At 68.2% G+C, this 114,716-nt stretch carries 104 protein-coding genes and 4 pseudogenes (1 of these 108 running past the window's edge); 43 read left to right on the plus strand and 65 right to left on the minus strand.

All coding sequences use genetic code 11. The annotated features are described in order from the left end of the window. Positions 1-160 precede the first annotated feature (160 nt). The 3 genes from ACZ6YV_RS21650 to ACZ6YV_RS21660 all read left to right on the plus strand — a co-directional run bounded on the left by ACZ6YV_RS21650 (position 161) and on the right by ACZ6YV_RS21660 (position 4,831). Entirely contained in the window at positions 161-778 is a 618-nt protein-coding gene (locus ACZ6YV_RS21650) for an acyl-CoA-like ligand-binding transcription factor (RefSeq protein WP_465511331.1), read from the plus strand. A gap of 70 nt (positions 779-848) precedes the next feature. Further along, the gene (locus ACZ6YV_RS21655; RefSeq protein WP_465511332.1) at positions 849-2,363 is read left to right on the plus strand and encodes an FAD-dependent monooxygenase; all 1,515 of its coding nucleotides are present in this window, start codon (positions 849-851) and stop codon (positions 2,361-2,363) included. Positions 2,364-2,776: 413 nt separating this feature from the next. Further along, positions 2,777-4,831: a hypothetical protein gene (locus ACZ6YV_RS21660; protein WP_465511333.1), complete on the plus strand. Its 2,055-nt coding sequence runs from the start codon at positions 2,777-2,779 to the stop codon at positions 4,829-4,831. A gap of 10 nt (positions 4,832-4,841) precedes the next feature. Here ACZ6YV_RS21660 and ACZ6YV_RS21665 read toward each other — a convergent pair whose 3' ends face one another. From ACZ6YV_RS21665 to ACZ6YV_RS21705, 9 genes are all read right to left on the minus strand, one after another. Further along, positions 4,842-5,603 carry a DUF5984 family protein gene (locus ACZ6YV_RS21665; protein WP_465511334.1) on the minus strand — a complete coding sequence of 254 codons (762 nt, stop codon included), beginning with the start codon at positions 5,601-5,603 and terminating at the stop codon, positions 4,842-4,844. 103 nt (positions 5,604-5,706) lie between these two features. Beyond that, entirely contained in the window at positions 5,707-6,957 is a 1,251-nt protein-coding gene (locus tag ACZ6YV_RS21670; RefSeq protein ID WP_465511335.1) for a hypothetical protein, read from the minus strand. A gap of 332 nt (positions 6,958-7,289) precedes the next feature. Then, complete coding sequence (locus ACZ6YV_RS21675; RefSeq protein WP_465511336.1) at positions 7,290-8,138, minus strand: oxidoreductase; 849 nt, start codon at positions 8,136-8,138, stop codon at positions 7,290-7,292. A 2-nt stretch (positions 8,139-8,140) separates the two neighbouring features. Continuing rightward, entirely contained in the window at positions 8,141-8,734 is a 594-nt protein-coding gene (locus ACZ6YV_RS21680; protein ID WP_465511337.1) for a TetR/AcrR family transcriptional regulator, read from the minus strand. Positions 8,735-9,169: 435 nt separating this feature from the next. Further along, positions 9,170-10,075, minus strand: a complete 906-nt coding sequence (locus ACZ6YV_RS21685; RefSeq protein ID WP_465511338.1) for an NAD-dependent epimerase/dehydratase family protein — start codon at positions 10,073-10,075, stop codon at positions 9,170-9,172. A gap of 50 nt (positions 10,076-10,125) precedes the next feature. Beyond that, the gene (locus ACZ6YV_RS21690) at positions 10,126-10,569 is read right to left on the minus strand and encodes a carboxymuconolactone decarboxylase family protein (protein ID WP_465511339.1); all 444 of its coding nucleotides are present in this window, start codon (positions 10,567-10,569) and stop codon (positions 10,126-10,128) included. A gap of 22 nt (positions 10,570-10,591) precedes the next feature. Continuing rightward, the gene (locus ACZ6YV_RS21695) at positions 10,592-11,233 is read right to left on the minus strand and encodes a Type 1 glutamine amidotransferase-like domain-containing protein (RefSeq protein ID WP_465511340.1); all 642 of its coding nucleotides are present in this window, start codon (positions 11,231-11,233) and stop codon (positions 10,592-10,594) included. A gap of 27 nt (positions 11,234-11,260) precedes the next feature. After that, positions 11,261-12,196 (minus strand): NADP-dependent oxidoreductase, encoded by a 936-nt coding sequence (locus ACZ6YV_RS21700; protein ID WP_465511341.1) that lies wholly within the window; start codon positions 12,194-12,196, stop codon positions 11,261-11,263. Between the two features lie 80 nt (positions 12,197-12,276). Then, on the minus strand, positions 12,277-12,828 hold the full coding sequence (locus ACZ6YV_RS21705) for a dihydrofolate reductase family protein (RefSeq protein WP_465511342.1): 552 nt from the start codon (positions 12,826-12,828) through the stop codon (positions 12,277-12,279). A gap of 130 nt (positions 12,829-12,958) precedes the next feature. On the opposite strand from ACZ6YV_RS21705, the gene ACZ6YV_RS21710 reads away from it, so the two are divergent. The 3 genes from ACZ6YV_RS21710 to ACZ6YV_RS21720 all read left to right on the plus strand — a co-directional run bounded on the left by ACZ6YV_RS21710 (position 12,959) and on the right by ACZ6YV_RS21720 (position 15,476). After that, on the plus strand, positions 12,959-13,870 hold the full coding sequence (locus ACZ6YV_RS21710) for a LysR family transcriptional regulator (protein ID WP_465511343.1): 912 nt from the start codon (positions 12,959-12,961) through the stop codon (positions 13,868-13,870). Between the two features lie 64 nt (positions 13,871-13,934). Beyond that, positions 13,935-14,708, plus strand: a complete 774-nt coding sequence (locus ACZ6YV_RS21715) for a hypothetical protein (protein ID WP_465511344.1) — start codon at positions 13,935-13,937, stop codon at positions 14,706-14,708. Positions 14,709-14,795: 87 nt separating this feature from the next. Then, entirely contained in the window at positions 14,796-15,476 is a 681-nt protein-coding gene (locus tag ACZ6YV_RS21720; RefSeq protein WP_465511345.1) for a S1 family peptidase, read from the plus strand. Positions 15,477-15,572: 96 nt separating this feature from the next. Here ACZ6YV_RS21720 and ACZ6YV_RS21725 read toward each other — a convergent pair whose 3' ends face one another. Then, positions 15,573-15,869, minus strand: a complete 297-nt coding sequence (locus ACZ6YV_RS21725; protein WP_465511346.1) for a DUF6228 family protein — start codon at positions 15,867-15,869, stop codon at positions 15,573-15,575. 107 nt (positions 15,870-15,976) lie between these two features. Between ACZ6YV_RS21725 and ACZ6YV_RS21730 the strand changes: the two genes are divergently transcribed. The 5 genes from ACZ6YV_RS21730 (at position 15,977) to ACZ6YV_RS21750 (ending at position 20,353) form a co-directional block, all read left to right on the plus strand. After that, positions 15,977-18,061, plus strand: coding sequence for a hypothetical protein (locus tag ACZ6YV_RS21730; RefSeq protein WP_465511347.1), 2,085 nt, complete (start codon positions 15,977-15,979; stop codon positions 18,059-18,061). Between the two features lie 167 nt (positions 18,062-18,228). Continuing rightward, positions 18,229-18,582, plus strand: a complete 354-nt coding sequence (locus ACZ6YV_RS21735; protein ID WP_465511348.1) for a hypothetical protein — start codon at positions 18,229-18,231, stop codon at positions 18,580-18,582. Between the two features lie 365 nt (positions 18,583-18,947). Continuing rightward, positions 18,948-19,784 (plus strand): transglutaminase-like domain-containing protein, encoded by an 837-nt coding sequence (locus ACZ6YV_RS21740; protein WP_465511349.1) that lies wholly within the window; start codon positions 18,948-18,950, stop codon positions 19,782-19,784. A 71-nt stretch (positions 19,785-19,855) separates the two neighbouring features. Then, complete coding sequence (locus ACZ6YV_RS21745) at positions 19,856-20,050, plus strand: hypothetical protein (protein WP_465511350.1); 195 nt, start codon at positions 19,856-19,858, stop codon at positions 20,048-20,050. A gap of 6 nt (positions 20,051-20,056) precedes the next feature. Then, positions 20,057-20,353 carry a serine hydrolase domain-containing protein gene (locus tag ACZ6YV_RS21750; protein ID WP_465511351.1) on the plus strand — a complete coding sequence of 99 codons (297 nt, stop codon included), beginning with the start codon at positions 20,057-20,059 and terminating at the stop codon, positions 20,351-20,353. A 228-nt stretch (positions 20,354-20,581) separates the two neighbouring features. On the opposite strand, the gene ACZ6YV_RS21755 is transcribed toward ACZ6YV_RS21750, so the two are convergent. The 19 genes from ACZ6YV_RS21755 to ACZ6YV_RS21845 all read right to left on the minus strand — a co-directional run bounded on the left by ACZ6YV_RS21755 (position 20,582) and on the right by ACZ6YV_RS21845 (position 46,105). Further along, the gene (locus tag ACZ6YV_RS21755) at positions 20,582-23,902 is read right to left on the minus strand and encodes a serine hydrolase (RefSeq protein ID WP_465511352.1); all 3,321 of its coding nucleotides are present in this window, start codon (positions 23,900-23,902) and stop codon (positions 20,582-20,584) included. Then, positions 23,899-24,891 carry an ABC transporter ATP-binding protein gene (locus ACZ6YV_RS21760; protein WP_465511353.1) on the minus strand — a complete coding sequence of 331 codons (993 nt, stop codon included), beginning with the start codon at positions 24,889-24,891 and terminating at the stop codon, positions 23,899-23,901. Before ACZ6YV_RS21760 ends, ACZ6YV_RS21755 begins: the two co-directional genes overlap by 4 nt. Then, the gene (locus ACZ6YV_RS21765; RefSeq protein WP_465511354.1) at positions 24,888-26,792 is read right to left on the minus strand and encodes a dipeptide/oligopeptide/nickel ABC transporter permease/ATP-binding protein; all 1,905 of its coding nucleotides are present in this window, start codon (positions 26,790-26,792) and stop codon (positions 24,888-24,890) included. Before ACZ6YV_RS21765 ends, ACZ6YV_RS21760 begins: the two co-directional genes overlap by 4 nt. A 1-nt stretch (position 26,793) precedes the next feature. Further along, positions 26,794-27,774, minus strand: a complete 981-nt coding sequence (locus ACZ6YV_RS21770; RefSeq protein WP_465511355.1) for an ABC transporter permease — start codon at positions 27,772-27,774, stop codon at positions 26,794-26,796. After that, positions 27,774-29,372: an ABC transporter substrate-binding protein gene (locus ACZ6YV_RS21775; protein WP_465511356.1), complete on the minus strand. Its 1,599-nt coding sequence runs from the start codon at positions 29,370-29,372 to the stop codon at positions 27,774-27,776. The genes ACZ6YV_RS21770 and ACZ6YV_RS21775 overlap by 1 nt, the downstream gene beginning before the upstream one ends. Before the next feature lie 10 nt (positions 29,373-29,382). After that, positions 29,383-30,285 carry a serine hydrolase gene (locus ACZ6YV_RS21780; RefSeq protein WP_465511357.1) on the minus strand — a complete coding sequence of 301 codons (903 nt, stop codon included), beginning with the start codon at positions 30,283-30,285 and terminating at the stop codon, positions 29,383-29,385. Beyond that, positions 30,282-31,670 (minus strand): serine hydrolase domain-containing protein, encoded by a 1,389-nt coding sequence (locus ACZ6YV_RS21785; protein ID WP_465511358.1) that lies wholly within the window; start codon positions 31,668-31,670, stop codon positions 30,282-30,284. The genes ACZ6YV_RS21780 and ACZ6YV_RS21785 overlap by 4 nt, the downstream gene beginning before the upstream one ends. Before the next feature lie 120 nt (positions 31,671-31,790). Continuing rightward, complete coding sequence (locus ACZ6YV_RS21790; RefSeq protein WP_465511359.1) at positions 31,791-32,702, minus strand: serine hydrolase; 912 nt, start codon at positions 32,700-32,702, stop codon at positions 31,791-31,793. Between the two features lie 168 nt (positions 32,703-32,870). Continuing rightward, positions 32,871-34,130 (minus strand): MFS transporter, encoded by a 1,260-nt coding sequence (locus ACZ6YV_RS21795; RefSeq protein WP_465511360.1) that lies wholly within the window; start codon positions 34,128-34,130, stop codon positions 32,871-32,873. Positions 34,131-34,279: 149 nt separating this feature from the next. Further along, positions 34,280-35,953 (minus strand): PucR family transcriptional regulator, encoded by a 1,674-nt coding sequence (locus ACZ6YV_RS21800; protein WP_465511361.1) that lies wholly within the window; start codon positions 35,951-35,953, stop codon positions 34,280-34,282. 76 nt (positions 35,954-36,029) lie between these two features. Next, positions 36,030-37,136: an o-succinylbenzoate synthase gene (gene menC, locus ACZ6YV_RS21805; RefSeq protein WP_465511362.1), complete on the minus strand. Its 1,107-nt coding sequence runs from the start codon at positions 37,134-37,136 to the stop codon at positions 36,030-36,032. Beyond that, entirely contained in the window at positions 37,133-38,017 is an 885-nt protein-coding gene (locus ACZ6YV_RS21810) for a GNAT family N-acetyltransferase (RefSeq protein WP_465511363.1), read from the minus strand. Before ACZ6YV_RS21810 ends, menC begins: the two co-directional genes overlap by 4 nt. Positions 38,018-38,048: 31 nt before the next feature. Beyond that, complete coding sequence (locus ACZ6YV_RS21815) at positions 38,049-39,191, minus strand: M20 family metallopeptidase (RefSeq protein WP_465511364.1); 1,143 nt, start codon at positions 39,189-39,191, stop codon at positions 38,049-38,051. Beyond that, on the minus strand, positions 39,188-40,663 hold the full coding sequence (locus ACZ6YV_RS21820) for an amidohydrolase family protein (protein ID WP_465511365.1): 1,476 nt from the start codon (positions 40,661-40,663) through the stop codon (positions 39,188-39,190). Before ACZ6YV_RS21820 ends, ACZ6YV_RS21815 begins: the two co-directional genes overlap by 4 nt. Before the next feature lie 163 nt (positions 40,664-40,826). Continuing rightward, a complete protein-coding gene (locus ACZ6YV_RS21825; RefSeq protein ID WP_465511366.1) occupies positions 40,827-42,164 on the minus strand; it encodes a GH1 family beta-glucosidase in 1,338 nt (445 codons plus the stop codon). Positions 42,165-42,196: 32 nt separating this feature from the next. Further along, positions 42,197-43,036, minus strand: coding sequence for a carbohydrate ABC transporter permease (locus ACZ6YV_RS21830; RefSeq protein ID WP_465511367.1), 840 nt, complete (start codon positions 43,034-43,036; stop codon positions 42,197-42,199). Then, positions 43,029-43,982, minus strand: coding sequence for a carbohydrate ABC transporter permease (locus ACZ6YV_RS21835; RefSeq protein ID WP_465511368.1), 954 nt, complete (start codon positions 43,980-43,982; stop codon positions 43,029-43,031). Before ACZ6YV_RS21835 ends, ACZ6YV_RS21830 begins: the two co-directional genes overlap by 8 nt. After that, positions 43,982-45,295, minus strand: coding sequence for an ABC transporter substrate-binding protein (locus tag ACZ6YV_RS21840; RefSeq protein WP_465511369.1), 1,314 nt, complete (start codon positions 45,293-45,295; stop codon positions 43,982-43,984). The genes ACZ6YV_RS21835 and ACZ6YV_RS21840 overlap by 1 nt, the downstream gene beginning before the upstream one ends. A gap of 156 nt (positions 45,296-45,451) precedes the next feature. Continuing rightward, positions 45,452-46,105, minus strand: coding sequence for a GntR family transcriptional regulator (locus ACZ6YV_RS21845; protein WP_465511370.1), 654 nt, complete (start codon positions 46,103-46,105; stop codon positions 45,452-45,454). A 67-nt stretch (positions 46,106-46,172) separates the two neighbouring features. Here ACZ6YV_RS21845 and ACZ6YV_RS21850 point away from each other — a divergent pair, with 67 nt between their 5' ends. Continuing rightward, positions 46,173-46,604 carry a VOC family protein gene (locus tag ACZ6YV_RS21850; RefSeq protein ID WP_465511371.1) on the plus strand — a complete coding sequence of 144 codons (432 nt, stop codon included), beginning with the start codon at positions 46,173-46,175 and terminating at the stop codon, positions 46,602-46,604. A 224-nt stretch (positions 46,605-46,828) separates the two neighbouring features. Here the strand turns inward: ACZ6YV_RS21850 and ACZ6YV_RS21855 are convergent, their stop codons facing one another. The 5 genes from ACZ6YV_RS21855 to ACZ6YV_RS21875 all read right to left on the minus strand — a co-directional run bounded on the left by ACZ6YV_RS21855 (position 46,829) and on the right by ACZ6YV_RS21875 (position 50,478). Further along, complete coding sequence (locus ACZ6YV_RS21855) at positions 46,829-47,401, minus strand: MauE/DoxX family redox-associated membrane protein (RefSeq protein WP_465511372.1); 573 nt, start codon at positions 47,399-47,401, stop codon at positions 46,829-46,831. Next, positions 47,398-47,826 carry a S26 family signal peptidase gene (locus ACZ6YV_RS21860; protein WP_465511373.1) on the minus strand — a complete coding sequence of 143 codons (429 nt, stop codon included), beginning with the start codon at positions 47,824-47,826 and terminating at the stop codon, positions 47,398-47,400. The genes ACZ6YV_RS21855 and ACZ6YV_RS21860 overlap by 4 nt, the downstream gene beginning before the upstream one ends. Beyond that, positions 47,823-49,655 carry an ABC transporter ATP-binding protein gene (locus ACZ6YV_RS21865; protein ID WP_465511374.1) on the minus strand — a complete coding sequence of 611 codons (1,833 nt, stop codon included), beginning with the start codon at positions 49,653-49,655 and terminating at the stop codon, positions 47,823-47,825. Before ACZ6YV_RS21865 ends, ACZ6YV_RS21860 begins: the two co-directional genes overlap by 4 nt. Next, on the minus strand, positions 49,652-50,194 hold the full coding sequence (locus ACZ6YV_RS21870) for a TlpA family protein disulfide reductase (protein ID WP_465511375.1): 543 nt from the start codon (positions 50,192-50,194) through the stop codon (positions 49,652-49,654). Before ACZ6YV_RS21870 ends, ACZ6YV_RS21865 begins: the two co-directional genes overlap by 4 nt. Before the next feature lie 77 nt (positions 50,195-50,271). Further along, complete coding sequence (locus ACZ6YV_RS21875; protein ID WP_465511376.1) at positions 50,272-50,478, minus strand: hypothetical protein; 207 nt, start codon at positions 50,476-50,478, stop codon at positions 50,272-50,274. Positions 50,479-50,687: 209 nt separating this feature from the next. Here ACZ6YV_RS21875 and ACZ6YV_RS21880 point away from each other — a divergent pair, with 209 nt between their 5' ends. Continuing rightward, on the plus strand, positions 50,688-52,490 hold the full coding sequence (locus tag ACZ6YV_RS21880) for an AfsR/SARP family transcriptional regulator (RefSeq protein WP_465511377.1): 1,803 nt from the start codon (positions 50,688-50,690) through the stop codon (positions 52,488-52,490). Positions 52,491-52,620: 130 nt separating this feature from the next. After that, on the plus strand, positions 52,621-53,100 hold the full coding sequence (locus tag ACZ6YV_RS21885) for a cupin domain-containing protein (RefSeq protein ID WP_378240925.1): 480 nt from the start codon (positions 52,621-52,623) through the stop codon (positions 53,098-53,100). Between the two features lie 3 nt (positions 53,101-53,103). Here ACZ6YV_RS21885 and ACZ6YV_RS21890 read toward each other — a convergent pair whose 3' ends face one another. Beyond that, positions 53,104-53,511 (minus strand): RidA family protein, encoded by a 408-nt coding sequence (locus ACZ6YV_RS21890; protein WP_465511378.1) that lies wholly within the window; start codon positions 53,509-53,511, stop codon positions 53,104-53,106. Positions 53,512-53,609: 98 nt separating this feature from the next. Between ACZ6YV_RS21890 and ACZ6YV_RS21895 the strand changes: the two genes are divergently transcribed. From ACZ6YV_RS21895 to ACZ6YV_RS21905, 3 genes are all read left to right on the plus strand, one after another. After that, positions 53,610-54,002 (plus strand): winged helix-turn-helix transcriptional regulator, encoded by a 393-nt coding sequence (locus ACZ6YV_RS21895; RefSeq protein ID WP_465511379.1) that lies wholly within the window; start codon positions 53,610-53,612, stop codon positions 54,000-54,002. A gap of 59 nt (positions 54,003-54,061) precedes the next feature. Next, the gene (locus ACZ6YV_RS21900; RefSeq protein ID WP_465511380.1) at positions 54,062-54,997 is read left to right on the plus strand and encodes a helix-turn-helix domain-containing protein; all 936 of its coding nucleotides are present in this window, start codon (positions 54,062-54,064) and stop codon (positions 54,995-54,997) included. A gap of 83 nt (positions 54,998-55,080) precedes the next feature. After that, positions 55,081-56,904 carry a fibronectin type III domain-containing protein gene (locus ACZ6YV_RS21905; RefSeq protein ID WP_465511381.1) on the plus strand — a complete coding sequence of 608 codons (1,824 nt, stop codon included), beginning with the start codon at positions 55,081-55,083 and terminating at the stop codon, positions 56,902-56,904. 69 nt (positions 56,905-56,973) lie between these two features. On the opposite strand, the gene ACZ6YV_RS21910 is transcribed toward ACZ6YV_RS21905, so the two are convergent. Continuing rightward, positions 56,974-57,747: a maleylpyruvate isomerase N-terminal domain-containing protein gene (locus tag ACZ6YV_RS21910; RefSeq protein WP_465511603.1), complete on the minus strand. Its 774-nt coding sequence runs from the start codon at positions 57,745-57,747 to the stop codon at positions 56,974-56,976. A gap of 298 nt (positions 57,748-58,045) precedes the next feature. On the opposite strand from ACZ6YV_RS21910, the gene ACZ6YV_RS21915 reads away from it, so the two are divergent. Continuing rightward, positions 58,046-59,494: a DHA2 family efflux MFS transporter permease subunit gene (locus tag ACZ6YV_RS21915; protein ID WP_465511382.1), complete on the plus strand. Its 1,449-nt coding sequence runs from the start codon at positions 58,046-58,048 to the stop codon at positions 59,492-59,494. A 162-nt stretch (positions 59,495-59,656) separates the two neighbouring features. Here the strand turns inward: ACZ6YV_RS21915 and ACZ6YV_RS21920 are convergent. The 3 genes and pseudogenes from ACZ6YV_RS21920 to ACZ6YV_RS21930 form a co-directional block, all read right to left on the minus strand. After that, positions 59,657-60,622 (minus strand): annotated as a pseudogene (locus ACZ6YV_RS21920) (acyltransferase family protein); the annotation flags it as partial. A gap of 56 nt (positions 60,623-60,678) precedes the next feature. After that, positions 60,679-62,067, minus strand: a complete 1,389-nt coding sequence (locus ACZ6YV_RS21925) for an ATP-binding protein (RefSeq protein WP_465511383.1) — start codon at positions 62,065-62,067, stop codon at positions 60,679-60,681. Then, entirely contained in the window at positions 62,060-62,737 is a 678-nt protein-coding gene (locus ACZ6YV_RS21930) for a response regulator transcription factor (RefSeq protein WP_465511384.1), read from the minus strand. The genes ACZ6YV_RS21925 and ACZ6YV_RS21930 overlap by 8 nt, the downstream gene beginning before the upstream one ends. A 94-nt stretch (positions 62,738-62,831) precedes the next feature. Between ACZ6YV_RS21930 and ACZ6YV_RS21935 the strand changes: the two genes are divergently transcribed. Next, positions 62,832-63,437, plus strand: a complete 606-nt coding sequence (locus tag ACZ6YV_RS21935; protein WP_465511385.1) for a hypothetical protein — start codon at positions 62,832-62,834, stop codon at positions 63,435-63,437. Positions 63,438-63,724: 287 nt separating this feature from the next. Here the strand turns inward: ACZ6YV_RS21935 and ACZ6YV_RS21940 are convergent, their stop codons facing one another. Further along, positions 63,725-65,182 carry an SDR family oxidoreductase gene (locus ACZ6YV_RS21940; protein WP_465511386.1) on the minus strand — a complete coding sequence of 486 codons (1,458 nt, stop codon included), beginning with the start codon at positions 65,180-65,182 and terminating at the stop codon, positions 63,725-63,727. A gap of 49 nt (positions 65,183-65,231) precedes the next feature. Then, on the minus strand, positions 65,232-65,732 hold the full coding sequence (locus ACZ6YV_RS21945; protein WP_465511387.1) for a MarR family winged helix-turn-helix transcriptional regulator: 501 nt from the start codon (positions 65,730-65,732) through the stop codon (positions 65,232-65,234). Positions 65,733-65,838: 106 nt separating this feature from the next. Between ACZ6YV_RS21945 and ACZ6YV_RS21950 the strand changes: the two genes are divergently transcribed. Then, a complete protein-coding gene (locus tag ACZ6YV_RS21950; protein ID WP_465511388.1) occupies positions 65,839-67,869 on the plus strand; it encodes an MMPL family transporter in 2,031 nt (676 codons plus the stop codon). Here ACZ6YV_RS21950 and ACZ6YV_RS21955 read toward each other — a convergent pair. Then, positions 67,814-69,232: pseudogene (locus ACZ6YV_RS21955) on the minus strand (MFS transporter); the annotation flags it as partial. The gene ACZ6YV_RS21950 and the pseudogene ACZ6YV_RS21955 overlap by 56 nt on opposite strands. Positions 69,233-69,349: 117 nt before the next feature. Between ACZ6YV_RS21955 and ACZ6YV_RS21960 the strand changes: the two are divergent. The 5 genes and pseudogenes from ACZ6YV_RS21960 (at position 69,350) to ACZ6YV_RS21980 (ending at position 72,066) form a co-directional block, all read left to right on the plus strand. Then, positions 69,350-70,552 carry a cytochrome P450 gene (locus ACZ6YV_RS21960; RefSeq protein WP_465511389.1) on the plus strand — a complete coding sequence of 401 codons (1,203 nt, stop codon included), beginning with the start codon at positions 69,350-69,352 and terminating at the stop codon, positions 70,550-70,552. A gap of 5 nt (positions 70,553-70,557) precedes the next feature. Continuing rightward, entirely contained in the window at positions 70,558-71,232 is a 675-nt protein-coding gene (locus ACZ6YV_RS21965; protein WP_465511390.1) for a TetR/AcrR family transcriptional regulator, read from the plus strand. Further along, on the plus strand, positions 71,229-71,423 hold the full coding sequence (locus tag ACZ6YV_RS21970; RefSeq protein ID WP_378245633.1) for a ferredoxin: 195 nt from the start codon (positions 71,229-71,231) through the stop codon (positions 71,421-71,423). Before ACZ6YV_RS21965 ends, ACZ6YV_RS21970 begins: the two co-directional genes overlap by 4 nt. Before the next feature lie 87 nt (positions 71,424-71,510). Beyond that, positions 71,511-71,819 (plus strand): annotated as a pseudogene (locus ACZ6YV_RS21975) (NAD(P)/FAD-dependent oxidoreductase); the annotation flags it as partial. Between the two features lie 25 nt (positions 71,820-71,844). Further along, positions 71,845-72,066, plus strand: coding sequence for a hypothetical protein (locus ACZ6YV_RS21980; RefSeq protein ID WP_465511391.1), 222 nt, complete (start codon positions 71,845-71,847; stop codon positions 72,064-72,066). On the opposite strand, the gene ACZ6YV_RS21985 is transcribed toward ACZ6YV_RS21980, so the two are convergent. Beyond that, positions 72,053-73,240 carry an MFS transporter gene (locus ACZ6YV_RS21985; protein ID WP_465511392.1) on the minus strand — a complete coding sequence of 396 codons (1,188 nt, stop codon included), beginning with the start codon at positions 73,238-73,240 and terminating at the stop codon, positions 72,053-72,055. The two genes, ACZ6YV_RS21980 and ACZ6YV_RS21985, sit on opposite strands and share 14 nt — an antisense overlap. A gap of 66 nt (positions 73,241-73,306) precedes the next feature. Here ACZ6YV_RS21985 and ACZ6YV_RS21990 point away from each other — a divergent pair, with 66 nt between their 5' ends. Together ACZ6YV_RS21990 and ACZ6YV_RS21995 are read left to right on the plus strand one after the other, a co-directional pair. Next, positions 73,307-74,293, plus strand: a complete 987-nt coding sequence (locus tag ACZ6YV_RS21990; protein ID WP_465511393.1) for an ArsR/SmtB family transcription factor — start codon at positions 73,307-73,309, stop codon at positions 74,291-74,293. Positions 74,294-74,341: 48 nt separating this feature from the next. Next, positions 74,342-74,809, plus strand: coding sequence for an AAA family ATPase (locus tag ACZ6YV_RS21995; protein ID WP_465511394.1), 468 nt, complete (start codon positions 74,342-74,344; stop codon positions 74,807-74,809). On the opposite strand, the gene ACZ6YV_RS22000 is transcribed toward ACZ6YV_RS21995, so the two are convergent. Genes ACZ6YV_RS22000 through ACZ6YV_RS22015 form a run of 4 tightly spaced genes read right to left on the minus strand, consistent with a single transcriptional unit; the run spans position 74,783 to position 78,222 of the window. Next, complete coding sequence (locus ACZ6YV_RS22000) at positions 74,783-75,418, minus strand: TetR/AcrR family transcriptional regulator (protein WP_465511395.1); 636 nt, start codon at positions 75,416-75,418, stop codon at positions 74,783-74,785. The two genes, ACZ6YV_RS21995 and ACZ6YV_RS22000, sit on opposite strands and share 27 nt — an antisense overlap. 1 nt (position 75,419) lies before the next feature. After that, a complete protein-coding gene (locus ACZ6YV_RS22005) occupies positions 75,420-76,628 on the minus strand; it encodes an NAD(P)/FAD-dependent oxidoreductase (RefSeq protein ID WP_465511396.1) in 1,209 nt (402 codons plus the stop codon). A gap of 2 nt (positions 76,629-76,630) precedes the next feature. Further along, entirely contained in the window at positions 76,631-76,825 is a 195-nt protein-coding gene (locus ACZ6YV_RS22010; protein WP_005161139.1) for a ferredoxin, read from the minus strand. Then, complete coding sequence (locus ACZ6YV_RS22015; protein ID WP_465511397.1) at positions 76,822-78,222, minus strand: fatty acid desaturase; 1,401 nt, start codon at positions 78,220-78,222, stop codon at positions 76,822-76,824. The genes ACZ6YV_RS22010 and ACZ6YV_RS22015 overlap by 4 nt, the downstream gene beginning before the upstream one ends. A 192-nt stretch (positions 78,223-78,414) precedes the next feature. On the opposite strand from ACZ6YV_RS22015, the gene ACZ6YV_RS22020 reads away from it, so the two are divergent. The 3 genes from ACZ6YV_RS22020 to ACZ6YV_RS22030 all read left to right on the plus strand — a co-directional run bounded on the left by ACZ6YV_RS22020 (position 78,415) and on the right by ACZ6YV_RS22030 (position 81,547). Beyond that, positions 78,415-79,425 (plus strand): SdiA-regulated/phytase-like domain-containing protein, encoded by a 1,011-nt coding sequence (locus ACZ6YV_RS22020; protein ID WP_465511398.1) that lies wholly within the window; start codon positions 78,415-78,417, stop codon positions 79,423-79,425. 126 nt (positions 79,426-79,551) lie between these two features. Continuing rightward, the gene (locus tag ACZ6YV_RS22025; protein ID WP_465511399.1) at positions 79,552-80,007 is read left to right on the plus strand and encodes an ester cyclase; all 456 of its coding nucleotides are present in this window, start codon (positions 79,552-79,554) and stop codon (positions 80,005-80,007) included. A 100-nt stretch (positions 80,008-80,107) separates the two neighbouring features. Then, complete coding sequence (locus ACZ6YV_RS22030; RefSeq protein ID WP_465511400.1) at positions 80,108-81,547, plus strand: alpha/beta fold hydrolase; 1,440 nt, start codon at positions 80,108-80,110, stop codon at positions 81,545-81,547. An 8-nt stretch (positions 81,548-81,555) separates the two neighbouring features. Here ACZ6YV_RS22030 and ACZ6YV_RS22035 read toward each other — a convergent pair whose 3' ends face one another. The 4 genes and pseudogenes from ACZ6YV_RS22035 to ACZ6YV_RS22050 form a co-directional block, all read right to left on the minus strand. Next, positions 81,556-81,747 (minus strand): hypothetical protein, encoded by a 192-nt coding sequence (locus ACZ6YV_RS22035; protein WP_364206733.1) that lies wholly within the window; start codon positions 81,745-81,747, stop codon positions 81,556-81,558. Between the two features lie 152 nt (positions 81,748-81,899). Then, positions 81,900-82,469, minus strand: a pseudogene (locus ACZ6YV_RS22040) (ZIP family metal transporter); the annotation flags it as partial. A gap of 146 nt (positions 82,470-82,615) precedes the next feature. Continuing rightward, positions 82,616-84,850 (minus strand): catalase/peroxidase HPI, encoded by a 2,235-nt coding sequence (gene katG / locus ACZ6YV_RS22045; RefSeq protein WP_465511401.1) that lies wholly within the window; start codon positions 84,848-84,850, stop codon positions 82,616-82,618. 33 nt (positions 84,851-84,883) lie between these two features. Beyond that, on the minus strand, positions 84,884-85,315 hold the full coding sequence (locus ACZ6YV_RS22050; RefSeq protein WP_465511402.1) for a Fur family transcriptional regulator: 432 nt from the start codon (positions 85,313-85,315) through the stop codon (positions 84,884-84,886). Between the two features lie 594 nt (positions 85,316-85,909). On the opposite strand from ACZ6YV_RS22050, the gene cmk reads away from it, so the two are divergent. Next, positions 85,910-86,584: a (d)CMP kinase gene (gene cmk / locus ACZ6YV_RS22055; RefSeq protein WP_465511403.1), complete on the plus strand. Its 675-nt coding sequence runs from the start codon at positions 85,910-85,912 to the stop codon at positions 86,582-86,584. An 87-nt stretch (positions 86,585-86,671) separates the two neighbouring features. Then, positions 86,672-87,109: an HIT family protein gene (locus ACZ6YV_RS22060; protein WP_378245672.1), complete on the plus strand. Its 438-nt coding sequence runs from the start codon at positions 86,672-86,674 to the stop codon at positions 87,107-87,109. Here ACZ6YV_RS22060 and ACZ6YV_RS22065 read toward each other — a convergent pair. The 6 genes from ACZ6YV_RS22065 to ACZ6YV_RS22090 all read right to left on the minus strand — a co-directional run bounded on the left by ACZ6YV_RS22065 (position 87,106) and on the right by ACZ6YV_RS22090 (position 92,521). Next, positions 87,106-87,735, minus strand: coding sequence for a class I SAM-dependent methyltransferase (locus tag ACZ6YV_RS22065; RefSeq protein WP_465511404.1), 630 nt, complete (start codon positions 87,733-87,735; stop codon positions 87,106-87,108). The genes ACZ6YV_RS22060 and ACZ6YV_RS22065 overlap by 4 nt on opposite strands. Further along, a complete protein-coding gene (locus ACZ6YV_RS22070) occupies positions 87,726-88,484 on the minus strand; it encodes a hypothetical protein (RefSeq protein WP_465511405.1) in 759 nt (252 codons plus the stop codon). The genes ACZ6YV_RS22065 and ACZ6YV_RS22070 overlap by 10 nt, the downstream gene beginning before the upstream one ends. Before the next feature lie 5 nt (positions 88,485-88,489). Next, on the minus strand, positions 88,490-89,548 hold the full coding sequence (thiL, locus tag ACZ6YV_RS22075) for a thiamine-phosphate kinase (RefSeq protein ID WP_465511406.1): 1,059 nt from the start codon (positions 89,546-89,548) through the stop codon (positions 88,490-88,492). Beyond that, the gene (locus tag ACZ6YV_RS22080) at positions 89,541-90,305 is read right to left on the minus strand and encodes an HIT family protein (protein ID WP_465511407.1); all 765 of its coding nucleotides are present in this window, start codon (positions 90,303-90,305) and stop codon (positions 89,541-89,543) included. The genes thiL and ACZ6YV_RS22080 overlap by 8 nt, the downstream gene beginning before the upstream one ends. Positions 90,306-90,508: 203 nt before the next feature. After that, on the minus strand, positions 90,509-91,969 hold the full coding sequence (gene hpaB, locus ACZ6YV_RS22085) for a 4-hydroxyphenylacetate 3-monooxygenase, oxygenase component (protein ID WP_465511408.1): 1,461 nt from the start codon (positions 91,967-91,969) through the stop codon (positions 90,509-90,511). Positions 91,970-91,987: 18 nt separating this feature from the next. Next, a complete protein-coding gene (locus tag ACZ6YV_RS22090; protein WP_465511409.1) occupies positions 91,988-92,521 on the minus strand; it encodes a flavin reductase family protein in 534 nt (177 codons plus the stop codon). A 59-nt stretch (positions 92,522-92,580) separates the two neighbouring features. Between ACZ6YV_RS22090 and ACZ6YV_RS22095 the strand changes: the two genes are divergently transcribed. Beyond that, positions 92,581-93,270: an IclR family transcriptional regulator gene (locus tag ACZ6YV_RS22095; RefSeq protein WP_465511410.1), complete on the plus strand. Its 690-nt coding sequence runs from the start codon at positions 92,581-92,583 to the stop codon at positions 93,268-93,270. 18 nt (positions 93,271-93,288) lie between these two features. Here ACZ6YV_RS22095 and ACZ6YV_RS22100 read toward each other — a convergent pair whose 3' ends face one another. After that, positions 93,289-94,662 carry an MFS transporter gene (locus ACZ6YV_RS22100; RefSeq protein WP_465511411.1) on the minus strand — a complete coding sequence of 458 codons (1,374 nt, stop codon included), beginning with the start codon at positions 94,660-94,662 and terminating at the stop codon, positions 93,289-93,291. Positions 94,663-94,812: 150 nt separating this feature from the next. Here ACZ6YV_RS22100 and ACZ6YV_RS22105 point away from each other — a divergent pair, with 150 nt between their 5' ends. The 7 genes from ACZ6YV_RS22105 to ACZ6YV_RS22135 are packed head-to-tail and all read left to right on the plus strand — an operon-like array spanning position 94,813 to position 102,106. Next, entirely contained in the window at positions 94,813-96,297 is a 1,485-nt protein-coding gene (locus ACZ6YV_RS22105; protein ID WP_465511412.1) for a fumarylacetoacetate hydrolase family protein, read from the plus strand. Beyond that, positions 96,279-96,950, plus strand: a complete 672-nt coding sequence (locus tag ACZ6YV_RS22110) for a GntR family transcriptional regulator (protein WP_465511413.1) — start codon at positions 96,279-96,281, stop codon at positions 96,948-96,950. Before ACZ6YV_RS22105 ends, ACZ6YV_RS22110 begins: the two co-directional genes overlap by 19 nt. A 13-nt stretch (positions 96,951-96,963) precedes the next feature. Further along, positions 96,964-98,469 (plus strand): 5-carboxymethyl-2-hydroxymuconate semialdehyde dehydrogenase, encoded by a 1,506-nt coding sequence (hpaE, locus tag ACZ6YV_RS22115; RefSeq protein ID WP_465511414.1) that lies wholly within the window; start codon positions 96,964-96,966, stop codon positions 98,467-98,469. A 4-nt stretch (positions 98,470-98,473) separates the two neighbouring features. Then, positions 98,474-99,568, plus strand: a complete 1,095-nt coding sequence (gene hpaD / locus ACZ6YV_RS22120; RefSeq protein WP_465511415.1) for a 3,4-dihydroxyphenylacetate 2,3-dioxygenase — start codon at positions 98,474-98,476, stop codon at positions 99,566-99,568. Between the two features lie 10 nt (positions 99,569-99,578). After that, on the plus strand, positions 99,579-100,364 hold the full coding sequence (gene hpaH, locus ACZ6YV_RS22125) for a 2-oxo-hept-4-ene-1,7-dioate hydratase (protein ID WP_465511416.1): 786 nt from the start codon (positions 99,579-99,581) through the stop codon (positions 100,362-100,364). Beyond that, positions 100,349-101,116: an HpcH/HpaI aldolase family protein gene (locus tag ACZ6YV_RS22130; RefSeq protein WP_465511417.1), complete on the plus strand. Its 768-nt coding sequence runs from the start codon at positions 100,349-100,351 to the stop codon at positions 101,114-101,116. Before hpaH ends, ACZ6YV_RS22130 begins: the two co-directional genes overlap by 16 nt. Before the next feature lie 18 nt (positions 101,117-101,134). Then, on the plus strand, positions 101,135-102,106 hold the full coding sequence (locus tag ACZ6YV_RS22135) for a squalene cyclase (RefSeq protein ID WP_465511418.1): 972 nt from the start codon (positions 101,135-101,137) through the stop codon (positions 102,104-102,106). 330 nt (positions 102,107-102,436) lie between these two features. Here ACZ6YV_RS22135 and ACZ6YV_RS22140 read toward each other — a convergent pair whose 3' ends face one another. Then, positions 102,437-103,690, minus strand: a complete 1,254-nt coding sequence (locus ACZ6YV_RS22140) for an HNH endonuclease signature motif containing protein (protein WP_465511419.1) — start codon at positions 103,688-103,690, stop codon at positions 102,437-102,439. A gap of 128 nt (positions 103,691-103,818) precedes the next feature. Next, complete coding sequence (locus ACZ6YV_RS22145) at positions 103,819-105,165, minus strand: MFS transporter (protein WP_465511420.1); 1,347 nt, start codon at positions 105,163-105,165, stop codon at positions 103,819-103,821. Between the two features lie 122 nt (positions 105,166-105,287). Here ACZ6YV_RS22145 and ACZ6YV_RS22150 point away from each other — a divergent pair, with 122 nt between their 5' ends. Continuing rightward, positions 105,288-105,698: a hypothetical protein gene (locus tag ACZ6YV_RS22150; RefSeq protein WP_465511421.1), complete on the plus strand. Its 411-nt coding sequence runs from the start codon at positions 105,288-105,290 to the stop codon at positions 105,696-105,698. A 50-nt stretch (positions 105,699-105,748) separates the two neighbouring features. Continuing rightward, positions 105,749-106,303: a hypothetical protein gene (locus tag ACZ6YV_RS22155; protein ID WP_465511422.1), complete on the plus strand. Its 555-nt coding sequence runs from the start codon at positions 105,749-105,751 to the stop codon at positions 106,301-106,303. Here ACZ6YV_RS22155 and ACZ6YV_RS22160 read toward each other — a convergent pair. Beyond that, complete coding sequence (locus ACZ6YV_RS22160; protein WP_465511423.1) at positions 106,281-106,685, minus strand: hypothetical protein; 405 nt, start codon at positions 106,683-106,685, stop codon at positions 106,281-106,283. The genes ACZ6YV_RS22155 and ACZ6YV_RS22160 overlap by 23 nt on opposite strands. A gap of 520 nt (positions 106,686-107,205) precedes the next feature. On the opposite strand from ACZ6YV_RS22160, the gene ACZ6YV_RS22165 reads away from it, so the two are divergent. Further along, a complete protein-coding gene (locus ACZ6YV_RS22165) occupies positions 107,206-107,553 on the plus strand; it encodes a hypothetical protein (RefSeq protein ID WP_465511424.1) in 348 nt (115 codons plus the stop codon). Positions 107,554-107,656: 103 nt separating this feature from the next. Here ACZ6YV_RS22165 and ACZ6YV_RS22170 read toward each other — a convergent pair whose 3' ends face one another. The 4 genes from ACZ6YV_RS22170 to chvE all read right to left on the minus strand — a co-directional run. Continuing rightward, on the minus strand, positions 107,657-111,388 hold the full coding sequence (locus ACZ6YV_RS22170) for a glycoside hydrolase family 2 TIM barrel-domain containing protein (protein WP_465511425.1): 3,732 nt from the start codon (positions 111,386-111,388) through the stop codon (positions 107,657-107,659). 138 nt (positions 111,389-111,526) lie between these two features. Next, positions 111,527-112,774, minus strand: coding sequence for a multiple monosaccharide ABC transporter permease (gene mmsB / locus ACZ6YV_RS22175; protein ID WP_465511426.1), 1,248 nt, complete (start codon positions 112,772-112,774; stop codon positions 111,527-111,529). Between the two features lie 3 nt (positions 112,775-112,777). Continuing rightward, the gene (gene mmsA, locus ACZ6YV_RS22180) at positions 112,778-114,301 is read right to left on the minus strand and encodes a multiple monosaccharide ABC transporter ATP-binding protein (RefSeq protein WP_465511427.1); all 1,524 of its coding nucleotides are present in this window, start codon (positions 114,299-114,301) and stop codon (positions 112,778-112,780) included. Positions 114,302-114,306: 5 nt separating this feature from the next. After that, positions 114,307-114,716 carry the end of a multiple monosaccharide ABC transporter substrate-binding protein gene (gene chvE / locus ACZ6YV_RS22185; protein ID WP_465511428.1) on the minus strand. 712 nt of this gene lie beyond the right edge of the window, so the window shows 410 of its 1,122 coding nt (coding positions 713-1,122); the start codon falls outside the window, past its right edge; its stop codon occupies positions 114,307-114,309.

Below are 114,716 nucleotides of genomic sequence, written 5' to 3' on the forward strand. Positions count from 1 at the left end.
TTCGCGGTCTGGACCGGCGCATGCCACACCTGCCACCAACCCGTTCCCTGGCCACAACAACCACCCGACCCCAAGACCTAACAAAGCACTACTAGTCATCCAGCAAGTTTGCCAGCGCGGCAAGTTTGCAAATCTGGCAAGTTTGACTAAGGTGGGTGTCATGGCGACAGAGGACGGCGGGCTACGCGAACGCAAGAAGCGCGAGACTCGCCTCGCGTTGAGTCAGGCCACCATCCGGCTCGCGATGGAGCACGGGTTCGACAACGTCTCGGTGGAAGACATCGCCGCCGCGTCGAACGTCTCCGAGCGCACCTTCCGCAACTACTTCACGAGCAAGGCCGAAGCCGTCGTCGCCACGCACGTCGAGCGCGGCCGACGCACCGCCGAAGCGCTGCGAGAACGCCCTGCCGACGAAACGCTTTGGGACGCTGTCGTCGCCGCGGTCATCGCTCAATTCGAGCCACCGCAAGGGGAAGCCGGTCCGCCGGACGACGACCGGTACGCCTCCGCACTCCAGGAACTGCTCGCCGAGCCGGCGGTCCAGCGTGAGGTGTTCCGCGCCCACGCCACGTCGCAGGACTCGCTGACCGCCGCCATCGCCGACCGCACCCGCACCGACGCCACCACCGACCTGTACCCGCAGATCGTCGCCGCGGTGGTCAGCACCGGGATCGGCACGGCGATGGCGCACTGGACGCGCGACCCCACCCAGTCGCTCGTTTCCTTGCTGCGTGAGGTCTTCGACCAGATCCGGGCAGGCTTGCCCGAGCCGCTTTAGAACAGCCTGATTCGCCGACAAGAGCCCACTCGTCGGGCTACTTCAGCCTGCCCGAAAAAGGAGCGACACCATGGATGTAGTCATCGTCGGAGGCGGACCCAACGGAATGATGCTCGCGTGCGAACTCGCACTCGGCGGCGTCCGTCCGGTCGTCCTGGAGCGGTTGACCGAGCCCAGCAACGAACCCAGGTCCAACGGTCTCGTCGGTCAGGTCGTCCGGATGGTCGACCGCCGCGGGCTGTTCGAGCGGCTCAGCGGCCGTCCCGGCCCGCCGGAAGCCAACAGCGGCTTCTTCATGTTCGCCGCGATGCCGCTCGATCTCGGACTTCTCGAAGACAGCCCCGTCCACACCCTTCCGGTGCCGGAGCTGAAGACCGTGCAGGTCCTGGAAGAACGCGCCACGGAGCTCGGTGTCGAGATCCGTCGCGGCCACGAGCTCACCGGTCTCACCCAGGACGGCGACGGCGTCACCCTCACCGTCCGCGGCCCCGGCCCCGGCGCGGAAACCTACGAGCTGCGTGCCGGTTACGTCGTCGGCGCGGACAGCGCGCACAGCCCGGTGCGCAAGGCGGCAGGCATCGGATTCCCCGGTGTCACCTACGACCGGGCCACCAGCCGTACCGCGCACGCCACCGTGCCGTCGGACTGGCTCGATCCCACGACCGGCGCGCTGAAGGTGCCCGGCCACGACCCGATCCTTCCGTTCATGCCCGTCCGCACGGCGCGCGGCGGCTTCTCCTACGCGCCGTTCCCCGGCCGCACGCCGCTGGTCTCCACCGTCGAGTGGGACGAACCGGAGACCGACACGCCCATGACCTTCGACGAGATGCGGGCCAGCGTCGATCGCGTTCTCGGCACCGGCATCCCGCTCGGCCCGCCTCCCGGCGACGGCCCGCACGTGCTGCGCAGGATCAACGGTGGCAACACCCGGGTCGCCGACCGATACCGGGACGGCCGGGTGTTCCTCGTCGGCGACGCGGCGCACGTCTTCGCCGCCGGCGGCACCGGCCTCAACCTCGGCATGCAGGACGCGATCAACCTGGGCTGGAAACTCGCGGCCGCGATCAACGGCGCGGCCGACGTCCTCGACACCTACGAGACCGAGCGGCGTCCGATCGCCGACCGGACCATCACCTACTCCCAGGCGCAAGCCTCGTTGCTCTCCCCCGGCGAGGACATCACCGGCCTGCGCCGGCTGTTCGGCGAACTGCTCACCCAGCCAGGCGTCGTGCAGGTTCTCGCCGACCTCGTCGCCGGCGCGGACGTCCGCTACCCGGTCGGCGACGGCGCCCACCCGCTCACCGGCTGGCCCGCGCCCGATCTGGACCTCGACACTCCCGACGGCACCATCCGCCTCGCCGAACTGACCCGCGGCGCGAAACCTCTGCTGATCGACCTCACGAAGAACGGCGACCTCCAGGCGGACGGCGTCGAAGTCGTCCGCGCCACGGCGGACACCGACGTCAGCGCGCTGCTGCTCCGTCCCGATTCCTATGTGGCGTGGGCGTCATCCGAGACACACCCTGACGAAGACGAGTTGCGGAACGCCCTCCGGCACTGGTTCGGCGTCCGTGTAGACGCGTGACGAAGAGCCCGCGCCGACGCGGACCGGGCGATTGGATAGGCAGGTGAGCGACGGACCGGAGCGGGACCGTCGCGGAACAGCGAGCCTGGCATGCCGAATGGTGGTCTGTGGCAACGCGTCGCCGAGACTGAACGCTCGAGTTTCCGCGTCGCACAGCGCGCTTCTAAGGCCGCGACGCCGCCCTGGAATCTCAGGTCTCGCGCGCTCGAGTTCGTCACGCGGCTGAGCGCCACCGATGTTGGTGCCGACTTCGGTCGAGGCGAACAGATCGATGAACGCCTCACGGTCTCTTGCTTCGGACTCGCGGAGCACGAGTCGCTCGGTCCTGATCGGAGCGGGCGCTTGTTACGTTCACGGGCCACGCGGCGACTCAGGGCTGTGATGAACGGCTTCGTGGACGAGGTGGCTGCTGCGTGACGAACTGGCCAGGATCGGCGCGGAATGCCGCTCTGTGGGCGACGGCGGGCATCGTGTGCAGCGTTGTGCTGAGCGTCTTCGCCAATACGCTGACCATCCCCAAACCGGCGCTGGTGTGCGCGGTGGCCGTCGCCGCGTTGCTCACCGTGTATGCGACCGTGCGACAGTTTCAGAATCAAGCGTCTCCGGCGGCCGGTCTGGATGCCATCACGGACATGCTGGCCGAAGAGATGGAACGGCTGTGGAACGACGCGTCCCGGACTTGGCGTATCCACCCGGAAGCCCCGGTTCACGTCAGTTGGACACGGGACGGAAAGGCGTCTTTGCATCCGTCCGACGGTTCTCTGCTGTCTGAAGGTCTGATCACCGAGCTGCACGACAAGGTGTACCAGGTGCCGGGACGGCGTCAGCTGGTACTCGTCGGCGCGGCAGGTACCGGCAAGACGACCGCGATGTGGTTGCTGCTCGACGCGGCCTTGCGCAGACGAAGGACCGCACCTGTCGACGATCGCGGTGGCCGGGTGCCAGTGCCTGTGTGGCTGCCCCTGGGCAGCTGGGATCCGGACGAGGTGGATCTGAGCGAATACGCGGCCCGGGTAATCGCCACGATGCTCGGACTTCCGCACTCTCACAGGTCTCTGACCGGACCGGTGTGTCGGCTGGTGGATGATCGCCGAATTGCGCTGTTCCTCGACGGCTTGGACGAGATGCCGCACCAGCGGCGCAATGCCGCGTTCAAACACATCAACAAGTTGGCCCGAGAGGGCATGCGGATCGTGGTCACGACGCGGCCCGCCAAACCCGGCACGAAGGACGGTAGCCGGTTCGACTTCCCGTTGGTCGTACGGCTCAACCCGGTCGCGCCCTCCACCGCCGCGGACTTCCTGTTGCGCGACCAGACCGAGGAAAACCACGCACGCTGGCGTGAGCTGGCGGACTTCCTGTGCAACCACCCGCGCAGCGCGGTCGCCGAGGCGTTGAACACGCCGCTGACCGTCAGCCTGGCCAGGGATGCCTACGCCGATCCAAGCACCAAGCCGATCGAGCTCGCCGCGATCGGACACTCTCCCGAAGTGGTCGAGCGATTGATCGGCGGTTTCCTGGACCGCGCGTACTCGACCAGTGGTGGCACGAAAAGCAAGCGTGACAACGAGAGGGAGCGTCGCCGTGCCGCGCGCGAGCGCGCGACGATAACCTGGATAGCGCGGCAGATGGGCGAGGATCGGGACCTGATCTGGTGGCGAATTCCGACCTGGGTTCCCGTTCCCGACTTGCGCTTGCGGTGCGGTGTCGCGGTCGCCGCGAGCGTACTGGTGATCATGATGGCGGGGACTTTCACGGTGGGTACCACCTCCCCTTGGTGGGTGTCCCTGCCACCGATCGGGATCGCCTACCTGTTCAGTGAGAAGTGGTCCGAGCGCAGGATCGGCAAACCGCCGGCCACCCTGGTGTGGCGCAGGCCGGCGCTGCGCGACCTCGGCAAGATGGTGGCGTTCAGCGCTGTGGGCGGGATTCTGGTCGGATCGGTCGCGGCGGCGAAGCACAGCATCTGGGCGGGTTTCGCCGTGATGGGGATGCTTGTGGTCATGGGTGTTCTGGGAGCAGGGCTCGGCGAAGGCTTCACCGGCGGGCTCCTGGCCGCGGCGACGACACCCTTGGCCAACTCTCCCTTGATCACGCCGCACGACGCTTATCGAGCCGATCGTCGTCGCACCGTCATCACCGCGTTGCTCGGCGCGGTGGCCGCCGGCGTGTTCATCGGGCTGCTCGGACTGTTCGACTCGGACGTGGCAGGCAGCGTGCTGTGGGGAACGAGTATCGGACTTGCCGTGGGTTGGACGGCAGGCATGGGACCTGCCTGGTTGCTGTGGATCACCAAACCCCCAGGACGCACGAGCGCCAAGCGACTGATGCCAACGCTGAAGGCAGCGCTCGACAGGCAGGTACTGCGTCAATCCGGTGTCGTGTACCAGTTCCGGCATGCCACGCTCCAGGACTATCTCCGGAAGTCGGACAAGGACGATCCCGAGGTCCTGCCGGTGGGCGGCTGAGACAGTGCCGCTAGTGATGCGGTTCTGTGTCAACGGATGGCGGCTTCTGAGTGTGTGTCGGGAAGATGCGCGCGATGCCCTCGCGGACGGCTGTCCAGTCCGTCGCGGGTACGTGCTGCAGGGTGGCGGCGAGGGATCCTGAGCGCTGCTGGTGTTCGTGGCGGAGCTGGTCGAGGTCGAGTTGGATGTCTGGATCCAGCACGCGGGCCTCGACCTCCGTGATGCGCCGGTCCATCGCGTCGATCAGTTCTCGGTCGAACTCCTCGACGGCGCGCAGGAACAACTCGGTGGAGACGCTTGCCCGTCCTTGCCTTGGCACAGTGCAGTCAAGTCCGTGCTCGGCGGTGTGCCGCCAGTCGACGGTGATCGTGTCCCGGTCGGCGATCGACCGCCACCACACGATGGTTGGCGAGGCGGCGAGGTAACTGGTGTACATGCAGTGGTCGCTGTACCAGTCGAAAGCTGCCTCCGCGTCCTCGACAGCTGCCTCGTACCAGGCATCCTGATCGCCGGTCAGGTGGTCGACGAGGTCAGCGGGTACCGGTTCCAGCAGAGACGGCAGCACTTCCTGAATGTCCTCCCACAACCGGACGACGTAGTAGTCGACCGGCAGGGACTCCCCCGCAACACTGTTCGACGGGTGCTGGAACAGCTTGTGCCCGTCCACCTCGATCCAGTACCAGCCGTCCGTCAAAGCGAACCAGTGCAGACTGCGCTCGCCCCAGGGCTCCACCTCGGCCAGCGGCCTCAACCGAAAATGAAAACGGATCACCGTCGCAGTGTGCTCACCACCTCGACCCGCTGTCGAGCAATTTGCCTTCGACGCCCGCTCATGCCGACGAGCGGGCGTTGGTGCTTCGCGGCTTGCCCCAGGTTCAATCAAACTGTGGTGCGGCTGCGCGTACCCAAATCCGGAACAGCATCTGGTCGAGGTATTTCCAGTAGTCCGCGACGGTGGCGTAGCGGCCATGCGCGCTGTGCAGTCGATGAAGCAGCTTGAGGTGGTTCTTGCCCGGCACGTTGGGCAAAGCCCAGAGCCGGAGCCGGTCCCAGGGAATCGCCTTGACCAGGTAGGCGGTCATCGCGCTGGTCGGCTCGGCGCCGATGACCTCCAACGGATTGAGCGGCGGCAGGTCCACTGGCTGGGCGGCGGTGCGCAGTCGCGCGGCCAAGCGGCGAAGGTCCCGGCTGACACTGCTGGCCACGGGTGTGCCTGATCGCCAGCCGGCGACGAGCCGGTGGCGCCAGTTCCTTGTTTCTTCGGCCATGGTGGTGTCCCGCAACGCGGCTGCGGCTTGCAACAGTTCGAGCGGCGAGCCGACGCCCCGGCTCAGCAGCAGCGGTAGGACCGACGGCAGCGCCGGCAACTGCACCTTGTCGCCGAGATATCCGTTGAACTGGGCGTCGATCGCGGCGAACAGGTCCGGCTCGGTGGCGTAGTGGCCGAGCATGGTGGCCGAGCCGAGCAGCCGGGCGCGCTTGGACTGCAGAAGATGTGCGGTCGAGGCGCACTTGGCGTAGACGCCGAACAGAGTGCCGCCGTAGACGAACGAGTCAATAGCCCGGCCGGGAACGTCTTCGTTGCCGCTGTAGGCGGGGTTGAGCTCGGGCAGCCTGGGCCGCCACGCGTGGTCGAAGGCGGTCAGCTCGTCGTCGATGTCGCGGACGGTCTCCGGATCGCGTTCGACAGCCGACGCGTCGAGCATTGCCTCGATCGCGTAGTCGCGGGCCTCCTCGTACGGGGCGGGCGCCACCTTGATCGTCGACAGCACCCGTGTCCCACACACCTGATTGCAGGTTGCGTACAGACCGGATCCGAGAACCGCTTCGGGGAAGGTGTACAGGTAGTCGATCATCGGCAACCGGTCCAGGTAGACCAGCAGATCCAGGAACGACGCCAACTCCTGCAGGTTCTGACTGATCGGACGCCACGCTTGGGCAAGCCGGTCCCGCCACGCCAGTTCCGGCTCATCGTCACGACGATCTGGCGGCCCGGCGACGAAGACCTCCGCCGTCCTGTAGATCATCGGATCGACGATCAGATCGAGTCCTGAGTCGGCCAGGTTTGCCCAATCCGACGAGCGTTCGACCACGAAATCCGGCTCGGCACCAGTCCACAGGAACATCGCCTCTACATCCCTTCGAAGGCCGCGAAGCGTCGTACCCCTTACCGGTGTGTCGTCGGCCGATCGGCTCGCGTTAGCGCTGGCGTCGCGGGGCACATGCGGATGCACGATGTTCTCTGTCGTCCGCTCATGCCGATGACAGGTTGTTCGCCGACGGGTGGTCAGGGTGGAGCAGCGGTAGCGGTCATAGGCCTCATCGGTTGGTGACGCCGCCGCGTCGGCTGGCAGTCGGGTCTGTCCCGGATTGAACTTCCGCGGTGACGTTGCCGTCGTTGGCGGAGGTCCACCCGAGCGCTGCGCGGCACCTGGTGGGCTCGCCGGGCGCGTCGTGGTCAGTTCGAAGCGATCTGGTGACCATCGGGGAAGTCGGTGGAGCGGGATAGCTCCGCCCACTCGTGCAGGTCCTTGTCGACCGCCGCGCGGCCGGCCGTGACCAGTCGCAGCGCATCTGAGCCCAGTACCAGATGCACGGGTGGCTTCTCGGCCTCCAGGACCTTCAGGACGGCCTCTGCCGCTTTGGCCGGGTTACCCAGTTGGTTGCCGCTGGCCGCCTGCCGGGTCGCACGAATGGGTTCGAACAATGTGTCGTAGTCCTGAATGGATCGTTGCGTGCGGACCATCGATCGGCCCGCCCAGTCGGTGCGGAACGAGCCGGGTTCGATGATCGTCACGTGCACGCCGAAGTCCGCGACCTCCTTGGCAACGGTCTCCAGTATGCCTTCCACGGCGTACTTGCTGCCGCAGTAGTAGGCCAGCCCGGGTACGGTCATCAGCCCGCCCATGGAGCTGACCGCGAACACGTGCCCCGCACGACGCTTGCGCATGAACGGCAGTATCGCCTGGACCGTGGCGGCCACACCGAACACGTTGACGGCGAACTGCGCCCGGAGCTCGGACAGTGGTGATTCTTCGAACACTCCCTCGTGTCCATAGCCGGCGTTCGCGATGAGCACGTCGATCGGTCCGACCTGCGCCTCGATCTCACCCACGAGGGAGAACACGGCGTCGTCGTCGGTGACGTCCAGCTGACGCGCGTGCGCACGTCCCGGCGCGAGCGTTTCGAATGCCGCGACGTCCTGCGCCCGGCGGGTCGTGCCGACGACGGTGTGCCCGGCGTCGAGCGCCCCTTGGGCGAACGCCCGGCCGAGACCGCTGCTGACACCGGTGATCAGGAAAAGCATGGCTACCCTCCAGGTAGGACGCGGCACCAGATCTCGACCATCGTCTCGGTCGTGCGATCCAGGCCGCCGGGTTGTGTTGACGCGTGGTAGAAGTTGCGTTCGGTCATCCAGCACAGGGCCTGGGCGAGCGCCGCCGCGCCGGTCGGGCCGTCCTCGTCGGGCAGGCCGGCGGCGACGAGGACACGAGTCATGGCCTCGGTGTTGTTGGCGATGGTGTCGCGCCACAGGCGGGCGATCTCGGGCACTTCGGGGCCGAACTCGACCGCCGCCCGCATCACGAGTCCGTGCTCGCGCCAGGTGCCGGCCGTGTTCTCCACAGCCCTTCGCACGGTGTCGTGCGTGGGCAAGCCGGGGTCGGCGGACTGATCGTCCATGTGCAACCGGGCGACGGTGCGTGCGACCAGTGCGGCGAGAACCTCCTGTTTCGACCCGAAGTAGAAGTACAGCGAGCCGCGGGAGATGCCCGCCCCCTTGGCGATCGACTCGACGGTCATCGGCTCGAGGTGCTCCCGTTCGAGCAGCACCTCGGCGGCGTCCAGGATCGCCTGTTCCCGCAGATCGCCCTTGCTCGGCGTTTCACGACGTTTCGGTGCCACGACACCACTATGACACAGTGCAGAGAAAAATCGGCACTGTGTCGAAAATATTCTGCGTGACGTAGATCGCACTGCTTGCGTCCGGCTCGAAGCCTCAACTCGGGAAGTGACTACGGCCGGCAACAGATCTCGGCGGGATGACGATGGCTCGGGAGCACTCGGGGGAGTCTCACACCGAGGACACGCCCGTGGCTGGGTTCTGCGGCCGACCATCGATCAGGTCACTGCTCACGCAGGCAGGCACGGGCAGCTCGCCCCCGAGGCTCGCCGCATATCGAACATCCGCTCATGCCGCCGGTCGCACGTTCGGCCGATGCACTGTCATGCCGATGAGCGGACGTCGGTCCGGCTGACGGTCGAGGTTGCCCGGTTCCCGCCGGCAACTTCGACGGGAGTCGTCTGACGGCGCGGGCCGGAAACGGCCCGCGCGACACGTCAGTCGAGGTCGTCCCGAACCCAGTCCAAGACGGAGGCGTGCGCCGGACGCCAGCCGAGTCCGGCGGAGGCGCTGCCTCGGATCCGGCTGTTGGAGGCGAGAACGTACAAGGTGAGTTCTTCTCCCCAGTGGGCGACGGCGGCGTCGGTGTCCCACGCCTCGGCGGGACCGAGGCCGAACTTCCGGGCGATCGCTGCGGCGATGTCGCGGAACGACGCTTCGCCGTTTTCGACGAAGTAGAACGATCCGGCGGGCGCGTCGGTGAGCGCGCGGAGGTAGAGGTCGGTCAGGTCGTCGATGTGCACGGTCGACCAGATGTTGCGGCCCTCCCCGACATGACGGGCGACCCCGCTTTCGCGCGCCTGCCTGGCGAGGACGGGGACTTGCAGGCTGTCGCGGGACATGCCCCGGCCGTGCCCGTAGATGAGGGAGTTGCACAGCACCACCGAGCGCACGTCGCGGCTCGCCGCGTCCAGCACGAACCGGTCGAGTGCGACGCGGGCGACCTTCTTTTCGATGGGTCTCCAGCCTGAGCCGGGTGCGATGGCCTCCTCGGTGTACACCTCGTCGGCGACGGCGCCGCGCGAGTCGGTGCTGACGATGGTGGACCCGCTGGTGTGCACCAGCGGACGGCCGGTGCCTGCAAGTCCTTCGACGAGAGCCTCGACGGCACCCCGATGATCGCTGCTGGCGGCGTTGACGACGGCGTCGGCCTCGCGGGCGCGGGCGGTCAGCAGTGCGGCGTCGTCGAGCGTGCCGATGACGGGGTTGATACCGCGCCGTTCCAGCTCGCGAGCCTTGTCCTCGCTACGGACGAGACCGTCGACCCGATGTCCTGAGCGCAGGAGCAGGTCGGCGACCGAACCCCCGATGTAGCCGGTGGTGCCGGTGATGAAGACGCGCATGTGGTGTTTTTCCGATCCGATAGGCGTGGGGAGGGGAACAGCGGCGGCCGTCAGTCCAGCGGCCAAGGCCGGGCGGTGGCGCCGAGCCGGTTCCAGGCGTTGATCACGGTGATGGTCCAGATCAGCTCGCTGAGCTCGACCTCGGTGAACTCGGCGGCCGCCCGGCCGAACACCTCGTCGGTGACCGGGCCGTCGACGAGCCGGGTCGCCGCCTCGGTCAGCTCGAGTGCCGCCCGTTCACGGTCGGTGAAGAACGGCGTCTCGCGCCACACCGGCAGCGCGTAGAGCCGCTGCTCGGTCTCACCACCGGTGCGCGCGTCCTTGGTGTGCATGTCGACGCAGTAGGCGCAGCCGTTGAGCTGGGAAGCGCGTGCCCGCACCAGTTCCAGCAGCGCGGGCTCCAGGCTGACCTTGCGGGAGGCCGCGTCGAGCGAGTTGAGCGCGCGGTTGATGTGCGGTGCCAGCTTGTCGACGGGGAGTCGTACGGCGTTCATGGTTCTCTCTTTCGTTGGTGTGTCAGCGATTCGCGGGGGTCGACGGCCGGTCGATGATGGTGACCTCGCCGTCGCGGAAGGTGCGGTACGGAACTCCTTCGCGGTCGTAGCGCTCGACGACGCGCTCGATGGGCTCGCTCTCGGGGATCGGCGAGCGGTAGTGGGGTACGAAGGCGTAGTCCAAGAGACTGAGCCCTTCCCAGATCGCCTGCTTGCCGTAGGCGGTGACGGTGTCCACGGGGTCGTCGACGAGTTCGAGGCCGTGCAGGCTGGGCGACAGGACGCAGGCGCCCGCGCTCCAGCCCGCGTAGACGACGGCGTCGCGCCGCAGCAGGCCGGGCAGGATCCCGTCCGCGCCGCTGAGAGCCATCGCCAGCCGCAGAACGAACGGGTTGCCGCCGTGGACCCAGACAACCCCGAAACCGGACAAGTGCTCCGCCAGTCCTTGCGGAGCACCGAAATGGTCACGTAAGTCCACTTCGGACACTGTGTAGCCACGGTCGCGAAGCAGCGCGACTTCACGGCCGGTGGCCTGCCGCCTCGCCGTGCCGGGGAGGGCGTCCAGCGCGTTGCCGATGACGGCCGCGGTCCGGACGTCGCCGGCGAGACCGTCCAGAAGTTCGGGGGCGTCCCCGAGTTTCCAGGAGGAAAGGAACAAACGCATGGGTCTGCTTTCTTGAGAAGGCAAGGGTCAGGCGGAGACGGTGAGGACGATCTTTCCGGCGGTGTGGCCCGCTTCGCCGATTTCGTGGGCCTTGGCCGCCTGCGCCAACGGCAAGACGGTGTCGACGCGGACCCGCAGCCGCCCGGCTCCGGCGAGGGCGGCGATCTCCCGCATCCCCGACTGGTCGGCTTCGGTGATCATGAAGATGGAACGGAGTCCGAGAGACCGGGCCTCGTCCGCCAGCTTCGCCTCGGCTGGTGAGGCGAGCGAGACGACGACGCCACCCGGGCCCAAGGTCCGCAGGGAGCGGGGTCCGTAGTCGCCGCCGATGGTGTCGAGCACGACGTCCATGGAGCGGGCGGCGGTGGTGAAGTCGGTTCGGGTGTAGTCGATGACCTCGTCGGCGCCGAGGCTTTTCACGAAGTCGTGGTTGGCGGTGCGTGCGGTGCCGAAGACCTGGGCTCCGCGCGCTTTGGCGATCTGGACGGCCAGATGCCCGACGCCGCCCGCCGCGGCGTGGATCAGCACGCGGCTGCCTTGCCGGACGCCGGCCGTGTCGACCAGGGCCTGCCACGCGGTGAGCGCGGCCAGAGGGAGCGCGGCGGCCTCCACCGGGGAAAGTCCGGCCGGTGTGGCGACGAGGTGCCGCGCCGGGGAGGTCACGTACTCGGCGTAGGTCCCCGCGGGTACGGGCTGGCGCGGTACGCCGAAGACCTCGTCGCCGGGCCGGAACAGGGTCACCCCCGGCCCGACGGCCTCGACCACGCCGGACACGTCCCAGCCCAGCCGGATCGGCACGTCGCCCGCCAGCCCGCCAGTGGACCGGTGCCACCAATCGGTCGGGTTGACCCCGGCTGCACGCACCCGCACCAGCACCTCGGCGGGGCCGGGTACCGGGCGCGGCACCTCGACGATCTTCAGCACGTCCGGACCGCCGAACGAATCCTGGCCGATGGCACGCATGGTGAACAGTCCTTGTCGCTCGATGAAGGGAGGCCTGGGACGGCGAAACCGGCCGCCAGGCAAGGAAAACGGGGTGGGACTCACTCGCGGCCGGTGGGCCGGTAGTCCAGGATCATCGTTCCGGAGCTGAAGGCCGCCGTCGTCGCGAGACGCCACGAGGTCGAATCGATGCCCGAGGGGAACAGCCGTTTGCCGCGTCCGACGATCACGGGATGCAGCCAGAGTTTCAGTTCGTCGAGAAGGCCGAGCTCGATCAGCGAGTTCACCAGGACTCCGCTGGCGTAGATGAGGATGTCGCCGGTGTAGCGCGCCTTGAGCTCGAAGATCTCGGCGGCCAGATCGCCTCGCACGACGACGGTGTTGTTCCACTCCGCGGTTTCCAGGGTGGTCGACACGACGTATTTGGGGAGGGTGTTCATCCGGACGGCGAAGTCGCCGTCGGACTCCTCCATATGCGGCCAGGCGGCGGCCATGCCCTCGTAAGTGACGCGGCCCAGCAACAGTGCGTCGCTGCAGAACAACTGGCCGTAGGCGAACTTCGCGTGCTCGGCGCTGAAATACGGCCCGGTCCAGGCCGGCTTCTCCATCACCCCGTCCAGCGACAGGTAGACGAGCGAAACAATCTTGCCCACAGAGAATCCTTGAGTGAGAGTCGGTGACACCGAGTGATGCTGTCCCATTCAGTCTTTAGGGGGCTTGATCCGCCAACAAGGTGACATAGTGCAACAGTCATTAAGGTGGGATTAACGTCCGGAGGCGCAAGTGCTGGAGCGGCTTGAACTGGAAGCGTTCCTGACGCTGGGCGAGGAGTTGCACTTCGGCCGCACCGCCGACCGCCTGCACGTGACCACCGCGCGGATCAGCCAGACGATCAAGAAGCTCGAACGCCAGATCGGGACGCCGTTGTTCGAACGCACCAGCCGCCATGTCGCCCTCACCGAAGCGGGGCAACGGTTGTACGACGACCTGCGCCCCGCCTACGACCTGATCGAGGCAGGACTCCGGAAGGCGACCGACGCCGCGCGCGGCGTCCACGGTGTGCTGCGGGTCGGCTTCCTCGGCGCCGCCGCGGGACAGCTCATGGTCCAGGCGGCCCAGCTGTTCGACCGGCGGCACCCCGGCTGGCGGGCCCAGTCGAGGGAAGTGCAGATCGTCGACGGCCTTCAGCGGCTGCGCGCGGGCGATACCGACCTGCTGGTCGTGAGCCTGCCGCACGACGAACCCGACATGGTCACCGGCGAGGTCCTGTTCTCCGAGACGCGGGTGCTGGGGGTGTCCGCCCGGCACCCGCTAGCCCGCCGCGACACCATTTCGATGGAAGACCTCGCCGCGGTCAAAATGCTGCAGGTGGCCGAAGCGTTCCCGGCTTACTGGCGCGCGGACCGCACGCCGGACCGCACGCCCGGCGGCGACCCGATCGAACCGGGACCGCGCTTCGAAACACTCCAGGAAGCCCTGGCGCTGATCGGCGCGGGGGAAGGCGCTTTCGTGATGGGCGCGCAGGTGTCACGGTTCTACGCGCGGCCCGGCGTCGTGTATCTCCCGATCAGCGACGCGTCGCCCCTGGACTGGGCGCCGACCTGGCTGCGCACCAACAGCGCACCCCAGATCCACGCCTTCAACCAGGCCGCCCAGGACGTCGCCGCCCGGGTCTATCTCGCCATCCGCCACTGACGGGGGCCGCCGTGCTCACGCCGCGGGCTGGACGGTCTTCTTGAGGCCTGATGTCGGCGCGTGGGTGTTCGATCTTGTCGCCCGGGACGATCACGTTCGTCAGCGCGCGCTGACCCGGCACACGGAGTTGGTCGCGCGCAGCTCGGCCGCGTTGCACTGGCCCAACCGGATATGGGCGCAGGCGGGTACGCCCGCCCCGGAGGAGCCGTATCTGGCCGCTGGGATGGACCAAGCGTGGGCAGACCACGACTGGCATCAGGATCAGACGATCTTCGGGTACCTGGACCGGTTCCTCGACGCAGATCCACGGGATACCGCCGTGCGCACGGTCTACTGGCCGTTCGTGGCGCTGTATCTACGGTGGGAGACGCGGTATCCGGACGAGTGGCGTTCTCCGGATACGAATCTGTGGTCGCCGTGGACCTGTAAGGAGGTCATGCTTCGTCAGCTGGGTCAGCGCGGAGTGCCTGAAGAGGTGGCGCCGGACGCCGCTGATCTGATCATCACCGCGATCCAGCGCCCGTATCGATGCAAGGACTGGATGTATGCGCTCCTGGTCCGGCACGTCGCCGAGGTGGAGTTCGGCGACCGTGTCACGGCTCTTACCCGCGCATCCGACCCGCTCGTCCAGCTCCGGGCCCGATTCATCCTGGAGCTCGTTCACCAGCCCCAGCACAGGATCAAGCAGACGACGTGGCGCCGTTGGCTCGAAGACCGGCACGACGCCTGGTCTCGCCCGCAATGTCATCACGCCCTCTCATGCCTCGGCACTTTGGTTGCCTTGGCGGAGCACAGGGAGGCCCATCGTGCACGGATCATGGCGGCCGACGGCTTCTGATCACTCGTCCGGCTGACTCCTGTTGTGTCGCGGACCGCGTGGCACTGGACTGGTCGCACATATCCAGTCTCCAAAGGACGGAAGGACATGACCATGTTTGGCTGCTCACGCCGTAAGCAGGCCGGGGTGCTGGTTTCCGCGGCCGCGGCCGTCTTGGTGGCCTGCCCGGTCGTCTCCGCGGCGCCGTCTGCGGTCGGTGCGGCACAGCAGCCGGCAGTGAACAGCGGTGATGCGATGTTCACGGTCTCGCCGGGGCCCGGCCGTGAACCGTATTACTGCTCAGCGGGGTTCGCGATCCTCGTCAAGGGCGTCCGGTACATCCTCACGGCCGGGCACTGCACCGAACACGGGCTGGACTGGCAAGGTATCGGCCCCCACGTGGACACCCATTTCCCGGTGACCGACTACGGCCGCGTCCGGGACCTTTCCGGCTCCGGGCACAGCCGGGTCGACCTCTACGACGGCAGCACCCAGCGGATCCTGCGCGCGGGCACCCCGCAGGTGGGGCAACCGGTGTGCAAGAGCGGCATGACCACGAAGAAGACGTGCGGGAAGGTCCTCGGCATCAACCAGACCGTGAACTTCGGCAACGGCAAGCAGGTTGTCGGGACGATCGCCACCGACATCCCCATCGGGAGCGGCGACAGCGGCGGCCCGCTGTTCTACGCCGGCGTCGGCTACGGAGTGCTGTCCGGCGGGAACAGCCAAGTCAGCTTCTTCCAGCCACTACGCTCCGTGCTCACCTCCTACGGCGCCACCCTCGCCTGAGGGGACACACAGCCGAGTGGCGCTGATCTCGATGGTGTTCCAGCATTGGTTGATGTCGCCGAGAGCGGCCCACTATCCTACGAGGACAAGAGACCGTTACAGGCCGGTCGCCGGCGCCTTGATCTCTTGGGTGATTTGCGGCAGTTGCTCTCCGGGTTCGTTCCCCCAGTCTGGCTGAAATCTCTGGACGGTGACCCGCAGCTGCACGTGGCCGTGCTGGTGGGACGCATCGATTTTCAGTTCCTTTTCCAGGTGCTGGAAGAACTCCGCGAGGTCGGCGAACCCCGTCGCATAGTGGTGCACGACCCGAACCGACGCTGACAGGCCGTGGAGCTGCAGCTCGGCAAGCAAGAACCGTGGCCGACCATCCTCCGCGGCATCAGCGGGCGCCATCTGGCTCTCGACGGTCCGCAGCCCGATGTACCGAGACCGCGTGAACCCGTATCCGCCCGCGAGCGGATACGAGGTACACGGTCCACTCATCGAGCGAGAGGCAGTTGATGAATCGGACAAGCACGTATTTCCGGCGAACCGCTTTCCTGGTCACGGCGCTGGTATCGGGGCTGCTGGCGGTATCGGGCGTACAGGCGGTGGCGGCCCCGGCCTACCAGCTGACGCTGCGCATGATCGACCGCGACGGCGCCGTGGCGACAGCGAACTCTCGCGCGACGCTCGACGTGATCAGCCTCAGCGGGAACGGCCGTCAAGTCGACGTGCCCGCCGGGAGCACCCTGCGGCTGCCCCCTGACCGTTACGCGCTGGTGGGCAGCCTGATCACACCGCGCCCGGGGCTGGAACCCTCGATTGCCGCGATGGCCCACCCTGAGCTCAACCTGACGCGCGACACCACCGTCACCCTGGATACCCGCCAGGCCGCCAAGGTCACCGCGAACGTCGACCAGCCGGAGGTGACCGGAGGCACTTCATTGGTCGAGCTGGGAGTGCGCCTGGGCGCCGACCAGACCCAGTCCGTGGTGTTCCCGTTCGACCAGCGCTTCCATGAGATGTTCGCCGGCACCGTGCCGGGCACCTCGTCGGCAGCCTTCTACTTCGGCGCCAGCCACCGCTTGGAACAACCGCGGCTGGAACTGTTCGGCGAACAGCCGAAGCGCTTCCCCGTCCACACCACTGTGGTCGGCGCACCCTTGCCGGTGGGGTCACGAACGCCCGCGCTGGCGTTCGGCGGCGCGGGTCGCGCGGAAGACCTTGCCGGAGTCGAGGTGCGCGACCGGATGGTGGTACTCGAACTCCCCTGGGACACCACCCCGGAGACGCTGGCCGAACGAGTCGCCACGGTGCGCGAACACGGTGGCGCGATGGTGGCCGCATGGCTGCCCCCTGCCGACGCGGTGCGCCAGGGCACGGAGCTTGCCGGGCAGCCGGGCAGCCGAATCGCGGCCGCGGCGGCCGCCGCGAAACCCTCCAGCGGACTGACCGGCTCCAAGGCCGCCGGGGCACTGGTACTGCCGACCCTCCAGATCGACGGCGCGAACGCCGCGCGGCTCGCCGCGTTGGCCCGGACCGGTGCCGGCACCGCGGCCGTGATCGCCCTCCCGGAGATCCGGAGCGCCTATGAACTGTCCTTCCCGGCCACCGGGCGGGTCCCGGCGCGACTCGAGCACTCGGTACGCAAGTCCGAGCTCGCGGCGGTCACCATGGCTTTCCACGGCTACTCGGCGAAGTTCCCGCCCCAGGTGCACGCGACCCACCGCGTGGCAGGGTTACGCCTGGGAGTGTCCCGGCTGGGCTACGGGACGCCGGGGCTCGTGCAGGCGGAACGCCAGGAGTACTACACCCCGGGCACGTGGACCTTTCTCAATGCCCTGGTGGGCCAGGCTTCGAGCTTCGGCGGTGATCTGCGCGGTGAGGAGCTCTTCGCGGCGGGCAAAAGCTACCGGCTGGCCTGGAACGGCGCGGTCACCGGTCCCGGCTTCCGTGGCAAGCGCACCCATCCGGCCGACGCTCCGTGGGCCGGACGCACCTCGCAGGAGATCGACATCAGCATCCCGTTGTTCTCCGACGGTGCCGGGCACACCGGAACCGCGGACTTGGACTCACCGGGTGACCGCGGCAGCACCATGCTCTATCGCGAAGGCCAGCTTTACGGTAGTCAGGCGACTCCCGGGCGCGCGGTATTCGTGGTGCCTACCAATGAGGCCGGTTACCGGCTGACCACCGAGGCGGAGCGCAACGAACCCTGGGCGCCGCTGTCCACCAAGGTCTCCGCCGAATGGACCTTCCGCAGCGGGTTCGTCCAGGGACAGGGCCAAACGCTGCCGCTGTTGGAGGTGCGCTACACCCCGGCGGTGGATCTGGCCAACAGCGCGCCGGGTGGTGGCACCTTCACCGTCCCGGTCACCGTGTCCCGGCAGGACGGTCCCGCCGCGATCACCGGCCTGCAGGTCGAAGCGTCCTACGACGGTGGCGTGAACTGGCAGCCCGCGACGGTGAGCGGGCAGGACGGCCGGTACAACGCCGAACTCCACCATCCGGCGACCGGATCTGTCTCCCTACGCGCGAAAGCCGCCGACGCCGACGGGAACACCACGACCCAGAGCATCATTCACGCTTACCGGCTCCGCTGACACCGGTTGTTCCCGCACTTGCGCAATCCGCTCAGTCCCGCATGGCAGTCCCGGTGACCACCGGATCCGGGGGGGTGTGGAAATAGGGATGTTGAGTGTCCCTGTTTCCACACCCCCCTCTCATGTCGCGATCAGGGTGATACTCAGGAAGCGAGTAGCCTGCCCGCGTGGAATTCGTGGTTGCCGATGATGACGCGTGGCTCTCCGCGTTCGGTGTTCTCCCGCAGGCCGAAGAGGCATCAGGCGAGGCTTGGGTGCGGGAGGTACGGGTGCCCCTATCCGTGACCGAGGAGCTCCACGTCTCCTGGGACGTGCTTCAGCGCAGCGTCCGCGTTCGGTACACACGGGCGTCGGACCTCATCGTCGACGTCTACCGCGAACAAGCGACCCTTCTCACGGTCGACGACCACAAAATCGGCCCGGTCGTCGTGTTGGAGTACTACGCGGAAGGCTGCCGCGGCCGGACATTTGTGCGGACTCGACCGACGTTCACCTTCACGGACACATTCCTGCTGACGTGACTGTCCACTCAGGCCGCTGATCGCGCCGAATTCCGCGACTACTACGCGGTGGGCAGCGGACCAAGCCGCTCGTCCCGAGTTCGGCGGCGAACCCGACCGCGTCGAGATGGCGCTCTTCGCCAGCTCCTGGACACCCGGCCGGGCGGATCAACGCGTTGAGGCGGAAACCCCGACACCTCCCGTCGAGGCGTGAGCTCCCCGGACCCGGCCCGGCTCGAACGGGCTGCCACCCCCACCATGCGACGGGCAGGACGCACCCTTACCGGGTAGATGCGCCTTGGGCGGGCTCGTGGTGATGGTAGACGGAGCCATCTGCCGCAGCGACAGGGTTTCCCGCATCCGCGGCCCGTCACTAGGATCGCCCCATGGCGAAGGTCCTCGACTACGCGACACCGGGCCCGTTCACAGGCCTCGACGGCGTCAGTCCGCTCGTTCTGGGACGCTTCGCGACCGACCCGGTGGAGATCTGTTCCCCTGTCCACGAACTCGTCATTCAACCCACTGACGCGCAAGCTCTGAACCTTTCCGCCGAACGCCTCGACGAAAACCAGATCCGGCCTGCCGGGGAACTGGTCCGGCGACTGCTGGCGCTGGATCCGGCGCCGCTGGCAGCGGGGCGTGAGCCGGCCAAGCGTGTGGTGGGTACCTGTCGGCATTTCGCGGTACTGAGCTGTGCGCTGTTGCGCCACCGCGGTATCGCCGCCCGGGTCCGTTGTGGTTTCGCCACGTACTTCCAGCCGGGACAAGGGCTGGACCACTGGATAACCGAGTACTGGGACGACGACGGCTCCCGCTGGGTTCGTCTGGACCCCGAAATACTCGGGCAAACGGTGCTGCCGCATCCGCACGACCTGCGCCCTGGCGAGTTCCTCTCCGGCGGGGAGGCGTGGAATGCTTTCCGGCGCGGGGAGATCGACGCCTCGCTCTTCGGGGTCCACGGCACCGAGAACTGGGGAGCGGCCGAGATCCGCGGTAACGCGGTCAAGGATCTCGCCGCCCTGAACAAGGTCGAGTCCCTCCCCTGGGACGAATGGGGCCGGATGACCGATGCCTACGACGGAAAGACAGGCGCGGACTACGACGAACTTCTCGACGAACTCGCTCGCGTGTGCGCGAAAGACGATCCTGAGGACGTCGCCGCGCTCTACGCTCACGTCGATCTGCGCGTCCCCGAAAGCCTGATCGGCCAAGCCGCCAGGTAGCGCCAGCACCACCCCGCAACCGGGGGTCTCTCCCCTGGCCCCTCGCCCCGCCGTTCCCTAGCGTATTTCCCATGAACGACACCAAAAACACCAGCGGCGCCCTCGTCACCGCTTCCCTCTGGCTGGTCCTCCTCGTCAGCGCCGCGGCCAACTCGATCGGGCAGTTCGCGGGGATGGACTGGACCTTCCGGATGATCGCGGGTGCCGTCTCGGTCATCTGCATCGTGCTACTGGGCATCCGTTATGTGGCAAGGCGCAAGGCCTGAACGATCATGATCGGAAGATCACCGCTCGTCGCGGACCGAGCGATCGGACAAGCGGCCCAAGAGACCGTCGGCCAGGGCGCGACCGGCGTCCAGATCCGTTCGGTCCGGGGCCGTTCGTCGCGACCGTCCTCCTGCGACTGGCTCCGGCTGGACGACCCGATCGAGGATCACCTTCCCGGGCTCCTGCCGGACGGGAAGGCGATCACGGTCCGGATGCTGCTTCAGCACACCAGCGGACTGTACGAGTACCTCCGCAGCATGCCGCTGACAAACGACGACTTCGCGAAGTACCGCTGCGTATGAACCACAGTTCCGTTCCCGGCGACCGGATCCGCCTCCCCGGCAAACACGCCCGCGGCTACCAAGCGGTCCGGCAGTCCCTTGTGGACGTGGCCGAGATGAACTCCAGCCTGGCGGGTTCGGCCGGAGCCGTGATTTCGACGACAGCCGCCGCCCGCACGGGTCATCGACAAGGTCATCTGCGCCTGAGCGCTCGGCCCGCCCGGAATCGTCCGGGCGGGCCGAGTGCTTTCAGGACACCTTCGGCGTCGCGCGCACACCGTGGTGCACGTAAGGCTCACCTGTCGACAGGGTGTAGAAGGTGACCGGTATCCAGGTCTGGGCACCCGGCTCGCGGCAGACGTAGAGCGAGTCGGTCACCGGGACCAGGTCGAACTCCATCGTCTTCTCCGGCACGAGATCGGCCAGCGGACCCGTGACGGTCTGCCGGAGCCGGAGACCGTCCCCTTCGGACAGGACCTCCATCAGCACCCCGGCCCGTTCGTAGACGCCGACGTGCCTCGAACCGTCGACGGTGACCGGGGTCGCGGGCGGCTCCAGCGGTCGCGGCATCGCCACATCGGCGAGTTCGGCGAAGATCTCCCGGTACAGCTCCTGGAACAGGTCGCGGGTGTTGCCGCCGTTGGTGAGCAGCGTGACGGCGAGCCCCTGATCGGGCAGCAGCCGCAGGAACGCCGACTGTCCGATCGTGTTGCCGTCGTGGCCGATGACCCGCCGTCCGCTCCATTCGTCGCGAATCCAGCCGAGGCCCCAGGAATCGCCGAGCGAGTGCTTGTCGGGGATGTCAGTCTGTTTCTCGGCCATCGCGGTGATGGACGCCGTGGTCAGGATCCGCTCACCGGACGGGGTGAGGCCGCCGGTCAGGTGCAGCCGGGCGAAACCGAGGACGTCCTTGGTGGTGGCTGTGATCAGGCCGGCCGGGCCCATGTTCCGGGGCAGTCCCCAGATGGGCGCGGGCTGCTGTTCTCCGTCCGCGCCGGCGACGTGACCGACGGCCGCGCGGAACATCAGCGCTTCCTCCGGCAGGGTCACCGTGTGGGTCAGGCCGAGCGGGGCGAACAGCTTCTCGCGCATCGCGGCGTCCCAGGTCTGCCCGGTGAGCTTCTCGACGACCCGGCCCATAAGCACGAAACCCGAGTTGCAGTAGGAGAACGTCTCCCCGAGCGGATGGTTCTGCGCGGCCTGGTCGAGGATCTCGACGTAGCGCTCGAGGCAGTCGTCACCACGGCCGGTGTCGGTGAAGACGTCCCCGTCGATCCCGCTGGTGTGCGTCAGCAGATGCCGCATGGTCACCTGCTTGGCGACGTCCGGGTCGGCCAGCCGCAGTTCCGGGACGACGTCGGAGATCGGCGCGTCCAGATCGAGAAGCCCTTCGTCGACCAGTTGCATCACCACGGTCGAGGTCCACACTTTGGAGACCGAACCGATCTGGAACACCGAATCCTCGGTGACCTCGACCCCGGTCGCCGTGTTGAGCACGCCGTAGGAAGCGTGCACCTCGGCGTCGTCACCGATCCGCGTGATGCCCAGCGCCGCACCGGGAACGCGGTGCTTGCGCGCCAGTTCTGCCAGGCGCCGACGCCAGTGCGCCGCCTCGATCGGCACCCGCGACACCCCGTCCGACGGCCCCGCGTACTGCCCGACCCAGTCGAGGACACGCCGGTTGAAGTCGAGGCGGTGCGAAGGCGGGCCGTCGAGGATGAACAGGTGCGAGGCACCCGGGTACAGCACCAACCGGGACGGGACGCCGCGTGCGCGCAGGGCGCCGAACCACTGCTCGGCCTGGCCGACCGGGCAGCGCTCGTCTTCCGCGCCCTGGATGACCAGCGTCGGCGTCCGCACCTGGGCGACCTGGGAGAACGGCGAGAACTGTTCGTTGGCCTTGTCCCACGACGAGCCGCCGAGCTCGCTGACAGCCAGGTAGTGCCCGGCGTCGGAGGTGCCCTCCATGCTGGTCAGATCGCTGACCACGCCACCGGCGACAGCGGCGGCGAAGCGGTTGTCGCGGCTGGTCAGGTAGCAGGTCATGAACCCGCCGTAGCTGTAGCCCGCCACGGCGAGGCGGTCCGCGTCGGCGATCCCTTCGGCGACCAGCTGGTCCAGCGGTTCGAGGAAGTCTCCGGCGTCCGCGGTGCCCCAACCCCCGACGGCGCCCGTGAAGAAGTCCTCGCCGTAGCCGTCGCTGCCCCGAGGGTTGAGCAGCAGCACCGCCCAGCCTCGGGCGACGAGCGCCTGGTGATAGAGGTGGATCGCGTCGGCCGCGCCGTTCCAGGAGTTGTGCGGGCCACCGTGGATGTCCAGCAGCAGCGGCGCGGCACCGGAGCGGGCCGGGTCCCGCAGCAGCCAGCCGTGGACGACGGTGCCGTCGCCGATGGTGAATTCCCGTTCCTCGTGGCGGAAAAGGTCGACATCCGCGACGGAGGCGCCGTGCTCGGTACGCACGTCGACCTCGCCGGTGGCCGGGTCCACGACGGCGATCTCGCCGAACGAGGTACCGGTGGCCAGGACGACCACCGCCCTGTCGCCCACGATGTCCATTCCGGACACGACGCGGTCGGCGCCCGCCAGCACGGCGCGCGGGTTTCCGCCGTCGGTGTCCACTCGGTACAGATGAGTACAGCCGCGATCGCGGAGGCCGAACAGTACGGAGCCGCCGTCCGCGGTCAGTTTCGGGAGCGCGCCCGGGTAGCCGGCGCCGCCGAACATCACGTTGCGGTCCAAGGAAGCCGTCAGATCGACGGAGTCGCCGCCGTCGAGCGGGACCCGCAGCAGCCCGAGGTGGCCGACTTCGGTGTCGCCTCGGCCCGCGACCAGGAGTTCGAGGCCGTCGGCGGTCCACGTGGCCGTGCCGGCCATGCCTTCACCGGAGCCGATCAGCCGCGGCTCGGACGTCTTCGTCGTCACGTCGAGAACGTAGGCGCCGGAACGGAAGGTCAGATCCGCGTCGGAGTCCCGCCCGGCGGTGAAGGCCAGGTGGGTGCCGTCGGGCGACCAGGTGGGCTCACCGGCGTGCCAATCGCCGAAGGTGACCTGCCGGACCTCACGAGTGGCGACGTCGAGGACGTGCAGGTGCTTGCGGATCGTCTTGATCAGTCCGGCACCGTCGGCCTTGAAGTCGATCCGGTCGGCCACCACCGGGGCGTTCGGCGCGGGTTCGTCACCCGCCAGGTCGACGGCGGCCGAGAACGCGATCTTGGCGCCGTCCGGGCTCCACACCGGTGCGCCCGCCCCGAGCGGAAGTTCCGTGATGCGCTCGGCTTCCCCGCCCGACGACGGCAGGAACCACACCTGCGGCGGCCCGTCCTGGGCGCGGAGGAACGCGATCCGCGTGCCGTCCGGTGCCCAGCTCGGGGTCATGTCGGCGGTTCCGCGCGTGAGCTGCCGGGCGTCGCCGGTGGTCGCGCCGACCTCCCAGAGCATGTGCTCGTTCCGGTCCTCGTCACGGTTCGCGGTCCTCAGGACGTAGACGATCCGGCTGCCGTCCGGTGACAGCGAAGGCTGGCTGGGGACGGCGATTCCGTACAGGTCGTCGAGACCGAGACGTCGGGTCATGGTGCGCTTGCTCCTCTGGGGATCGTGAGCTCGTGGCTCTCGTTTTCACTGAAGTGACAGGCCGCCGAGTGGGGTCGGTGTGCCACGTCATCGGCAGGGTCCGCCTGAAGGCAGAGCCGGCGGTCCGCTCGCACGAGCGGGCCGACCGGACAGCGTGTGTGGTAGCGGCACCCGGCCGGTGGGTGGTGCGGGTCGGCGGGCTCGGCGTCGGCGGTCTTCTCGTCCGCGCCGGTGTCGAACAGCGAGGTGTGCGCGGACGGCGCCGCGGCGAGCAGGTCACGCGTGTAGGGATGTTGCGGATCGGTGAGCACCTGCTCGGCCGGGCCGATCTCGACGATGCGGCCGAGGTACATCACGGCGACGATGTCGCTGAGATAGCGGATCACCGCGAGGTTGTGCGAGATGAACAGCATCGACAAGCCCAGCCGCCGTTGCACCGACCGGACGAGGTTGAGCACCGCGCCCTGCACCGAGACGTCGAGCGCGGAGGTGATCTCGTCCGCGATGAGCACCTCCGGCCGCCCGGCCAGCGCGCGGGCCAGCGCCACCCGCTGCCGCTGGCCGCCCGACAGCTGCCCCGGCAGGTGCCCGGCGCGGTCCGGATCGAGATTGACCAGCTCCAGCAGCCGGGCGACCTCGTCCCGGCGCGCGGCGCGGCCGGGAAGGACGCCGCGCGGGATCGCTTCGGTGATCGACTCCCCGATGCTCATCCGGGGGTCCAAAGAGGAATACGGATCCTGGAACACCATCTGCAGCGGAGGGCGCCGGGGCAGCTTCCGGACGTCCACCCCGCCCAGCAGGACCCGCCCGGCGCTGACCGGCGAGAGGCCGACGGCGGCCCGGGCCAGCGTCGATTTCCCCGAGCCTGATTCGCCGACGAGCCCGACGACCTGTCCGGAAGGGACGGTCAGGCCGACACGGTCGACAGCGGTGAGACCGCGCCTCCCGCCGTACCGCACGCTCACCGCGTCGAAGACGAGATCGCTCACTCCGCACCTCCGGCGGTCACGGTTTCCTTTGTCGGCTGGGAAAGCGACGTCTCCTGCGGATACCAGCACGCGACGCGGTGCCCGGATTCCACGCTTTCCAGCACCGGGTCTTCGAGACGGCACCGATCGGTCACCGCGGGGCACCTGTCGGCGAAAGCGCAGCCGTTGGGTACACGATCCGGTTCCGGCGGACGGCCGGGGATCACCGCGAGCGGCGCCTCACGATCGGTCTCGAGGTCGAGCGTCGCGGCCAGCAGGGCCCTCGTGTACGGATGCCGCGGTGTCCCGGCCGACGGCAGGTCCTCCACCACCCGGCCCGCGTACATGACCAGCATCCGTTCGCAGGTCTGCGAAACGACCGCGATGTCATGGCTGATCAGGATGATCGCCGTGTTCCGTTCCGACCTGGTCCGCGCCAGCAGGCGCAGCAACTGCCGCTGCACGGTGACGTCCAGCGCCGTGGTCGGTTCGTCGGCGATGATCAGCCGCGGGTCGCCCATCAGGCCCATGCCGATCATCGCGCGCTGGCGCATCCCGCCGGAGAACTCGTGCGGGTACTGCTTCGCCCGCCTTTCGGCCGCGGGGATCCGCACCGCGCGCAGCCGGTCCACGGCCCGTTCGAACGCCTTGGCACGCGGGAGGCCCTGGTGCTGCTCGGCGACCTCGGCCAGCTGACGGCCGATCCGCTTGGTCGGGTTGAACGAGGTCATCGGGTCCTGGAACACCATCGCCAGCGACGTGCCGAGCAAGCCGCGCAACTCCCGTTCCGGAGTCGTCAGCAGCGGTTTCCCGGCGAACTCGAGCCGGTCCGCGGTGACCACGGCCGGCGCTTCGACCAGCCGGGACACCGCCAGCCCGGTCAGGCTCTTCCCCGAGCCCGACTCGCCGACGACGCCGATCGCCTCGCCCGCGTGGACGGTGAAGCTCACCCCGCGCACCGGGACCGTCCAGCCCGCCGGGCGCGGGAACGCCACCTGGAGGTTCTCCACCACCAGCACCGCGTCGTCACGATCTTCGGCGACCTCACCCCTGGCGGGCGTGACCGTCCGCGGCGCGAGCTTGCGGAGCCCGGTGCGGACCCCGATCACCCCTGCCACGGTCTCCCCCACCAGGTTGAAGGCGAGCCCGGCCAGCACCACCGCGACACCCGGCGCGAGCGCGGCCGCCGGGTTGACGTAGATCCCGTTGAGTCCTTCGCCGAGCAGCCGTCCCCAGTCGTAGTCCGGTGCCTGCACACCGATGCCGAGGAACGACAAGCCGGAGAACGCCAGAAGGGAGGCGCCCGCGCCGATGGTCGCGTTCACCACGAGCGGTTCGCCGATGTTCGGCAGGATGTGCCGGACCAGCAACCGGATCCGGCCGACACCGGAGATCCGGGCGGCGGACACGAAGTCCTGGCCCGCCACGGAAGCCGAAAGCGTCTGGGCCAGCCGGGCGAACGCCGGTGCCAACGCGAAACCGACCGCCAGCACAGCGCCGTGCGTGCCGACCCCGAAGATCACCGAGAAGAACAACACCAGCAGCAGCCCGGGGAACGCCACCGCGATGTTCACCGCCGAGGTGACCAGCCGAGCGGCGGGCCGCGGCAGCAACGAGGGCAACGTGCCGAAAACGAGCCCGGTCACCACCCCGATCACCGTCGCGAGCACCGCCAGCAGCACCGAAAGCCGGGTCGCCACCAGCACCCGGAAAAGGATGTCGCGGCCGAGGTCGTCGGTGCCCAGCCAATGCGCCGCCGACGGGCCTTGCGCGATGGCTTCGGTGTCGATCTCGAAGGCGTTGTCGTGCCACAGGATCGGGGCCAGCACCGCGATCGCGATCACCAGGACCAGCAGGGCCGTCGAGAACGCGCCCACCGGGGTGCGCAGGGCCGCGACCCATTTCGCGCGCCGATTCAGCATGTCAGCTCTCCCGGATCGTCGAACGCGGATCGAGGACGGCCAGCAGGACGTCCACCGTCAGGTTCACCAGCAGCACCCCGATGCCGTAGACGAGCACGATCCCCTGCACCAGCGGATAGTCCTTCTGGAGGATCGACTGCGCGATGGTGGAACCGAGGCCGGGCCAGGCGAACACGTTCTCCACCAGCACCGTCCCGGCGACCATCCCGGTCAGCATGAGCCCGCTCATCGTCAGCGTCGCGGTCAGCGCGTTCGGCAGCGCGTGCCGCAGGTAGACCAGCCGCGCGGGCAGCCGTTTCGCCCGCGCTGTGCGGATGAAGTCGTTGCCCAGCACGGAAAGCGTCTCGACCCGCACGATACGGGCGAGTACCGAGGCCGGGCCGAGCGCCAGCGCGATGACCGGGAGCACGAACGAACTCGCGTCCGCGTTCCCGGCGACCGGGAACCAGCCGAGCTGGACCGCGAAGAACGCGACCAGCGCGACGGCGAGCAGGAACTCCGGGATGGCCGCGAGCAGCACGGTCGTCGAAGTGAACCCCAGCTCGCCGCCCCGCCGCCGTCCGCCACGGGTCAGCACGGCGAACAGGAGGCCCAGCGGGATCGCCACCGTGATGACCACCGCGAAGGCGGGCAACGCCAGCTGGAGGGTGGCGGGCAGCCGGTCCCCGATCACCTCGGAGACCGCCTGCCCGCTCGTCATCGACGTCCCGAAGTCACCGGTGACCAGCCCACCGAGGTAGTGGACGTACTGCGGCCACAACGGATCGTCGAGCCCGAGGGCCGCCCGCCGCGCGTTCACCAGCTCCACCGGCGCGGTCAGCCCGAGCGCCGCCCGGACCGGGTCGCCGGGGATCAGCTGGATCATCAGGAACGCCATGGTGACCAGCACCCACAGCGAAACCGCGAACCGGCCGAGGCGGCGCATCGCGAACGAGAGCCAGGGACTGCCGCGCAATCCCGACGGCGCGAGTGCGACCGTCATCAGCTGTACATCCGGACGCTCGACGGTTCGATGTTGCCGAAGTTGACCTTGAACCGCGCGTTGCTGCCGAAGATCGGGATGACCGAGTTGATGTACGGCACGACGTCCAGCCGCTCGATGAGCGCCGATTCCGCGGCGAGCCAGGTCGCGCAGCCGGAGTCACCCGCCATTTGCGCCGCCTTCGCGGCTTCCGACGTGTACTTCTCGTTCTCGATATGCGCGAAGTTCGTGCCGGCGGGCGGTTTCGGCCCGGAGACGAAGGAGCTGACCTGACTCGGCAGCAAGAGGGTCACCGGCGCGAGCGAGATGTCCCACTCGCCGGTGCCGAAGAGCGTCTGGCTGGTCCCCGGGCTGTCGAGGCCCTTGAGCGTGACCTCCGCGCCGGCGGCCTTCCACGACTGCTGCATCAGTTCGGCGGAGGACGCCATCGTCGGTCCCAGCTGGGTTCCGTAGATCGCGGTGAGCGCGAGTCGTTTGCCGTCCTTGACCCGCACGCCGTCCGTTCCCGGCATCCACCCCGCCGCGTCGAGGGCCGACTTGGCCGCGGCGACGTCGAACGCGGGCAGCTTGCCCGCCACCGCGTCGCCGGCGCACGCCCTGGGTTCGGTGGTGACCATCCCCTGGCTGGGCGCCCCGGCGCCGCTGGTGAGCACCTTGCCGATCTGCGCCAGGTCGAGGGCCTGCACCAGCGCGCGGCGGACGGCCTGATCGGCACCGGCGCGGCCGGGGGCCTGGTTGAAGAACATCTCGCCCATCGGCACGACCTGGTCGCCGTGGAACAGCTTCTGGGACCGGAGGCGCTGCTGGTCCTGACCGGTGATCCGGGCGGCGTTGACCTCACTAGACAGCAACAGGTTCGACGTGGTCGTCATGTTCTGGATGACCCGGAAGACCACCTTCTCCGGCAGGCCCGGCTGCTCACGCTGCCAGTCCCCCGGCCCCCAGGCGTAGTCCTTCCGCCGCGTGAGGGTGTAGCGGTCGTTCGGCACGATCTCGGACATGGTGAACATGCCGGTGCCGTACTTCCCCTTGGCCAGCGGCTGCCGGTCGGTCACGCCCTTGCCGCAGACGATCGGCAGACCACCGGCGTTGCGCAGCAGGAACGCGTCCGGCGCTCCACTGGTGAGGGTGACCGTCCGCGCCGCGTCGTCGGCGGTCGCCTTCGACCCCGGTGCGATCGTGAGCCCGGACATCGGGGACTTGTTGGCGGGATCGCCGACGAAGTTGAGGTTCGCGGCGACGTCGCTCGCGGTGAGCGGCGTGCCGTCGTCGCAGGTGATCCCGTTGCGCAGGGTGAAGGAGGCCGTGGTCGTGGTGGCCTCGAACTTTTCGGCGAGCCCCGGGATCGGTTTGCCGGTCTCGTCGAGGTTGATCAGGCTGTCGTAGAGGTAGCGGCCGATCTCGAGAGCGGTCGAGAGCACGGTCATCGCCGGGTCCAGCGCTCCCGGATCGGTCCCGATCGCCATGGTGAAGGTCTTGCCTTCGGTGAGTTTCTGGTTCGCTGTCCGGTCTTCCCCGGATTGCGACGTCCCCCCGCACGCGCTCACGGTCAAGGCCACCACGCTCGCGATCGCGGCGGTGAGCCGGGCTTTCTTCATGGGGTTTCTCCTACTGGGTGACGGTCTGCGCACGGAGGTGTTCGACGGCGAGCCGGGCGGCCTCGCCGAGGGCGGAATCGACCGCGGGCTGACGATCGGCGAGGGAGTCCGCGCGGGTGAACACCGCGACGGCGTATCGGCGACCGTCCTCATAGGTCACCACTCCCGCTTCGTTGCGGACGGCCGGAAGCGTCCCGGTCTTCGCCGCGATCTCGACTCCGGCCGGGAAGCCGGACGAGATCCGGTGCGGCCAGATCTGCTGGGCCATGATCGTCCGCACGCGTTCGCAGGCGGCCGGGTCGCCCGCGCGGTCGGTCCAGATCGCGTCGAGCAGTTCGGTGATCTCACGCGGGGTCGACGCCGTGGTGCGTTCCGGGTCGAGAACCGCGAGCTTCCACAGCTGTTCCTCACCGGCCGCGGCGAGGATGGCTTCCAGATCGTCGTCCGGTGTCGCGCCGAGATCGGCGACCACCGAGGCGAAGAGGTCCTCGCAGCAGCCGATCAGCCGTGTCCTGGTGAGTCCGAGGTCGGTGAGGACCTTGTCGACGGCGTCCTGCCCGAGCCGGTGGTAGACGAGGTCGGTCGCGGCGTTGTCGCTCATCGTCAGCATGAAATGCGCCAGGTCGCGCCAGCTCATCTCGACGTCGTCGGCGCAGCCCGCGGTGCCGATCCCGCCGATCCGGTAGCGCGCGGTGACGCGGGTCCGTTCGGTCTCGTCGAGCCGTCCGGCCGCCACCTCGCGGGCGAAGGCGACCGCCACCGGGATCTTGAACACCGACGCGAGCACGACCGGGTCGTCCGCGCCGACACCGACTTCGGGACCGGCGGGGACGCCGACCTCGCGCGCGTGCACGAACCCGCGCGCCCCCGCCTTCGCGAAGACCGCCTCGATCTCGTCCTCGATCGCCGTCACCGGCTCACCCGCCGGTCGGCGCGGCCGGTGTGGACGTACAACGCGCGGCCGGTGCCGTCGTCACCGACGAACGCGTGCGGCATGTGCAGGCCGAGACCGTCGTGTTCGGCGACCAGCGTGTCGCCCTTGTAGCCCAGCAGCCTGCTCTTCTCCGGTGCCGCGCCGAGGTCGGCGAACATGCCCTTCATCGTGCGTTCCAGCCACAGGACACCCTCCTCGTCCTGCGTGACCACGATGTCCGCGACCTGCGACGAGTACTCGCCCACGTAGCGCGACGGGTCCGCCGGGGCCTCGGCGGCGTCGGGTTCGGGCAGCGGCGGGACCTCGACGCCCGCCAGATCGCCCAGCACCTTCCGGAAGATGTCCAGGTAGAGGTGCAGCGGCTTGCCGCCGTTGGTCAGCAGCGCCACCGCGACGTTGCTGCCGGGCACCACCCGCAGGAACGCCGACTGGCCGATGGTGCCGCCGTCGTGGCCGATCACCGGGCCGCCGTCCCAGTCGAAGATCATCCAGCCGAGCCCCCACGCCCCGCCCATCAGGCCGAGGTAGGGCAGTTCGACCTGGCGTTCCCACATGGCGCGGGCGGTTTCCGGCCGGAGAACCTGGGTGCCGTCGTCCGCGCGGCCTTCGTTCAGGTGCATGCGCACGAAGGTGAGCAGATCGCGCGGGCGCATCGCGAGGTGCGAGCCGGCGGGGACGTTCGACCGGGTGAGCGCCCAGGCCGGGGCCGGCTCCGGCGCGTCTTCCGGCGAGGCCTGGAGGTGGCCGATCGCGGCGCGGTAGCGGATCGCGTCGTACGGTCCGGCCGCGGCGTGGGTCAGCCCGAGCGGCGCGAAGAGGTGCTCGCGCAGGCAGTCGTCGTAGGACTTGCCGCGCAGGACCTCGACGATCCGGCCGAGTACGCAGTACCCGGCGTTGTTGTACGAGAACATCTCCCCCGGCGGGAACAGCTGGGGCACGTCGGACAGCGTCGCCACCAGCTTCGCGACGCAGTCGTCGCCCTGCCCGGTGTCGGTGAAGATGTCGCCCTCGAAGCCGGAGGTGTGACAGGTCAGCTGCCGCACGGTAATCCGCGAAGCGGCGTCGTCGTCGGAGAGGACGAACTCGGGCAGGTAGTCGCGGACCGGCTTGTCGAGGTCCAACCTGCCTTCGTCGACGAGCTGCATCGCCAGGGTGGTCGTCCACACCTTGGTGATGGACCCGATCTGGAAGACGGAATCCACTGTGGACTCGACGCCGGTGCCCTTGTTCAGGACGCCGGCCGCGTGGTCGATCACCTCGCCGTTCGCGAACACCGCGACAGCCGCGCCGGGCACCTGATGCTTCGCCAGGAGCGAGGAAAGGTTCTCCACGAGCCAGGTATCGATATCGGAAAGTTTCGACATGGGCATCCTTGTCCGTCGAAAGGGTGAACCGGCAGTTGCCGGAATGCTAGGACGGTGACGGGCGTCACCGGTTCGTGCGGAACTACGAGAGCGGCGGGAAAATTCATCCGGGCGGACGAATCATTCGCGTCCGGCCTCGGGAAGCCTGAGCCATTCGACGGCCTGTGCCGCGGCGAAGCCGATGAACGCGTCCCGCTCCGGCACCCGCGACCGCCCGTCGACGGCGTCGGTGAAAATCCCTACCGCGTAACGGCCGCCATCCGGGTACTCGACAACACCGACCTCGTTGCGCACCGACGGCAGGGTCCCGGTCTTGCCGCTGACACTGATCCCGTCGTCGGGGAACCCGGACCGAAGCCGGTGCGGCCACACCTGGAGATCCAGCCAGCGCCGGACGTCGGCGCACGCTGTCGGCGACGCCGCCTCGTCGCGCCAGATCAGCCCGAGCAGCCGGGTGATCTCTTCGGCGGTCGTGGCGCAGGTGTGCTCCGGTTGCAGCGCGCGCAACGCGGCGATCCGCTCCATCGGGAGTTCCGTGAGCAGCTTTTCGTCGTCCTCGTAGGAGATCCCGAGGTCTTCCCCGATGCTGCCGAGCACCTCCCCGCAGTCCTGCGGGACGGTGGTGTGCTCGAAACCCAGGCTCCGCAACGACTTCTCGGTCTGTTCCTTACCCACGCGGGCGAGGATCAGGTCGGTGGCGACGTTGTCGCTGATCCCGATCATCAGGATCGCGAGGTCGTACCAGGACATCGTGATCTCGTGCCGGAAGGTGGCGAGGCCGTACGGGCTCGGCGTGGGATGTCCCGGCGGGACGGTGACCGGCTCGCCGAGGTCGAGCCCGCCGTCGGCGGCCTGCCTCGCCAGTTCCAGCGCGACCGGGACCTTGAAGACCGAGGCCGTGACGACAGGGGCGTGTTCGTCGACGCCGATCCGCCGGGTGCCGTCGACTTCGGCCGCGTGCAGCCGGACCCGGACCCCGACCTCCTTCGCGCGGTCGTTGATCGTTTCGATGACTTCGGACGCGGTGGGCATGGAACTCCTGTCTGCATGGGGCGGAAACGCGTGATCAGACCCGTAACTCACGTGACTGGGCCCGTAACTCACGTGATTGGAGACCGCACACGTGAGTCCCGTCTCTGATCACGCGAGTTACGGGCTGGATCACGCGAGTCACGGGTTTGATCACGTGAGCTGGACTGTCTACTGAGGACTCGCCGGGGAGAACTTGAACTGCGCCGGGTTCTGCGGCACCCAGAACGCCATCACGGCGGTCAGGAAAGTGGTGCCGATGAGGAACCCGAACGCGGCGGTGTAGGAGAAAGCGTCCGCGAGCCAGCCCATCGCCACCGGGGCGACCGCGCCTGCCACCTGGCCGCCGAAGTTCATCACTCCCATGCCGATCCCGGTGACCTCCGTGGGCAGCACGCGCAGCGGGAGGCCGAAGACGGCCATCGTCGCCATGCCGAACACCGCCAGGGCGAGCGTCTCGTAAAGGGTGAACTCCGCCGTGCTGTCCGCGTTCACCATCAGCGTCAGCAGCACCACGGTCACCAGCGCGATCGAACCGAGATACCAGCGGCCGTGGTCGTGGAAGTAGCGGTCGAACAGCCAGCCGCCGAGGATGGTCGTGCCGATGCTGACCAGCATCGGGATCGCCGCGAGCACCCCGGTCTGGCTCAGCGTCAGGCCCCGCGTCTCCAACAGATAGCTGGGGACCCAGGTGATCATCCCGTAGTTCAGCATGTTGGTGACGCAGAACAGCAGGGTGAACTTCCAGATCACCGGCGACTTCAGCACCTGTTTGCGCGAGACTTCAGGGGTCTTCGCCTCAGTACGCGGAAGGCTGCTCAGCGACTTCGGCAGTGCCTTGGGCAGCAACGTCCAGACGACCACGCCGATGATCGCGCCGATCCCCGCCATCCAGAAGAACGTGTGCCGCCAGCCGAGGGCCATCAGCAGCGGGCCGACGATCAGCGGCGCCAGCCCCGCGCCGATCCCGCCGGCGGACAGCATCACGCCGGTCACCGTCGCGCGGTTGCCGGGGGTCGTCCGCTCGGCGATCGCCTTGAACGAGGCCGCCGGGAAAAGCCCCTGGCAGACACCGAAAAGACCGCGGACGACCAGCAGCAGGCCAAAGGTTCCCGCCATCCCGGTCATCGCGGTGAACGCCGACCAGGCCAGCAGCGTCACCAGCATCGGGCCCCGCGAGCCGTACCGGTCGGCGAGGAACCCCGCCGGGATCTGGCAAACCATGTAGACCAGCGCGAACACGGTCACCAGCCAGCCCTGCTGGGTCTTGCTGAGGTCGAATTCGGCGCCGATCATCGGCAGCGCCATCCCGATGGAGAACCGGTCGATGTAGTCGACCGCCCAGGCGAAGACCATCACCACCATGGTGATGAGCGCCGTCCGGTTGATCCGCCGCGCTGTCCAGGTGTCCTCGTTGACCACTGCCGTCATGGCGCCTCCGCGGAAACGTTGGGAGAGAAGGGAGAACGGCGAGGGTGGCGCCGATCACTCATTCTGAAACGCACTCGGTGGAGGGAGTTCGTGCGATCACACGAACATCCGCCGCCGTTTCGGGCCGGGCAGACCAATCCGGTCGGTGGTCAGGAGTCTTCGGCGCCCGGCGGCCCTGTCCGAACGTCACGGGGCAACAGCCGAAGTTGCACCATGGCGGCGAACCGCTCCCCCGCGTCGTCGAGGTCGATCTCGCCGACTTCGGCGAGGCGTCGCAGGCGATAGCGGAAAGTGTTCGGATGGACATAGGCCGCGGCGGACGCGGCACCGATGTCACCGAAGGCGTCCAGCCAGCACCGGAGAGTGTGCACCAGTTGTGACTGGTGCTGGGCGTCGTAGGCGAGCAACCGCGCGACAGGTCCTGTCGCGACGTCTCCCCTGGCCGCGGCGAGGTCGGCCAGTTCCAGCATGAGCGCGTCGACGTGGACGTCGTCCGCGGTCGCCACGCGTTTCGCGCCGGCGTTGGTGAGCAGCACACGCAACGCCCTGTCCGCGCCGTCACGCGAAGCACGCAGGCCGGAGCCGTCGAGGGCGAGCGGCCCGATGCCGATCGCGGCGGCCGCGCGGCGCCCGGTGCGCTCCAGGAAGGTCGACGCGACCCGCACCGAACGCTCCAGGCAGTCGTCGTGACTGCCGGGCATCGGGACGATGCCGTAGGCGACGTCGCCTACGAGAGCGACGGCCGAACGCGGCTGGACAGCGCTGAGGTGCATGGCGAGCGCGTCGGCGACCCGCTGGCGGTCCGCGACCAGCCGGAGGTCGTCCTCGATCGCGGGCGCGCCGAGCAGGCCCATGGCGAGCACGATCGACGGCTGGCCGAGCAGGCCGAGCCGGGCGATGGCCTCCGGCGCCCCGGAGCCGCCTTCGAGCGCCGTGCTCACCAGGTCCGCGCGCAGCCGTCGTTCGACGTCGGCGCCCGCGCGAAGCCGGAGCATGTGCAGCGCGACGAGTTTGGTGGCGTCGATCAGCGCCTGGGTCCGCTCCTCGCTGAGCGGCTCCCGGACCGCCGCCCAGATCGAGCCGAGTATCTCGTCGCCTGCCCGGACGGCGAGCGCCACCCGGGGCAGGACGAGCTCGATTTCGTCGTAGCGCTGCGGGTCGACGTAGACGGGCGTGTGGTCGCGGTACAGCTTCTCGAAGACACCGTCCCGCTCCAGCCCGCGGGCGAACCGCTCCGGCACCTGGCGGCCGAGGATGGTCTCGACCCGGGAAGGATCCGCTTCGTCCTGACGCCCGGAGAACGCGAGGATCCGGTTACTGCGGTCTTCGATGGTCACCGGCGCGTCGAGGAGCGCGGCGATCGCGTTCGCCAGCGCGAAAAGGTCACCCGACGGCATTCCGCCGAGCGTCTGCGGCGAGACCTCGCCGACGTCCCCCTCGGCGAGCAGGGTCCTGAGCATGGCGGCGAGCTGGGCCCAGGACGCGCCGCGGGCGAGTCCGAGCAGGGCGACCCCGGACGATTCCGCGGCGCGCCGGAGTTCCGGCGTCGGGGTGACGGGAGAACGGACGACGAGCGCTGCCGCGCCCCTCGCGCCCACGTCGCGCAAAAGGCGGACGACCTCGTCCTGCTCCCGCACCCCGACGCCGAGCACGACGGCTCCGCCAGGGATCTCGGATTCGTCGTGCGGATCGTGGATGACCACTCCGCCGAGCTTCCGGCGGGTGCTCCGGCCGACCGCGACCGGCTCCAGGAGCACGTCCCCGAGGTCCTCGAGGACGCGTCCCAGGCTCGTGTGCGGTTTGCTCGGCACCGGTGTCAGCACCCCCCGAAGTTAAACCCGGCCTCACCGAACCGAATGGTTCGTTTCGACCAAATCTAACCCCGGAATTCGTAGCCGGCTACGAACCGATCCACACTTTTTCGGTGGTGACCTCGTCCAGGAGGTCGGGAATCGGGGTCACACCCAGGCCCGGTCCGGTCGGCACCGGCAGGTGTCCGGCCTCCAGTACGAACGGCTCGGTGATGTCCGTCCGGTAGAACCGGCCGGACGCCGAGGTGTCACCCGGCAGTGTGAACCCGGGCAGTGACGCCAGCGCGACGTTGGCCGCCCGGCCCAGTCCGGTCTCGATCATCCCGCCGCACCACACCGCGACCCCGTGGGCCGCGCAGACGTCGTGCACCCGGCGGGCTTCGAGGTAACCGCCGACGCGGCCGGGCTTGATGTTGACGATCTGGCAGGCGCCGAGTTTGATCGCGTCCGCCGCGGCCTTGGCCGAGACGATCGACTCGTCGAGACAGATCGGGGTCCGGATCCGCTTGGCCAGTTCGGCGTGCCCGAGCACGTCCTCTTCTTCGAGCGGCTGCTCGATCAGCAGGAGGTCGAACGGGTCGAGCCGCGAAAGCAGGGGCGCGTCGCCCAGGGTGTACGCGGTGTTCGCGTCGACCTGAAGCAGCACGTCGTCGCCGAAGCGCTCCCGCACCTGGCGCACCGGCTCGATGTCCCAGCCGGGCTCGATCTTCAGCTTGATCCGGACGTAACCCTCGTCGAGGTAGCCGCCGACGACGTCGAGCAGCTGCGGGATCGAGTCCATGATCCCGACCGAGACGCCGCAGGCCACGGAGTCGCGAGTGGACCCCAGCTCGGCCGCGAAGGACCGTTCGTGCGCGCGGAGTTCGGCGTCGAGGACGGCCATCTCCAGCGCCCCCTTCGCCATCCGGTGGCCCTTGAACTTCGCCAGCAACGGCGTCACCCGGTACGCGGTCACGTCATCGGCGGCCAGGAGAGCCGGGACGAGATGGTTCCGCATGACGTGTTCGGCGGCGTCGTTGTACTCCGACGAATAGAGCGGCGCCTCCATCGCGACGCATTCGCCCCAGCCCTCGCCCGCCGGGGTCACCGTACGGACGAGCAGCAGTTCCCGCTCGGACTGCGTCCCGAACGACGTCCGGAAGGGTGCCACGAGCGGCATCCGGACCCGGCGCAGTTCCACACCGCTGAGTTTCACGACTGCTCCTTCGAGATCACGTACCAGCCGGCACGATCGAAACCGGCGACCCTGGCGTTGTCCGCCATGAGTCCGCCGAGGACTTCGCGCAGGGCGACGCGCCACGCGTTGCCGCGACCGGGATCGGTGCGGCGTAACCGTTCGATGTCGGAGGGGACGGCGACGAGCACGGTCGGCGTGTCGGCGGAGCCGATGCTCGGACCGCCGTCGGGATCGACCGACAGTGCCTTCGCGGCGCCCAAGGCTTCCGCGTCGATCAGGACGGGTTCACCGGAAGCGGCGGAGCGGACGTCCGGGCTCGTCAGATCCCAGCCGACCATCAGCCTGTCGGTGTCGCCCGAACCGTTGATGCTGTCCTCCATCGGCCCGTAGAAGTCGGGCTTGTAGCCGATCGGGCGCGCGCCGAGTTTCCCCAGGTTGAAGTAGGCGTTGCGCCGCACCAGCGGGTCGAAGGTCCAGGTGATCATCGAGACGTCCTGGAGCAGCGCCCAGCCGCGCTGGTGCAGTTTGAGCGCGTGGCCGATCCCCCGGCCCACGCCGGCGCCTGCGACCCCGGCGATATGACTGTGCAGGCTCGCCTTCCCGGGATTCCCGAAGAAACCGAAACAGGCCCCCAGCATTTCGCCGTTCTCGAACGCGCCCGCGACGTAGTTCCCGGCCGAGGACATCGCACGGAGCAGTTCCGTGCTCACCGGCCGGGCGCCGGGCGCGGACTTCCAGATCGACTCGAACAGGCCGACCACCGCGGCCAGATCGGCGATTTCGGTGAGTTCGCGGATTTCGACGCCCGAAGCCACGGCCGCGGCCCGCGCGGCGGCGACGGCTTCGTCGCGCACCTCCGCCGACGCCAGGCTCTCCGTATTCGTCGCAAGATTCGTCACGGGACAATCCTTTCCCGGCTCGGCGGCCGAGTCACCGTCGTGCCGTACCAGATTCGCCCACGGGATTCGTCGCGCCGGACGGACCCCGCTTCGCGAGCACGTCTTCCACGAGTGCGGCCAGCAAAGCGGTGCGTCGCGGCAATTCCGCGACGACGACGTGTTCGTGGTCCGCGTGTGCCCCGCCACCGACGGCGCCGAGGCCGTCCAGGGTGGGAATACCCATTCCCGCGGTGTAATTGCCGTCCGAGGCGCCACCGACCGACGCGGAGGTGAGTTCACCGAGACCGAGTCCGCCCGACAGTTCCCGGGCCAACGCGAACAGTCCCGCCGACGAGCTTTCTTCGAGCGGCGGCCGGTTGATCCCGCCGGTCACCCGGACCTCGGCGCCTTCCAGTACCGGGCGGAGGTCCCGCATGGCCTTGTCGACGCGGAGCTGCTCGGCCTCGTTCCACACCCGGACGTCGACGGCCACTCCCGCGGCGGCGGGAACGGTGTTGACCGTCGTGCCCGCCGAGGCGACGGTGGGGGTCACGCTGGTCCCGGCCGCCGGATCGGCGATTGCGGCCACCGCGAGGATCTGATGGGCGATCTCGATCCCCGCGTTGATCCCCTTCTCCGGTTCGAGCCCGGCGTGCGAGGCACGACCGACCACTTCGACTCGGTAGTGGGAAACGCCTTTGCGACGGACCTTCAGCGCGCCGCCGTCGGCCGAAGCCTCCAGCACGAACGCCGCGTCGCAGCCCGCCGCCGTTTCCTCGATCAGGGCACGGGACGACGGCGAGCCGATCTCCTCGTCGCCGGTGACCAGAATGGACAGTCCGTCGCGATCGGGGACGACCGCGGCGGCGTGCAGCGCCATCACGACCCCGGCCTTCATGTCGAAGCAGCCCGGGCCGCGCAACACGCCGTCCTGTACGGAGAACGGATGTGTCTCCAGCGAACCGTGGGGCCACACCGTGTCATGGTGACCGAGCAGCAGCACGCGAGACGGTCCGTCGCCGAACCGCCAGCGCAGATGCGTGACCCCGTCGACGACGATCCGCTCCGGCTCCGCGCCGAGCAGCCTCCGGCCCACTTCCGCCACCACTTCGGCGCTGCGGGCCACGGCTTCGTGATCCGAGGACGGGGATTCGCAGCGGACGAGCGTCTCGATGTCGGCGAGCAGTTCACTCATCGCGGCTCACCCCGCAGCGGCTTGCCGGGGAAGGCTTCGGTGCGCAGGTTTCCGTCGGTGACGACCGGGACCCCCGACACGAACAAATGCCGGACGCCGACCGAAGGCCTGATCGGGTCGAAGTAGGTCGCCGCGTCGGTGATGGTGTTCGGATCGAGGACGACGATGTCGGCGTCGGCTCCCACGTTGAGCCGTCCCTTGGCCAGTGCCCCGGGAGCGACCTCGTCGAGCACGCGCGCCGGCAGGTAGGAACAGCGCCGGAACGCCTCCAGCCACGTCCAGGCCTTGCTCTCGCGCACCATCAGGCGCAAGGTCTTGGAGTACGTCCCGGACGTACGCGGATGCGTCGCGCCGCCGGGCGGCAGCGGCCATTCGGTGCTCTCGCTGGTGCCGTTCTTCCAGTACACGGGCAGCGCGTCGCTGGCGACGATGGCGTCGGGGAACGCGAGGGCCTGGTGCAGCAGGCCGAGGTCGTGCGGGCTGCTTTCGTCGAGGAACTCGAGAATGCACGGCGCGCCCGGGTCTTCGGCACGGACCTGGAGCAGGCGGCCTTCGTCGGCGATGCGCTCCCCCGACTCCAGCATGATCACGCTGGACGGGGACAGGCCCTTCATCTTCAGGCGTTCGGGCGAAAGGAACGCCGCGCCGATCCCGGTGCTGCCCGCACCGTAGGGATAGGCCTCGACGGTCACCCGGGATCCGGCGGCGCGGCCCGCTTCGAGCGCCGCGAGCACCCGCTCGATCTGGTGCCCGGAGGTGCTGTTCACATGGCAGTGGTGCATCGCGGCGCCGGTCTCGGCCGCGACGATCGCGATCTCCGCGGAACCGTCGACGGGCGTCTCCGGGTTCACCTCGACCAGTTCGCGGACGTGGGTGTAGGTCGGCGCACCGGCTTCCTTGGCGAGGCGCGCCAGCGCGAGGAACTCATTGGGGTCGGTGTCGGGCGCGTAGCCGAGGAGCACCCCGACGCCGAGCGCACCCGCGGTCAGCTCACCGTCCACAAGGGACAGCCAGGCGGCCAGTTCCTTCGGCGACGAAGACCTTTGCCAGACAGGGTTCCCGAGCACCGCCAGCCCGCTGTCGATGTTCGCGTCCGGTTCGATCCCGGCGAGCACCTGCGCCCGCGCGGCGCCCCAGGACGCGGAGAACCCGTAGTGCAGCGGGCGTCCCGCCGCGGCCGCCTCGGCGTAGGCCCGCTCGATCGGCATCAGACCGGCTTCGAGGTCGAGCGCGGTCGTCACGCCGTCCATCGCCTGCAGCCGCTGGCCCGCGATGGTGTGCACGTGGCTGTGCAGGTCGATGAAGCCCGGTCCGACGACCAGCCCCGTGACGTCGATTTCCACGTCGCCGGGTTCCGCGGTCAAACCCGCCCCGACGGCGGTGACCACCCCGCCCGATACCAGCACGTCGGCCGTGCCGTCGAACCCCGTCGCCGGGTCGATGACACGACCGCCACGCAAGAGTGTCCGCATGCTTCGCCTCCTAGGATCGCCTCGTTCATGGCGACCCTAGGAGGTTTCCGCGGACGTCCGTTCGTACCGCGCGACGAATCCGGGCCCCTCGGTCCATCCGCCCGCACGAAGAGCCTCGTGAGTGGTAAGGATGGTTAGAACCGTCCTTACCACTCACGAGCCGTTAGCGGTTCCGGTGTTCGGCGATGATCTCCGCGTACCGGTGGCCGCTCGCCTTCACCGTGCGGACCTGCGTGTCGTAGTCGACCCGGACCAGCCCGAACCGCTTGCTCAGCCCGCTGTCCCATTCGAAGTTGTCGAGCAGCGACCAGGCGAAGTAGCCCTTCACCGGCGCGCCCGCTTCGGCGGCCCCGGCCACCGCGCCCAGGTGTTCCTCCAGGTAGGCGATGCGGTCGGCGTCGTCGATCGAACCGTCCTCGGCGACCTTGTCCTCGAAGGCGGCTCCGCTCTCGGTGACGTAGATGGCCCGGGCGCCGTACTCGTTGGCGAGCCGGTGGATCAGGTCCGCGAGCCCCTGCCCGTGGATCTCCCAGCCCATCGCGGTCGTGGCGGCCCCCTCGACAGGTACCTGCCGGGCGCGGGGCGCGGCACCGTCCGGATCGTCCTCGACGATCTGGCGGAAGTAGTAGTTCAGGCCATGGAAACCGACCGGGGTCGAGATCACCTCGAGGTCGTCCCCGACCACCGGCGGCTCGACGCCGTAGACCTCGATCATGTCCGCCGGGTAGCCGCGTCCGTTCGACGGGTCGAGCCACCAGCGGTTGACGTGCCCGTCCATCCGGGCCGCCGCCGCGACGTCCTCGGCGGAGTCCGACGCGGGCTCGATCCCGCTGAGGTTGAGCACCAGGCCGACGTTGGCGGGCTCGGCGGCGTTCGCGGTGATCGCCTGCACCCCCAGGCCGTGGGCGAGCAGAAGATGGTGCGACGCGTGGATCGCCTGCTTGAGGTCCTTGACCCCGGGGGCGAAGCGGCCTTCGAGGTAGCCGAGCCAGGCCGAGCACAGTGGCTCGTTGACGGTGTTCCAGTCCTTGACCCGGTCACCGAGTTTCGCCGCGACGACAGCGGCGTAGTCGGCGTAGGCGTAGGCCGTGTCGCGCTCGGGCCAGCCGCCGTTCGCCTGCAGCATCGAGGGCAGGTCCCAGTGGAACAGCGTGGCGAACGGCCGGATCCCGGCTTCGAGCAACGCGTCGACGAGCCGGTCGTAGAAGCCGAGGCCGACAGCGTTGACCTCGCCCCGGCCGGTCGGGATCACCCGCGGCCAGGCGACGGAGAACCGGTAGGCGTCGAGGCCCAGTTGCTTCATGATGGCGAGATCCTCCGGCCAGCGCCGGTAGTGATCACACGCGACGTCGGCGGTGTCGCCGTTCAGGACGGCACCCGGGACCCGGACGAAGTCGTCCCAGATGGACGGGAGGCGACCGTCGACGTCGACAGCGCCTTCGATCTGGTACGCGGCGGTGGCCACACCCCACAGGAAATCGGCGGGCAGGTGCAGATTCAAGGCAGACCTCTCTGTACGGAGCGACGGGCGGGTCATTTCACGGCACCGGCGGTGAGCCCGGCGACGAGATAGCGCTGGAGCAACAGGAATCCGGCGACGACCGGGACGGACACGATCAGGGAGGCGGCCATGACCTGGTTCCAGTACACCTGGACCTGGGTCGAGTACTCCTGGAGACCGACGGCGAGGGTCCGCGTGCCCGAGTCGGTCATCACCGACGCGAACAGGACCTCGCCCCAGGCCGTCATGAACGAGTAGATGCCGACGGCGACGATGCCCGGCATCGCCGCCGGGATCACCACCCTGATCAGCGCGCCGAGCGACCCCGTGCCGTCGACCATCGCGGCCTCGTCGAGTTCCTTGGGGATCGAGTCGATGTAGCCGGCGAGCATCCAGATCGCGAACGGCAGCGAGAAGGTCAGGTAGGTGATGATCAGCCCGAGCCGGGAGCCGTACAGGACGATGCCGGTGGTGTTGCCGATGTTGACGAAGATGAGGAACAACGGCAGCAGGAACAGGATGCCGGGGAACATCTGCGTGGACAGCACGGTCAGCTTGAAGAAGTTCTTGCCGCGGAACCGGAAGCGGCTCAGGGCGTAGGCCGCGAAGATCGCGATCACCACCGAGAGGATCGCCGCCGAACCGGAGATGACCAGGCTGTTCACGAAGTAGTCGGCGAGCGGGATGGTGTCCCAGATGTCGAAGAACGGCTGGATGGTCAGCGTCGTCGGGAACCACTCCCATTTGCCCTGCACGTCCCCGAGCGGCTTCAGCGACGAAGACACCATCGCGTACAGCGGCACCAGGGTGAACAGGGTGAGGAAGCCGAGGACTAATCGGCGGGCCCACGGGACCCAGCGAGGCTCAGACAACGGCGTTCCTCCTTCGTGCGGTCAGTCCCAAGTAGACGGTGCTGACGATCAGGAGGAACAGCAGCAACAGCACCGACATCGCCGAGCCGAGGCCGAAGTTCCAGGTCACGAAGGAACTCTGGTAGATATGGATCGAGATCAGCGACGCCTCCTTCGGCGCGGACGCTCCGAAGAGGACATACGGCGTGTTGAAATCGTTGAAGGTCCACAGGAACAGCACCAGCAGCAGGACCTGGTTGACCGGACGCAGCATCGGCTGGGTGATCGCCTGGAACTGCCGCCACCAGCCCGCGCCGTCGATCGCCGCCGCCTCGTACAGTTCGCCGGGGATGTTCTGCAGCCCGGCCATCACGATCAGGAACGCGAACGGCCAGTTGCGCCAGACCGAGACCACCACCAGCGACCAGAAGCTGTTGTCCCCGATGAGCCAGAAGGAATCGGTGCCCAGCAGGTCGTTCACCAGGCCGGTGTCCTTCTGGAACATGAACGACCAGGTGATCACCGCGGCGTACATCGGCAGCGCGTACGGCACCAGGAACAGGGCGCGAAGCACGCCGCGTCCCCGGAAGTTCTTCTGCATCAGCACGGCGGCCGAGGTGCCGAAGAGCCAGCAGAACCCGACCGAGAGCACGGTGTAGAGGACGGTGATCCAGAACGAGCCGAGCAGCGACTTCCCCGCGGCGGAGTTGAAGTCCAGCACGAACTTGTAGTTGTCCAGCCCGGCGGCCGGGGCGGACGAGAAGTCCCGGATGGAGAACTGCGTCAGCTTGAAGAAGCTCATCACGAGCCCGGCGATCATCGGGATCAGGTGGACGAGCAGCTCGAGCAGGATCGCGGGAAGCAGGAGCAGATACGGCAGCGCGACCCGGCGCCGCTTGCGAGCGGGCCGGCGTCCGGGCGCCCCGGCCGCTTTCACGGCCGGGGCGTCATCGAGAACGGTCGGCATCAACTACCGGCCGCGATCTGCTGATCCGCCTGGTTCAGCTGGTCCCGGATCTTGGCCCCGTCGACAGGCTTGCCCGCGGCGACGTCGGCGAACATCGCCTTCATCGCGGTACCGATCAGGGTCTCGAACTGCGACTCCTGCGGCACCTGCGGCATCGGCTCGGCCGAATTCGCGAGCACGCTCTGGAAGACCTTGACGTCCTCGGTCTGGAACGCCGCGTCGCTGTAGGCGTCCTGGACGGTCGGCAGCGAACCGTAGGTCTTGTTGAGCAGCGCCTGTTCGGGCGCCGAGACCATGAACTTCACGAAGTCCAGTGCGGCGTCGGGGTTCTTGGTGTTCTTGAAGACCGACATGTTGATGCCCGCGACGAAACTGCTCACCTTGCGGCCGTTCGGCGGCGCGGCGGCGGGCAGCGGGATCGGCGCGACGCCCAGGTTCGCCATGTCCATCCCGATGCTCTTGAACGAACCGGCGGACGCCTGGTTCATGAACATCGCGGCCTTGCCGTCCGACAGGTCCTTGAGGGATTTGGCGGTGTCGGCGTATTCGGCGTTGGACGGATTGACGATCTTGTCCTTCTGCATCAGATCGACGAACTGCTGCACGGCCGCGACCGAAGGGTCCGAGGCCAGCTGCGGCTTGCCCTCGGGAGTGAAGAACTGCGCGCCCTGCTGGGCGCCGAGGATCGCCGCGTGGTGGCTGTTCTCGGTGACCTGGCCCGCCTGGAGCGACAGTCCCCACTGGCCCTTCTCGGGTTTGGTGAGCTTCTTGCCGTCCTCGACGAGTTCCTCCCAGGTGGCCGGCGGCTTGGTGATTCCGGCCTCCGAGAAGAGCTTCTTGTTGTAGTACAGGCCGTATGCCTGGCCGTAGAGCGGCACGCCGACCGGCGGCTGCCCGCTCGCCCCGGTGGCCGCCAGCGACGGGCCGAGGAACCGCGATTTGCCGCCGGCCTTCTCCAGCGCGGCGTCGTCGAACGGCAGGAACGCCCCGGTCGCCTGCAACGAGGCCGACCAGGTGTTGCCGATGTTGAGCACGTCCGGCCCTTTGCCGGAGGTGGTGGCCGCGAGGATCCGGTTGAGCAGATCCGTCCACGGGACGACCTCGAGCTTGACCTTGATCCCGGAGGCCTTCTCGAACTTGTCGAGTTCGGGCTGCAGGACCGCCTTGTCGTTGTCGAGACTGGTGCCCTGGTTGGACGCCCAGTACACGAGCTCCTTGGGAGCACTGGACGACGTGTCGCCGCCGCCGCACGCCGCCGTGGTGGCGGCCGCCAGCGCCAGGACGAGCGCGGGAGCGATCTTTCCGATTCGCATCGATGGTCCTCGGGGTGAGTGGCCAAGCCGCGTCCGAGGCCTGTGACCCGGGACACGCCTTATTTCAGGGCTTGAGTTAAGCCGTGGTTGAGGTGGGCGTCAAGGGTTTTCGCGAGCATTTTGTCTCGTGAGCGGCAAGGACGGCTAGAACCGTTATTACCGCTCACGAGCCCGCATCACGTCGAGAGCCTGACCGCGATGCGAGGCGAAGAGTTCGAGGGCCTTTTCGCCGTCCCGTGCGCGCAGCGCGGCCGCCAGCCGACGGTGCTCCTCCGGAATGCTCGCGAGGTAGCCCTCGGCACTCACGCCGATGCGGGTCAGCAGGAACAGGTGCACCTGCGACCGGATGGCCTGCCACGCCTCGACGAGCCGCCGATGCCCGGAAGCCGCGTACACCGCGTCGTGGAAGTCGACGTCGCAGCGCACCATCTCGTGCTCGTCGCGCGCCCGGTCCATCCGCTCGACGACCTCGTCGATCGCGGCCAGCTCCGCGGCCGACGCGTTCGCGACCACCAGCCGGACAGCCAACTGCTCCAATGCGGAGCGGAGGCTGTCGAGTTCGGCGACATCCACGTCGGACAAGGTCGTGACGAGGGCGCCACGATGCCATTCGCTCCGGACAAGGCCCTCGCGCTCCAGCTTGAGCAGCGCCTCGCGCACCGGCCCGCGGCTGACGCCGAGCGCCGTCGAAAGCTCCACCTCACGCAACTGCGCGCCAGGCGGGTACGCGCCCCCGAAGATGGCGTCCCTGACCCTGTCGGCGACCTCGTCCGCCAGCCCGCGACGACGCGCCGGCACCACCTTGCTCATCGTCACCCTCCCTCAAGATCGTTCGATCGTAGCGACTGCCCTCTTGTCCTAATGTTAACATTGCGACATGAGCATCCTCGATTCCCCGATCCCGCGCTTCCACCTCGCGATGCCGGTCGACGACCTGGCCGCCGCCCGCACCTTCTACGGCGAAGTGCTCGGCCTCGAACAAGGTCGCAGCTCCGACTCATGGATCGACTGGAACCTGCGTGGGCACCAGTTCGTCACGCATCTCGCCCCGGAACGGCCGCAGCGGATCCACAACCCCGTCGACGGCCATGACGTGCCCGTCCCCCACTTCGGCCTGATCCTCACCGTGCCGGAATTCCGGAAGCTGGCGGACCGGCTGCGTGCCGCCGAGACCGCGTTCGTCATCGAGCCCTACGTCCGGTTCGAGGGACAGACCGGCGAACAGTGGACGATGTTCCTGCTGGACCCGGCGGGCAACGCCCTGGAGTTCAAGGCTTTCGCCGACGACTCGCAGGTCTTCGCCGCCTGACGCCCCGACGCCTCGGCGCTCCGTGCGAGGGTCGCGGAAGCGAGGCGGTCCGTGAAGGCCCCCTTCCCCAAGTACGTGAAGGACCCCTTCACAGCGCTAGGCGCAATGAAGGGGTCCTTCACGTACTGCAGGCACCCAAGCAGCGGCGACGCGTCGGTACAGGTGGTCGTGAGTGCCGATTCGGGTTATTAGAGAACCCGAATCCCCACTCACGACCCCAGCACTCACCGCACCTCCGGCACCGAACCGACCACCAGCTCAGCGAGGTCGTCGAACCGGACCGCGGCCACCGCCCCCACCACACCGACGGCCGCGGAAAGCACCACCGCGACCGGATCCCCGCCGCCCACACCCGGCAACGCCACGAGGCCCGCCGCGGCAACCAGCAGCAGGAGGGCGTTGCGCACCACGTGCCGGTACGCGAGCACGGCACGCGCCGGACCGAAACAGCGGCACGCCGCACCGGTCCGGCGCGCCACTGCCCGCCACACCGCCGCGGTCAGCACTCCGAACAAACCAGCCGCGAGCACCAGCCCGCCGAGAGCGAGCCACCGGCCCGCGTCCGCGAAGACGTCCGCGAAGATCAGCGCGGCCGCGGGAAGCAGGAGCGCCGCGATCGCGAACTCGACGGCCAGGGTGGCCGCGGCGAACAGCCCGGTCCAGCGCGCCGGGATCCCGAACGCGGGCACCGACGCGGCGAACTCGGCGTAGGAGCCCTTACCCCGCACCTTGCTGACGGCCGACACCAGCAAAACCAGTCCGCACAGGACAATCGCGAAGACGGCGACGTAGCTCATCGCTGCCCGATCGGCCGGAGCACGACGCCGATCAACGCCTCCGCCGGGATGTAGCCGAGCCGCCGGGAGTCATTGCTGCGCGCCGGGTTGTCGCCCAGCACCAGCAGGTTCCCCTGGGGAACGACCGTCTCGGGCACCGGGATCTGCGACGGCACCGGATCGCCGGGGACGGCCACCGCGCGCTTCACCAGCCGTCCCGCCGTCGGGTCCCCCGGTCCGCCGGGCCCGCCCTGCACCACCACGACCTGCCCCGTCCGGACGCGCTCCAGCCGGGACCGCCGCACCAGCAGCCGGTCGCCCGCGACGTAGGTGGGCTCCATGCTCACCCCGTGCACCGTCACCACCAGCAGCCGCTGTCGCAGCGTCACCAGCCACGCGACCAGGACGGCCACCACCACGGCCGCCGTGAGCACCACATACATCATGGGGACACCACCTCGTCGTAACCCGAAGCCTGCAGGCGGAAGAGCCTCGCGTACTCCCCGCCGGAGGCGATCAACTCGTCGTGCGAGCCCAGTTCGGTGACCCGGCCCTCGGCGAGCACCGCGATCACCGCGGCGTCGCGGACCGCGCCGAGCCGGTGCGAGATCAGCACGCTGGTCGCGCCTTCCCGGTGCCGCCGGAGGCTGCTGTGCACCTCGTGCTCGGCTTCCGCGTCCAGTCCCGAACTCGGCTCGTCCAGGATCATCAGATCCCGCCGGTCGCGTAGGAAAGCCCTGGCGAGCGCGAGCCGCTGCCACTGACCGCCCGAAAGGAGCACGCCGGTCTCCGGGTCGTCCCGGTCCGCCTCGTCGAAGAACATCCGGGAGAGGAAGGTGTCGTAACCGCGCGGCAGTCCGGCCACGATGTCGTGCGCGCCCGCGCGCCGCGCCGCCGAGACGACCCGCTCGCGATCGTCCATGACGGACACGTCGCCGAGCCCGATGTTCTCGGCGGCGCTGAGGTCGTAACACATGTAGTCCTGGAACACCGCGCCGATCCGGGCGCGCAGGTCCTCGACTCCGACGTCGCGCAGATCCACGCCGTCCCACAGGATCGCGCCGCGTTCCGGATCGTAGAACCGGCACAGCAGCTTGACCATGGTCGACTTCCCCGCCCCGTTCAGCCCGACCAGCGCCAGCGACCGTCCGTGCGGGATGGTCAGGTTCACTCCTCGCAGCACCCAAGGCTGGTCTTCGGCGTAGCGGAACCAGACGTCGCGCAGTTCGATGCCCGAGCGCAACGCCGTGAGCTGTCGCGGCTCGGCCGGGACGGGAAGATCCGGGCCCTGCGACTCGATCTCCTCGTAGTGGTCGAACAGCAGAGTCGAATGATGCGCCGACGCCAACCGGGTGACGAGGCTCTGCAACGCTCCCTGCACCCCGCCGACCGACGCCACGAAGATGGCGATGTCGCCGAGGGAGAGCCTGCCGTGGGCGGCCAGCCACGCCGCCCAGACCAGGCCGCCGGCCGCCACCGCCGCGGTGAGCCCGGCCAGCAGGCCCTGCACGCGCGCGTCCCGGCGATCCTGGCCTTCGACGACGGCATGCGCGGCGGTCAGCTCGACGAGCATCCGCCGCCGGAACAGCTCGCCGAGTCCCAGCAGCCGCAGTTCTTTCGCCGCGTCCAGGCTCGCCAACAGGTCTGCGTAGAACAGCTCGCGCCGCTCGGTGGGCGCGATCGACCACAGGACGCGCGCCCGCGCGCGGCTCAACCGCAGATTGGCGAGCAACGCCGGGATCGCCGCCACCAGCACGATCACCGCCATCCCCGCGTTGATCACGAGCAAGGTCCCCAGGAAACCGCCCAGTGTGACGGCCGCCTGCACCGAGCCGACACCGTCGTCGACGAGCTGGCCCGGCCCGCTGCGGCCGGTCTGCTGGGCGAGCCGGAGCTTGTCGCGGAATCGCGGATCCTCCATCCTCGCGATCCCGGCCAGCCGGTCCATCGCCCGGTAGAGGCGGTCCATCGTCACCACGGCCACCGACCGGTCCAGCCGCTGCTTCAGGTATTCGGTGCCGATCGGGAGCAGGCCCACCAGCAACCCGGTGACCGCGAGGGCGACAGCCCACGGGAGCAGGGTCAGCCACACCTCTCCGGCGGCCAGTCCGTCGAGGAGCGCCTTCATGCACCACGCGGTCGCGATCGGGACGACCCCGCCGATCAGGCACAGCACCAGGTACAGCGGCGTGCCCACCGGGGCGGCCCGCCGGGTCAGGCGGACCGCCGCCGCCAGCAGGCTCAGTACCCGGCGGGCGCCGAGGGAGGTGTTCACAGCTTGGCCGGCACCGGCAGAACCGACATCTCCCACCCGCTGGCCAGCACGGTCCGGTCGCCCTCGACCAGGCAGAGCGCGGGATAGCCGGTGGCGCCGAAGGCCTGGTGCACGTCACCGCCGTCGAACTCGCGGATCACGTCGCCGACCTCGCCGAGCCGAGCGACCATGTCGACGGTCTCCGCCTCGTCCCCGGCGGCGATCGCCAGCACCCTCCCCTCGAACCGGGCGGCGTACTCGATGAACTCGGGCATCCGCTCCTTGCACGGTTCGCAGTTCGGCGAGAAGAAGCCGACGAGGGCACGGGAACCGTCGATGTCCGCGGTGGACAGCTCCGCGCCCCCGACCGTGGTGGTGGAGAAGGCGCCGATCGTGGCGCCCGCGGGCAAGGCGATCTGCTGGTCGACGACGGACTTCTGCTGCACGTTCTTCAGGGTCTCGTTCTGCTCGCGCAGCCTCCGGATGATGCCGAAGCTGAGCAGCAGGTCCAGCACGCACAGGAGTCCGACGAGCACGACAGCGGCGGTCAGGATGGGCATGGTGTTCTCCAGTGGAGGAAGAGGGACGGGCGGGGTACCGCGGGGCGGCGGCCGGTGTCGCCGCCCCGCGGTGTCGATCAGCCTCCGCAGATCCGGAAGGCGTAACAGGGTCCGCAGAACACCTTGCAGGCACCGTTGGTCGAACAGTTCTGCCGGAAGTCGCTGCGCTCACGGCAGTAGCAGTGCTTGGTGAACGGGTCGGGCGGGCAGCCTGCGCCCACGTCGGCCTTGGCCACGAACACGCTCAGCAGCTTGTCGCTGAAGGTTCCCAATGTCTTGCGCATGTTCCGCGCTCCTCACTTCCTCCGCGCCGGGTGGCGTCGGCAGCGCCCAACGTAGGAAAGGGCGGTACACGAACGCGGATAGTGCGGATACACCCGCGCGTGTATCCGGTGTGCACCCGATGCGAAGTGAACTTCCGGCAAAGTCGTCGGTGATAGAACTGCCTTAAGGGGTCTCACGTTTCTGTCTCCAACTCTCGGGAGAGGTGTGAGTGTCGTCGATCGAGTTCAGGGTTCTGGGGAGGCTCGAGGTACACACCGAAGGCGGGACGATCGCGCTGGGCTCGGCGAAACAGCGCACGCTGCTGGCAGCGTTGCTGCTGCATCCCGGCCGGACAGTCCCGCTTCGCAGGCTCGTCCAGACGTTGTGGGGTGACGAACCGCCGCTCTCGGCGGTCGCCAACCTGCGCACCTACGCGAACCGGCTCCGGAGCGTCCTACCGGGAGAACACATCTCCGGTCGCGCCGCGGGCTACGAAATCACGCTGCGCCAAGGGGAATTGGATCTCCACGGGTTCACCGAGCGGGCGGGGGCGGGCCGCGCGGCGCTCGCGCGTGGTGATCACGCCGCCGCCGTCCGTCATCTCGGTGAGGCACTTTCCGCTTGCCGTGGCGCGGTGTTGGAAGATCTCGCCGACAACGAGGCGCTCGCCGGATCGATCGCGCCGGTCGAGGAACTCCGGCTTTCGGTCACCGAAGACCATCTCGACGCCCGGCTCCGGCTCGGCGAACACCGCGAGGTGATCGCCCCGCTCCGCGAGTTCGTCGCCGAACATCCGTTGCGGGAGCGGCCATGGGCGCATCTGATGACCGCTCTGTACCGATCCGGTGATCCCGCGGGCGCACTCGCGGTCTACACGGACTGTCGCCGGGTGCTCGCGGACCGTCTCGGCCTGGAACCCTCGCCGGATCTGGCGGAACTGCACCGGGCGATGCTGGACCGGGATCCGGGCCTCACCGCGGTCTCCCCCGCCACTGTCACCGTGACGGCCCCGGAAACGACCGCGCCGCAGGAGCTTCCGGTGCGCTGCCGGTCGTTCGCCGGCCGGGCCGGGGACGCCGCACGCCTGACCTCGCTGCTCGTCGAGACGGGACAGTACGGGCCGAAGGTCGCGGTGGTGCACGGTCCGTGCGGCATCGGCAAGAGCGCGCTGGTACTGGAGGTGGCGCATCGGGTCGGGGCCCGGTTCCCCGGTGGACAGTTGTACGTCGATCTGAGCGTCGACGGCCCGGCCTCCCGGGTTCCACCGAGGCTGCTGCGGCACCTCGGCGTTCCGGCGGCGGACATCCCGTGGACGCCGGACGAAGCCGCCGCCGTACTCCGTTCGCAGCTCGCCCACCGCGCGGTGCTGCTGGTGCTCGACGGCGCGACAGAGTCCGTCGCACTCCGTGCGCTGATCCCGGCGACGGGATCGTGCGCGGTGCTGATCACCGGCCGCTCGCCGTTGATGCTGGACGGCGCGGAGCATGTCGCGCTCGGCAGACTGTCCGATGAGGACGGACTGGATCTGCTCGGAAGGCTGGCCGGACAGTCCAAAGTGGATGCGGATCCCGCCGCGGCGGCGGAGATCGTCCGGCTCTGCCACGGTATCCCGGCGGCGCTGCGGATCGCGGGCACCATCCTGGCCAACCGGCCGACCCGGCCGCTGTCCTGGCTGGCGCGTCGCCTCGCCCCCGAGGAGAGCAGGCTGGACGAACTCGGTTTCGGCGGGGAGTCCCTGCGGGCGCTGTACTCGTCGGCGTTGCGGCCGATCGCGGCGGGCAGGGATCCGCTCGCCGCGGCGGCGTTCCGGTTGCTCGGCAGGCCGGGTTTCGACGTCTGCCGCTCGGATCAGGCCGCGGCCGTCCTCGATACGTGCCCGTCGAAGGCCGAGGCCGCGTTGGATCGCCTCGTCGATCTCGGGCTCGCCGAATGGGGCGAGGAGGACACCTACCGGTTGCCGCCGCTCATGCGGCTGTTCTCGGCCGAATTCGCGGCGATCGTCCCGGCCCAGCGAGCCGCGCTGTCCTGGTGAGCGCCGCACCGATCGATAACCTCTTCATTATCGATCGGTGCGGTTTTCCGCATTGATCAAGGCCTGCCGCCGGGAGAAGCTTGTCCTGTCAGCGAGCCCGCTGAACACGGAAAACCAAGGAGACGCCACCATGTTCGACCCCATCCTCCTCCGGGCCGCCGACGCCGAGATCGTCAGCGACGCGCCGGGCAGCGACATCACGCTGCTGGCCGACTCGGACACCACCGACGGGGGCTTCACCGCGAACCGCGCGACCCTGAAGGACGGCGTCTTCGGTACCCCGGCCCACTTCCACACCCGCGCGACCGAGTTCTTCTTCGTGCTCGAAGGAAAGCTCCAGGTCCTCGTCGACGAAACCCTGCACACGCTGGAGAAGGGCGACTTCCTCGCCGTGCCGCCGCAGGTGCCGCACGCGTTCGGGCCCGCCGCCGGCTCGGACGCCGACGTGCTGGTCACCTTCACCCCAGGCATGGCCCGTTTCGACTACTACCGGCTTCTCGAGCGGGTCGCCCGCGGTGAAGCCGACCCCTCGGAGATCGCCGCGTCGTCGAAGCAGTACGACAACCACTACGTCGACAGCCCGATCTGGCGTGCCGCACGCGGCCAGTGAGGGTCAGTCGATGACCGCGGTCGCCTCGATCTCGACCAGGTGCTCGGGCACGTCGAGCGCCGCGACGCCGATCAGCGTGCCCGGCGGGACAGGGGTGCCACCCAGCTTGGCGGCGGCCCGGTCCACGCCTTCGAGGAACAGCGCGAGTTTGTCCGGCGTCCAGTCGACGACGTAGACGGTCAGCTTCGCGACGTCGTCGAAGGTGGCACCGGCCTCGGCGAGCGCGATGCCGATGTTCAGGTAGCACTGCTCGACCTGGGCGGCGAGATCACCTTCGCCGACAACGACGCCGTCCGCGTCCCAGGCGACCTGCCCCGCGACGAACACCAGCTTCGACCCGGTCGCGATCGACACCTGCCGATAGGCGGGGATCACCGGCAGCCCCGCGGGATTCACCAGGGTGATGCTCATCCGTACTCCTCGATCGTGGTCACTTGTGGTTACCCAGGAACTGTAGGAGAGTGTGCGTCGACCTGGAAGAACGCACTTCTTCGTGACTGGGGAACCTGATGGTGACCAAGCAGCTCAGCGGCAAGACGGACGACGCGGATCTGATGCGGGCGGACTCGCTGGCGCGGGAGATCTTCTCCGACGTCGCCAACAAGTGGGCCCTCCTGATCATCGAGACGATCGGCGACCGCACCCGGCGGTTCACCGAACTGCGGAACGACATCGAGGGCATCAGCCACAAGATGCTCACCCAGAACCTCCGGATGCTGGAGCGCAACGGCCTGATCGAGCGGACGGTGCATCCGACCGTGCCGCCGCGGGTCGACTACACGCTCACCGAGGCGGGGCGCGGCCTGCGCGCGACGGTCGACGGGATGTGCGACTGGACCCACCGGTTCCTCGGCCACATCGAAGACTCACGCCGCCGGTTCGACAAGCCTGTTAACGGTTAACAACCTGGCCAGGGCCTCGATCGGTTCAATTCCCGTCCTCGCGGATCTATGCTCGGCGCGTGATCTCCGGCGGAGCCGAATCCCGGCCCGAGTTCGAGCGCTTGCTCCGAGAGGGGCCCTTCGCCGACGCGCTGCGTGAGGCGATCCGGGCGCGCGGCCTCAGCCTGGAACGCCTGCGCGACCATCTGCGGGCTCGTGGCGTCTCGATCACCGCGGCGACGCTCAGCTATTGGCAGTCCGGGCGCAGCCGCCCGGAGCGCCGGGACTCCGTGCTCGGGCTCCGCCACCTCGAACAGGTGCTGGAGGTACCGCCCGGCTGCCTGACCGCGCTGCTCGGACCGCCGCGCGCGAGAGGCCGGTGGCCTGCCCGCGCCGACGGCCTACCGGAGATCGGCCGATACTGGCCGGACCGGACGCGGATCGACGCGGCCGTCAGCGAGGTCGACACCCAGTGGGACGAGCGGCTGACGAGGATCAGCCAGCACGACGTCATCTCCGTCGGACCCGGCCAGGAAGAGCTCGCGTTCCGGTCGCGGCAGGTGCTCCGCGCCGAGGCCGACGGCCCGGACCGGTGGGTGATGATCGTCCACATCGACGAGCACGACAGGCCGCTGCCCGCGGTGACCTCGTTACGGGGCTGCCACCCCGGCCGGAGCGTGCACCGCCCCGAAGACGGTCTTCTCGTCATGGAACTGCTCTTCGAACGGCCACTCGCGAAAGGCGAAACCGTCATCACGGAGCACACTCTGGTGAACAGTGCCCCGTTCCCGCACGCGACGAACTACGAACGCAAGTTCCGGCTGCCCACCCGGGAATACGTACTCGAGATCCAGTTCTCCCCCGGCCTGCTTCCGGCGCGATGCCGCCGCTATTCCGAACAGGACGGACAGCCCGCGGAGTGGACGGAAGTCCTGCCGGGACGCGATTCCGTGCACGGAGTCGCGCTGAATTTCGGGCCGGGCCGGTTCGGATTCGAATGGGACTGGAACTCTTAATTGTTAACGACTCGCGGACCTACAATTCCGCACGGTTCGGGAATTACCGTCGGCACACCTGCTTTTCGATTCGAGGAGTGTGTATGCGACGGCACAGCAGAATGGTTTCCGGTCTGAGCGTCATGGCTTTGGCCTTGGCGGGACTCAGCCCGACGGCTCAAGCGGCTTCCCCGGCGACACCGGCCCATCCTGACGCCGAGGTGAACGGGGTGGCCGCCGCGTTCGGACTGACCACGTCCGAAGCGAAATCCCAACTGGCCGCACAGGACGAGGCCCACCGGCTGGCCGCGTCGCTTCCGGACGGGCTGCGTGCCCGCTCCGCCGGGCAGTGGTTCGACGCCACCGCGGGCAAGCTGACCCTGGCCGTCACGAACACGGCCGACGCCGCCATGGCCAGGTCCGCCGGTGCCGAACCGCGACTGGTGTCGCGGACCAAGGCCGATCTAGACAGGACCGACGAGGCCGTCCGCGCGCTGGTCGGCGGCGGCGTCCCCGGCGTGTTCGGCTGGGGTGTCGACGTCCGGAACAACGAGGTCGGCGTCTCGGTCGACCGCTCCCGCAAGACCGCCGAGACGGAGAGTTTCCTTTCCCGGGCAAGGGATCTCGGCGTGCGCATCGCCGAAACCGGGTCTTCGCCGGGGCAGCAGGCAGGCACGATCCAGACCGGCAATCCGTGGTGGCCGGGCGGTGAAAGCAACTGTTCGGTCGGCTTCGGCGCGACCGATTCGGCGGGCGCCAAGCAGTTCCTCACCGCCGGGCATTGCACGAACGACCGCGACCAGGCCGCCTACGGCGCGTCGGGTCAGCAGAACCGGCTCGGCACGTCGAACGTCGGCGGGACGCGCAGCGTCAACGCCCGCGAAGGCGACATGGGTGTGGTCGCGGTGACGCAGTCCGGCTGGGAGCTCTCGGCGGCCGTCAACACCTGGGGAGAGCCGGCCGTCACCGTCACGGGTTCGGCCGAGGCCATGGTCGGCGATCGGGTCTGCCACTCCGGCAACACCTCGAAGTGGAAATGCGGCGAGGTGAAGTACACGCACAAATCCGTCGACTACGGCGGCGGGCTGATCATCGAAGACCTGACCTGGACGACGGCGTGTTCGCTCGGCGGCGACTCGGGCGGCGGCTGGCTGCTCGGCACCAAGGCCGTCGGCCTGCACGACGGCGGCCCGTCCAAGTGCGTGGAGAACCCGAGCGACGGCGACATGTCCCTCTTCCAGCCGGTCGTCGAAGCGCTGAACAAGTGGAATCTCACGCTGGTGACCGGAGGCGGCGGCGACACGACGGCGCCGAGCGCGCCCGGCAACGCGCGGACCACCGGCACGACGTCGAACAGTGTCTCGCTGGCCTGGGACGCGGCCACGGACAACGTCGGTGTCACCGGTTACGACGTCTACAACGGCTCGACACTGGCGACCTCCGCGACGGGCACCAGCACCACCGTGACCGGTCTCGACCCGGACACCTCCTACGCCTTCACCGTGAAGGCCCGTGACGCGGCAGGGAACGTGTCGCCCGCGAGCGGTGTCGTGTCCGTCAAGACGGCGCCAGGCAACGGCGGCGTCCGGACGCTGAGCAACGACACGGACTTCGCGATCCGCGACCACCAGCAGGTGTTCAGCCCGGTGACCTCGACCCTCACCGGACAGGCCGCGACGTCGCTCGGGATCTCGGTGACGATCCGGCACACCTGCGCCGAGGACCTCGGAGTGACGCTCCTGGATCCGAAGGGCAAGGCCTACCCGCTCAAGTACAGCGGCGGTTCGGCGTGCACGGCCTGGAACGGTGCTCGGACGTTCTCGGTGCCCGGTGCGGCGTCCCCGGCGGGCGGCAAGTGGCAACTGCGGGTCACCGACTACGGCCCCGGTGACACCGGGGTGCTCGACACCTGGTCGCTGACGCTCTAGAGCTCCGGGCAGGCGTGGGTCTCGTGAGTGGTCAAGACGGTTCTAACCGTCCTGACCACTCACGAGGCTTTAGGGCAGACGCACGACGCGCAGGAAAGCGGGCAGCAGCCACGGACGCGGACCACCGACGACGATCTTGCGCGTCAGCGCGGTACGCACCTTGCCGACCCGGTGGAACATCATCAGGTTCAGCGACGGCGGATCGAACGAGATCCGGACGTCGACCGGCCCGCCGGGCTCCTCGACCGTGACCCGGCCCCGGTGCAGCACCAGCACGACCGGAGTCGTGTAGGCCGAGCGGAACGCCACGGCGATCCGCCTTTCCCGCGGCGGCTCGTCGGTGTCGAGAAGATGCCCGACGTCGTGGGTCAGCACGCCCACCATGAAGAGCTCGAAGAACAACGCCGCGTCGGCGGGCGAGATCGTCCACGGCAGTTTCAGCGCCTCGGCGATGTCCCAGCCGTGGATCTGCAGTTCGTTGACCAGGTGCGCGAGGACACCGGCCAGCGGCACCTTCGAGTCACCGAGCCAGTCCAGCGGGGTCGCCGGGTCGGCGTCCTCGGTCACCCGCAGCACTTCCTCGATGTCGGCGAGCAGCCCTGTCACCAGCTTCCCGATGTCGCGTTCGGGAAAATCTCGCAACACCAAGGTGTTCAGCACGGAAACCGTGTCCACAGTGGTCTTTTCGATCTGTCCCTGCCCGCGGGCGTCCAGTAGCGGAGGACGGTCCGGCCGCACCAGCGACGTGTACATCTTCGCGATCATCGCGACGTGAGCGACGGTGTCGGCCGCCGTCCAGTCCGCGGTGACCCGCGCGCCCGGATCCGGAACGCGGGCCACCATTTCCGCGAATCGCGCGCCCGTCACCCGATAGGCAGTCCGTACCGATTGCCATTGATCAGCCGTGATCGCTCTGGTCACAGGGGTGATTTTATCGTGATAGGGCCGGAATTCCGTTCCGCTCTCGTGCGGTTCCGATACCTGCCGAGGCCGTAGTGACCGTACTCACTACGGAAATAAACGTGACACGCACCGACCCGCACAGGCAGACTGAACGCTGAATCAGCTTCGCCTTCGCTGTCCGTTGCCGACGCCGAAGGCGGCCCACGCGGAACCGCGCCCCTCCAGGAGCACCACACAGATGACCGAGACCATGCCCGAAACCACCCACGACCAGGAACGGGCACCGGCGCGCGCCGGGCTCCTGATCGGGGTCCTGGTCCTCTCCGCGTTCGTGATGATCCTCAACGAGACCATCCTGAGCGTCGCGCTGCGTGACCTGACCGTCGACCTCAAGGTCCCGACCACCACCGTGCAGTGGCTGACCAGCGGCTTCCTGCTCACCATGGCGGTCGTCATCCCGATCACCGGGTTCCTGCTCGAACGGTTCACCCCGCGTCAGGTCTTCCTCGCCTCGCTGACCCTGTTCAGCACCGGCACCCTGGTCAGCGCGCTCGCCCCGGGCTTCGCGCTCCTGCTGACCGGCCGGGTCATCCAGGCCTGCGGTACCGCGGTGATGCTGCCGCTGCTGATGACGACGGTGATGCGCCTGGTCCCGGTCGAGAAGCGCGGCGCCACGATGGGCACCATCACCATCGTGATCGCGGTCGCCCCCGCCATCGGCCCGACCATCGGCGGCGCGGTGCTCTCCTCGCTCGGCTGGCGCTGGATGTTCTGGATCGTGCTGCCGCTCTCGATCGCCGCCCTGGTGGTCGGCGTGCTGCGGTTGCGGCTGGACAGCGACACCCGCAAGGTGCCGCTGGACGTGCTTTCGGTGATCCTGTCCGCCCTCGGTTTCGGCGGCGTGCTGTACGGCCTCTCGACGTTCGGCGAGTCGGCGGGCGGGCACCAGCCGGTGCCGCCGTGGGTGCCGATCGCCGTCGGTGTCCTGGCGCTCGCGGTGTTCACCTGGCGCCAGTTGCGCCTGCAGAAGGAAGACCGCGCGCTGCTGGACCTGCGCCCGTTCACCCATCGCAGCTTCGTCGTGTCACTGGTGCTGACGGCGCTGCTGTTCATGTGCCTGCTCGGCGCCGCGGCGATCCTGCTTCCGCTGTACCTGCAGACGGTCCTGCACACCACCACGTTCGTCAGCGGGCTCGCGGTGCTTCCCGGCGGTCTGGTCCTCGGGCTGCTCGGCCGCCCGGTCGGCGCGCTGTACGACCGCTTCGGCCCCCGGCCCTTGGTCATCCCCGGCGCGGGCGCGATGGCGGTCTCGCTGTGGCTGTTCGCCCTGCTCGGCGCGGATTCGCCGCTGGTCGCGGTGATCGCCATCCACGTCCTCCTGATGGGCGGGCTCGGCCTGATGATGACGCCGCTGATGACCGAGTCCCTCGGTTCGCTGCCCGAGCACCTCTACTCACACGGCAGCGCGATCCTCGCCACCCTGCAGCAGCTCGCCGGCGCGCTCGGCACCGCCGTGTTCATCGCGGTCGCCACCGCGAGCACGGTCACGGCCGGGGCCGCCAGCCCCGACGCCGCAGGCATCCGCACCACGTTCATGGTCGCCGGCTGCGTCGGTGTGGCCGCGTTCGTCGGTTCGCTGTTCGTCAAGAAGAGCACCGGCACCGCCGCGGTGACCGCGCACCACTGATCCGTCTCGCGCCCGCCGTGACCTCACCGGAGGTCCGGCGGGCGTTCGGCGTTCGAGCACCTTCCGGCCGTAGGCGATGGCCGGTCGCTCGACCCACCGGCGCAGCGCGCAGGCGAACAGCAGGGCGACGCCGGTGGTCGCCGCGGCCTTGGCGAACCCGCTGGGCAGCAGCCAGCCCGTGACTCCGGCCGCGGCGGTCTGGGCGAGGTAGAGCGCGTACGAACGGTCGCCGACGAAGGTCATCGGCCTGCTCGAGAGCAAGTTCCGGATCGGGCCGGGCGAAACGACGGCCACGAGCAGCAACGCCGAGCCTGCCGCGTACACCGGGACCACGAACTGCCAGTGCCCGCCGAGCGCCTTCGCCAGCGGGCCGACGGAGAACTGAAGCACGACGAACCCACAGCCGATCGCCGTGGCGATGGCAGGCCTGGTCAGCGGCCGGAACAGGGCGAACCCGCGCGGATGATGGAGCGCCATCGCCAGCAGGCAGCCGATGACCAGCGAGCAGTAATGCACCGAAAGGCTCGCCCAGGTGTGCGACGGCGCCAGCGGCAGCGCGAACAGCACCACCCCGAGAACGGCCGCTGAGCCCAGCAGCAGGCGTAACGCCGTCTTCCCGCTTCGCGCGAAGGACGTGAGCACCAGCAGCGCGGGCCAGACGAGGTAGAACTTCTCCTCCACTCCCAGCGACCACGAAGTCGGATAGGGCGTGTTGTAGTCGACGAGTTCGTTGCCGAAGACGAGGTAGTACGGCATGGCGTCGGCGAGCCTGCTGCTCTGATACGTGCCGCCGAGCAGCACCGCGAGCGTGGTCAGCGCCAGGAGCAGGAAGTACACCGGCATGATCCGGAAGACCCGGCGAAGATAGAACCCGCGCAGCGAGATCCGGCCGGTGCGGCCCTCTTCGCGCAGGGACAGGGTGGTGATCAGGAACCCGGACAGCACGAAGAACAGTTGCACGGCGATCCAGCCCTGCAGGCGGTCCATGGCTGGACCTCCGTAGTGGAAGAACACGACGGCCACGGCGGCGAGCGCGCGCACGCCGGTGAGACCGGGGAACCACGAAGAGGCCAGGTAGTCGGCGTGGCCGAGTGGCTGCCACCAGGAGCGGTGCGAAGGGGCGGACATGCCCCGTAGGTTCGGGCCCGGACGCTGAACCGAAGCTTAAGGAAGCTGAAGACGTCTTAAGCTTCCGCCGACGGCAGGCGCACGACGAAGCGAGCACCGCCGTCGTGATCGGCGATCTCGACGGTGCCGCCGTGGGCCTGGGCGATCTCGGCGACGATCGCCAGCCCGAGGCCCGCTCCGCCGTCGTCGCGCGCTCGTCCGTCGTCCAGCCGCACGAAGCGGTCGAACACCCGCTCGCGATCCGCGGCGGGGATGCCGGGCCCGTCGTCGGTCACCGTCAGCACGCCGAATCCGTCCACTGTGGACGCAGCCACGCCGACGCCGGTGCGGGTGTGGCGTTGCGCGTTGTCCACCAGGTTGCGCAGCAGCCGTTCCAGCCTGCCCCGGTTGCCGAGGACCGTCGGGTCTCCCGCAATCTCGGCACGGACACCCTGCCGCCCGGAGAGGCAGGATTCGACCACTTCGGACAGTCGCACCGGCGCGAGCCGTTCCGGTCCGGCGTTGTCCAGCTTGCCGAGCAGGACGAGATCGCCGACGAGGTCCTGCAGCCGGGTGACGTCGAGGAGGGCGTTTCGGCAGGCTTCGCGCCAGTCCAGCCTGTCCGGATGCGCGAGCAGCACTTCCAGCTGGGTGCGCAGGGAAGCCAGCGGGGTGCGCAGTTCGTGCGACGCGTCCGAGGTGAAGCGGCTCTGCCGGGTGACCGCGGTGTCCAGGCGGCCGAGCATCGTGTTCATCGTTTCGGCCAGCTTCGCGATCTCGTCGGCGCTGTCCGGCGCCGGGACCCGGCGGGAGAGGTCGTGCGCGCCGATCTCCGCGACTTCGGACCGGATCGCCTCGACCGGGCGCAGCGACCGGCGTACCGCGAACCACGCGATCGCCCCGATCAGCAGCGCGATCACCGGGACACCCGCCAGCAGCGTCGTGCGCACCGCATCGAGCGCCGCCTGTCCCGACTCGTCGACGATGGCGGCGCCGTAGACCCGGTACTTGCTGTCGCCGCTGAAAGTGGCCGCCACGTGCAGCCGGAGTCCGTTTCTCTCCGGATCTTCCCCGAGCGCACTCGCGCAGCCGACGGACTCCTGCCTGGCGAGGTCGACGGCGCCAGGCTTGAGGTTCTGGACACTGTCGCCGTACTCGAAGCCCCCGTCCGGGACGATCGTCCCGAAACGCAGGCCGGGGCAGGACGCGACCCGCTCGCCGGTCTGGGTGGTCACCTCGTAGATCGAAGCCTGCACGAGGAGCCGCAGATCGGCCGGTGCGGCGCCGGTGTTCAGCACCTGGACGACCGCGGTCGCGCGCTCCCTCGCCACCTGCGCGGCGCCGCTGCCCAGCCGGTTCTGGGCATCGAGCACCAGCCACGCCGAAACGACCGCCAGAGCGATGATCGACGCCAGGAAAGCGGTCAGCGCGACCCGGAATCGGGTGGTCCGCCAGAACCTACGCACCGGAACCCACCACGTGATAGCCGGCGCCGCGGACCGTCCGGATCGTCTCCGCCCCGAACGGCAGGTCGATCTTGCGCCGCAGCGCGCTCATGTGGACCTCCACCAGGTTCGCGGTCGCCGACGCCGCGAAGTCCCACAGGTTCTCCAGCAGCTCGGCCTTGGTGACCACTTCGCCCTGCCGTTTCATGAGGTACGCCAGCAGCGCGAACTCCTTGGTGGTCAACGGGATCTCGGCCGTGCCGCGACGGCAGGTGTGACTCGCCTGGTCGAGTTCGAGGTCGCCGAGCCGCAGCGTTCCCGGCCGGATCGCTCCCCCGCGCCGGATCAGCGCCCGCAGCCGGGAGAGCAGGACGCCGTAGGAGAACGGCTTCGGCAGGAAGTCGTCGGCGCCGGTGTCCAGCGCCTCGATCTCGTCGTCCTCGCCGTCTTTCGCGGTCAGCATGAGGATCGGGGTGTTGTCGCCGCGTTCGCGCAGCTTCCGGCAGACGCGGTAGCCGTTGAGCCCGGGCAGCATGATGTCGAGGATCATCGCGGAATACGGATGTTCGGCGGCGTACCAAAGCGCGTCACGGCCGTTGTGAGCGACGTCCACGGCATAGCCCTCGGCACTCAGCCCCGCCCGCAGCGACTCGGCCAGCCGTCGCTCGTCCTCGACGAGCAAGATCCTCATCCGCTCACGATCCCATACGGCCCGGTCGCACTTGGTCACCGCGCCGGGCACAATTGCCCTCATGAGCGGGTGACACCGTTGCCACCATTCCGTCATGCCCGCCAACCGCCGCCGCGCGGCGCTCGTAGTGGCGCTCGCCGCCGTCCTCGTCGCCGGATGTTCCGCCGAACCCGAACCGCCGCCCGCGTACCGGCTCAGCGGCGACGACGCGTGCGGGGCGGTGAACCCGGCGGATTTCGAAGCTCTCACCCGCGCCACGGCGTCGAAAACGCCGAGCAAACTCGTCGCCGGACTCGACGGCGGCAACTGCAAGATGGAATTCGACGGTTCCGGCGGCTACGCCACGCTGACGACGTTCATCGCGATTCACCCGTCGGGTGAGCCCGCCGCGAAGGCCATGTACGACGACTTCCGGAAGGGCGATGGCGAGCGCTCGGGCGCCGGTACCGACATCACCGTGTCCGACGTCGAGGGCCTCGGCACCGCCGCGTACCTCTACCGGCAGCACGACGACAAGAAGCCCTGGACCGCCGACGAACTCTGGCTCTACAAGTACGACATCCGGCACGGTTCGCTGGTGCTCACGGTCTCGGGAAGCGGCTACGCGCGCGAAGTCGCCGGCTGGCCCGCCACGGAAGAGGACATGAAGGCCAAGGTCAGGAAGAACGCCGAAGAGACCATGAAAGCGCTCAAGCCCTGACCGCCGCGCGCCCCTACCTCGTGAGTGGTGAGGACGGTTCTAACCGTCGTTACCACTCACGAGTCTTGGACCTGCTCGGTTCAGGGTTCCGTGCCCGCTTGAGGTACGTGAAGGCCCCCTTCATTGCGCTAGGCGCAATGAAGGGGGCCTTCACGTACTGCGGAAGGGGTCCTTCACACGCTGCCGCTACGCCTGCGGTGCGTCTGGGGCGGGTGTGGCGGTAGGCAGGAATCCAGTAGGTACCTAAGACACTTTTGGCACTGACCGTCCTTACCACTCACGAGGGTTCAGGCCTCTCCTTGCGCCGCACCGGTGATGTTGCGGACCATGCCGCCGAAGACGACACCGTGGAACGGCGCGATCCCCTTCCAGTACGCGTGCCCGGCCAGGCCGTGCGGCTCGAACACCGCCCGCTGCCGGTAGACCGTCCCACCGTCCTCATCGGACTCGACGCTGAGTTCGAGCCACGCGCGCCCCGGCAGCTTCATCTCCGCCCGCAGCCGCAGCAGGCGCGGCCGGTCGAGGTATTCGACGCGCCACCAGTCCAGCGCCTCGCCGAGATGCAGCCGCCGCGGATCCCGCCGCCCGCGCCGCAGCCCGACACCGCCGACCAGCCTGTCGGCCCAGCCGCGGACCGACCACGCCAGCGGGAACGAGTACCAGCCGTGTTCCCCGCCGATGGACTCGATGACGTCCCACAGCGCTTCCGGGGAGGCGTCCGTCTTCTGCTCGCGTTTGTCCTCGTAGACGGTCCCGCCCGCCCAGTCCGGGTCGCTCGGCAGCGGATCCGAGGGCGCGGACGCCGTCGACGCGTCCGACCAGCGGGTCGGCACGTCGGCGTTGCGGGTCCGGGTCAGCGCCAGTTCGACGGCGTGTTCGTAGTGGGTCAGCCCCGCTTCCGGATCCGGGATGTGGTCGGCGATCGCGTGGTCGTGACAGATCACCTCGTGCACGAGCGATTCGATCAGCGGTACGGCGATCGACTTCGGCACCGGCGTGACCAGGTTGACCCACTGCGCGGACAGCCACGGGGTCAGCACCGGCACGGGCACGACCGCGCGCCTCGGCAGGCCGGAGACCACGGCGTAGCGGCGCATCATGTCCACATAGGTCAGGACGTCGGGGCCGCCGATGTCGAAGGCGCCGTTCACCTCGGACGGCAGGTCGGCGGCGTGCACGAGGTAGTGCAGCACGTCCCGGATCGCGATCGGCTGGATGCGGTTGCGCACCCAGCGCGGGGTGATCATCGCCGGGAGCCGCTCGGTGAGGTAGCGCAGCATCTCGAAGCTCGCCGAGCCCGAGCCGATGATCACCGCGGCCTGCAGGACGAGGGCGGGCACCCCGGAGTCCAGCAGGACCCGGCCCACTTCGGCACGGGAAGCCAGGTGCGGCGACAACTCCTCGTCGTCCGGCACGATGCCGCCCAGGTACACCAGCCGCCGCACGCCCGCCGTCTTCGCGGCCTCGGCGACCGTCCGCGCCGCCTCCCTGTCGACCTCGACGAAATCCTTGCGCGCCAAGGAATGCACGAGGTAGTAGACGACCTCGCAGTCGGTCAGCGCCGTCTCGATCGAGGCGGGCTCGGTGACGTCACCGCGTTCGACCTCGACGCGGTCACGCCACGGCTCCTCGGCGACCTTCTCCGGGGAGCGCGCCACCACGCGGACCTCGTGGCCCGCGTCGAGCAGCTGCGGCACCAGCCGTCCGCCTACATAACCCGTCGCTCCGAGCACCACGCATCGCATTCCCCGAGTGTTCCCGGCGAAGACGCGTCGCGCAGTCCGAGTGACCCCGTCAGGGGGCCAGCCGCCCGCGGACCTCCACGGTCGCGGCGATGCTGCTGCGGAGGAACCGGGCGACCGTCCGCCGCTCGTCCTCCCCCATGTCCCGCCACGCCGCCGCATAGCGCTCGCCGAGGGGAAGGAAGAACTCGGCACCGATCTGCCGTGCCTGGTCGTGCATCCGCAACTCGACCTTCCGCCGGTCGGTGGCGCTCCGGTCCCGGTACAGGTGCCCGGCCCGCTCCAGCCGGTCCAGCACCGACGTCGTCGCCGACGCGCTCAGGTGCAGGGCGCTCGCGAGCCTGCTCGGGCTCATCGGCGCCCCCATCCTGGCCGCGTCCATGATCACCGCGAGCGCGTTGAGGTCGGTCCGGTGCAGGCCGTGCGCCTCGCCGAACATCTCGGCGAACCGATCCGACTCGACGGTCAGCTGGCGCAACAGAAGAACGAGCACGTCGTCGGTCACCCGTTCGACGTCTTCAGCGCCCTCAGTGCCCTCAGTGCCCTCAGCCATGTCCGAAACCTCCCCTCCTGTTGCCCCGTCCTGGTGACCACTCTACTATTTCGATGGTCGAACTATTCACTCGTCGAAGTAGCACTGCCACGGGAGCCATCCGTCCATGATCTCGGAAGTCGAACACCCCACCAGCACGCGGTCACGTCTGCGGTGGCTGCTCCCCGCCCTCGTCGCGGTCGCCTGGCTGATCTTCGGCGGGTTCAGCGGCCCGTTCGCGGGCAAGCTGAGCCAGGTCACGGAGAACGACAGCAGCAGTTTTCTGCCCGCGTCGGCCGAAGCGACCGAGGTCGGCGAGCTGCAGAAGCAGTTCTCCAGCGCCGCCGTCATCCCGGCGATCGTCGTCGCGGAGCGACCGTCGGGCCTGACCGAGGGCGACAAACGGTTCCTCGCCGACAGGACGTCGAACGCACGGCTCATCCCCGCGCCGGAGAGCAACGCCGGCGCGCAGGTCGTCGTGCTCATGGACGCCACGAACGATCCCGGGGACGGCGTCGAAGCGCTGCGGGACTCGCTCGCCCGTGACACCCCCGACGGGTTGAAAGTGCTCGTGACCGGCCCCGCCGCCCAGGTCGCCGACCTCAAGGAGGCTTTCGGCGGGATCGACGGGCTGCTGCTCCTGGTCGCGGGCGCGGTGGTCGCGCTCATCCTGATCATCGTCTACCGAAGCCCGCTTCTCCCCTTGCTCGTCCTGCTGTCGGCGGTGTTCGCGCTGGGAACCGCGAGTCTCGCGGTGTACCTGCTCGCGGATCACGACGTGCTGGCGTTGAACGGGCAGAGTCAGGGAATCCTGTTCATTCTCGTCTTCGGCGCCGCCACCGACTACGCGCTCCTGATGATTTCGCGCTATCGCGAAGAACTCCGGACGACCGACGACGCCCGCTCCGCGCTCCGCACGGCCTGGCGATCGACCATCGAACCGATCGCGGCCTCGGCCGGGACCGTGATCCTCGGCGTCCTCTGTCTCTTGTTCAGCGACCTGAACTCCAACAAGGGCCTCGGCCCGGTCGCGGCCATCGGCATCGGCGCCGCCTTCCTCACGACCATCACGTTCCTGCCCGCCGTCCTGGCCTTGTGCGGACGCAACGCCTTCTGGCCCTTCCGCCCGGCGGTGGCGCCGCCGAAGGAGGAGACCGGCGGGCTCTGGGGCCGCGTCGCGGGCTGGATCTCCCGCGCGCCGCGCACGGTCTGGATCGTCACGACCGTCGTCCTGCTCGCGGGCGGCGCGTTCCTGCCGCAGCTCAAGGCTTCCGGCACCGCGCAGTCCGACGTCTTCCTCACGCCGGTCGATTCCGTCGCGGGACAGGAAGTCCTCTCCCGCTACTTCCCCGGCGGCTCCGGCTCCCCGACGGTGATCATCGCTCCGGCCGGCCAGTCCCAAGCGGTCACCACGCTGGCGCGCGTCCCCGGTGTTTACGATGTCCGTCAAAGTGGCGAAGCGGGCGGGCTCGCGAAGATCGACGCGGTGCTGGCCGATCCCCCGGACTCCGATGCCGCCGTCGCGACGGTCGAACGGATCCGCGAAGCCGTGCATCCCGTCGACGACACCAAGGTCGGCGGGCCGACGGCGACCCTGCTCGACACCAGGGACACCTCCGAACACGACCGCATGATCATCATCCCGATCGTCCTGGTGGTGATCTTCCTCGTACTCGCCCTGCTGCTGCGCTCACTGCTCGCGCCGCTGCTGCTGATCGGCACGGTGGTGCTGTCCTTCGCCGCCACGATGGGTGTCTCGGCGCTGGTGTTCAACCACGTCTTCGACTTCCCCGGCGCCGACCCTGTCGTCCCCCTGTTCGGCTTCGTCTTCCTTGTGGCACTGGGGATCGACTACAACATCTTCCTGATGACCCGGGTCCGGGAAGAGGCGGGCAGAATCGGTACGCGCGACGGGACACTGCGCGGGCTGCGCGTCACCGGCGGGGTGATCACATCCGCGGGCGTTGTACTCGCAGCGACCTTCGCCGCGCTGGCCGTTCTGCCCATCCTCTTCCTGGCTCAGCTGGCTTTCATCGTCGCGTTCGGCGTTCTGCTCGATACGCTTCTGGTGCGGTCACTGCTGGTACCGGCGCTGGCGGTGGACGTCGGACGGAAGATCTGGTGGCCGTCGAAGCTGGCGAAGACCGGCCGGGAATGAACGCGGCGATCGCCAGCGCGACGAGCGCGGTCGCCGAACCGAGTCCCATGATCAACCGGAAGCCGCCCTGGGACGACACCTGGACCGGGCCGAAGGAGACGGTCAGCTGCGCGAGGATCACGCCCGCGACGGCGCTGGAGACCGAAGTACCGATCGCGCGCATCAGGGTGTTGAGACTGTTCGCGGCCGCCGTCTCCGAAACCGGGACCGCGCCCATGATCAGCGCGGGCATCGCACCGTACGCGAGCCCGATGCCCGCGCCGATCGTGGCGGACACCAGCACGAGATGCCACACGCTCGCCATCAGGACAGTGCCGAGGCCGTAGCCCGCGGCGACCACGAGCGCGCCGAGCATCAGCGTCACCTTGGGGCCGCGCGCTTTCGTGATCCGCGCGGACAGCGGGGCGGTCAGCATCATCACGACCCCGGACGGCACCAGCACCAGGCCGGTGACCAGCATGGTCTGCCCCAGTCCGTAGCCGGTCGCCGCGGGCAGCTGCAGGATCTGCGGCAGCACCAGCGACTGCGCGAACATGGCGAACGCGAACACGATCGACGTCAGGTTCGTCAGCAGGACCTGCCGCCGGACGGTCGTCCGCAGATCCACCAGCGGCCGGGCCGTCCGCAGTTCCCAACCGCCCCACAGCAGCAGGACGAGCGCGGCGGCCCCGAACAGGCCCAGGGTCCGCCCGCTCGCCCAGCCCCACTGCGCGCCCTTCGAGATCGCCAGCAGCAGGCAGACCAGCGCGGTGGAGAGTCCCGCCGCGCCGACGAGATCGAACCGGCCGCCGCTGCGCACACTCGATTCGGGGACGAAAGCCAGCACGAGCGCGGTCACGATCGCACCGAGCCCGGCCGCGGTCCAGAACAGCAGATGCCAGTCGGCGTTCTCGGCGAGCAACGCCGACGCTGGCAGGCCGAGGGCACCGCCGACGCCGAGTGACGCGCTCATGGTCGCGGTCGCCGAAGCGAGCCTTTCGGCCGGGAGTTCGTCGCGCATGATGCTGATCCCGAGCGGGATCACCCCGGCCGCGAAGCCTTGCAGCACCCGGCCGGCGACCATCGGGACCAGCGTGTCGCTGAGCCCGGCGACGACCGAACCGGCGATCAGCATGCCGAGGCTGACCAGCAGCATCCGCCGCTTCCCGTACATGTCGCCGAGCCTGCCGACAACCGGCGTCGCGACCGCGCTCGCGAGCAACGTGGCCGTGATGACCCAGGTCGCGTCGGCGGGCGACGTGTCGAGGAGTTCCGGCAGCTTCGGGATCAGCGGGATGACCAGGGTCTGCATCAGCGAGACCACGATCCCGCCCAGCGCTAGCACCACCACGACCACTTGAGGGCGTGGCACGGGCTGAGTCATACGAGGCCTCCGGGCAGATCGGGAACGAACTTCTCCAACTTAAGTCAGTTGATTGACTTATGCCAACAGTCCGGGCACTGTGTGCATCACGCGCCCACCACGCCGAAGGAGCCCTTGATGACGCTGCCGAGCTTCCCGTTCCCGACCGAGGCGGCCCTGGCGCCGCCCGCGGAATGGGCCGAGTTCCGCTCGAAGTGCCCGGTCGCCAAAGTCACCCTCGCCAGCGGCGACGAAGCGGCTCTGATCACGCGCTACGCGGACGTCAAACAGGTCCTGTCCGATCCGCGATTCACCAGGCCGACCCCGGCGGACAACGCGGCGAGGGTCGCGGACACAGAATCGGGCGGGGTCTTCAACAGCGAGATGGCCGGCGTGATCCCCCAGCACGGCGAAGCGCACCTGAAGTGGCGCCGGATGCTCGGGAAGTGGTTCACCGCCAAGCGGATGACCGCGCTGCGGCCGCGCATGGAGGCGATGGCCGTCCAGCTGATCGACGAGATGGTCGCGAAGGGCGAACCCGCGGATCTCAAGGCGGGCCTGGCCTTTCCGCTGCCCGTGTGGGTCATCTGCGACATGCTCGGCGTCCCGGACACCGACCGGGAACGATTCGCCCACTGGTCCGACGTGATGCTCAGCATGACCCGCTACACGCAGGCGGAATTCGACGTCGCGCAGGCGGAATTCGGCCGGTACATGGGCGGGCACATCGCGGCCAAGCGGGCGGAGCCCGGCGAAGACATCCTGAGCGCGCTCATCACCGACACAGACGCAGACGGCGAACGCTGGTCCGACGCGCTGCTCGTCGCGACCGGGATCGGCCTGCTGATCGCCGGGCACGAGACCACCGCGAACATGATCGCGAAGATGGTGGCGATGCTGCTGGAGGACCGCGGCCGCTGGGAAGCGCTGCTCGCGGACCGGTCCCTGATCCGCACCGCCGTCGAGGAATCCCTTCGCATGGACGCCAACGCGGGTATCGGCATGTCGCGTTTCCTCACCGAGGATTTCGAGGTCGGCGGGACCACTTTGCCGTCGGGCACCACCGCGATGTGCAGCATGGCTTCGGCCAACCGGGACGAAGACGCGTTCGAAGCCGCGGCCGACATGGCGCTCGACCGCAGCCCGAACCCGCATCTGGCGTTCGGCGCCGGCGCGCACGCGTGCCTCGGACAGCCGCTCGCCCGTACCGAACTCCAGGTCGTCCTCGGTGTCCTGCTGGAGAAACTGCCAACGCTGGAACTCGCCGTCGCGGCGGCCGACCTGCGCAAGGTCGAAGGGCTCGCCGTCGGCGGACTGCGGGAACTGCCCGTGCGATGGTGATGCCCATGACGAGTGAGATCACCGGTGCCCGCGCCGAACGGGCGCACGCGACGCGGGAACTGATCCTGACCGCGGCGGAGCGGCTGTTCGCCGAACACGGCGTGTTCGCGGTGTCCAACCGCCAGGTCAGCGAGGCTGCGGGGCAGGGAAACAACACCGCCGTCGGCTACCACTTCGGCACCAAGGCCGACCTGGTCCGCGCGATCGCACGGCGGCATTCGGGGCAGATCGAGGAGATCCGCCGCCGGATGCTGGCGGGCATCGGCGAAAGCACGGACCTGCGCGACTGGATCGGCTGCCTGGTCACCCCGGTGGCCGAGCATCTGGCCACGCTCGGGAGCCCCACCTGGTTCGCGCGGTTCGGCGCGCAGGTGATGACCGACCCCGCGCTCCGCCCGATCATGGTCGAGGAATCGCTGACCTCGCCGTCGCTGGTGCGGATCGTCGAGGGGCTGCACCGCTGCCTGCCCGAGCTGCCCGCCGACGTCCGCGCCGAACGCGGCGACATGGCCCGCCAGCTGCTGGTCCACATGGTCGCCGAACGCGAACGCGCCCTCGCCGAGGGCACCCCCACTCCCCGGTCCACCTGGCACGCCGCCGCGACCGGGCTCATCGACGCACTCGCCGGGATCTGGCTCGCACCGGTCACTCCTGGCCCGGACGAAGGAAAGCGACCATGAAGATCACCGTCGACCAGGACAAGTGCTGCGGCGCCGGAACCTGCGTGCTGCTCGCCCCCGACGTGTTCGACCAGCGGGAGGAGGACGGCATCGTGCTCCTCCTCGACGAGACGCCCGGCACCGGGCTGCACGACATCGTCCGCGAGGCCGCCGATGTCTGCCCCGGCGCGGCCATCACGGTGAGCGAATGACCCTGCTCGTCGTCGGCGCCTCAGCCGCCGGCCTCGGCACGGTGGAAGCCCTGCGCCGCAGGGGTTACTCGGAGCGGATCACGGTAATGGCTCGAAGGCAGCGGTCTGGCGCTGGCGAACGGCGTCGTCTGCGACTCCCGATGCCGCGCCGCGGAGGGCGTCTACGCCGTCGGCGATGTCGCACGCTGGCATCACGAAACGCTCGATGTGGCTCTGCGGCTGGAGAACCGGGCCAACGCCACCGACCAGGCGGGCCACGTCGCCGGGGTCATCCTGGGCGACGACCGGCCCTACACCCCGGTCCCCTACTTCTGGACCGACCAGTTCGACACCAAGATCCACGTGCACGGAACCCTTTTCACGGACGCCGAAGTGTCCCTTGTGGAGGGTTCTCTTTACGAATTGCCCGTAGCCTGGTGACATGAGCGAAGAACAGGACGCGATCGACGAGCGGATCCAGGACGCAGGCGAGCGCGGCGACCTGGCCGAACTCCGGCGGCTGGCCGACGGCGGCAGCAGTGACGCGGCCGACCAGCTGATCGAAACGGCGACCGAACTGGGCGCGCTGGACGAGCTGCGGCGGCTGGCCGAGCGCGGTAACCAGGACGCCGCGGACCAGCTGGCCGAGCTCACCGAGGAGTAGCTCCCCGCATCGCCGGGATCAGCACGGGAAGCGCGACCAAGAGCGCGAGGCCGCGCACGACACCGGCGACGGGGTAGGGAACGCGTAGCCCGAACCTGTGCGCGAGCAGGCCACCGGTCAGCGCGCCGAGCGGCATCAGCCCCCAGCCGAGCAGCCGATACACGCTGTTGACGCGGCCGAGCAACGACGACGGCACCTGCCGCTGCCGGACGCTGACTGTGACGACGTTCCAGATCGTCGTCACGAAACCGCTCACCGCCCAGAGTCCGCCGAGCACGGCCACGTTCGGGCTGAACCCCATACCGACGAAGACGACGGCGTTCACGGCGAGCGAGACGAGGAGCGCGCGAAGGTCGCCGAGCCGGGCGACAAGCCGCCTGATCACCAGCCCGCCCGCGACACCGCCGAGCGCCGCCCCGGCGAGCAACAGACCGAACACCCCCGCGCCGAGATGCAGCACGTCGGCCACGAACAGGACGAGAGTCGCGTTCCCGAGCTGGCCACAGAAGGTGTTGACGCCGAGCAGCAAGGCGAGGGCTCGCAACAGACGGTGTTTCCACAGCCAGCGAAGGCCATCGAGGACTTTCACTTGTTCCGAGGGCGCGTGTCGTCGCTTGGGCAGCCTGGCCAGAAGCATGGCCGCGACGACGAACGACGCGGCGTCGACGGCGAAGGGCAGCGTCCAGGCGAGGGCGAAGAAGAGGCTCCCGAGCGGCGGGCCCAGGAACTGCCTGCCGACGATCATCGCCACCTGCTGACTGCCGTTCGCCTGGTGCAGTTGGCTTTTCGAGACGAGATCCGGAAGCGCCGTTTGCGCCGCGTTGTCGTAGAAGACGTCGCACGACCCCAGCGCGAACGCGAGGACGACGAGCACAGGCACGGTGACGACCTCGGCCGCGACGAGCCCGGTGAGCACGCAGACGATCAGGGCTTGGAGCGTCTGCGTTCGCCACAGGAGGGTGGTCCGGTCGACCCTGTCGACGACAGAGCCGGCGGTGAGCGACAGCAGCAGCCACGGCAGGTACGTCGCGGCGGAGACCAGGGCGATGTCCCTCGCGTCGCGGCTCACCGTCACGGCCAGCAACGGCAGCGCCGCGGTGAAGACGCCGTTTCCGAGGCTGTCGATCCCGGTGGCCCACCACAGTCGTCGGTAGGCGCGGGGCAGGTCGGTCATGATCGGATCGTGGCGACGTCCGGCGTTCCGGAGACACCATTTAGCGCTGGGCTACATACTCGGGCGATGCCGATGACCATCGAACTCGGTGTCGCCGAACTGGCCGCGACCCGGTTCGCGATCTCGCCGCTGTCCGAGACCGTGGCCGGTCTGCAACAGCTCGCCGGGATCGACCGGAACGCGGTCAACCTGCCCTGGCTTCGGTGGGCGCGCGAGGAACTCGATCGCGAGCCACTCGACCTTTCGCGGACTTGGCCGTTGCTCGTGACCGGCAGGCTCGGCTGGCCGGAGTTCCTCGTCCCGGCCCCGCGGGACTCGGGCGATTCCCTCGAAAACGACCTCGCCGCGCTGCGGCGAACCCCTGAAGACCGGGTGAGGGCGAGCCTCGACCGGGTCTTCGGCGACAAACGTCCGCGCGCGGTCGCGGCCCTCGCCGACGACCCCGCGCCCGGTCTGCGAGAGGTCGCCGAGGAGCTGCGTCACGCTCACGACCGCCTTGTCGCACCGCATTGGCCCCGGATCCGGGCGGTCCTGGACGCCGATGTCGGCTACCGCGCCCGGGCGCTGACCGTGGGCGGTTCCGAGCGGTTGTTCGCGGACCTGCATCCGGATCTGCGCTGGCGGACCGACCGGGTGATCCTGGCCGGCGAGCGCTGGCGCGATCAGCATCGTGTCGTCGCGCGAGGTCCGGGGGGTCTCGTGCTGATGCCCGTCGTCCTCGGCTCGCCGTATGTCCTGGTCAAGGAGAACACCTCGACCCAGACCACGATCCGCTATCCGGCGCGGGGAACCGGCGCGCTGTGGGCAGCCGGAACCCGATCAACCGGGTCCAGCGCGGTACGGCTGCTGGGGCGGACGCGGGCCGACCTCCTGACGGCGCTTTCGTCCCCCGCGACCACGACCGACCTGGCCCAGGCTCTCGGCGTGACGCCGAGCGCCGTCTCCCAGCACCTCAAGGTCCTGCGGGACAGCGGTCTGGTCGCGCGGGAACGCTCCGGCCGCAGCGTCCTCTACCTGACGACCCCACTCGGTGAGCGCCTCGTGAGTGGCTAGGACGGTTAGAACCGTTCTGGCCACGCACGAGGCCGCTAACGTGACCGGGTGGAGTTCGTCGTGATCTTCGGCTCGCCGCCGTTCGGCAGGCTCGTCAACGAATTCCGCCGCCGGGTCATCGAAGAGGCGGTCGACGCGGACCTGCCAGGGCTCGTCTACACGAACGTCTGGGGCCTCGACCTGCCCGAAGACGCCGAGCTCATCGGCTCGTACGTCGACATCGTCCAGGCGAGGGGCGGGCGGACGAGGTTCGTGGAGCTGTACGCGGATCTCGACGAGCGGCTCGAGCGCAACACCACCGAACTCCGCCTGGACCGCAAACCCAGCAAACGCGACCTCGGGTTCTCCCGCGCCGATCTGCTCGAACTCGACCGCGGCTACGTCATGAACACCGGCGGCACGCGCCGCACGCACGCCGAGGACCTGATCGAGCAGCACGGTCACCTGCGCGTCGACAACACCCACCTGAGCCCGGCGGAGACCGCGGCCCTAATCCTGCGATGGATGCCGCAGTGAGCGGCTCGTGCTCGCGCCGAGCACACGCGAAGCCATCCACGCCAGTGCGTCGGCCGTGCGCGCCGGGGTGTCCGACGGCTGCATGATGTGGCTCAGCACCGTCCGGACCACGACGTCGATGGCGACGTCGAGCTGCTCGCCGTCCAACGGCGGGCCGTAGACGCGGACACGGCCGCGCAGCATGATCGTCGCCTCGCCCAGGAGACTGCCCGCCCGGACCGTCAGCAAGGGGAGCAGTTCGGTGTCGGCGCCGTGGGTGGCCGAGACGATGGAGCGCAGCAGCAAGTTGTCGTCGGCGAGTTCGAGGACACCTCGGACGGCGTCGTGGATCGCCTCGACGAGGTCTTCGGGATGCCGTTCGAAGGCGTCACGGACGACCGAGAGGAACCGGGCGAGTTCGTGCGAAATCATCGCTTCGGCCAGCTGGGTCTTCGAGCCGAGTTCGTTGTAGACGGTCTGGCGGCTGACGCCGACGATCTCCGCGAGTTTGCTCATCGTCACCGAGGACCAGCCCGAACGCACGGTCAGCTCGATCGCCGATGCGACGATCGGCTGCCGGTACGGGCCACCCGTGGCCGCGGCTGAGGGTGCCTCGCTCATGATCGTCATTCTAGGCCGCCGACGCCTCGGCGAACGCCAGCGCCTCGGGCCATGGCGCCCGCCCCGCGATGTGGCGGCGATACTTCATGATCTCGCGCGGCCGGTCGATGGTGAGCGCGCCGACGATCCGGTCCCCGCGCCGGTACAACGCGGTGAAACCGCCGGAAGCCGGGACCGCGGTCACCACCTCGTCCGCGTGCGGGGTGCCGACGAACTGGATCCGGTGGTCGTACCAGTCCGACCAGAAGTACGGCACCGGAGCCAGCGCGCGAGCCGACTCCGGTGCCAGCGCGTGACGAGCGGCCGCGGCACCCTGCTCCGCGGCGTTCGTCCAGTGCTCCAGCCGCATCAGTTCGCCGTCGAACAGCGGGTTCTCGGCGTGGGCGACATCCCCGGCGGCGTACACGCCGGGCACCCCTGTCGCGAGCGTCGCGTCGCACACCACGCCGCCGTCGCGTTCGTGCAGCGGGACCCCGCTCCCGACCAGCCAACCGGTGGCCGGGACGACGCCGATGCCGGCGACGACCAGGTCCGCGGGCAGCACCTCTCCGGTCGAAAGCCGGACACCGGTCACCACGCCGCCTTCGGATTCCAGGCCGGTGACAGTCGTGGACAACCGCAGCTCCGTACCCGCCTCCCGGTGCAGCGAGGCGCACACCGCGCCGGCCTCGGCCCCGACGGATCGGGTGAGTGGCACGTCGAGAGCCTCGACGATCGTCGACGGCAGCCCGCGCTTCCGGGCCGCGGCGGCGACCTCCGAGCCGATGAAACCCGCCCCGATCACGACCGTGCGCGCCCCGCTGTCGAGCGCGGCCCGGACGGCCAAGGCGTCCTCGGCCGTCCTCAGCGTGTGGACCCCGGCGATCCCCTCGCTTCCGGGCAGCCGTCGCGCGGTGGCGCCGGTCGCGATCACCAGCGCCTCGTACGGAACGGCCGTCCCCGCCACCGACACCTCGCGGGTGGTGGTGTCGAGCCCGTCGGCGGGTGCGCCGAGCATCAGTTCGACGCCGAGTTCGTCGCGCAACGCGGCCTCGGCGTGGAACGGTTCGACCCGCCCCGGTCCTTCCGCGTCGAGGAACGCTTTCGACAGCGGAAGCCGGTCGTAGGGCGGATGCTCCTCTGCCCCGATCAGCACGATCCGCCCTCGGTACCCGTCCCGGCGCGCGGCCTCCACCGCACGCAGTCCGGCTAGTGACGCACCCACGACGACCAGCGTCATGGTCAGTCCCGCAGTTTCAGCGCGAGGACGGGGCAAGCGTCGACGGCGGCCGACAGGTCCTGGCGGAATTCCTCGCCGGGCCGTTCGTCGAGCACCACGACCGTGCCGTCGTCACCGACCTCGAAGAAGTCGGGCGCCATCGCTTCGCACATACCCAGCCCGTCGCATTTCGCGCGGTCCGCCTCGATCTTCATCATGCTCCGACCCTTCCCGGTGCCACGAAATCGACCTTCTCCCGCACGCCGCAATCCGGACAGCACCACGAATCCGGGATCGCCGACCATGGCGTTCCGGCGGCGAAACCTTCCCGCGGGTCGCCGAGTTTCTCGTCGTAGACGTAGCCGCAGCCCGGGCACATCCCGCCCTCGGTCGCGTCGCCGTGCGTGTCGTCGGCGGCCTCGGACGTCGCCGTGACACGGGTTCCGTAGCGTGCCAGGACCTTCCCCCGCTTCGACGGCTGGATGTTGGCGCGGGAGAGGTCGCCGTCGAAGTGCGCGAGCACCCGCGGGTCCATCACACGGCGCCAGACCGGCGGGAACAGCGCCAGCACGATCATCCCGGCGTACCCCGTCGGCAGGACCGGCGATTCCGCGAAATCGCGCAACGTCTGGTAGCGGCGGGTCGGGTTGGCGTGGTGATCGCTGTGCCGCTGCAGGTGGTACAGCAGGACGTTGGTGGCGATGTTGTTGGAGTTCCAGCTGTGGCTGGGGTCCACCCGTTCGTACCGTCGCCGGTTCGGCGGGCCGACCTTCTGCCGCCGCATGCCGTAGTGCTCCATGTAGTTCACGACCTCCAGCAGCGAGAAGCCGATCACGGCCTGGATCACCAGGTACGGCAGGATTCCCGGGCCCAGCCACACGGTCATCGCGGCCCACAGCACCGCCGACATCAGCCAGGCGTTGAGCACGTCGTTGCCGATCCGGAACGGATGCCTGTCGCGCCGGGCGTATCGCTTGCGCTCCAGTCCCCACGCGGACTTCAGCGAGCCGAACACGGTGCGCGGCCAGAATCGGTAGAAGCTCTCCCCCACCCGGCTGCTGGCCGGGTCTTCCGGGGTCGCCACCCGGACGTGATGGCCGCGGTTGTGCTCGATGTAGAAGTGGCCGTAGAAGCTCTGCGCCAGCGCGATCTTCGACAGCCAGCGCTCGTGGCTTTCCTTCTTGTGCCCGAGTTCGTGCGCGGTGTTGATGCCGATGCCGCCGATGCAGCCGATCGAGATCGCCAGGCCGATCTTGTCCACAACGGACAGATCACCGCGGGAGATCAGCCAGAACGCGGCCACGAAACCAGCGTACTGGATGGGCAGGAACGCGAAGGTGATCCACCGGTAGTAGCGATCCTTCTCCAGCCGCTCGATGACGTCGTCCGGCGGGTTGTCCCGGTCGAGCCCGGCGACCAGGTCGACCAGTGGTACGGCCACCAGGATCACGATCGGCCCGATCCAGAACCACACACCCCAGCCGGTGGCCGCGTGCAGCCCGATGGCCAGGAACGCGAGCGAGGGCACCACCAGGCCGATCAGCCACAGATATCGCTTGCGATCGGTCCACCGGTCGGTCGAGCCCGCCGGGATCGTGCCCGTCAACTCGCTCATCGCACCCTCCTCCGTTGGCTGGGTTTACAAAACTGTAGGCGATGTACATCCGGTTTGACAAGTCGACACTTTTTGTAAATCTGCCGTTGCTTCATTTCGTGAGAACTTGGCGATATCTTGTATTTGTAAGGAAACTTACTTAACTTGTGACGACACGCCGCGATCCACTTCGTCCGCCCCGAAGGAGCGCGAATGCCCCGATCACCTCGCCGGATCCGCCCCGCAGCCGTGGCCACCGTCGCCGCGGCCCTGCTGGTCCTGCCTGCGACGGCAGCCACCGCGAGCACCACGGCCAACCAGCCCTGGCCAGGCGGTTCAGCCGTGTCGAACGCCGACGACTCGAACGTCCTCGGCGGCAACATGAGCGGTCTGTCCTTCGAAGGCGCCAACGTCCTCTGGGCGGTGAAGAACGGCCCGGGCACGCTCTACCGCCTCGTGCGCAACGGCACGAAGTGGAAGCCGGACACGGCCAACGGCTGGTCGTCCGGTAAGGCGCTGCGCTACCACAACGGCAAGGGCGACCCCGACGCCGAAGCCGTCGTGGCCACCCCGGACGGCGTGGTCGCGGCCACCGAACGCGACGGCGACAACGACAAGAAGAGCGCGCTCAAGGTGCTCCGCTACGACGTCTCCGGTTCGGCCAAGACCCTCACCGCCAAGGCCGAGTGGGACCTGACGGCGGATCTGCCGAAGGTCTCGGCCAACGACGGGCTCGAAGCCGTCTCGTGGATCCCGGACAGCGCCCTCACCGCGAAGGGGTTCGTGGACGAGCGCACGAAGGCTCCGTACAACCCGAGCACCTACCCCGGCCACGGCACCGGCCTGTACCTCGTCGGCCTCGAGAGCAACGGGATGATCTACGCCTACGCCCTCGACCAGGCGGGCGGGAAGTACACGCGCGTCGCGAGTTTCGCGAGCGGGCTCGACTCGATCATGGAGCTCGAGTACGAGGCTTCGACAAGCAAGCTGTGGGCGGTCTGTGACGACAACTGCAGCGGCAACTTGACGACACTCGCCGTCAACGCGCAGGGCAAGTTCGCCGCGACCGCCACGTTCAACCGTCCGAGCGCGATGCCGGACTACAACAACGAAGGTTTCGCCATCTCGCCCACCTGCGCCTCCGGGAGCAAGCAGGTGGTCTGGGCCGACGACGGGAACGAAGGCGACCACGCGCTCCGCGCCGGCAGCCTTTCCTGCGGCTGATCCGGCGCACAGTGCAGATGGTCGTGAGTGGTAAGTGTCGCTAGAACGGCACTTACCACTCACGACCGACGCGACTTCCCCGGGCAGTAGGCTCCGGATCGCCACCAGCAACGACCCGGAGGACCAGTGATCAGCGAAGACCTGCGCGAGCGCCGCCACAAGATCATCGAAGAGCACATGGACACGGAGGTGACCCAGGAATTCGACCGCACGCTGGGCACCTTCAACGGCCACCCGCACTACGAGATCATGGCGACGGGGCAGATCTTCGACGGCGACGAGGAGGTCATGGGCTACTACCGCATGACCCGCACGGCCTTCCCGGATCAGCGGCACGACAACGTCCGCTACCACTTCGCCGACGAGTCGGTCATCGTCGAATTCGACCTGCTCGGCACCAATCTCGGTGAGTTCTACGGCCGCCCGCCCACCGGCAAGGCGTTCCGCGTGCCGATCATCGCGGTGTTCTTCTTCGACGGGGACAGGATCACCAACGAGCGCGTCTACTTCGACGCGGCCAGCCTGATCACCCAGGCCGGGCACGCCGAACTGCTGGCCCTTCTGGCCTCAGGCGAGGTCTGAACCAACGGCCGGTGCTCCTCGGCCGATCGGCCGATGTGGACGGACAGGGCGCGCGGCGAGGCTGACGAAGCCCCGCCGTCGAGCCTTGGAGAAACCGCCCATGCCCCGCAACCGGGTCGCGACAGTGCTGCTCGCGACGACGATGGCCACCCTGGTGACGCCGGCGTTCGCCTCGGCGTCACCAGTGCCGCTTGAGTGGAAACTCTGCAAGGACGTCGCCAAGGGCTGGGAGCCCGCGGACGATCAGCGCACCGAATGCGCCATGGTGCCCGTCCCTGTCGACTACGCAAAGCCGGACGGCCGGAAGATCGACATCGCGGTCTCGCGACAGAAGGCGACCGATTCCGCCCGGCGGCAGGGCGTCGTACTGCTGAATCCCGGCGGCCCCGGCCAGTCCGGGATCCACGAGCCGCGGTGGATCACCGACAGCAAGGCCGCCGGGATCGGCGTGGATCACGATCTGATCGGCTTCGATCCGCGCGGCGTCGACTACAGCGCGAACGTCGCTTGCCCATCGCTTCCCGGCGACGACGCCGAACCTCCGACTTCCTTGCCGGACAAGGAAAAGGCCCGGTTCGTGTTCGAACGGGACGCGAAGGTGAACCAGCGCTGCGTCACCGCCGATCCCGAATTCGTCCGTAACCTGACCACCGAGAACGTCGCCCGCGACATGGACCGGATCCGGACGGCGCTGGGCGAGGAGAAGATCGGCTTCTACGGAGTCTCCTGGGGCACCGCCCTCGGTGCCGCCTATCGCACCGCGTTCGATTCCCGAGTGGACCGCATGCTGCTGGACTCGGTCATGGCGCCGACCTTCGACGTCGGCGCGATGGACGACGCGATGGTCGCGGCGGGCGAGCTCACGGCCAGGGACTTCGCCGGCTGGATCGCCCGCTACGACGCCATCTACCACTTCGGCGACAAGCAGCCCGCGGTACTGGAGGCGCTGCTGAAGCTCCGCGACGAACACGGCGAGACGGTGACGAACTACCTCGCCGGTCCGCGCCGCGAGTGGGCGAACGCCGCCAAGGCACTCGCGACCCTGCGGGACGGCGGGACCCCCGCTTCGAAACCCGCGTCCAGGCAGGATCGCGGCTTCGGCTGGGACGTGGACCCGAACGGGTACAACACCTTCCAGCAGACGGCGATCCTCTGCAACGCCTCCGAAGGCCCTCGCGATTTCGAGACGATCTGGCAGCGCAGGCTCGACCGAATCCGCGCGTACCCGGCCGTCGCCTCCCCTGGGTTCTGGAACGGCCGGTGCGCGGGCTGGCCGTTGCCGGTCCAGCCGTGGAACTTCACGCCGGGGACCAGTCCGCTGCAACTGGTCGGGCACACCTACGAACCGGTGACCCCGATCGGCTGGGCGGTGGCCATGCACGAGCGGATCGGCGGCTCACTGCTCACCATCGAGGACGACCACCACGGTTCGCTGTCCTCGCTCCCCTGCGCGAGCAAGGCCGTCGAGTTCTTCTCGACCGGCAAGGCCGACGACGGGTCCTGCGCCGGAGCGCCGATCCCGCCGCCGACCGGCCGCTGATCAGCGAGTCACTTGGCTTCGGCCAGGGGTGGTACGACGCAGCAAGCGCCGGTGAAACATCTGAATGCGTCCACACGCGCCTTGTTGGTCCAGTTGTCGAAGCGGTCGATCACGAGGTCGACCTCGCCACCCGCCCTCGCGGTGTCGATCCCGAGCCCGGAGAAGAGCAGACGGAGGTTTTCGGTGGTTTCGTTCTTCATGAGACTCGCTCCCAGGCTTTCGGTGGTACGTCGGCAGCGAAATCGTCCGTCAGCGGGGCCCTCACATCCAGTGCTATCCATCATTCCGGGCGCATGCTTTTCGACTACGCCGAACGCGTGACATCCGCCCGTCCGTCCGGGCTCACCCTCGCTCAGCCCTCGATGCGCGAAAGGCCGAACGCGGTGAGGAAGCCCGCGACCGTGATCAGCCCGGTCCACAGTTGCGCGTCTTCGAAGGCCTCGGGAATCATCGTATCGGCGATCATGGCGAGGATCGCGCCACCCGCGATCGCGGTGATCACGGCCAGAACCGTGCCGGAAGCACCACCGAGAACGCCGTAGCCGAGCATGGCCGCCGCGCCGCTGATCACGGCGATGGCACTCCAAAGCGTGAAAACATAGCGCGGACTCCGGCTCGCCCGCTTCATCCCCGCGGCACTGGACAGTCCTTCCGGGACATTGCTGATGAACACGGCGACCACGGTCACGACGCTGACACTTCCCCCGCCGAGCAGGCTGGTGCCGATCACCATCGATTCGGGAACGCCGTCCAGCAGGGCGCCGAGCGCGATGGCCGTCCCGGAACCCGCTTGCTCGGACTCGGACGGCTGCTGGCCGCCCGAGCGTTTGCGATGACGGGCGCCTCGCCGGGCGAGCGCGATGTTGGCGAGGGTGTAGCTCAGTGAACCGCCAAGGGCACCCAGGGCGGTCGGCAGGAAGCCGCAGCACCGCCGACTGCGACGGCCTGACCTTCACCGTCGATCATGTGCTCAACGGCGCGGTGGGTGTGCTCGCCGCGCGCGAACGCGGGAAAACGTCCGGGCCCACCGCGGAGGCGGCGGGCCCGGACGTCCGGATCAGGCTCGGATCACGCCACGTCGTACCGGTCGAGGTTCATGACCTTGTCCCACGCCGCCACGAAGTCGCGGACGAACTTCTCCTTGGCGTCGTCGCTGGCGTAGACCTCCGCCACCGCGCGAAGCTCGGAGTTGGACCCGAACACGAGGTCGGCCCGGGTACCGGTCCACTTGACCTCGCCGGACGCGGAGTCGCGGCCTTCGAAAGTCTCCCCGTCGCCGTTCGCGGCGGTCCACCGCACGCCCATGTCGAGCAGGTTCGCGAAGAAGTCGTTCGTCAGCGACCCCGGCGTCTCGGTGAGCACGCCGTGCTTCGACTCCTGGACGTTGGCGCCGAGGACACGCAGGCCGCCGACGAGGACGGTCAGCTCGGGCGCGCTCAGGTCCAGCAGGTTCGCGCGGTCGATGAGCAGGTACTCCGTCGGGAGACGGTGGCCCTTGCCGCGGTGGTTGCGGAAACCGTCGATGGTCGGCTCCAGCGGGGCGAACGACTCGACGTCGGTCTGCTCCTGCGTCGCATCGGTGCGGCCCGGGGTGAACGGCACGGTCACGTCGTGGCCGCCGTCCTTGGCGGCCTTCTCGACGGCCGCGACGCCGCCCAGGACGATCAGGTCGGCCAGCGAGACCTTCTTGCCGCCGGTCTGGGCGCCGTTGAAGGACTCCTGGACACCTTCCAAGGTCTGCAGCACCTGAGCCAGCGTCTGCGGGTCGTTGACCTCCCAGTCGCGCTGCGGCTCGAGGCGGATGCGGGCACCGTTGGCGCCACCACGCTTGTCGCTGGCGCGGAAGGTCGAGGCCGACGCCCACGCGGTGGAGACCAGCTGCGAGACCGAAAGGCCCGAAGCGAGCAGTTTCTCCTTGAGGGAGGCGATGTCCGCGTCGTCGATCAGCTCGTGGTCGACGACGGGCACCGGGTCCTGCCAGATCAGCGTCTCCTGCGGCACCTGCGGGCCGAGGTAACGCTGGATCGGGCCCATGTCGCGGTGGGTCAGCTTGAACCAGGCGCGGGCGAAGGCGTCCGCGAACTCGTCCGGGTTGTCCAGGAACCGGCGCGAGATCGGTTCGTAGATCGGGTCGAACCGCAGCGACAGGTCGGTGGTGAGCATCGTCGGCGGGCGCTTGAGCTCACCGGACTCGGGGTCCGGCACGGTGTTCGCGCCCGCGCCGTCCTTCGGCTGCCACTGGTGGGCACCGGCGGGGCTCTTGGTCAGCTCCCACTCGTAGCCGAACAGGTTCTGGAAGAAGCCGTGGCTCCACTGGGTCGGCGTGGAGGTCCAGGTGGTTTCGAGACCACTGGTGATGGCGTCCCGGCCCTTGCCGCTGCCGAAGGAGTTGCTCCAGCCGAGGCCCTGCTCCTCGATCGAAGCGCCCTCGGGCTCGGCACCGACGTGCTCGTCGGGGTTCGCCGCGCCGTGCGCCTTGCCGAAGGTGTGGCCGCCGGCGATCAGCGCGACGGTCTCCTCGTCGTTCATCGCCATGCGGCGGAAGGTCTCGCGGATGTCGCGGGCCGCGGCCAGTGGGTCCGGGTTGCCGTTCGGGCCTTCCGGGTTCACGTAGATGAGGCCCATCTGCACGGCGGCCAGCGGGCCCTCGAGCTGACGGTCACCGGAGTAGCGCTCGTCGCCGAGCCACGTGCGCTCGGGACCCCAGTACACGTCCTCGTCCGGCTCCCAGACGTCCGCGCGGCCACCGGCGAAGCCGAAGGTCTTGAAGCCCATCGTCTCCAGGGCGCGGTTGCCCGTGAAGATCATCAGGTCGGCCCACGAGATCTTGCGGCCGTACTTCTTCTTGACCGGCCAGAGCAGACGGCGGGCCTTGTCCAGGTTGCCGTTGTCCGGCCAGCTGTTGAGCGGGGCGAAGCGCTGCATGCCGGCGCCCGCGCCACCGCGGCCGTCCTCGATGCGGTACGTGCCCGCGCTGTGCCACGCCATGCGGATCATCAGGCCGCCGTAGTGGCCGAAGTCCGCGGGCCACCACTCCTGCGAAGTCGTGAGGACGGCGTCGACGTCCTTGGCGAGTTCGTCGAGGTCGACGGTCTTGAACTCGGCGGCGTAGTCGAACCCGGCGTCCATCGGGTCGGAAGCGGCGGTGTGCTTCCGGAGGATCTTCAGGTTGAGCTGGTTCGGCCACCAGTCGCGGTTACCCGCGCCTTCGGTGGGGTGGTTGCGTCGCCCCGCCGAGACGGGGCAGCCGCCCGCGCTCTCTTCGTTCATTTCGCCGACGACGGCGTCCGGGCTGTCAGACACGGGAATCCTTCCGAGGATCAGGGCTTGCAGGGCTCAGGAACGGGGTTTGGCAGCACAGTCGGGACAAAGGCCCCAGTAGATGACCTCGGCCTCTTCGATCACGAAGCCGTGGTCGTCCGACGCGCTCAAACAGGGTGCGGGACCGACGGCGCAGTCGACGTCGGCGATGACACCACATGATCGGCAAACGACGTGGTGGTGGTTGTCCCCGACCCGGGACTCATAGCGTGCCACGCTCCCCGACGGCTGAATCCGCCGGATGAGACGCGCGGCGGTCAGTGCCCGCAACACGTCGTAGATGGCCTGGTGTGAGACCTCGCCGAGCTCCGAACGCACCGCACCGATGATCGAGTCGGTGTCGGCGTGCGGGTGGTCGCGTACCGCGGTCAGCACGGCCACCCTGGGACGCGTCACGCGCAGGGAGACCCCGCGCAGCATCCGCTCGAAGTCCGAGGTCGTGGGCACGGCCGAAGTCTGGCCCATTTTCTGGAATGAATCAAGTTGACGACATCCCGGGCGTGTCGCGCCGCATGTCTCCCCGCCTTCCGCGCCGACGTGCTCACGAGGGGCCGCCGACGCGATGTGGGCCACATAAGTCGCAAAGACTCCACCTTTGTTACAGCCGTGCGGATTTTCCACCTGCTTGCAACATTCGCGAAATCAACAACGACACAAGGAGACGTACGCCACCAATGGTTACGTCGGCGACACGATAGTGCGATACCCCGACCCGCTCTTGCCCGTGCGCACATCGGCGTCGACCGTCGTGACCGCCGCACCACTCTTTCCGTTGCCCGGAAAGAGTTCGACTACGCATCAGCCATAAGGGAAGCCCCGATACGCCCGTACGAGTGACTGGGTCTGGCGGAGCGTCGCCAAACGGCCGCCTCTACCTCCACCACAGGGAGGAACAATCCCTGACACAGCAACATATCCGGAGTTTTCGCAGCTCCGGGGCGGTACCGAGCGCGATGCCACGACACGGCGTCCCACTGCTAGCATTTGCGCCCTGCCCGCTTCCCGTTTTCCACAGATTGCCTACCCCACAAGGAAAGAAGCATGTCTGGACCACCTTTCGGCACGGTCGTCGCAGTGGACGGGCCCGCTGCCGCAGGCAAGACCACCACTTGCCTGGCACTGGCCAAGACCTTCGGCCTGCGTTATCTCGAAAGCGGTCGAACCTACCGCATCATCGCCTTCGAGGCGCTGCAACGGGAAATCCCGGTGGACAACGCCCCCGAAATCACCGGTCTCTGCGACGAGTTGATCGAAGAGAGCCGTTCCACCAGCCTCCTGACGTCCGAACGTTATGCTTCCGCCGCACTGAGGAGAACTCCTGTCAACGTCGCCGTTTCCGCGGTCGCCAGGATCGCGGACGTCCGGCAGCGGGTGACCAGCCTCATCAGGCTTTGGGCCACCACGCACGACCACTGTGTCATCGAAGGCCGCGACATCGGCACGACTGTCTTTCCGAGGGCCGCGGTCAAGTTCTACCTGACCGCGACACCCGAAGTGAGGGCGATGCGTCGACTCACCCAGGAACGGGCAGAGTCCTACGAAAACGTGCTCCGGGACGTGATTCGCCGAGATGACGCGGATATGTCCCGCAAGACATCGCCACTGCTCCCCGCCGCCGATGCCTTCACGATCGACACCTCCGATCTCACCGTCGAGCAGGTACTCGATCGCATGTCCTCGACATGCCGGAGCCGTGGCTTAGAGCTCAACCATTAGTGCGAGTAAGCTTCTGCTTCGTCTGCGACGAGGCTAATGTTGTCCTGATTATGACTTCAAGTGATCGATCAATGACAAGGAGTATCAATGATGGAGTCGGCACTGGCGGCGAATACCGAAGCCGAGCCGGTCTCCGGCAAATGCCTCTTTTGTCAGATACACGACCCCGAAGTCACCAAGCTGATGCTCGACGGCAAGGAAATCTACGTACGCTGGGACAACTTCCCCGCCGCGGAAGGCCATGTCGAAGTCGTGCCGAAGCGGCACGTCGAATCCTTCTTCGATCTCACGCCCAGCGAGCTCACCGAAGCCTACGAACTGCTGAAAGAAGCCCGTCGGACACTCGACGAGAAATTTCGGCCTGACGGCTACACCATCGGCGTGAACGAAAGACCGGCCGCGGGTCGCACCGTCGACCATCTGCACATCCACCTGATCCCCCGTCATCACGGCGACGTGGCCGATCCCCGCGGTGGCATCCGGCATGTCCTGCCCGGGACGAACCCGGACGAGTGGAATTCCTAGGTCTTCGTCGCCTCCACGACGAACCAGGTACCGCGCCCGCTCGGGAACACGCGGGCGGACGCGAAACCGGCGGTGCCGAGTTCACGGACCACGGCTTCGGGTCTGCGCGGCGAGAACCAACGCGGTGACGACATCCGCGGGTCCTCGATCCAACCTTCCCCATCACCCTCTTTGAGGCTGATCGCGGCCACGCCGCCTTTGGCGAGCACGCGATGAATCTCGACGAAGGCCGCGAGATGAGCCGACCGCGGCACATGGAGCAGACTCGCGCAGGCCCAGACTCCGTCGAACACACCGCCGGCCAAGGGCATGGCCAACAGATCCAGCTGAACCACGCCGGCCACCGCGCACCGATCGCGGGTGGTCCGCAGCATGACCGCACTGAGGTCGCCCGCGACCACGGTCGCGCCCCGCCGGATCAGGTAGTCCGAGTCACGACCGGAGCCACATCCCAGGTCCAGCACGGAAGCACCGGGCAGGGCCTCGAAGAACCGGTCGAGTTCGCGATCCAGGCCCGGGAACTTGTCGAGCGTGTCGGTGGTTCTCACGTAGGCCTCGGCACTCTCGTCATAGGTCCGGCGAGTGCTCGACACCACCGCACGCAGGCTCTCGTCGTTCAGGTGCACTCGAAATCCTCACTCCGGATGTCCAAGCCCAGTTTCGTCATCTCGGCGAGCAGCTCACGTTTGTCGAGCGCGCCGTAGCCGCGGCTCGCGTCGACACTGATGCAGCCGACGAAGCGGCCGCGGCTGTTCCTGATGGGCGTGGCGAAGAGCGCGGCCCGATGTTTGAGGTCATTGAACATCTCCCAGGAGAGGTTCATCACCGATTCTGATCCGTTCCGCTTCACGTACTCATCGAACTTCGCCTGGTCCTCGAGTTCCTCCGTCAAGGGCTCGACGTCGAACTGGATCTCGCGATCACGGAGCCAGCAGAGTCCCACCACGCCGACGCCACGGGTGGGGGCGAACTTCCGCGTCTCGGGATAGGAAGACATCCGATAAGTCGAAAGTCGTTTCAGCACACCGTGTACCGGATGCCGCCAAGTCCGCCTGCGCCGCCACACGTGAAGTGCCAGATCTCCCGTATCCAGCGGCGGCACGATCTTCGCGCTCATTTCGAGCAGCTTGCCGAAAGTGGAAAGAACCCTTCGGCGCATCAGCACGTTCCGGTCCACGAACGAACGGCCCTGCCAGCTCTCGAACGGTGTCAACGCGCCGAAAACCCCCGCCACGGCGAGAGTCACCAGCAGCAGGTACTGGCGGTCGTGCAGGACACCGTCCCACAAGGCCTTGGAGGGCACGTTGTACGCCTTGCCCGCCAGGAACAACGTCGCTGACAGCAGAACGGCCTTGTCCGCTGCCCTGGCGGTCACCCGTCTCATGCTCTTCGATCGCCACTCTGATGGCGCCATGCCTTGCCGGGCAGGGTCGTACGACTGCCGTCCGGACGCGCCAAGACCACTCCCTGGTCCGCGGTGACGGCGCCGATCCGATGGAAGTCCACCGACTCGGCGAGTTCGTCTACCCGCGACCGCGGAATCGTGAAGACGAGTTCGAAATCGACCGAATCCCCCATGACCAGACCGAGTGGATCCGCTCCGACGTGTGCACCCACCGCCGCGACCGCTTCAGGGACCGGTACGGCCTTTTCGTCGACGACGATTCCGACACCGCTCAGTTCGGCGATGCTCTCCAGAGTCGCTTTGAGTCCGTCGGACGTGTCCTGACAGCTCGTGACAGCCCCGCTCGCCCCGAGCACGAGGCCTTCGTCCACCCTCGCCATCGGACGCTTCCAGCTCGCGAGCAAGGACGGGAGCACGCTTTCGATGGCCGGATCCGTCGAACCGGCGCGCAGGTAGGCCATCGCGGCCCCGGCGGGACCGGTCGGGGCCGTCAAACACACGACGTCGCCGGGTTTCGCCCCGGAGCGAAGGAGAGCACCGCCCGCCGGGCACACCCCCAGCGCCGACGCCGAGAGGATCAGCCGCTCCGCCCCGCCGATGTCGCCGCCCACGTTCAGACAACCGAACACGGCACAAGCGTCACGAATGCCCTTCATGACGAATCCGAAAAGCGCGTCGTCCATGTCCGGCGGGTACCGGACGACGGAAAGCAGGCCGATCGGCTTCGCACCCATCGCCGCGATATCACTGAGGTTCGCCGCGACCAGGTAGTACCCGAGGTCGTATTCGTCGAGGTGACCCATCTCGTACAACCTGAACTTGGGGCCCCGGACGTAGTCGCTGCCCACCACGAGATCGTGACTTCCGACCAGCCGGAACACGGCACAGTCGTCCTGAGCGTCGGCCCCCGCTGTCAGCTCCACCCGGTCGCCGTTCGAAGAGGACACCGGGACGAACTCGCCGGCCTGATGGTCGAACAGCGGCACTATCGTCTCGGCCAGCCGCTTAGGCTCGTCCGAGAATTTCTCACTCACCACAGGACAGCCTCCTTCGCCAAGAATCGACCATGCGCATCGTTTGACGAAGTGAATCCTTGCGCATCACGACCGCGTAGTCCCATTCTGGGTCCTCGATCGACAACACCGCTCCGACGACCGAGCGCAGATACTGTCTTTTCTGCCGCCCGGTCGGCAGGTACACCCGGTTCTTACCCTTGTAAGTACGGAGAAAATACGCGGAATCCGGCCACGGAGGCAGCGCGAGTTCACCGAATGATCCGAGCTCCCGGTAGGGCAGGTCGTCCTCGATCAAGAGTTTGTCCACGATTTCGCCGTCGACGGGAAGAAAGTGCAGATGCGCGTGCGTGATACAGGCATGACTCTCCTGCCCCGCGCTCGATCCGTGCTCCATGATCAACGGCTCACCGAAGGCCTCCCGGTACAGCGGAACCAGGCGGCCCATGAAGTCCTGCAACTCGTCACTGTGCGAGGAAAGTACCTGAGCGAACGACAAGTGGTGGATTTTCGGCAACAACAGAAGATGCCCCGGGACGAGTGGCGACATATCCGCCAGCAACGTCAGATTTTTCGTAGCACATATTGCCCGGGTCGGTGGATCCCCTTCGTAGAAACGGGCGAAGGAAGTGTCGTCCGAACCCGACAGCTCCGCACAGAAATCCGCACCCTCGCACCACATGGTTTCGATCATGACTCCCCCTGCCGCCTCGTCCTCGCCGTCGCCGATCAGGGCACCTGGATTTTTGCGCACCGATATGGCGACTTGAACGGTCAATGGGGAGATTAGCTCGAACGTCGTAACGAGCTCACCGGTTCGTGATGACGGAGTATTGGACAAATACAGGACACATCATGGGCGTAAATCGGTACTCTTCCCGCGACCGGGCGAAACCGCGAAAACAACCCCGCCGATCACCGAAATCCGCACCGGGGAAATGCCGCCTCCGGGCGGCTCGGAGGCGGCATCATGGTTCGTCTCTACCCCTTGTCGCGGGCGAGCAGCTCCCGCACCCGTTCCTGCAGCGCCTCCCGCCGGTACGCGTTCACCTGGGCGCCCGCCATCCGCACCGGGTCGCCGAAGAAGAAGTACTCGTACAGCGACTCCCGCCCGGCGAAGCTCGACACAGACGCGTCGAACGCCAGCTTGAACAGCCGCGCGCGGTCCTTGGCGGGCAGGGTGGCCGACTGGAGATACACGTCGATGTCGGGGCGCCCCTCAGCCTCGAAGTCCGCTTCTCCCGGCAGGGCCATGAGACCGGACGCGGAGAACTTGCGGATGATCTCGGTCAGCCGGGGTGAAACCTTGGTGGGGTACCAGTTCCGGGCTGCGTTGAGGACTTCCCACTTGGGCAGGAAGACGCCGTCCTCGCTGAGCTTGCCGTCGGCTTCCGCCGCGCGCAGCACGGCCTTCTCGATCTCGACGTAGGAGATCAGCTCCGACAGGTCCTGCTGGATGTGCTGAAAGCCGCCGATGCCGATCGCGGCGGCGATCTCACTGGCGAGGCCGAGGTAGAACTCGGTCTTGGCCAGCGTGCGGGTGACGACCTGGTGGGTCATGAGCGCGCCGGCGCCGGTCTCGGAGTACCAAGCGTTGCACAGTTCCGGATGCCCCAGCAGGAAGACCCGCTCGTTCGGGACGAACACGTCGTCGAACACCACGACCGCGTCCATCTCCTCGAACCGGGAGGCGAGCGGCTCGTCGAAGGTCGAGCGGCCGTGGTCGAGTCCGGCGCGGCAGAAGTACTTCAGCCCGGGAGCGTCGTTCGGGACGGCGAAGGCGTAGGAGTACGGGGCGTCCTCGGGGGTGCCGCGCAGGACAGTCGACGGGAACACCAGGAGTTCGTCGGCGATCGGCGCGATCGTGGCGAGCATCCGGGCGCCGCGGACGACGATGCCGTCCTCCCGCTCCTCGACCACCTTCGCCGAAAGGTTCCCGCCGCCCTGCTGACTCCCGGACACCGAACGGTTGACCTGCGGCGGGATCAGGGTGTGCGTCGCGAGGAGGTCGTTCTCGCGCGCCATCTCGTAGTACTTCTCGATGCGCTCGCCGAAGACGGGATCGGCCTGGGAGAAGAACTTCTTCGCGGTCGAAAGCGCGGTGAGCGACGAGTTCATGTAGTCGCCGGTGCGGCCGAGGAAGCCATTGGAATACTCTGCCCACACGGAAAAGGCGGCTCGACGGCGTTTGAGGTCCTCCTCGGTGCGCGGCACCAGGAACGAGGTGCCGACGCGCTCCCCCGTGGTCGGCGATTCGTAGGTCAGGACGTCACGGTGCGCCGGATCGTGCTGGAGGTCGAACAGCTTCGCGTAGGTCAGCGCGTTGTTGCGGAAGGCCGCGTGCTCGGCGACCTTCGAGGTCACCTTTTCGCCGTCGACGTAGAGTTCCGGCGTCATGGCGTTGAGCTTGTCGAGGTACTGCTGTCCGGTGCGGGCTCCCATGTCGGGCTCCTTCTCTTGTCAGAACAGGGATTCGTGGCCTTGTGTGGATTCGTGGATGGTCAAGAACCGCCCGTCGACGAAGCTGAGCGCGTCGCCGGAGCGGTAGTCGAATTCCCGCACCTCGCCGAGGAACAGGGTGTGGTCGCCGCCGTCGTAGGCGGCCCACGGCGTGCAGTCGAACCAGCTGAGGACGCCGCCGAGCCGCGGCGCATGCCCGCCTTCGACCCACACCGGCGCGCCTTCGGGACTCGGGCGGCCGGCGAAGTTCATCGCGAGCGCCTGCTGTTCGGCGCCGAGGACGTTGACCGCGAACGCGCAGCCTTTGAGCAGGTCGTGACTCTTCACGGTGCGTTGGATCGACACGAGTACGAGCGGCGGATCCATCGAGACCGCGGTGAAGGAGTTCACCGTCAGGCCGTGCCGTTTCGTGGCGGCATCGAAGGTCACCACCGCGACGCCGGTCGCGAAGCGGCCGAGACAGCCTCGGAAGAACTGCGCGGGCGGCCGGTACAGGTTCGATCCCGGTGAAAAACTGGTTTCGCGTGACATCATCGTCGGTTCCTGTTCTATAATCGAACAGCCAGTTCAACTATCGAAATGGATCGTATACGATGGTTTCGGACTCCCGCAAGGCTTCGAGCGCGTCCCAGACACTCAGCCGGGGCATCCGCGTGCTCGAAGTCCTTGCCGACGCCCAAGAACCGCTCAGCGTCGACCAGATCGCCGAACGGCTCGGCGTCCACCGGTCGATCGCGTACCGGCTCATCCGCACGCTGGAAGACCACGGGCTCCTCACTCGGGAGCCCGCCGGGAAGTTCGAACTCGGCACGCGTTTGGCCGCGCTCGCGGCGGGGATCAAGCACGATCTCCAGGCCGCCGCGCTGCCCGAACTGACCGCGGTCGCGAACGAACTCGGCATGACGTGTTTCGTGGCGGTGATGGACCGCGAAGAGTGCGTGACCCTGGTCAGCGTGGAACCCCGGCACGCCGTCGCGTCCGTCGCGCAGCGCCCGGGGTCCAGGCATCCGTTCACCGTCGGCGCCCCCGGCCGGGCGATCCTGTCGCAGCTTCCGGAGGAAGACTGGCCGGAGGGAATACGAGGAGTGGCTGCGCGCGGATACGCGGACAGCCATGGTGAGGTGATCGAGAACCTCAGCGCCGTCGCGGTGCCGCTCCCCCTGCGCGGCCACAACCCCGCGGCGCTGGCAGTCGTCTATCTGTCCAGCACACGCGCACCCGCCGAGCTCGCGGAGCGACTCAAAGCGGCGGCGAAAGCCGTCCGTGACGCCCTCGGCGGATGAGCGTCACGGACGGCTGGACTACTTCGAGAAACGCAGCGGACTCACGGCCTGCTCGGCCTCGTGGTCCGGACCGAGCGGGATCCCGGACCGGTCACGCAGCAGCAAGGTGGCGATGAGACCGACGACGGTCATCCCGGCCAGGTAGACGGCGACGGACACCGACGTACCTGTCGCGTCGACCAGCGCGGTCGCGATCGTCGGCGCGAACGCGCCCCCGAGGATCGCGCCGAGCGCATACGAGATCGAAACACCGGAGAACCGGATCGACGCGGGGAACAGCTCCGCGTAGAACGCCGCCTGCTGGCCATAGGTGAACCCGAGCCCGACGCTGAGGATGATCAGACCCAACGCCAGCAGCGCGACGTTCCCGGTGTCCACCAAGGGAAAGAGCACCGCGACGCCGGCGAGTTGCGCGATCCAGCCCATAACGTAGGTGCGCCGCCTGCCGATCCGGTCGGACACCGCGCCCGCCGCCCACGTCGAGACCAGCCAGGTGGCCGCCGACGCGGTCACCGCCCACAGCACCGGACCGCGGTCGAGGCCGATCGGGCCCTTCGGGTTGGTCGCGTAGTTCTGGATGTAGCCACCGGTGGTCATGTAGCCGACGGCGTTGTTGCCCGCGAACACCAGCGCGGCCACCAGGACGAGCACGGAGTGCTTGCGGAACAGCTGGATGATCGGCGTCCGGGTCTGCTCACGACGCTGGGCGATCTCCCGGAAGACCGGGCTCTCCTCGACGCGGCGCCGGACGTAGTGGCCCACCAGGATCAGCCCGACACTGAGCAGGAACGGGATCCGCCAGCCCCAGTCGAGGAACGCCTGGCCGGGAACGAGCAGATTGGTCAGCGCCAGGACACCGGAAGCCAGCAGCAGACCGAGCGGGACGCCGATCTGCGGTGAGGCGCCGAAAAGTCCCCGGCGCTTCGACGGCGCGTGCTCGACGGCCATCAGCACGGCGCCGCCCCATTCGCCACCCGCCGAAACGCCCTGCAGGATCCGCAGCAGGATCAGCAGTACGGGCGCGAGGACCCCGATCTGGTCGAACGTCGGCAGCACGCCGATCAGCGTGGTCGCGGCCCCCATCAGGATCAGGGTGAGCACCAGGACCACCCGGCGGCCGTACTTGTCGCCGAAGTGGCCGGCCAGGAACGCGCCGAGCGGGCGGAACAGGAAGCTCACGCCCACGGTGGCGAAGGAGACGAGGGTGCTGTTCGCCCCGAGCCCGGAGAAGAACAGCTTGCCGAAGACGAGACCGGCGGCGGACGCGTAGACGAAGAAGTCGTACCACTCGACCGTGGTGCCGACGACGGTCGCGAACGCGACCCGGCGCCGGTCGGAAGACGGCGGGGCGGTCCGGCCGGGCGTGTGCTCATCCTGCGCTGGATTCGACACCTTGACTCCTTTGACGTAGGCCTGACGCGAGTGGCGGCCCGCAGGGATCCTCGGGCGAGGCGAAAGCCACTCGGTGACCGCCTTGCCACTGTGGCACAGAATCATATACGTTATTAGATACGAAGCAAGGGTCGAGGGATTCAGGGAAACATGGGCACTTACGAGTCAACGGCGCCATCAGGACGCGGGTCCGGTCCGCTGAGCACCCGTCCGGGCAAGATCATCGCCGTCCATCTCAGCTACGCGTCACGCGCCGAGCAGCGCGGACGGCGTCCGGCGAACCCGTCTTACTTCTTCAAACCGTCGAGCTCGATCGGCACGTCCGGGGGCACGGTCGAACGCCCGGCGGGCACCGAACTGCTGGCCTTCGAGGGCGAGATCGCGCTGGTCATCGGCACCGCGGCCCGGTGGGTCAAGCCGGACGAGGCGTGGGACCACGTCGCCGCGGTCACCGCCGCGAACGACTTCGGCCTCTACGACCTGCGCACCGCGGACAAGGGGTCCAACGTCCGGTCCAAGGGCGGTGACGGCTACACCCCGCTCGGCCCCGGTCTCATCGACGCGCGCGACGTCGACCCCTCGTCGCTGCGCGTCCGCACCTGGGTGAACGGCGACCTGGTGCAGGAGGACACCACGGCCGGGCTGATCTTCCCGCTGCGACAGTTCGTTTCCGACCTCTCCCAGCACTTCACCCTCGAACCCGGCGACGTCATCCTCACCGGGACGCCCGCCGGGTCGACGGTGGTCTCCCCCGGCGACGTCGTGGTGGTCGAAGTGGACGTTCCCGGCACCTCTACCAGCAGCGGACGGCTCCACACCACCGTCTCCCAGGGCATCCGGTCCTTTTCGGACGTCGGCAGCCTGCCCGAGGTCGACGACAAACAGCGCGCCGAAGCCTGGGGCACTCCCGCGAACGAGCCGGTGGAAGAGAGTTCGCCCGTGCTCAGCGAGGAACTTCGCGCCAAGCTCCTTCGCGCGCCTGTCGCGGGCTTGTCCGCCCAGCTGCGCAAGCGCGGGCTGAACAACGTCGCCATCGACGGCGTGCGCCCCAACCTGGCAGGCTCGAAGATCGTCGGCACGGCGAGGACCCTGCGCTTCGTCCCGAACCGCGAGGACCTTTTCAAGTCCCACGGCGGCGGCTACAACGCGCAGAAACGCCTTTTCGACTCGGTCGGCACCGGCGAGGTGATCGTCATCGAGGCACGGGGTGAGAAGGGGTCCGGCACGCTCGGCGACATCCTGGCGTTGCGGGCGCGGTACCTCGGCGCCGCCGGGGTGGTCACCGACGGCGGGGTCCGCGACTTCGAAGCCGTCGCGGCGACCGGGCTCCCGGTGTTCTCCCAGGGCCCGCATCCGGCGGTCCTCGGCCGCAAGCACGTGCCGTGGGACACCGACGTCGCGGTCGCCTGCGGCGGGGCCACCGTGCTGCCCGGCGACATCATCGTCGGCGACGACGACGGCGTGGTCGTCATCCCGCCGGGCCTGGCCGAAGAGGTCGCCGACGCGACGCTGGTCCAGGAGGACGAGGACGCCTGGATCGCCGAACAGGTCGGCCAGGGCCGCCCGATCGAGGGGCTCTTCCCGCTGAACCCGTTGTGGCGGGAAAGGTATGCGGCATGGCAGAAGAAGCAGTGAAGACGGCCAGCAAGTCCGAGCTCGCCTACGAGTGGCTGCGTGAGCGGATCGCCCGGCACGAGTACGGGCCCGGCTACCGGCTCGTCCTCGCCGAGATCGCCGGCGCGCTCGACATGAGCGTCGTCCCGGTGCGCGAGGCGATCCGGCGGCTGGAGGCCGAACGGCTCGTGACCTTCGAACGCAACGTCGGTGCCCGCGTGGCGATGGTGGACCAGAACGAATACGTCCACGCCATGCAAACCCTCGGCGTGGTCGAGGGTGTCGCCACCGCGCTGTCCGCGCCGGGACTGACCGAAGAGGACATCGCGAAGGCGCGCCGGGTGAACGAGCGGATGATCGCGCTGCTCGACCATTTCGACGCGCACGAGTTCACCGCGCTGAACCAGCAGTTCCACTCGTTGCTCTTCGAATGCTGCCCCAACCCGCAGATCCTCGACCTCGTGCACCAGGGCTGGACACGGCTGTCCGGCCTGCGCGACTCGACTTTCGCGTTCGTCCCCGACCGTGCGCACCGGTCGGTCGAGGAACACGAACAGATCCTCCGGCTGATCTCCGAGAAGGCCGACCCGCTCGACATCGAATTCGCCGCGCGCAATCACCGCTGGGCCACCATGCAGGCCTTTTTGGACGCTCGAGAGCGCGCGAACCGCTGACTGAGGAGGACTTTTGACCACCACGACTCCCCGGCCGATCCCGGACGGTGTCCCGGAGCGGATCCGGCACTACATCGGCGGCGAACTCGTCGATTCGGCCGACGGCGCCGTCCTCGACGTGCTCGACCCGGTGACCAACGAGGTCTATGTCCGGGCCGCCGCCGGCAAGAAGGCCGACATCGACCGCGCCGTCGCGGCCGCGCGGAAGGCGTTCACCGAGGGGCCGTGGCCGAAACTCGTTCCGCGCGAGCGGTCCCGGGTGCTGAACCGCATCGCCGATCTCGTCGAATCGCGCGACAAGAAGCTGGCGGCGCTGGAGAGCTTCGACTCCGGCCTGCCGATCTCGCAGGCGCTGGGCCAGGCGCGCCGGGCAGCGGAGAACTTCCGGTTCTTCGCCGATCTGATCGTCGCGCAAGCCGACGACACCTACAAGGTGCCGGGCCGCCAGGTCAACTACGTCAACCGCAAGCCGATCGGCGTCGCCGGGCTGATCACGCCCTGGAACACGCCGTTCATGCTGGAGTCGTGGAAACTCGCGCCCGCGCTGGCGACCGGCAACACCGTCGTGCTCAAGCCCGCGGAGTTCACCCCGCTTTCGGCGTCGCTGTGGGCGGAGATCTTCGAGGAGGCCGGGCTGCCGCCGGGCGTGTTCAACCTCGTCAACGGCTTCGGTGAGGAAGCCGGCGACGCGCTGGTGAAGCATCCGGACGTCCCGCTGATCTCGTTCACCGGCGAGAGCGGCACCGGCAGCCTGATCTTCGGGAACGCGGCTCCGTTCCTCAAGGGACTGTCGATGGAACTGGGCGGCAAGTCGCCCGCCATCGTCTTCGCCGACGCCGACTTGGAAACCGCGATCGACGCGACGATCTTCGGCGTGTTCTCGCTCAACGGCGAACGCTGCACCGCGGGCAGCCGGATCCTGGTCGAGCGCGCGATCTACGACGAGTTCGTCGAGCGCTACGCCGAGCAGGCCAAACGTGTCGTGGTGGGCGACCCGAGCGAGCCGGCGACCGAGGTCGGCGCGCTGGTGCACCCCGAGCACTACGAAAAGGTCATGAAGTACATCGAGATCGGGAAGACCGAGGGCAGGCTGGTCGCCGGTGGCGGCCGCCCGGACGGCTTCCCGACCGGGAACTACGTGGCGCCGACGGTGTTCGCCGACGTCAAACCGGACGCCCGGATCTTCCAGGAGGAGATCTTCGGCCCGGTCGTCGCGATCACGCCGTTCGACAGCGAGGAAGAAGCGCTGGCGCTGGCGAACAACACGAAGTACGGGCTCGCGGCCTACGTCTGGACCAACGACCTCAAGCGGGCGCACAACTTCGCGCAGTCCGTCGAGGCCGGGATGGTGTGGCTCAACTCGAACAACGTCCGTGATCTGCGCACGCCCTTCGGCGGGGTCAAGGCGTCCGGGCTGGGACACGAGGGCGGCTACCGCTCGATCGACTTCTACACCGACCAGCAGGCGGTGCACATCAATCTCGGCGAGGTGCACAACCCCGCCTTCGGCAAAGGATGATGCCATGACCACGATCCCCACCCCGAAATCGCCGCCGCCGGACGTCCTGCGCTGCGCGTACATGGAGCTCGTCGTCACCGATCTGGCACGCTCGCGAGCCTTCTACGCCGATGTCCTCGGATTGACGGTGACCGAAGAGGACGAGACCACGGTCAGCCTCCGCACGATCGACGAGTTCATCCACCACAACCTCGTGCTGCGCCAGGGCCCTGTCGCCGCTGTCGCGGCCTTCTCCTACCGGGTCCGGTCGCCGGAGGACCTGGACAAGGCCGTCGCGTTCTACACGGAGCTGGGCTGCCGGGTCGAGCGTCGCGCGGACGGATACACCAAGGGCATCGGCGATTCGGTGCGCGTGCAGGACCCGCTCGGCTTCCCGATCGAGTTCTTCCACGACGTCCAGCACGTGGAGCGCCTCGGCTGGCGTTACGACCTGCACTTGCCGGGCGCGCTGGTGCGGCTCGACCACTTCAACCAGGTCACCCCGGACGTCCCGCTCGCGGTCAAGCACATGGAAGACCTCAACTTCCGGGTCACCGAAGACATCCAGGACGAACAGGGCACCACCTACGCGGCCTGGATGCGCCGCAAGCCCACCGTGCACGACACCGCGATGACCGGTGGCGACGGACCGCGGATGCACCACGTCGCCTTCGCCACGCACGAGAAGCACAACATCCTGTCCATTTGCGACAAACTCGGCTCGCTGCGGATGTCGGACCACATCGAACGCGGTCCCGGCAGGCACGGCGTGTCGAACGCGTTCTACCTCTATCTGCGCGACCCCGACGGGCACCGCGTCGAGATCTACACCCAGGACTACTACACCGGCGACCCGGACAACCCGGTCGTCACCTGGGACGTGCACGACAACCAGCGCCGCGACTGGTGGGGCACGCCGGTGGTCCCGTCGTGGTACACGGATGCCTCCCTCGTGCTCGACCTCGACGGCAAGCCGCAGCCGGTGGTCGCGCGGACCGACGACAGCGAACTGGAAGTCACCATCGGCGCCGACGGCTTCTCCTACACCCGCAAGGGTGACGACGACGGGGAACTGCCGGCCTGGAAACAGGGCGAGTACAAACTCGGCAACCAGCTCTGAGGCGGGGAACATGCTCGAACAGGAAACGATCACCGCGATCGCCGACGAACTGGCGGCCGCGGAGGCGGCCAGGGAGACGATCCCGCTGCTGACGGCGCGCTACCCGGACATGACCGTCGAAGACTCCTACGCCGTGCAGAACGAATGGCGGCGCCGGGGCATCGAGGCGGGGCGCCGTCCGGTCGGCCGCAAGATCGGGCTCACCTCGAAGGTCATGCAGGCCGCCACCGGGATCACCGAACCCGACTACGGCGCCATCTTCGCGGACATGGTGTTCGAGAACGGTTCCGTGATCGAGCACAGCCGATTCTCGAACGTGCGCATCGAGGTCGAACTGGCCTTCGTGCTCCGTGACTCCCTCGCCGGGCCGGACACCACCGTGTTCGACGTGCTGCGGGCGACCGAGTACGTCGTACCGGCGCTGGAGATCCTGTCGTCCCGCATCGAAATGGCGGGACGGACCATCGTGGACACGATCAGCGACAACGCGGCCATGGGCGGCATGGTCTACGGCGGCAACCCCGTCGCCGTGGACGCCGTCGACCTGCGGTGGGTTTCGGCGCTGCTGTACCGCAACGAGACCATCGAGGAGTCCGGCGTCGCCGCCGCGGTACTGAACCATCCCGCGAACGGTGTCGCCTGGCTGGCGAACAAACTCGCGCAGCACGGCGACAAACTCGATCCGGGTGACATCGTGCTGGCCGGTTCGTTCACCCGGCCGATGTGGGTGCACCCCGGCGACACCGTGACCGCCGACTACCGGGACCTGGGGGCGATCAAATGCCGCTTCGTCTAGACCCGACGTTCCAGGAGCAGCTGGGCACTCGGCCGCTGATCGGCATGTGGGTGACGTCGGGCAGCCCGGTCGTCGCGGAGATCTGCGCGGGCTCCGGGCTCGACTGGCTGCTCCTCGACACCGAGCACACCCCCACCGGGCTGGAGACGGTGCAGTCGTTGCTGCAGACGATCGCCGCTTATCCGATCACGCCGATGGTGCGCGCCTCGTCCGGCGACGTGGTCGCGCTGAAGCAACTGCTCGACCTGGGCGCGCAGAACTTGCTCGTGCCCATGGTCGACAGCGCGGAAGAAGCGGAAGCCGTCGTACGGGCCGTCCGCTATCCGCCGCGAGGCGTACGCGGCGTCGGCAGTGCCCTTTCCCGGTCCGCGCGCTGGAACCGGGTCGAGGGCTATCTGACGAATGCCGACGAGCACACGTCGTTGTTCGTTCAGATCGAGTCGACGGCGGGCGTCGCGGCCGCCGCCGGGATCGCCGCCGTCGAGGGTGTTGACGGGGTCTTCGTCGGACCATCCGATCTGGCCGCGTCGATGGGGTTGCTCGGACAGCAGACGCACCCGGACGTCACCGCGGCCGTGCTCGGCACGTTCGAGGCTGTTCGTGCGCAAGGAAAGCCTGTCGGGGTCAACGCGTTCGACCCCGCGCAGGCCCAGCGCTATCTCGACGCCGGCGCTTCGTTCGTCCTGGTCGGCGCCGACGTCACACTGCTCGCCCAAGGTTCGGAGGCGCTCGCGCGGCGGCATTCGGCCTAAGGTTGGCCGCATGATCCCGTGGCTGCTCGACTCCGATCCGGCCCTCCGCTGGCAGGTGGAACGCGACCTCGCGCACGAGCCGCCCGAGGTCTGGGAGGCGACCGGGCACGGATCGCGACCGAAGGCTTCGGCGCGCGCCTGCTCGCCCACCAGGACCCGGACGGCCAGTGGGCGGGCGGCGCGTTCTTCCCCTGCGGCGGCTCCGGCGGCGGCTCCAGTAAGGAAGACGGACAGCCGTGGACGGCGACGACGTGGTCGCTGAACACTCTGCGGGAGTGGGGAATGGACGCCGGGGTCCTGCGCGGAACCGCCGGACTCCTCGCGAAGAACAGCCGGTGGGAGTACGACGACCTGCCGTACTGGGGCGGCGAGGTCGACTGCTGCATCAACGCGTGGACCCTCGCGAACGGACTGTGGCTCGGCGCCGACGTCGACCCGCTCGTCTCGTGGTTCCCGGAGCATCAGCAACCCGACGGTGGCTGGAACTGCGAATGGGTCGAGGGCTCGAAACGGTCGTCCGTCCACTCGACCCTGAACTCGCTCAAGGGCCTGCTCGCTCTCGAAACCGCGACCGGTGGCACCTCGGCTTCGCGGGCAGCCCGGCGCGCGGGCGAGGAGTACCTGTTGGAACGCGGTCTGTTCCGGCGGTTGTCGACAGGTTCGGTCATCGCGCCGTGGATCGCCGTCTTCGCCTATCCGTTCCGCTGGTTCTACGACGTACTGAACGCGGCAGACTACTTCCGTCAGGCTTCGCTGTACGACGGGACGGCTCCGGACCCGCGGATGGCTGAAGCCGTCGAACTGATCCGCGCCGCCCGCCAGCCGGACGGAACCTGGCTGCAGGCCCATCGGCACGCGGGGCGGGTGTGGTTCGAGGTCGACGTCGCTGCTGGTGAGCCGTCGAAATGGCTGACTTTGCACGGCGCGCGGGTCCTGAACTGGTGGGACTCTTGGGCGAGCGCAGGAACTCAGGTAACCCATCGGCCTTGATCAACGGAGGATCCGGGACGTTGGGTGGCCTCGCGACGGTGAAGGAATTGGGACGTTGAATGTCCTAATTCCTTCACCGTCGATCCGGTCGACAGCTGGGATCGTCAGCCTCGTGCGGGTCGGCGTTAGGTAGGCAAAGGCCGGTCCGCCCTAGCCGCTCACGACCCACCCTGCCCACTGCTTTCCGGCACTCTTGCCCGCCGGGGTCCGTGAAGGCCTACTTGGCCAGGTGCTATCCGCCGGGTTCCGGTTCGGTGGCATGGTGTCTGTGGGCATGACGAGGGGCCCGTCGCCGGTGTGGCTGGCGGGCTCCTCGGGTCATGCGGGAGTTCAGGCGCGCTGGAGGGTGTTGCGCCGGGTTCTTCGTAACGGATCCAGATACTGGGGCGGAATAAACTCCGGTAACCCATCGGCGGCCATCCGGACTTCCCAGTCCCCGTGATGGATCAGGCGGTGGTGAAAACCGCAGAGCAACACGAGGTTGCGGAGGTCGGTGGGTCCACCGTCTGCCCAGTGCTCAATATGATGAGCGTGACAATTCCTGGGTCGTCGATGACACCCGGGGAACGCACAACCCCGATCACGAATGTTCAACGCCCGGCGCTGACCTGGGGTGACGAACCGTCGTAGCCTCCCCACATCCAGGGGTTCTCCGGCCGCGTTGAGCACGACGGGGAGCATGAGGCAGTCGCAGGCGGCCAGGCGGGCTTCGCGGGCGGTCATGGTGCCGACGAAGTCGAGGCAGGCTTTCCCGATCCCGGACTTCAACTCGTCCAAGCCGATGGTGACGTGCACCAAGGTCCGATACCCGTTGGTGCCGGGCTGGTCGGGGCACGCGATCGCCAGATCGAGGAGCTCGGCCCACGCATCGCCTTGGCGTTCATCCTTGGATCGCGGATCTACCTGCCCGAACTCGTCGGTCGGGCGGGGCTTCGCATACGCCTCCAGCGCAGCGGCCGTCCGGGCACCCGTCTCATCATCGAGCAGGCCGTTCAGCTTCCAGAACCCGTCCTTACGGCGCTCCAAGGTGACTTCGCGGCGTGGCTGCTTCGGCTCAGGGTCTTTCGGTTCGTTCCCGTCCGGGTCGAACCAGCCCATGATCTGCTGCTCGGCATCCGCCACCTGCCGCGGCCCCGCACCCCGGGCCAGGTTAGCGAGGATCTTCTCCGCACTCTCCCGGTCTTCAGCGGAGGTGTCGGGCGGGATCCGTCCCAGGATCTCCAAGATCTGGGCGATGCGCTCAGCCCCGATTCCGCCTTCCGCGGCGAGAGCACCCGTGGCGGGCGCCAATGCCGGGATCTCCGTGCCGTCCAAAGCCCGGGTCGGGTTCACCGCGATCGCCTGAGTCACCGTCGGCCGTGCCTCACCCCAGGAAAGCCCCGCCACATCAGCAAACCAGGACACAGTAGAGCCGTACCCGAACAAGTCTTTGACGCCCCGAGAGTCCACTTCCGCCAGATACTGCCCCAGTCCGGCGGAGGCGACCCGCATCACCTGCAGGAACTGTTGCACGCCATGGGCAAGCTCCAGCTTGCCAGCGCGCCACAACTCCTGCGGCAACTCGGGAAGAACAGTCTCGGACACCCCTCCATAATACACCGCTCCAGTCGAACATGTGTTCGTAATTTTAAGTGACAATAGAACGGGCCGCCGACATCCAAAGGGTGATCCGGAAAATCACGCCAAGTAAACATGCCAAAAGTGAAAGGCATTCACGCCGGATTGACCGCCCGCACTTTCTCAGGAAGCCGAAAAGCAGCGACGACACCACCGGCAGCGACAAGAAGGATGAATCCGAACACGACACCGAAGGCCAAGACGGGCCGTGAGGCGAGCCCCGCCAGGATCGCGCCGGTCATCGCCACCCCCGCCACCGCACCCACCTGCCTCACCGTGTTGAACAGGCCGGACGCCCCACCCGCCGCGTCCGGGTCCACGGACGCCATCGCGATCGCGGACAGCGGCGACCAGGCCAGCGCGTTGGCGGCCCCCAGGAGCGCGGCTCCCCCGGTGATCCACCAAGGGTTCAGCTGCAGCACGACCACGAGACCCATGAGCAATAAACTCACGGCGAGCAGGCCCATGCCGAGCATCGCCGGTCGGCGCCCGCCCACCCTGTCGACCCAGCGGCCGGCCGGTGGCGACAGCAGGATCGCGACGACGGCGTCCGGCGCCAGGACCATCGCGGCTTCGAGCGGCCCGAAACCGCGCACCCCTTGGATGTAGAGCATGGTGGGCAACGCCATCGCGAGGACCGTCGCGCCGAGGGACGCCATCGCGAGGCTCGCGAACAGGTAGCCGGACGAGCGATAGAGCTGAAGGGGCGCGAGGGCGTCTGCTCCTTCAGCGCGCTCTCGGAAATAGAAACCGACGAGCAGCGCGACGCCGACGACGGCCGCGGGCAGCGAAAGACGGCTCCAGGACAGCAGAGCCCACACGAGAAGACTCAGACCGGCCGTGCTCAACGCGGCACCGGGCAGGTCGAATCGAGCGACGCCTCCCCGGCTGCCCGGAATCAGGCGAATCCCTATTACGACGGCGATACCGCAGAGGGGAACGTTGACCCAGAAGATCCAGCGCCAATCGAGGCTCGCCGTCAGCAGCCCGCCCAGCATGGGGCCGAGCAGGGTGGCGGCCGCGGCGACCGAACCCCAGATGCCGAACGCGCGACCTCGCTCGTCCTCGGCGAACAGTCGCCGGATCAGCGTGAGCGGTTGGGGGGACATCGCGGCCGCTGCCAGGCCTTGCAGGACTCTGAAGACGATGAGCCACTCGATCGAATTCGCGAGCCCGCACAGCGCGGAGGACACCGCGAAGCCCGCCATGCCGACGAGGTAGACGCGCTTCGGATCGAAGAGGTCGCCGAGCCGACCGGCGACCAGCAGCGGGACCGAAAACGCGAGCAGGTAGCCCGCCGTCACCCAGAACAGCGCGGCGACGTCCCCGCCGAGGTCGGCTTGGATGCTCGGGCTCGCCACGGCGACGATCGTCGTGTCGAGCAGGAGCACGAAAAATCCCGCTAGCAGTGCCGCGAGCCCGCCCCATTTGGAAGAACTCATCGCCGCTCCACCCAGTGCACGCACGCCGATCACGATAGGGCCACGGCTCCCGGCCGCCGTAACAAGGCCTGCCCGGTCCGCGAGTTGTAAGCCGATGGTTCGGCGCGAGGAAGGGGACGGCCTTGAAGCGGGCGGGTTCGGTGTGGATCTGGTCCTTGCTCGGCGCCGTCATCGCCGCCGCCCTCGGCACCACGATCAATTTCGCGACCGATCTCAAGACCAGTTTCCTGGCCTGGGGTCTCGTCGTCGCGTTCACCGTCGCGACAGGGCTGATCAGCGGAATCTCGCAGGTCCACGCCCGCCGCGATGACGACGGCGCGAAGTCCACCGGCACCACGAACATCTACGACTTCCGGCAGTCACAGGTCAACGTCTGGTTGGTGTTCCTGATCCTGGGAGTCTCGGGCTCGTTGCTGGCGGCCATTTTCGTGGGAGTCCACTTCGCGGGCTCCGTTCAAACCGCCGGGACACCGTTCCCCGCCGTGATCGAGCCGCGCTTGACACCTCCACCGTCGTCGACGACACCCTGCTGAGCTCGAAATAGCGATCGCGGTCAGGACGAGCGCGGTTTAGAGTCCCGCTCATGACCGCCCTTCCGCGCGGCGGCCACCCCGCCGAGGCCTTGGCCGCCGTCGAGGCGACCATCGCGGACCGCTGGCGGCTGTTCCTCGTGGAATACGGCGTCACCGCCGGCACGCAAGAGGAAACCGACCTCGCCGAAATGGTCGTCGCCGACACGTCCGCATTCGAATGGCGAGTGGTCGACGCCGCCCTCGACAGGTTGCCCTGCGGTGACTGCGGCAACGGACTCGGCGCGGGTCCCACCGGCTGCGGGATATGCGAGCAGGCCAACGGTTTCCGGTTCGCCGCCGTCGAAACCGATCGACCCGCGACACCGCCAGGCACCGAGCACGGGCTCCGTGTCGCCACCGCCGTCGCCCGCACGCGGCACCGTTACGGAGCGCGGGCCCGGTGCGGTTTCGAACTCGGGCTTCCGCTACTCCTCAAGGGTGAACTGCCCAGTAGGGCCCAAGCTCAGGCGTACCGGGCAGCGATCAACAAACTCACCGAAGAAGAATGTGAACGCGTGACCTCCTTCGAAGAGGTCACCGGGCTCAGTAGTCGTCGCGTCCGGTGAACTGCTGTTCCAGCAATTCCGCCGAGCCCGCGACGAGTTCGAGCGGGTCGGTGAACTCGTTGATGTCGAGGTTCACCAGCGGCAGGGAATGGCGCAGCACCAGGTGTTCCCCCATGACCACCAGTCCGCCGACGACGATCGTGTTGCCGATCTCGGTCAGCACGGCCGCCAGATCGACCTCGTCGACCCGCGCGAACGGCGTCGCGATCTGCACCCAGTCCTCGCGGCGGTCGAAGATCTCCCGCGCGATGACCACGGTCTGGGCACGCTCTTCGTAATCATCGTCGCCGTAGGACAACCGGATGCGAACTTCGTCCGGTTCATCCTTTACCACCCGATATTCGTGCCGTACGAACGCGACCAGATCGGCCCATTCCGCCATGAATTCAGTCTCCCTCGCAGTCGAAGATCAAGACTAGCGACTACCCGGGTGGAGACACCGGGCCCGGCCCGAAATCACCCGGACAGCGGCGGCCCATACGTGTTCCGACACCGAAAGTTCAGCCCTGCGGAGTTAAACAGGAGAGCCCTGAAACCTCATGAAAGCGGCCCGCACCTCTCTTTGATCTTGTTGTATTCTCCTCCCGCATCTTTGACAGGAGAGACAATTTGACGAACAACCACCGTGTCAAGTCCAAAACCGACCGGGCCGGAAACGGAAAAACTTCGGATCCGGCAGTGACCGCGGCACTTGTCAGTCGACGTGGAGCGATTATGGCGGCCGCGATAACCGCGATACTAGGCCTGATCGGTGCGATAGTCGTGGCACTCATCAACACCGCTCACAGCCGGCGAAAGGCGCCGAGGACCAAGGCTCGCCGCCCACGTCCGGATCATCGTCGCAAGATGCCACCAGCACGCAACAACAGGAGAGCAGACCTGCCGAAGGCGTCCCTGAGCAGGTGAAACTCGATGCTGCCATGGGGGTCGACCTCGACGCGACCCGCGCCGCCGCAGCGTCCACGGCGGGACCCGACGGCGATATGGACCTCTACTTCGACGGAAGCTATCTGACGTCCAACCGATCGGGCTTGTTCTACTACTACGGAACCGAGCAAGAAGCCAAAGTGGCATGCCCGAAGATCGTTTCCGAGGGAAAAGGCACGGTTCCCGGTCCAGAGATTATCTCGACCGGTGGCCAGCATTGCCTGAGGACGTCCAAGGGAACGGTCGGATGGCTCGGCGCCAATGATGTCAAGGTCGACGAAAATTCCGGCTATGTCGTGCTCAATGACAAGTTGTTCCGCTAGCGGGGCAATTCGTCGCGAACGGGAGTCGCGAAGACCACTTTCGGGGCATCCGATGTCCTGAAAGTGGCCTTCGCGACGTCCGAACTCACGCGACGGCCGGAGGTCAGCCGCCGGTGGGCAGCCCTGCCCGCGCTTCCTGCGGCGTCAGCGGCCGCAGCGAAAGCGTGTACTCGTACGTGCTGTCCTGCTGGACCTGGCTGCGTTCCCGCACCGGGTTGGGCGTGTCCCCGACCCCGGTCACCGCGTGGCTCGCGTGCAAGGTGAACCAGCCCTTGTTGCGCTGCAGCTGGAACGGGTACGCCGCCCGGTCGAGATCGTCGAACGGGGTCACGCTGACGTCGTTCGCTCCCCCGACCAGCAGGCCGCCGGTCCGGCCGTCGGTGAGCAGCGCCCACCGGCTGTCGGTGTGGTTCCCGTGGTCCTGCGGCCGGTGGTACTCGACGTACTGCTGGTCCACCGTGCTCGACTGCACGCCGATCGGCGTCCCGTCCTTGCGGTCGACGTAGCTCTCGGCTTTCCGCCCATACCAGGCGAAGCGGTCATACCGATCCGGCACCGCCAGCGAGACACCGATCCGGGGCAGGTACGGCAGAGTGCGCACGCTGCCCTGCGGCACCACCCGATTGCCGAGGCTCAGCGTCCCGGTCCGGTCGACGGTGTAGGTCATCGTCTGGTCGAACCACGCCCCGGCGACGTCCGGTGCCGCGACCCGGCTGTCCACGATCACCCGCACGCTTCGCGAGCCGTCCTTCTCGACCCGGACACCCGTGACCGTGGTCTTCAGCCGGTCCAGCCCGGCCTTGCGCCAGTCCTCGCCCTCGGCCCGTCCCCAGGCGAAGGTCTCGTTGCTGATCGGCGCCCGCCACGCGTCGAGCTTCGGCCCGCCGGTGAGCAGTTCCTTGCCCTGGTGCCGAATCGACGTCAGCGCGCCAGTGGCTTTGTCCACTTTGTACGTGACACCGGCCGCCGACGCGGTCACCGAACCCGTGTCCTCGACGACGGCGACGGACTTCCCGCCGAGCGGCGTTTGGTCCAAGCCTGGAACCCGCTTGCCGCCCAAGGAGAACTGGTCGTGCGCCAGAACATGTCCCCGCGCGAGCATCGGTTCGCCCTGGGTCGTCACCACCTCGACGGTGAGGAACCGCTCGCGGTCCGCGGGGTTCGAAGGCGCCGGCAGGGAGACCTGCCCGGTCGATCCGGCAGCGACCCGCAACGGCTGTTCGCCGCGCGAGACGATCCTGGAGCCTTCCTGGATCCGCCACCGCAGGTTCAGCTCGTCGGTGCCCTTGAACTGCCGCTCGTTGGTCACCGACAGCGCGCCGCCGGAGTAGGCGAACCGGAGCGGCTGGTGTGCCCACGCCATCTGGGCGGTCTCCGGCTGCGCCGAACGATCCGAACCGATCAGACCGTCCACACCGGACAGGCTGGAGCCGTAGGACAGGTGACTCCCCCGGTCCGTGACACTGTCGAAGTCCAGCGCCAGGACCGCGCCGCCCACCGGAGCGGCCCCGGACAGCTCGGCGGCGGACAGCGGCTTGTCGTAGATACGGACGTCGTCGACGGCGCCGCGCCCCATCCAGCCGATGCTCGACGGGTCGTTCCACGACGTCTCGAAGTCACGGCCGATGTTGACCTCCGCCGACGACGAGTCGATCGCACCGGTGAACGGTTTGCTCCCGATCTCCTTGCCGTCGAGGTAGAGCCGCAAGGCCGTGCCGTCGTAGGTACCGCTCACCCGGTGCCAGTTGCCGTAGAAGTCGGCGGGCACCTTGGCCTGGACCGCCTGCCACGTTCCACTGTGGATGAAGAACTCCAGGGTGTCCTGCGTCTTCATCTTGAGCGCGTACTGGTGGTCGCCCTTGCCGAGGATGCGGAAGTCGCCGGTCCATTTGCCCGGCTTCACCCAGGCGTCGAGGGTCAGCGCCTTGCCGGTGATGTCGAGTTTCCGGTCACGGTAGACCTCGACGAAATCGTCCAATCCGGACAGTCCCAGCGCCTTGCCGCGATGGCCGTCGACCAGATCCGGCTTGCCGGTGACGTGCGCCGAGATGTCGTTGCCGGACGAATCCGGCGTGGTCCGGATCCGCTGCCGGATGTTCTGTTCCGCCCAGTCCCAGATGAACCCGCCCTGGGTCTGCGGATTCGCCCGGATGGTGTCCCAGAACTCCCGGAAGTTCCCCAGGCTGTTGCCCATCGCGTGGGCGTACTCGCCGAAGATCAGCGGTTTGGTGGTGTTCTTCGCCTGCTCGGCGAACTTCTCCGGAGACGGATACCGCGGCCCCCAGACGTCGGCGAAGGGCGCGTCGCCGTCGGGGCTGTTCGACTGGTGGTAGATCGGCCGGGTCGGCTCGTTCGCCTTCAGCCATTCCGCCAGCGCGAAGTGGTGCGCGCCGAGACCGGCCTCGTTGCCGGTGTCCCAGAGGAAGACACTCGGATGGTTCTTGTCCCGTTCGACCATGCCGATCATGCGGTCGAAGAACGCGTCACGCCAGGCCGGGTCGTTCGCCTGGCAGTAGCTCGCGCAGTTCTCGTGGTTGTGGGTCTCGATGTCGATCTCGTCGTCGATCCAGAGCCCGTTCCGGTCGGCGAGTTCGTAGAAGTACGGATCCGACGGGTAGTGCGAGGTGCGGACGGCGTTGACGTTGAGCTGCTTCATCAACGCGACGTCGCGTTCCTGCGCGGCACGGGGAACGTGCCTGCCGTGGTCGGGATCGGTCTCCGCCCGGTTCACGCCCTTGAACAGGACACGCTTCCCGTTGACCAGCAACTGTTTGTCGCGGATCTCGATCTCGCGGAACCCGACCGTCTCGCTGGTGACGTGCGTGACCTTGCCGTCGGGCGCGGTCAACGTGAGGACGGCCGTATAGAGGTTCGGTGTCTCGTCGGTCCACTTCGCCGGGTTGCGGACAGGCATGCTCAGCGAGGTCTTGCCACCCGGATCGACGTCTCCGCCGGACGCCGCGACCTCCTTGCCCGCGGCGTCGCGCAGGCTCAACCCGACCCGGTGCTTGCCCGTCGTCCCACCGGGTTTGGTGGCGACCTCGACGGCGGCCTTGAGGGTGGCGTCGGTGTACGTCGCGTCGAGGTCGGTCGTCAGCCCGACGTCCTGGATGAACGTCCCCGGCGCGGAGTGCAGGGTCACCGAGCGGAAGATGCCCGAGTACCGCCACTGGTCGACGTCCTCCAGGTAGGCGCCCGCGCTCCAGCGGTGCACCTGGACGGCGATCCGGTTCGGACCCGGCCGCAGCGTGGACGAGATGTCGAACTCTGCCGGCGTGTAGCCGCCCTGGTCGTAGCCGATGTACTTGCCGTTGACCCAGACGAAGTAGGCCGACGTCACCCCGTCGAACCGCAGGAAGGTCTCGCGTTTCGCCCAGTCCGCGGGCAGGTCGAAGTCGCGGACGTAGGCACCGGTCGGGTTGACGTCACGCGGGACCCGCGGCGGGTCGTCGGGCTGGATCTCGGTGGCGATGTTGCGGAAGATCGGGTGGTCCAGACCGTCCGTCTGCCACGTGTGCGGCACGGACACCTCGCGCCAGCTCGACGCGTCGTAGCCGTCGTCGTGGAATCCCGCCGGGACCTGGGACGGGTTGTCCGCCATCGCGATCCGCCATTTGCCGTCGAGCGACCGGGTGTACGGGCTCCGTTCGTCCCGGCGGGCGGCGGCGGAGACGTCGGCGTACGGACGCAGGAAGGCGTGCGGCGGCTCCTGTCCTTCCGAGACCTTTCGTGGATCGTCGAGATAGGACTGGACGTCACCCGGCGGTCCCCCGGCCGCGGCGGGTGATCCGGCCGCGACCAGGGAACCGGCGAGAACCGCCAGGACCAGGACCATGGGGCGTAAGCGCAGCACTGCGTTCGACCTCCCAGGGAGTTCAGCTGAGCAGGAAGCTGACAACGTTGACGATCTCGCACCACGACCCCGGGACGGAAGACCAAGATCCTTCCAAGGTCGTAGGCCGAACAGGCGACTTCAGGCGGCGGTGCGGGCCCTCCGCTTGGTCCAGATGTCGTAGGCGACGGCGGCGAGCAGCACGAACCCCTTGACCAGGTTCACGCTCTCGGTCGGCGCGCCGATCAGCGACATGCCGTTGTTGATGACGCCCATGATCAGCCCGCCGGTGATCGCGCCGACCACCTTGCCGACCCCGCCCTGGACGGCGGCGCCGCCGATGAAGGCCGCGGCGATCGCGTCGAGTTCGAACATGTTGCCCGCGGTCGGCCCGGCCTGGTTGAGCCGTCCGGCGACGATGACGCCGGCGATCGCGGACAGCACGCCCATGTTGACGAAGATCCAGAACGTCACCGCCTTGACCTTCACCCCGGACAGCGTCGCGGCCTGCAGGTTCCCGCCGATGGCGTAGATGTGGCGGCCGAACACGGCCCGCGTCGTCACCAGCGAATAGCCGATGACCAGCACGGACAGCAGGATCAGCACCCACGGCAGGTTCTTGTACCGCGCCAGCTGCACCACCACGAACAGCACGACGGCGGCCGCCGCGACGATCTTCAGCAGGAACATCGGCAGCGGGTCGACCTCCTGCAGGTAGTTCAGGCGGGCCGTCCGCTTGCGCCACTGCGAGAAGATCGCGCCGCCGATCGCCAGGACCCCGACCAGCAGGCTGACCAGGTCCGCGCCGCCGAGCGGGCCGAGACCGATGTTGCCGAGGTAGCCGCCGGTGAACCCGTTCGCCAGCGTCCGCACGGCGTCCGGGAACGGGCCGATCCCCTGGTTGCCCAGCACGGTCAGGGTCAGCGCGCGGAAGATCAGCATCCCCGCCAGCGTCACGATGAACGCGGGGATCCCGAAGTAGGCGACCCAGTATCCCTGCCACGCGCCGATCACCGCGCCGACGACCAGCGTGATGAGCAGCGCGAACGGCCACGCCATGCCGACGTTCACCATCAGCACGGCCGAGATCGCGCCGGTCAGCGCCACCACCGAGCCCGCCGACAGATCGATGTGACCGGCGATGATGATCAGGATCATGCCGATCGCGAGGATCAGCACGTACGAGTTCTGCACGATCAGGTTCGAGATGTTCTGCGGTTCCAGCAGCGCGCCGCCGGTGAGGACCGAGAACAGCACGACGATCAGCGCGAACGCGACGTAGATCCCGCTCTGGCGCGGGTTGAACGAGATCCGCCGCGGCGCGCGGGGCGGAGCGGCTCCCTTCGGATCCGGGGCGACGGCGATGGTGTCCGCGGAGGCGGTACTCATGACTTACTCCTGTTCCCTGGTCATCGCGCGCATGAGGACCTCCTGCGTCGCCTCGGCCCGGCCGACCTCACCGGTGATCCGGCCCGCCGACAACGCGTAGATCCGGTCGCACAGGCCGATGAGCTCCGGCAGTTCCGACGAGATGACCAGCACGGCCTTCCCCTCGTCGGCGAGCCGGTTGATGATCGTGTAGATCTCGTACTTCGCGCCGACGTCGATGCCGCGGGTCGGCTCGTCGAGGATCAGCACGTCCGGATCGGTCAGGATCCACTTGGACAGCACGACCTTCTGCTGGTTGCCGCCGGACAGCGTGCCCGTCACGCTCTTCACGTCCGGCGCCTTGATGTTCATGCTCTTGCGGAATTCCTCGGCGACGCGGTGTTCCTCGTTCTCGTCCACCCAGCCCCGCCGGGCCAGTTTGCCGAGCGCGGCGCCGGAGACGTTGCGCTGGATGTCCTCGATGAGGTTGAGCCCGTACCGCTTGCGATCCTCGGTGGCATAAGCGAGCCCGTGCGTGACAGCCTCACCGACGGTCCTGGCCTCGATCTCCTTGCCGTCCTTGACCAGGCGGCCGGAGATGTCCTTGCCGTACGAGCGGCCGAACACGCTCATCGCGAGTTCGGTCCGCCCGGCGCCCATCAGTCCCGCCAGCCCGACGATCTCGCCGCGCCGCAAGGTGAGACTCGCACCGTCGACGACCACCCGGCCGTGCTGGGTGGGGCTGTGCACGGTCCAGTCCTCGATCCGGAGCACCTCGTCACCGATCCGCGGTTCCCTTGGCGGGAAACGGTTCTCGAGCTTCCGCCCGACCATCCCGGCGATGATCCGGTCTTCGGTGACGGCGGCCGCGTCCAGCGTCTCGATCGTCCTGCCGTCACGCAGGATGGTGATCGAGTCGGCGATCGCGGCGATCTCGTTGAGCTTGTGCGAGATCAGGACACAGGTGACGCCGTCGTCACGGAGTCCGCGCAGCAGTTCGAGCAGATGCGCCGAATCGTCGTCGTTGAGCGCCGCCGTCGGCTCGTCGAGGATCAGCAACTTGACCTCTTTGGACAGTGCCTTGGCGATCTCCACCAGCTGCTGTTTGCCGACGCCGATGTCGAGCACCGGCGTCACCGGGTTCTCCCGCAGGCCGACGCGCCGCATCAGCTCGCCCGCCCGCTGGTTGGTCCGGTTCCAGTCGATCAGGCCGCCGCGCGACTTCTCGTTGCCGAGGAAGATGTTCTCCGCGATGGACAGCTGCTGACACAGGGCGAGCTCCTGGTGGATGATCACGATGCCGCGGCGTTCGCTGTCGCGGATCGCGGAGAACGCGCACGGCTCGCCGTCGAAGACGATCTCGCCGTCGTACGAGCCGTGCGCGTAGACGCCCGAGAGCACCTTCATCAGCGTGGACTTGCCCGCACCGTTCTCGCCGCAGATCGCGTGGATCTCGCCCCGGCGCACCGAAAGGTTCACGTCCTGCAGTGCCTTGACCCCGGGGAAGGATTTGGTGATCCCCCGCATCCGAAGGATTTCGTCGGTCACGTCGACTACCTCAGCTGTTCCGCTTTGTAGTAACCGGAGTCGATGAGTTCCTTCTGGTAGTTCCCCTTGTTCAGGATCACCGAGTCCAGCAGGAACGCCGGGACGACCTTCTGCCCGTTGTTGTAGTCGGTCGTGTTGTTGGTCTCGGCCTTGCCGCCCTTGAGCACCGCGTCGGCCATCTTGACCGTGGTGTCGGCGAGCTTGCGGGTGTCCTTGAAGATGGTCGAGTACTGCTCGTCGGCGATGATGGACTTCACCGACGCGACCTCGGCGTCCTGCCCGGTCACGACCGGGTAAGGCTGCCCCGGGGTGCCGTACCCGTTGCTCTTGAGCGCCGAGAGGATCCCGATGGAAAGCCCGTCGTACGGCGAGAGCACTCCCTGCACCTTGGTGCCGGAGCTGTAGGTCTTGGTCA

This window comes from Amycolatopsis sp. NPDC102522 (genome assembly GCF_055584485.1).

Coding starts and splice junctions, on each gene's coding strand:
- ACZ6YV_RS21650 (WP_465511331.1), top strand. CDS start 161: ATGGCGACAGAGGACGGCGGGCTACGCGAACGCAAGAAGCGCGAGACT.
- ACZ6YV_RS21655 (WP_465511332.1), top strand. CDS start 849: ATGGATGTAGTCATCGTCGGAGGCGGACCCAACGGAATGATGCTCGCG.
- ACZ6YV_RS21670 (WP_465511335.1), bottom strand. CDS start 6,957: ATGTTCCTGTGGACTGGTGCCGAGCCGGATTTCGTGGTCGAACGCTCG.
- ACZ6YV_RS21675 (WP_465511336.1), bottom strand. CDS start 8,138: ATGCTTTTCCTGATCACCGGTGTCAGCAGCGGTCTCGGCCGGGCGTTC.
- ACZ6YV_RS21685 (WP_465511338.1), bottom strand. CDS start 10,075: ATGCGCGTCTTCATCACCGGCACCACCGGCTACATCGGGGGTTCGGTC.
- ACZ6YV_RS21690 (WP_465511339.1), bottom strand. CDS start 10,569: ATGAACGCCGTACGACTCCCCGTCGACAAGCTGGCACCGCACATCAAC.
- ACZ6YV_RS21695 (WP_465511340.1), bottom strand. CDS start 11,233: ATGCGTTTGTTCCTTTCCTCCTGGAAACTCGGGGACGCCCCCGAACTT.
- ACZ6YV_RS21700 (WP_465511341.1), bottom strand. CDS start 12,196: ATGCGTGCCATCGGCCAGGATTCGTTCGGCGGTCCGGACGTGCTGAAG.
- ACZ6YV_RS21720 (WP_465511345.1), top strand. CDS start 14,796: ATGACCATGTTTGGCTGCTCACGCCGTAAGCAGGCCGGGGTGCTGGTT.
- ACZ6YV_RS21725 (WP_465511346.1), bottom strand. CDS start 15,869: ATGGCGCCCGCTGATGCCGCGGAGGATGGTCGGCCACGGTTCTTGCTT.
- ACZ6YV_RS21730 (WP_465511347.1), top strand. CDS start 15,977: ATGAATCGGACAAGCACGTATTTCCGGCGAACCGCTTTCCTGGTCACG.
- ACZ6YV_RS21740 (WP_465511349.1), top strand. CDS start 18,948: ATGGCGAAGGTCCTCGACTACGCGACACCGGGCCCGTTCACAGGCCTC.
- ACZ6YV_RS21745 (WP_465511350.1), top strand. CDS start 19,856: ATGAACGACACCAAAAACACCAGCGGCGCCCTCGTCACCGCTTCCCTC.
- ACZ6YV_RS21750 (WP_465511351.1), top strand. CDS start 20,057: ATGATCGGAAGATCACCGCTCGTCGCGGACCGAGCGATCGGACAAGCG.
- ACZ6YV_RS21755 (WP_465511352.1), bottom strand. CDS start 23,902: ATGACCCGACGTCTCGGTCTCGACGACCTGTACGGAATCGCCGTCCCC.
- ACZ6YV_RS21765 (WP_465511354.1), bottom strand. CDS start 26,792: ATGCTGAATCGGCGCGCGAAATGGGTCGCGGCCCTGCGCACCCCGGTG.
- ACZ6YV_RS21770 (WP_465511355.1), bottom strand. CDS start 27,774: ATGACGGTCGCACTCGCGCCGTCGGGATTGCGCGGCAGTCCCTGGCTC.
- ACZ6YV_RS21775 (WP_465511356.1), bottom strand. CDS start 29,372: ATGAAGAAAGCCCGGCTCACCGCCGCGATCGCGAGCGTGGTGGCCTTG.
- ACZ6YV_RS21785 (WP_465511358.1), bottom strand. CDS start 31,670: ATGTCGAAACTTTCCGATATCGATACCTGGCTCGTGGAGAACCTTTCC.
- ACZ6YV_RS21790 (WP_465511359.1), bottom strand. CDS start 32,702: ATGCCCACCGCGTCCGAAGTCATCGAAACGATCAACGACCGCGCGAAG.
- ACZ6YV_RS21795 (WP_465511360.1), bottom strand. CDS start 34,130: ATGACGGCAGTGGTCAACGAGGACACCTGGACAGCGCGGCGGATCAAC.
- ACZ6YV_RS21815 (WP_465511364.1), bottom strand. CDS start 39,191: ATGAGTGAACTGCTCGCCGACATCGAGACGCTCGTCCGCTGCGAATCC.
- ACZ6YV_RS21820 (WP_465511365.1), bottom strand. CDS start 40,663: ATGCGGACACTCTTGCGTGGCGGTCGTGTCATCGACCCGGCGACGGGG.
- ACZ6YV_RS21835 (WP_465511368.1), bottom strand. CDS start 43,982: ATGCCGACCGTTCTCGATGACGCCCCGGCCGTGAAAGCGGCCGGGGCG.
- ACZ6YV_RS21840 (WP_465511369.1), bottom strand. CDS start 45,295: ATGCGAATCGGAAAGATCGCTCCCGCGCTCGTCCTGGCGCTGGCGGCC.
- ACZ6YV_RS21845 (WP_465511370.1), bottom strand. CDS start 46,105: ATGAGCAAGGTGGTGCCGGCGCGTCGTCGCGGGCTGGCGGACGAGGTC.
- ACZ6YV_RS21850 (WP_465511371.1), top strand. CDS start 46,173: ATGAGCATCCTCGATTCCCCGATCCCGCGCTTCCACCTCGCGATGCCG.
- ACZ6YV_RS21855 (WP_465511372.1), bottom strand. CDS start 47,401: ATGAGCTACGTCGCCGTCTTCGCGATTGTCCTGTGCGGACTGGTTTTG.
- ACZ6YV_RS21860 (WP_465511373.1), bottom strand. CDS start 47,826: ATGATGTATGTGGTGCTCACGGCGGCCGTGGTGGTGGCCGTCCTGGTC.
- ACZ6YV_RS21870 (WP_465511375.1), bottom strand. CDS start 50,194: ATGCCCATCCTGACCGCCGCTGTCGTGCTCGTCGGACTCCTGTGCGTG.
- ACZ6YV_RS21875 (WP_465511376.1), bottom strand. CDS start 50,478: ATGCGCAAGACATTGGGAACCTTCAGCGACAAGCTGCTGAGCGTGTTC.
- ACZ6YV_RS21885 (WP_378240925.1), top strand. CDS start 52,621: ATGTTCGACCCCATCCTCCTCCGGGCCGCCGACGCCGAGATCGTCAGC.
- ACZ6YV_RS21890 (WP_465511378.1), bottom strand. CDS start 53,511: ATGAGCATCACCCTGGTGAATCCCGCGGGGCTGCCGGTGATCCCCGCC.
- ACZ6YV_RS21895 (WP_465511379.1), top strand. CDS start 53,610: ATGGTGACCAAGCAGCTCAGCGGCAAGACGGACGACGCGGATCTGATG.
- ACZ6YV_RS21905 (WP_465511381.1), top strand. CDS start 55,081: ATGCGACGGCACAGCAGAATGGTTTCCGGTCTGAGCGTCATGGCTTTG.
- ACZ6YV_RS21910 (WP_465511603.1), bottom strand. CDS start 57,747: ATGGTGGCCCGCGTTCCGGATCCGGGCGCGCGGGTCACCGCGGACTGG.
- ACZ6YV_RS21915 (WP_465511382.1), top strand. CDS start 58,046: ATGACCGAGACCATGCCCGAAACCACCCACGACCAGGAACGGGCACCG.
- ACZ6YV_RS21930 (WP_465511384.1), bottom strand. CDS start 62,737: ATGAGGATCTTGCTCGTCGAGGACGAGCGACGGCTGGCCGAGTCGCTG.
- ACZ6YV_RS21935 (WP_465511385.1), top strand. CDS start 62,832: ATGCCCGCCAACCGCCGCCGCGCGGCGCTCGTAGTGGCGCTCGCCGCC.
- ACZ6YV_RS21940 (WP_465511386.1), bottom strand. CDS start 65,182: ATGCGATGCGTGGTGCTCGGAGCGACGGGTTATGTAGGCGGACGGCTG.
- ACZ6YV_RS21945 (WP_465511387.1), bottom strand. CDS start 65,732: ATGGCTGAGGGCACTGAGGGCACTGAGGGCGCTGAAGACGTCGAACGG.
- ACZ6YV_RS21950 (WP_465511388.1), top strand. CDS start 65,839: ATGATCTCGGAAGTCGAACACCCCACCAGCACGCGGTCACGTCTGCGG.
- ACZ6YV_RS21960 (WP_465511389.1), top strand. CDS start 69,350: ATGACGCTGCCGAGCTTCCCGTTCCCGACCGAGGCGGCCCTGGCGCCG.
- ACZ6YV_RS21965 (WP_465511390.1), top strand. CDS start 70,558: ATGACGAGTGAGATCACCGGTGCCCGCGCCGAACGGGCGCACGCGACG.
- ACZ6YV_RS21970 (WP_378245633.1), top strand. CDS start 71,229: ATGAAGATCACCGTCGACCAGGACAAGTGCTGCGGCGCCGGAACCTGC.
- ACZ6YV_RS21980 (WP_465511391.1), top strand. CDS start 71,845: ATGAGCGAAGAACAGGACGCGATCGACGAGCGGATCCAGGACGCAGGC.
- ACZ6YV_RS21985 (WP_465511392.1), bottom strand. CDS start 73,240: ATGACCGACCTGCCCCGCGCCTACCGACGACTGTGGTGGGCCACCGGG.
- ACZ6YV_RS21990 (WP_465511393.1), top strand. CDS start 73,307: ATGCCGATGACCATCGAACTCGGTGTCGCCGAACTGGCCGCGACCCGG.
- ACZ6YV_RS22000 (WP_465511395.1), bottom strand. CDS start 75,418: ATGACGATCATGAGCGAGGCACCCTCAGCCGCGGCCACGGGTGGCCCG.
- ACZ6YV_RS22005 (WP_465511396.1), bottom strand. CDS start 76,628: ATGACGCTGGTCGTCGTGGGTGCGTCACTAGCCGGACTGCGTGCGGTG.
- ACZ6YV_RS22010 (WP_005161139.1), bottom strand. CDS start 76,825: ATGATGAAGATCGAGGCGGACCGCGCGAAATGCGACGGGCTGGGTATG.
- ACZ6YV_RS22015 (WP_465511397.1), bottom strand. CDS start 78,222: ATGAGCGAGTTGACGGGCACGATCCCGGCGGGCTCGACCGACCGGTGG.
- ACZ6YV_RS22020 (WP_465511398.1), top strand. CDS start 78,415: ATGCCCCGATCACCTCGCCGGATCCGCCCCGCAGCCGTGGCCACCGTC.
- ACZ6YV_RS22030 (WP_465511400.1), top strand. CDS start 80,108: ATGCCCCGCAACCGGGTCGCGACAGTGCTGCTCGCGACGACGATGGCC.
- ACZ6YV_RS22035 (WP_364206733.1), bottom strand. CDS start 81,747: ATGAAGAACGAAACCACCGAAAACCTCCGTCTGCTCTTCTCCGGGCTC.
- cmk (WP_465511403.1), top strand. CDS start 85,910: ATGTCTGGACCACCTTTCGGCACGGTCGTCGCAGTGGACGGGCCCGCT.
- ACZ6YV_RS22060 (WP_378245672.1), top strand. CDS start 86,672: ATGATGGAGTCGGCACTGGCGGCGAATACCGAAGCCGAGCCGGTCTCC.
- hpaB (WP_465511408.1), bottom strand. CDS start 91,969: ATGGGAGCCCGCACCGGACAGCAGTACCTCGACAAGCTCAACGCCATG.
- ACZ6YV_RS22090 (WP_465511409.1), bottom strand. CDS start 92,521: ATGATGTCACGCGAAACCAGTTTTTCACCGGGATCGAACCTGTACCGG.
- ACZ6YV_RS22095 (WP_465511410.1), top strand. CDS start 92,581: ATGGTTTCGGACTCCCGCAAGGCTTCGAGCGCGTCCCAGACACTCAGC.
- ACZ6YV_RS22105 (WP_465511412.1), top strand. CDS start 94,813: ATGGGCACTTACGAGTCAACGGCGCCATCAGGACGCGGGTCCGGTCCG.
- ACZ6YV_RS22110 (WP_465511413.1), top strand. CDS start 96,279: ATGGCAGAAGAAGCAGTGAAGACGGCCAGCAAGTCCGAGCTCGCCTAC.
- hpaD (WP_465511415.1), top strand. CDS start 98,474: ATGACCACGATCCCCACCCCGAAATCGCCGCCGCCGGACGTCCTGCGC.
- hpaH (WP_465511416.1), top strand. CDS start 99,579: ATGCTCGAACAGGAAACGATCACCGCGATCGCCGACGAACTGGCGGCC.
- ACZ6YV_RS22130 (WP_465511417.1), top strand. CDS start 100,349: ATGCCGCTTCGTCTAGACCCGACGTTCCAGGAGCAGCTGGGCACTCGG.
- ACZ6YV_RS22145 (WP_465511420.1), bottom strand. CDS start 105,165: ATGAGTTCTTCCAAATGGGGCGGGCTCGCGGCACTGCTAGCGGGATTT.
- ACZ6YV_RS22155 (WP_465511422.1), top strand. CDS start 105,749: ATGACCGCCCTTCCGCGCGGCGGCCACCCCGCCGAGGCCTTGGCCGCC.
- ACZ6YV_RS22160 (WP_465511423.1), bottom strand. CDS start 106,685: ATGGCGGAATGGGCCGATCTGGTCGCGTTCGTACGGCACGAATATCGG.
- ACZ6YV_RS22170 (WP_465511425.1), bottom strand. CDS start 111,388: ATGGTCCTGGTCCTGGCGGTTCTCGCCGGTTCCCTGGTCGCGGCCGGA.
- mmsB (WP_465511426.1), bottom strand. CDS start 112,774: ATGAGTACCGCCTCCGCGGACACCATCGCCGTCGCCCCGGATCCGAAG.